At 53.6% G+C, this 115,343-nt stretch carries 107 protein-coding genes (2 of these 107 only partly in view); 55 read left to right on the forward strand and 52 right to left on the reverse strand.

The window, feature by feature from the left end:
• Positions 1-289, reverse strand: the 5' end (the start) of a protein-coding gene (locus HCH_RS32350) for a formylglycine-generating enzyme family protein (RefSeq protein ID WP_011396860.1). The gene continues 1,109 nt to the left of window position 1, outside the view; the window shows 289 of its 1,398 coding nt (coding positions 1-289); it begins with the start codon at positions 287-289; the stop codon falls past the left edge of the window.
• 326 nt (positions 290-615) lie between these two features.
• Between HCH_RS32350 and HCH_RS13620 the strand changes: the two genes are divergently transcribed.
• Genes HCH_RS13620 through HCH_RS13630 form a run of 3 tightly spaced genes read left to right on the forward strand, consistent with a single transcriptional unit; the run spans position 616 to position 2,144 of the window.
• Positions 616-1,137: an NUDIX hydrolase gene (locus tag HCH_RS13620; RefSeq protein WP_041599543.1), complete on the forward strand. Its 522-nt coding sequence runs from the start codon at positions 616-618 to the stop codon at positions 1,135-1,137.
• Positions 1,121-1,831, forward strand: a complete 711-nt coding sequence (locus tag HCH_RS13625; protein WP_011396862.1) for a lysozyme inhibitor LprI family protein — start codon at positions 1,121-1,123, stop codon at positions 1,829-1,831. The genes HCH_RS13620 and HCH_RS13625 overlap by 17 nt, the downstream gene beginning before the upstream one ends.
• 4 nt (positions 1,832-1,835) lie before the next feature.
• Positions 1,836-2,144 carry a hypothetical protein gene (locus HCH_RS13630; RefSeq protein WP_011396864.1) on the forward strand — a complete coding sequence of 103 codons (309 nt, stop codon included), beginning with the start codon at positions 1,836-1,838 and terminating at the stop codon, positions 2,142-2,144.
• A 32-nt stretch (positions 2,145-2,176) separates the two neighbouring features.
• Here the strand turns inward: HCH_RS13630 and HCH_RS13635 are convergent, their stop codons facing one another.
• A complete protein-coding gene (locus HCH_RS13635; protein WP_011396865.1) occupies positions 2,177-2,638 on the reverse strand; it encodes a pyridoxamine 5'-phosphate oxidase family protein in 462 nt (153 codons plus the stop codon).
• 107 nt (positions 2,639-2,745) lie between these two features.
• Here HCH_RS13635 and HCH_RS13640 point away from each other — a divergent pair, with 107 nt between their 5' ends.
• The 4 genes from HCH_RS13640 to HCH_RS13665 all read left to right on the forward strand — a co-directional run bounded on the left by HCH_RS13640 (position 2,746) and on the right by HCH_RS13665 (position 8,362).
• On the forward strand, positions 2,746-3,408 hold the full coding sequence (locus HCH_RS13640) for a protein phosphatase 2C domain-containing protein (protein ID WP_011396866.1): 663 nt from the start codon (positions 2,746-2,748) through the stop codon (positions 3,406-3,408).
• A gap of 216 nt (positions 3,409-3,624) precedes the next feature.
• Entirely contained in the window at positions 3,625-4,905 is a 1,281-nt protein-coding gene (locus tag HCH_RS13645) for a YncE family protein (RefSeq protein WP_011396868.1), read from the forward strand.
• Between the two features lie 473 nt (positions 4,906-5,378).
• On the forward strand, positions 5,379-7,460 hold the full coding sequence (locus HCH_RS34765) for a trypsin-like serine protease (protein WP_011396870.1): 2,082 nt from the start codon (positions 5,379-5,381) through the stop codon (positions 7,458-7,460).
• Between the two features lie 194 nt (positions 7,461-7,654).
• Positions 7,655-8,362, forward strand: coding sequence for a Crp/Fnr family transcriptional regulator (locus HCH_RS13665; protein WP_011396871.1), 708 nt, complete (start codon positions 7,655-7,657; stop codon positions 8,360-8,362).
• Positions 8,363-8,369: 7 nt separating this feature from the next.
• On the opposite strand, the gene HCH_RS13670 is transcribed toward HCH_RS13665, so the two are convergent.
• Positions 8,370-8,900, reverse strand: a complete 531-nt coding sequence (locus HCH_RS13670; RefSeq protein ID WP_011396872.1) for a DUF7482 domain-containing protein — start codon at positions 8,898-8,900, stop codon at positions 8,370-8,372.
• 87 nt (positions 8,901-8,987) lie between these two features.
• Positions 8,988-9,455: a copper chaperone PCu(A)C gene (locus tag HCH_RS13675; RefSeq protein ID WP_011396873.1), complete on the reverse strand. Its 468-nt coding sequence runs from the start codon at positions 9,453-9,455 to the stop codon at positions 8,988-8,990.
• A 207-nt stretch (positions 9,456-9,662) separates the two neighbouring features.
• Here HCH_RS13675 and HCH_RS32355 point away from each other — a divergent pair, with 207 nt between their 5' ends.
• Positions 9,663-10,148 (forward strand): hypothetical protein, encoded by a 486-nt coding sequence (locus tag HCH_RS32355; protein ID WP_011396874.1) that lies wholly within the window; start codon positions 9,663-9,665, stop codon positions 10,146-10,148.
• A gap of 128 nt (positions 10,149-10,276) precedes the next feature.
• On the opposite strand, the gene HCH_RS13685 is transcribed toward HCH_RS32355, so the two are convergent.
• From HCH_RS13685 to HCH_RS13695, 3 genes are all read right to left on the reverse strand, one after another.
• Positions 10,277-11,014 carry a PEP-CTERM sorting domain-containing protein gene (locus HCH_RS13685; protein ID WP_011396875.1) on the reverse strand — a complete coding sequence of 246 codons (738 nt, stop codon included), beginning with the start codon at positions 11,012-11,014 and terminating at the stop codon, positions 10,277-10,279.
• Positions 11,015-11,453: 439 nt separating this feature from the next.
• Positions 11,454-14,549, reverse strand: coding sequence for an ImpA family metalloprotease (locus HCH_RS13690; protein WP_011396876.1), 3,096 nt, complete (start codon positions 14,547-14,549; stop codon positions 11,454-11,456).
• 408 nt (positions 14,550-14,957) lie between these two features.
• Positions 14,958-15,512 carry a CAP domain-containing protein gene (locus tag HCH_RS13695; protein WP_011396877.1) on the reverse strand — a complete coding sequence of 185 codons (555 nt, stop codon included), beginning with the start codon at positions 15,510-15,512 and terminating at the stop codon, positions 14,958-14,960.
• Between the two features lie 259 nt (positions 15,513-15,771).
• On the opposite strand from HCH_RS13695, the gene HCH_RS13700 reads away from it, so the two are divergent.
• The gene (locus HCH_RS13700; protein ID WP_011396878.1) at positions 15,772-16,608 is read left to right on the forward strand and encodes a MerR family transcriptional regulator; all 837 of its coding nucleotides are present in this window, start codon (positions 15,772-15,774) and stop codon (positions 16,606-16,608) included.
• Positions 16,609-16,672: 64 nt separating this feature from the next.
• On the opposite strand, the gene pntB is transcribed toward HCH_RS13700, so the two are convergent.
• Positions 16,673-18,049: a Re/Si-specific NAD(P)(+) transhydrogenase subunit beta gene (gene pntB, locus HCH_RS13705; RefSeq protein WP_011396879.1), complete on the reverse strand. Its 1,377-nt coding sequence runs from the start codon at positions 18,047-18,049 to the stop codon at positions 16,673-16,675.
• Between the two features lie 12 nt (positions 18,050-18,061).
• A complete protein-coding gene (locus HCH_RS13710; protein WP_011396880.1) occupies positions 18,062-19,585 on the reverse strand; it encodes a Re/Si-specific NAD(P)(+) transhydrogenase subunit alpha in 1,524 nt (507 codons plus the stop codon).
• A gap of 545 nt (positions 19,586-20,130) precedes the next feature.
• On the opposite strand from HCH_RS13710, the gene HCH_RS13715 reads away from it, so the two are divergent.
• Both HCH_RS13715 and HCH_RS13720 read left to right on the forward strand, forming a co-directional pair.
• Positions 20,131-21,975, forward strand: coding sequence for a hypothetical protein (locus HCH_RS13715; RefSeq protein ID WP_011396881.1), 1,845 nt, complete (start codon positions 20,131-20,133; stop codon positions 21,973-21,975).
• A 100-nt stretch (positions 21,976-22,075) separates the two neighbouring features.
• The gene (locus HCH_RS13720; RefSeq protein ID WP_011396882.1) at positions 22,076-22,432 is read left to right on the forward strand and encodes a VOC family protein; all 357 of its coding nucleotides are present in this window, start codon (positions 22,076-22,078) and stop codon (positions 22,430-22,432) included.
• Between the two features lie 66 nt (positions 22,433-22,498).
• On the opposite strand, the gene HCH_RS13725 is transcribed toward HCH_RS13720, so the two are convergent.
• Both HCH_RS13725 and HCH_RS34255 read right to left on the reverse strand, forming a co-directional pair.
• Positions 22,499-22,840 carry a hypothetical protein gene (locus HCH_RS13725; RefSeq protein WP_011396883.1) on the reverse strand — a complete coding sequence of 114 codons (342 nt, stop codon included), beginning with the start codon at positions 22,838-22,840 and terminating at the stop codon, positions 22,499-22,501.
• Positions 22,841-22,975: 135 nt separating this feature from the next.
• Complete coding sequence (locus tag HCH_RS34255; protein ID WP_011396884.1) at positions 22,976-23,149, reverse strand: hypothetical protein; 174 nt, start codon at positions 23,147-23,149, stop codon at positions 22,976-22,978.
• Between the two features lie 220 nt (positions 23,150-23,369).
• On the opposite strand from HCH_RS34255, the gene HCH_RS13730 reads away from it, so the two are divergent.
• Positions 23,370-23,933: a protein-tyrosine-phosphatase gene (locus HCH_RS13730; RefSeq protein WP_011396886.1), complete on the forward strand. Its 564-nt coding sequence runs from the start codon at positions 23,370-23,372 to the stop codon at positions 23,931-23,933.
• Positions 23,934-24,340: 407 nt separating this feature from the next.
• A complete protein-coding gene (locus HCH_RS13735) occupies positions 24,341-24,871 on the forward strand; it encodes a HEAT repeat domain-containing protein (protein WP_011396887.1) in 531 nt (176 codons plus the stop codon).
• 89 nt (positions 24,872-24,960) lie between these two features.
• Here the strand turns inward: HCH_RS13735 and HCH_RS13740 are convergent, their stop codons facing one another.
• Entirely contained in the window at positions 24,961-25,917 is a 957-nt protein-coding gene (locus HCH_RS13740; protein WP_011396888.1) for an alpha/beta fold hydrolase, read from the reverse strand.
• 128 nt (positions 25,918-26,045) lie between these two features.
• Here HCH_RS13740 and HCH_RS13745 point away from each other — a divergent pair, with 128 nt between their 5' ends.
• The 3 genes from HCH_RS13745 (at position 26,046) to HCH_RS13755 (ending at position 28,749) form a co-directional block, all read left to right on the forward strand.
• Positions 26,046-26,873: an AraC family transcriptional regulator gene (locus HCH_RS13745; protein WP_011396889.1), complete on the forward strand. Its 828-nt coding sequence runs from the start codon at positions 26,046-26,048 to the stop codon at positions 26,871-26,873.
• Between the two features lie 279 nt (positions 26,874-27,152).
• Entirely contained in the window at positions 27,153-27,569 is a 417-nt protein-coding gene (locus HCH_RS13750) for a hypothetical protein (protein ID WP_011396890.1), read from the forward strand.
• A 412-nt stretch (positions 27,570-27,981) separates the two neighbouring features.
• A complete protein-coding gene (locus tag HCH_RS13755; protein ID WP_011396891.1) occupies positions 27,982-28,749 on the forward strand; it encodes a substrate-binding periplasmic protein in 768 nt (255 codons plus the stop codon).
• A gap of 147 nt (positions 28,750-28,896) precedes the next feature.
• On the opposite strand, the gene HCH_RS13760 is transcribed toward HCH_RS13755, so the two are convergent.
• From HCH_RS13760 to HCH_RS13775, 4 genes are all read right to left on the reverse strand, one after another.
• Complete coding sequence (locus HCH_RS13760) at positions 28,897-29,139, reverse strand: hypothetical protein (RefSeq protein ID WP_011396892.1); 243 nt, start codon at positions 29,137-29,139, stop codon at positions 28,897-28,899.
• 239 nt (positions 29,140-29,378) lie between these two features.
• Entirely contained in the window at positions 29,379-30,485 is a 1,107-nt protein-coding gene (locus HCH_RS13765) for an NAD-dependent epimerase/dehydratase family protein (RefSeq protein WP_011396893.1), read from the reverse strand.
• A 276-nt stretch (positions 30,486-30,761) separates the two neighbouring features.
• Positions 30,762-32,153 (reverse strand): vitamin K epoxide reductase family protein, encoded by a 1,392-nt coding sequence (locus HCH_RS13770; RefSeq protein WP_011396895.1) that lies wholly within the window; start codon positions 32,151-32,153, stop codon positions 30,762-30,764.
• 43 nt (positions 32,154-32,196) lie between these two features.
• Positions 32,197-32,733, reverse strand: a complete 537-nt coding sequence (locus HCH_RS13775; RefSeq protein WP_041599553.1) for a type 1 glutamine amidotransferase domain-containing protein — start codon at positions 32,731-32,733, stop codon at positions 32,197-32,199.
• 328 nt (positions 32,734-33,061) lie between these two features.
• Between HCH_RS13775 and HCH_RS13780 the strand changes: the two genes are divergently transcribed.
• Together HCH_RS13780 and HCH_RS13785 are read left to right on the forward strand one after the other, a co-directional pair.
• On the forward strand, positions 33,062-33,352 hold the full coding sequence (locus tag HCH_RS13780) for a hypothetical protein (protein WP_011396898.1): 291 nt from the start codon (positions 33,062-33,064) through the stop codon (positions 33,350-33,352).
• The gene (locus HCH_RS13785; protein ID WP_011396899.1) at positions 33,345-33,620 is read left to right on the forward strand and encodes a hypothetical protein; all 276 of its coding nucleotides are present in this window, start codon (positions 33,345-33,347) and stop codon (positions 33,618-33,620) included. The genes HCH_RS13780 and HCH_RS13785 overlap by 8 nt, the downstream gene beginning before the upstream one ends.
• A gap of 66 nt (positions 33,621-33,686) precedes the next feature.
• Here the strand turns inward: HCH_RS13785 and HCH_RS13790 are convergent, their stop codons facing one another.
• Together HCH_RS13790 and HCH_RS13795 are read right to left on the reverse strand one after the other, a co-directional pair.
• Complete coding sequence (locus tag HCH_RS13790; RefSeq protein WP_011396900.1) at positions 33,687-35,582, reverse strand: pre-peptidase C-terminal domain-containing protein; 1,896 nt, start codon at positions 35,580-35,582, stop codon at positions 33,687-33,689.
• A gap of 381 nt (positions 35,583-35,963) precedes the next feature.
• Positions 35,964-36,824, reverse strand: coding sequence for a LysR family transcriptional regulator (locus HCH_RS13795; RefSeq protein WP_041598652.1), 861 nt, complete (start codon positions 36,822-36,824; stop codon positions 35,964-35,966).
• A 127-nt stretch (positions 36,825-36,951) separates the two neighbouring features.
• Here HCH_RS13795 and HCH_RS13800 point away from each other — a divergent pair, with 127 nt between their 5' ends.
• The 3 genes from HCH_RS13800 to HCH_RS13810 all read left to right on the forward strand — a co-directional run bounded on the left by HCH_RS13800 (position 36,952) and on the right by HCH_RS13810 (position 39,326).
• Positions 36,952-37,329, forward strand: a complete 378-nt coding sequence (locus tag HCH_RS13800; RefSeq protein ID WP_011396902.1) for a YybH family protein — start codon at positions 36,952-36,954, stop codon at positions 37,327-37,329.
• Positions 37,330-37,407: 78 nt separating this feature from the next.
• Entirely contained in the window at positions 37,408-38,136 is a 729-nt protein-coding gene (locus tag HCH_RS13805) for an alpha/beta fold hydrolase (RefSeq protein ID WP_011396903.1), read from the forward strand.
• Positions 38,137-38,330: 194 nt separating this feature from the next.
• Positions 38,331-39,326, forward strand: a complete 996-nt coding sequence (locus HCH_RS13810) for a hypothetical protein (RefSeq protein ID WP_011396905.1) — start codon at positions 38,331-38,333, stop codon at positions 39,324-39,326.
• 52 nt (positions 39,327-39,378) lie between these two features.
• Here HCH_RS13810 and HCH_RS13815 read toward each other — a convergent pair whose 3' ends face one another.
• Both HCH_RS13815 and HCH_RS32360 read right to left on the reverse strand, forming a co-directional pair.
• Positions 39,379-40,011: an HAD-IA family hydrolase gene (locus HCH_RS13815; protein ID WP_011396906.1), complete on the reverse strand. Its 633-nt coding sequence runs from the start codon at positions 40,009-40,011 to the stop codon at positions 39,379-39,381.
• A gap of 156 nt (positions 40,012-40,167) precedes the next feature.
• The gene (locus tag HCH_RS32360) at positions 40,168-41,520 is read right to left on the reverse strand and encodes a discoidin domain-containing protein (protein WP_011396907.1); all 1,353 of its coding nucleotides are present in this window, start codon (positions 41,518-41,520) and stop codon (positions 40,168-40,170) included.
• Between the two features lie 468 nt (positions 41,521-41,988).
• On the opposite strand from HCH_RS32360, the gene corA reads away from it, so the two are divergent.
• From corA to HCH_RS13860, 7 genes are all read left to right on the forward strand, one after another.
• Positions 41,989-42,933, forward strand: a complete 945-nt coding sequence (gene corA / locus HCH_RS13830; RefSeq protein WP_011396908.1) for a magnesium/cobalt transporter CorA — start codon at positions 41,989-41,991, stop codon at positions 42,931-42,933.
• Positions 42,934-43,063: 130 nt separating this feature from the next.
• Positions 43,064-43,831 (forward strand): deoxyribose-phosphate aldolase, encoded by a 768-nt coding sequence (gene deoC / locus HCH_RS13835; RefSeq protein WP_011396909.1) that lies wholly within the window; start codon positions 43,064-43,066, stop codon positions 43,829-43,831.
• Between the two features lie 224 nt (positions 43,832-44,055).
• Complete coding sequence (locus HCH_RS13840; protein WP_011396910.1) at positions 44,056-45,300, forward strand: phosphopentomutase; 1,245 nt, start codon at positions 44,056-44,058, stop codon at positions 45,298-45,300.
• Between the two features lie 92 nt (positions 45,301-45,392).
• The gene (gene deoD, locus HCH_RS13845) at positions 45,393-46,103 is read left to right on the forward strand and encodes a purine-nucleoside phosphorylase (RefSeq protein WP_011396911.1); all 711 of its coding nucleotides are present in this window, start codon (positions 45,393-45,395) and stop codon (positions 46,101-46,103) included.
• A gap of 334 nt (positions 46,104-46,437) precedes the next feature.
• Positions 46,438-47,331: a LysR family transcriptional regulator gene (locus HCH_RS13850; RefSeq protein ID WP_011396912.1), complete on the forward strand. Its 894-nt coding sequence runs from the start codon at positions 46,438-46,440 to the stop codon at positions 47,329-47,331.
• Between the two features lie 118 nt (positions 47,332-47,449).
• The gene (locus HCH_RS13855; protein ID WP_011396913.1) at positions 47,450-47,752 is read left to right on the forward strand and encodes a DUF7352 domain-containing protein; all 303 of its coding nucleotides are present in this window, start codon (positions 47,450-47,452) and stop codon (positions 47,750-47,752) included.
• A gap of 140 nt (positions 47,753-47,892) precedes the next feature.
• Complete coding sequence (locus HCH_RS13860) at positions 47,893-48,486, forward strand: histidine phosphatase family protein (protein ID WP_041599557.1); 594 nt, start codon at positions 47,893-47,895, stop codon at positions 48,484-48,486.
• A 177-nt stretch (positions 48,487-48,663) separates the two neighbouring features.
• On the opposite strand, the gene HCH_RS13865 is transcribed toward HCH_RS13860, so the two are convergent.
• The 10 genes from HCH_RS13865 to phnR all read right to left on the reverse strand — a co-directional run bounded on the left by HCH_RS13865 (position 48,664) and on the right by phnR (position 59,359).
• Entirely contained in the window at positions 48,664-49,218 is a 555-nt protein-coding gene (locus HCH_RS13865; protein ID WP_011396915.1) for a phosphonate degradation HD-domain oxygenase, read from the reverse strand.
• A 2-nt stretch (positions 49,219-49,220) separates the two neighbouring features.
• Positions 49,221-49,889, reverse strand: coding sequence for an HAD family hydrolase (locus HCH_RS13870; RefSeq protein ID WP_011396916.1), 669 nt, complete (start codon positions 49,887-49,889; stop codon positions 49,221-49,223).
• Positions 49,890-49,929: 40 nt separating this feature from the next.
• Positions 49,930-51,165: an NAD(P)/FAD-dependent oxidoreductase gene (locus HCH_RS13875; RefSeq protein WP_041598653.1), complete on the reverse strand. Its 1,236-nt coding sequence runs from the start codon at positions 51,163-51,165 to the stop codon at positions 49,930-49,932.
• A gap of 28 nt (positions 51,166-51,193) precedes the next feature.
• Entirely contained in the window at positions 51,194-52,117 is a 924-nt protein-coding gene (locus HCH_RS13880) for an EamA family transporter (RefSeq protein ID WP_011396918.1), read from the reverse strand.
• A complete protein-coding gene (phnX, locus tag HCH_RS13885; RefSeq protein ID WP_011396919.1) occupies positions 52,114-52,998 on the reverse strand; it encodes a phosphonoacetaldehyde hydrolase in 885 nt (294 codons plus the stop codon). Before phnX ends, HCH_RS13880 begins: the two co-directional genes overlap by 4 nt.
• Positions 52,995-54,104 (reverse strand): 2-aminoethylphosphonate aminotransferase, encoded by a 1,110-nt coding sequence (locus HCH_RS13890; protein ID WP_011396920.1) that lies wholly within the window; start codon positions 54,102-54,104, stop codon positions 52,995-52,997. Before HCH_RS13890 ends, phnX begins: the two co-directional genes overlap by 4 nt.
• Positions 54,105-54,157: 53 nt before the next feature.
• Positions 54,158-55,879: a putative 2-aminoethylphosphonate ABC transporter permease subunit gene (locus HCH_RS13895; RefSeq protein ID WP_011396921.1), complete on the reverse strand. Its 1,722-nt coding sequence runs from the start codon at positions 55,877-55,879 to the stop codon at positions 54,158-54,160.
• Positions 55,876-56,958: a putative 2-aminoethylphosphonate ABC transporter ATP-binding protein gene (locus tag HCH_RS13900; RefSeq protein WP_011396922.1), complete on the reverse strand. Its 1,083-nt coding sequence runs from the start codon at positions 56,956-56,958 to the stop codon at positions 55,876-55,878. The genes HCH_RS13895 and HCH_RS13900 overlap by 4 nt, the downstream gene beginning before the upstream one ends.
• 499 nt (positions 56,959-57,457) lie before the next feature.
• The gene (locus HCH_RS13905) at positions 57,458-58,486 is read right to left on the reverse strand and encodes a putative 2-aminoethylphosphonate ABC transporter substrate-binding protein (protein WP_011396923.1); all 1,029 of its coding nucleotides are present in this window, start codon (positions 58,484-58,486) and stop codon (positions 57,458-57,460) included.
• 153 nt (positions 58,487-58,639) lie between these two features.
• Positions 58,640-59,359, reverse strand: coding sequence for a phosphonate utilization transcriptional regulator PhnR (gene phnR, locus HCH_RS13910; protein ID WP_011396924.1), 720 nt, complete (start codon positions 59,357-59,359; stop codon positions 58,640-58,642).
• Positions 59,360-59,961: 602 nt separating this feature from the next.
• Here phnR and HCH_RS13920 point away from each other — a divergent pair.
• A complete protein-coding gene (locus HCH_RS13920; protein ID WP_011396926.1) occupies positions 59,962-61,287 on the forward strand; it encodes a glycosyl hydrolase family 18 protein in 1,326 nt (441 codons plus the stop codon).
• Positions 61,288-61,320: 33 nt separating this feature from the next.
• Here HCH_RS13920 and HCH_RS13925 read toward each other — a convergent pair whose 3' ends face one another.
• The 3 genes from HCH_RS13925 to xylB form a co-directional block, all read right to left on the reverse strand.
• Positions 61,321-62,646 carry a tyrosine-type recombinase/integrase gene (locus tag HCH_RS13925; RefSeq protein ID WP_011396927.1) on the reverse strand — a complete coding sequence of 442 codons (1,326 nt, stop codon included), beginning with the start codon at positions 62,644-62,646 and terminating at the stop codon, positions 61,321-61,323.
• Positions 62,647-62,758: 112 nt separating this feature from the next.
• Entirely contained in the window at positions 62,759-63,337 is a 579-nt protein-coding gene (locus tag HCH_RS13930; protein WP_011396928.1) for a hypothetical protein, read from the reverse strand.
• A 369-nt stretch (positions 63,338-63,706) separates the two neighbouring features.
• Positions 63,707-65,029 (reverse strand): xylulokinase, encoded by a 1,323-nt coding sequence (gene xylB, locus HCH_RS13935; RefSeq protein WP_011396930.1) that lies wholly within the window; start codon positions 65,027-65,029, stop codon positions 63,707-63,709.
• A gap of 410 nt (positions 65,030-65,439) precedes the next feature.
• On the opposite strand from xylB, the gene HCH_RS35020 reads away from it, so the two are divergent.
• The 3 genes from HCH_RS35020 to HCH_RS13950 all read left to right on the forward strand — a co-directional run bounded on the left by HCH_RS35020 (position 65,440) and on the right by HCH_RS13950 (position 68,180).
• A complete protein-coding gene (locus HCH_RS35020; protein WP_011396931.1) occupies positions 65,440-66,756 on the forward strand; it encodes a methyl-accepting chemotaxis protein in 1,317 nt (438 codons plus the stop codon).
• A 228-nt stretch (positions 66,757-66,984) separates the two neighbouring features.
• Positions 66,985-67,368, forward strand: a complete 384-nt coding sequence (locus tag HCH_RS13945; protein ID WP_202945310.1) for a hypothetical protein — start codon at positions 66,985-66,987, stop codon at positions 67,366-67,368.
• Between the two features lie 419 nt (positions 67,369-67,787).
• Positions 67,788-68,180, forward strand: coding sequence for a hypothetical protein (locus HCH_RS13950; protein ID WP_011396934.1), 393 nt, complete (start codon positions 67,788-67,790; stop codon positions 68,178-68,180).
• 241 nt (positions 68,181-68,421) lie between these two features.
• Here the strand turns inward: HCH_RS13950 and HCH_RS13955 are convergent, their stop codons facing one another.
• Entirely contained in the window at positions 68,422-68,946 is a 525-nt protein-coding gene (locus tag HCH_RS13955; RefSeq protein WP_041599559.1) for an NUDIX hydrolase, read from the reverse strand.
• 382 nt (positions 68,947-69,328) lie between these two features.
• Entirely contained in the window at positions 69,329-70,033 is a 705-nt protein-coding gene (locus HCH_RS13960; RefSeq protein WP_011396937.1) for a hypothetical protein, read from the reverse strand.
• A gap of 518 nt (positions 70,034-70,551) precedes the next feature.
• Between HCH_RS13960 and HCH_RS13965 the strand changes: the two genes are divergently transcribed.
• The 4 genes from HCH_RS13965 (at position 70,552) to HCH_RS13985 (ending at position 76,140) form a co-directional block, all read left to right on the forward strand.
• Complete coding sequence (locus HCH_RS13965) at positions 70,552-73,146, forward strand: di-heme oxidoredictase family protein (protein ID WP_011396938.1); 2,595 nt, start codon at positions 70,552-70,554, stop codon at positions 73,144-73,146.
• A gap of 330 nt (positions 73,147-73,476) precedes the next feature.
• Positions 73,477-74,658, forward strand: a complete 1,182-nt coding sequence (locus tag HCH_RS13975) for a glycosyl hydrolase family 28 protein (RefSeq protein WP_011396939.1) — start codon at positions 73,477-73,479, stop codon at positions 74,656-74,658.
• 153 nt (positions 74,659-74,811) lie between these two features.
• Positions 74,812-75,258, forward strand: coding sequence for a GNAT family N-acetyltransferase (locus tag HCH_RS13980; RefSeq protein ID WP_202945311.1), 447 nt, complete (start codon positions 74,812-74,814; stop codon positions 75,256-75,258).
• 48 nt (positions 75,259-75,306) lie between these two features.
• The gene (locus tag HCH_RS13985; protein WP_011396941.1) at positions 75,307-76,140 is read left to right on the forward strand and encodes a HEAT repeat domain-containing protein; all 834 of its coding nucleotides are present in this window, start codon (positions 75,307-75,309) and stop codon (positions 76,138-76,140) included.
• A 224-nt stretch (positions 76,141-76,364) separates the two neighbouring features.
• Here HCH_RS13985 and HCH_RS13990 read toward each other — a convergent pair whose 3' ends face one another.
• A complete protein-coding gene (locus HCH_RS13990; protein WP_011396942.1) occupies positions 76,365-77,954 on the reverse strand; it encodes a methyl-accepting chemotaxis protein in 1,590 nt (529 codons plus the stop codon).
• A gap of 280 nt (positions 77,955-78,234) precedes the next feature.
• Here HCH_RS13990 and HCH_RS14000 point away from each other — a divergent pair, with 280 nt between their 5' ends.
• Complete coding sequence (locus HCH_RS14000; protein WP_011396943.1) at positions 78,235-78,594, forward strand: DUF3703 domain-containing protein; 360 nt, start codon at positions 78,235-78,237, stop codon at positions 78,592-78,594.
• A 44-nt stretch (positions 78,595-78,638) separates the two neighbouring features.
• Here the strand turns inward: HCH_RS14000 and HCH_RS14005 are convergent, their stop codons facing one another.
• Both HCH_RS14005 and HCH_RS14010 read right to left on the reverse strand, forming a co-directional pair.
• Positions 78,639-79,211, reverse strand: coding sequence for a hypothetical protein (locus HCH_RS14005; protein ID WP_041598658.1), 573 nt, complete (start codon positions 79,209-79,211; stop codon positions 78,639-78,641).
• Positions 79,212-79,642: 431 nt separating this feature from the next.
• Positions 79,643-80,800, reverse strand: a complete 1,158-nt coding sequence (locus HCH_RS14010; protein ID WP_011396945.1) for an alpha/beta hydrolase family protein — start codon at positions 80,798-80,800, stop codon at positions 79,643-79,645.
• A 301-nt stretch (positions 80,801-81,101) separates the two neighbouring features.
• Here HCH_RS14010 and HCH_RS14015 point away from each other — a divergent pair, with 301 nt between their 5' ends.
• Entirely contained in the window at positions 81,102-81,482 is a 381-nt protein-coding gene (locus HCH_RS14015; protein WP_011396946.1) for a hypothetical protein, read from the forward strand.
• Between the two features lies 1 nt (position 81,483).
• Here the strand turns inward: HCH_RS14015 and HCH_RS14020 are convergent, their stop codons facing one another.
• Positions 81,484-81,669, reverse strand: coding sequence for a hypothetical protein (locus HCH_RS14020; RefSeq protein WP_011396947.1), 186 nt, complete (start codon positions 81,667-81,669; stop codon positions 81,484-81,486).
• Between the two features lie 371 nt (positions 81,670-82,040).
• Here HCH_RS14020 and HCH_RS14025 point away from each other — a divergent pair, with 371 nt between their 5' ends.
• The 4 genes from HCH_RS14025 to HCH_RS14040 all read left to right on the forward strand — a co-directional run bounded on the left by HCH_RS14025 (position 82,041) and on the right by HCH_RS14040 (position 86,903).
• Complete coding sequence (locus tag HCH_RS14025) at positions 82,041-83,402, forward strand: ABC transporter substrate-binding protein (RefSeq protein WP_011396949.1); 1,362 nt, start codon at positions 82,041-82,043, stop codon at positions 83,400-83,402.
• A gap of 151 nt (positions 83,403-83,553) precedes the next feature.
• Positions 83,554-85,605 carry an extracellular solute-binding protein gene (locus tag HCH_RS14030; protein ID WP_011396950.1) on the forward strand — a complete coding sequence of 684 codons (2,052 nt, stop codon included), beginning with the start codon at positions 83,554-83,556 and terminating at the stop codon, positions 85,603-85,605.
• 66 nt (positions 85,606-85,671) lie between these two features.
• A complete protein-coding gene (locus HCH_RS14035) occupies positions 85,672-85,905 on the forward strand; it encodes a UPF0175 family protein (RefSeq protein WP_011396951.1) in 234 nt (77 codons plus the stop codon).
• Between the two features lie 248 nt (positions 85,906-86,153).
• Positions 86,154-86,903 (forward strand): hypothetical protein, encoded by a 750-nt coding sequence (locus HCH_RS14040; RefSeq protein ID WP_011396952.1) that lies wholly within the window; start codon positions 86,154-86,156, stop codon positions 86,901-86,903.
• A 108-nt stretch (positions 86,904-87,011) separates the two neighbouring features.
• Here HCH_RS14040 and HCH_RS14045 read toward each other — a convergent pair whose 3' ends face one another.
• Complete coding sequence (locus HCH_RS14045; RefSeq protein ID WP_011396953.1) at positions 87,012-87,887, reverse strand: LysR family transcriptional regulator; 876 nt, start codon at positions 87,885-87,887, stop codon at positions 87,012-87,014.
• Between the two features lie 122 nt (positions 87,888-88,009).
• Between HCH_RS14045 and HCH_RS14050 the strand changes: the two genes are divergently transcribed.
• On the forward strand, positions 88,010-88,561 hold the full coding sequence (locus tag HCH_RS14050) for an NAD(P)H-dependent oxidoreductase (protein WP_011396954.1): 552 nt from the start codon (positions 88,010-88,012) through the stop codon (positions 88,559-88,561).
• A gap of 328 nt (positions 88,562-88,889) precedes the next feature.
• Here the strand turns inward: HCH_RS14050 and HCH_RS14055 are convergent, their stop codons facing one another.
• From HCH_RS14055 to HCH_RS14080, 6 genes are all read right to left on the reverse strand, one after another.
• Positions 88,890-90,677 (reverse strand): aminopeptidase P family protein, encoded by a 1,788-nt coding sequence (locus tag HCH_RS14055; RefSeq protein WP_011396955.1) that lies wholly within the window; start codon positions 90,675-90,677, stop codon positions 88,890-88,892.
• Between the two features lie 126 nt (positions 90,678-90,803).
• Positions 90,804-91,799 (reverse strand): ABC transporter ATP-binding protein, encoded by a 996-nt coding sequence (locus tag HCH_RS14060; protein WP_011396956.1) that lies wholly within the window; start codon positions 91,797-91,799, stop codon positions 90,804-90,806.
• 24 nt (positions 91,800-91,823) lie between these two features.
• Entirely contained in the window at positions 91,824-92,813 is a 990-nt protein-coding gene (locus HCH_RS14065) for an ABC transporter ATP-binding protein (protein ID WP_011396957.1), read from the reverse strand.
• Between the two features lie 70 nt (positions 92,814-92,883).
• Positions 92,884-93,816 carry an ABC transporter permease subunit gene (locus HCH_RS14070; RefSeq protein ID WP_011396958.1) on the reverse strand — a complete coding sequence of 311 codons (933 nt, stop codon included), beginning with the start codon at positions 93,814-93,816 and terminating at the stop codon, positions 92,884-92,886.
• A gap of 9 nt (positions 93,817-93,825) precedes the next feature.
• Positions 93,826-94,746, reverse strand: a complete 921-nt coding sequence (oppB, locus tag HCH_RS14075; protein WP_011396959.1) for an oligopeptide ABC transporter permease OppB — start codon at positions 94,744-94,746, stop codon at positions 93,826-93,828.
• Positions 94,747-94,830: 84 nt separating this feature from the next.
• Positions 94,831-96,447, reverse strand: coding sequence for a peptide ABC transporter substrate-binding protein (locus tag HCH_RS14080; protein ID WP_011396960.1), 1,617 nt, complete (start codon positions 96,445-96,447; stop codon positions 94,831-94,833).
• Positions 96,448-96,639: 192 nt separating this feature from the next.
• Here HCH_RS14080 and HCH_RS14085 point away from each other — a divergent pair, with 192 nt between their 5' ends.
• The 7 genes from HCH_RS14085 (at position 96,640) to HCH_RS14115 (ending at position 103,034) form a co-directional block, all read left to right on the forward strand.
• Positions 96,640-97,089, forward strand: coding sequence for a hypothetical protein (locus tag HCH_RS14085; protein WP_011396961.1), 450 nt, complete (start codon positions 96,640-96,642; stop codon positions 97,087-97,089).
• 163 nt (positions 97,090-97,252) lie between these two features.
• Positions 97,253-97,633 (forward strand): hypothetical protein, encoded by a 381-nt coding sequence (locus HCH_RS14090; RefSeq protein ID WP_011396962.1) that lies wholly within the window; start codon positions 97,253-97,255, stop codon positions 97,631-97,633.
• A gap of 86 nt (positions 97,634-97,719) precedes the next feature.
• A complete protein-coding gene (locus tag HCH_RS14095) occupies positions 97,720-98,184 on the forward strand; it encodes a hypothetical protein (protein ID WP_011396963.1) in 465 nt (154 codons plus the stop codon).
• A 186-nt stretch (positions 98,185-98,370) separates the two neighbouring features.
• Positions 98,371-99,861 carry a sigma 54-interacting transcriptional regulator gene (locus tag HCH_RS14100; protein WP_011396964.1) on the forward strand — a complete coding sequence of 497 codons (1,491 nt, stop codon included), beginning with the start codon at positions 98,371-98,373 and terminating at the stop codon, positions 99,859-99,861.
• 341 nt (positions 99,862-100,202) lie between these two features.
• Positions 100,203-100,808, forward strand: a complete 606-nt coding sequence (locus tag HCH_RS32365; protein WP_011396966.1) for a methyltransferase family protein — start codon at positions 100,203-100,205, stop codon at positions 100,806-100,808.
• Between the two features lie 13 nt (positions 100,809-100,821).
• Positions 100,822-102,246, forward strand: coding sequence for an aminotransferase class I/II-fold pyridoxal phosphate-dependent enzyme (locus HCH_RS14110; RefSeq protein WP_011396967.1), 1,425 nt, complete (start codon positions 100,822-100,824; stop codon positions 102,244-102,246).
• 11 nt (positions 102,247-102,257) lie between these two features.
• A complete protein-coding gene (locus HCH_RS14115; RefSeq protein WP_011396968.1) occupies positions 102,258-103,034 on the forward strand; it encodes a metal-dependent hydrolase in 777 nt (258 codons plus the stop codon).
• A gap of 127 nt (positions 103,035-103,161) precedes the next feature.
• On the opposite strand, the gene HCH_RS14120 is transcribed toward HCH_RS14115, so the two are convergent.
• The 5 genes from HCH_RS14120 to HCH_RS14140 form a co-directional block, all read right to left on the reverse strand.
• Positions 103,162-103,824 (reverse strand): DUF799 domain-containing protein, encoded by a 663-nt coding sequence (locus HCH_RS14120; RefSeq protein WP_011396969.1) that lies wholly within the window; start codon positions 103,822-103,824, stop codon positions 103,162-103,164.
• Positions 103,821-104,189 carry a DUF4810 domain-containing protein gene (locus HCH_RS14125; protein ID WP_011396970.1) on the reverse strand — a complete coding sequence of 123 codons (369 nt, stop codon included), beginning with the start codon at positions 104,187-104,189 and terminating at the stop codon, positions 103,821-103,823. The genes HCH_RS14120 and HCH_RS14125 overlap by 4 nt, the downstream gene beginning before the upstream one ends.
• 31 nt (positions 104,190-104,220) lie before the next feature.
• Positions 104,221-104,886: a CsgG/HfaB family protein gene (locus HCH_RS14130; RefSeq protein WP_011396971.1), complete on the reverse strand. Its 666-nt coding sequence runs from the start codon at positions 104,884-104,886 to the stop codon at positions 104,221-104,223.
• Positions 104,887-105,013: 127 nt separating this feature from the next.
• The gene (locus HCH_RS14135) at positions 105,014-106,192 is read right to left on the reverse strand and encodes an NAD(P)/FAD-dependent oxidoreductase (protein ID WP_011396972.1); all 1,179 of its coding nucleotides are present in this window, start codon (positions 106,190-106,192) and stop codon (positions 105,014-105,016) included.
• Positions 106,193-106,199: 7 nt separating this feature from the next.
• Positions 106,200-108,059: a LodA/GoxA family CTQ-dependent oxidase gene (locus HCH_RS14140; protein WP_011396973.1), complete on the reverse strand. Its 1,860-nt coding sequence runs from the start codon at positions 108,057-108,059 to the stop codon at positions 106,200-106,202.
• 525 nt (positions 108,060-108,584) lie between these two features.
• On the opposite strand from HCH_RS14140, the gene HCH_RS14145 reads away from it, so the two are divergent.
• The 5 genes from HCH_RS14145 to HCH_RS14165 all read left to right on the forward strand — a co-directional run bounded on the left by HCH_RS14145 (position 108,585) and on the right by HCH_RS14165 (position 114,044).
• The gene (locus HCH_RS14145; RefSeq protein WP_011396974.1) at positions 108,585-109,589 is read left to right on the forward strand and encodes a leucine-rich repeat domain-containing protein; all 1,005 of its coding nucleotides are present in this window, start codon (positions 108,585-108,587) and stop codon (positions 109,587-109,589) included.
• A 13-nt stretch (positions 109,590-109,602) separates the two neighbouring features.
• Positions 109,603-110,793 carry a hypothetical protein gene (locus HCH_RS14150; RefSeq protein ID WP_011396975.1) on the forward strand — a complete coding sequence of 397 codons (1,191 nt, stop codon included), beginning with the start codon at positions 109,603-109,605 and terminating at the stop codon, positions 110,791-110,793.
• A gap of 422 nt (positions 110,794-111,215) precedes the next feature.
• Positions 111,216-112,208, forward strand: a complete 993-nt coding sequence (locus tag HCH_RS14155; protein ID WP_011396976.1) for a leucine-rich repeat domain-containing protein — start codon at positions 111,216-111,218, stop codon at positions 112,206-112,208.
• Between the two features lie 342 nt (positions 112,209-112,550).
• Positions 112,551-113,525, forward strand: coding sequence for an acyl-CoA desaturase (locus HCH_RS14160; RefSeq protein ID WP_011396978.1), 975 nt, complete (start codon positions 112,551-112,553; stop codon positions 113,523-113,525).
• Between the two features lie 201 nt (positions 113,526-113,726).
• Entirely contained in the window at positions 113,727-114,044 is a 318-nt protein-coding gene (locus tag HCH_RS14165; protein WP_011396979.1) for an STAS domain-containing protein, read from the forward strand.
• 77 nt (positions 114,045-114,121) lie between these two features.
• Here the strand turns inward: HCH_RS14165 and HCH_RS32370 are convergent, their stop codons facing one another.
• A protein-coding gene (locus HCH_RS32370; RefSeq protein WP_011396980.1) for a sensor domain-containing diguanylate cyclase crosses the window boundary here: on the reverse strand, positions 114,122-115,343 show its 3' portion. The gene runs 446 nt beyond the window's last position; only the last 1,222 of its 1,668 coding nucleotides appear in the window; its start codon lies beyond the right edge, outside the window — the gene reads right to left on this strand; its stop codon occupies positions 114,122-114,124.

Raw genomic sequence — 115,343 nt, forward strand, 5'->3', positions numbered from 1 at the left:
TTAACTCGAACAGCGCCCAATCTATGGATTTAAAGTGAGTCAGATTTTCTTCGATGGCATGTTCTACTTCTCCGAACCCAACAGACATCCTTTTATAGTCAAGAGTCGGCAGATGAATGTCCAAGAGCTTTGAGTACAGCCCTTCTAGCTCATGATGCTTTCTCTCATTGACGTAGCCTCGAAATAGGGCTCTGAAGGCCTCTCTAAATTTCGCTTCATCAAAGCTTTCTCTGCAATGATCGATAGCGGCTAGGAAATCTTGATAGACCTGTAGACGGTTAGAAGACATTACTGGCTAGTTCTCTGGAGTGATAATGGCTGGCTATTGTACGGATTTGAAAATCCCATAAAAGCAATGAATTTAAAGTTAGCTGGGGAAGTTCGAAGACTACGAATAATTTCGTCGCAGAGAGGTGGGGCGAATCGGTGGAAGATCAGCGATTATAATCAAATCGCCAAAACCCATACATTTAAACTACGGGCTTGCCGTTGCGCCACCCGCTACAATGCCGGCCGCAGAGGGGACGTGAATGCTTGTCGAGATTGATTTTTGGTCGATTTACAGTCAGTCTCGAGCGACTTAATACTCATCATGAGAGGTGTAGTTCAGTGGAGATTAAGTACTGCAATCAATGCGGAGGCTCCGTTAGTCTGGCCACTCCCATCGGCGATAGTCATCCCCGTCATATCTGCGTTCAGTGCGGTTATGTTCATTATCAGAATCCTAAAGTTGTAACCGGTTGTCTGGTGTACCAAGGCGACAAGGTGTTGCTGTGCAAGCGGGCTATTGAGCCGCGGCTGGGGATGTGGACAGTGCCGGCGGGATTTATGGAGAACGGCGAAAGCACCCGGGATGCGGCAAAGCGGGAGACCATGGAGGAGTCCGGCGCTATCGTGGCGATGCAGGATTTGTTTCTGGTGGCGAATCTGCCGCACGCCAATCAGGTGTATATGCTGTATCTGGCGGAGTTGAAGGACACGGGCCCGCATGGACCAGAAACATCTGAAGTAACGTTGTTTGGCAAAGATGATCTGCCGTGGGAAGAAGTCGGCTTCTATACCGTGAAATATGGATTAATGCGATTTTTCGAAGACTTGGATAAAGGTAAATTCAGCCTACATGAAATTGACTTTTAAGCTGCGCCGCTATGGGACCGCCCTCGGCGTGGCGATATTGGCGCTTGATGGCTCTGTCAGCGCCGCGGCCAGTTTTGATTGCGCTAAGGCGAGTTCCAGTGTTGAGGCGCTAATATGCGAGGACGATCAGTTATCAAGCCTGGATGAGAGATTGGCCGCCGCTTATAAGCAGGCCAGGGAATCTGGATTCGGTAAGGAAATTAAATTCAGTCAGACGCTATGGCTGAACAACTCACGTAATCTATGCGAAGACGCTGAATGCCTGTTACGCGTATATGATCAGCGTCTGGATGTGCTTTCTAAACTGAGTGGGTTGTCCACACTGTTCAATGCGCGATATGAGCGCCTGATCCAGGACGACGAAGTATCGCCAGACATAATCGATTACTTGGAAGTTAACAGCGATGGCGCCGGCGTTCTGCAATTTGCATACGAATCCAATCACGCCAACGGCCACAGTTGCACGGTCGAAGGCGAGGCATTACAAGCTAAGAACGGCGCCTATGAATACCATGACTTGGACGTAGGCCAATGCCTGTTCCGCATCTACCTCGAAGATGAATCCCTGGTATTTGAGGATGTAGATGGCGCTTGTCGCACCTATTACTGCGGCGCCAGAGGCGTTATTGCGAAAGACCGCTTTGCGATAGGGGAGCCCAGGGCGTTGAAGGTTTTAACTGGAGGAAGTCCATAAAGCAATGCTGGACTTCAGCGGTAGAGACAGCCAGGCGCGTGAGGTCATGGCGCATTTCGCAGAGAGACACGGTGACCTGTTGCTCATCAGGTTGTCGAAAGGCTCCGCCGCAGTCGAGACGGTTGAACAGGCCGTCAAGCTGGCGGAGTTTTTCTGGTGGATGCTGGATCAATCCGAGGCGGATAGAGAAAGCGGGAGCCTCCTCGATGAAAACACCCCATTCTGGGTGGAACGGTTGATGACGATCATCAGTGGTTATTTGACTGTCCAGGGCTTTGAAAAGGAATGGGAAATTGTGAGTGACAGAGCCTAACGCTTTGTTAAGCGCTTGGCGACAACCGAAATTCAATCGGCCTTCACCTCGACGCCGTAAGCCTTCTTCGCGCTTTCAATCTGCTGCTCAACGTTTACCTCAGGAAAAAGCAGGTAGCTTGGGGCGAGAATGTTAGCGCACTTGGAGATGCTGATTTCAAAGATGTTTTTAATGGGGAAGTTCTCTCCCGCCAAGGTTTTAAGCTTATTCAGATAGTCATTCCATTCCGGATCGGCAGGTTCGACTACCCGTGCGGCGCCTTTTATTTTGCAGCCTCTTTGTTCAAAGACATCGATATAGCTGACGCAAACTCTGGGATTATTGCGAATATTGCGCTCGCTGATGGGGGAAGCGATGTTGGCGATTAATATTGTCGTGGGATTCAAAGCGAGGAAAATTTCTTTCGGCGAGACATTGGGTTCTCCCTCTAGACTTGATGTAGCCAGCCAGCAAAGTACGCTTTTGTTGGCGTATTCCTGAATATCCAGTTTCATAATTTAGTCCTTCTAAGTAGTAAACCGAGCTTCTTCCTTTGCGATATTGCCAAGCTTTAAGAGAAACCTCTGTGAGTCGGCGATTATACTATCACTATGAAAAATATATGAAATTCAACCACATTGCCGAGTATAGCACCGTCATGGATGTATTCTCCCCCTTCGATTTTTCCCACTATCTTGAAGCCCAGTCCGCACAGGGTGAGGATGCTCTTTTTGTACACGAAAGAGACGGTTGCATCTGGTTCTGCATCGCTGATGGAGCCGGTGGCCAAGCCGGAGGAAGGGAAGCGTCGCACTATGTGGCTGACGCGTTCTCGCAGATGCTTGAAGAAGAATTGCATTCACCAGATGAATTTGAGGGTCATTTACGGCGCTGGGATCAGGACATCGCGGCGATGTCTCTGTTGGGCGAAACGACGGCGGTGATTGGTAAAGTCACCAACGGCGAGGTGATTGGCGCCAGTGTCGGCGACTCTCAATGCTGGTTACTTAACCCGGAATTTGCGTATGAGCTGACGCAACTGCAAAGACGCAAGCCTCTGTTGGGGAGCGGGGAAGCGGTTCCAATCGGCTTTGGTCCTATGGCCTCTCAGGGAATACTGGTTGTCGGTAGCGATGGCTTTTTCAATTACGTCTCGTTAACGCAAGTCAAACAGTTAGCGAACTCTGCTAGTGGCGCGACGGCGTCTCAGTTCGCCGATTTGGCGCGCAATAAAAAAGGCGCGCTGGCGGATGACCTGTCGATTATTGTGATTCGCCAGCCCTGAACCTTATCCCTCTACAAAAAAGTCGGAAAGGCGACAGTATCGCTTTGTTGAGAGCAGTTAGTGTTAACCGGGTTGAGCTTGATTGAATCCTGTTCATGTCTGGCGGGATTAGTCATCCCTGTCTGTGAAAGAGCTCTTTTACACCATTCATTGCTGGAGAAGTGAGTCGTACCAGAAAAGACCTAATAAAGCATACAAGATCAAGGAGCTGAAGCGATGCGAAAGAATAAAACGGGTCTGATCAAGGCGCACGGCGCCCACGGTAAAGTTCAAGGATTTGGCTGGGCGAGGCGGCTCAAGAAACTGGCGCAAGGCGTGACCGCCGTTGTATTAGCGATGGGCGCTTCAAGCATGGTGAGTGCGGAAACACAGACCGCCGCGTCGGAAATGCGGGATGTGTTGTTGGTGGGTAATGCGCAAAGCGGTACGGTGAGCTTTATTGATCCGCACACCTTTCTTAACCTGGGCTCAGTGAACGTGACTGAGGATAAAGAAGACCGCATTAGCGAAATGGGCATCCTGAAGCTGTTGTACGATGCGTTCACCAACGAGAACGGCGGCGAGCGTAATGTGGACGATGTCTTTCTGTCCCCCGACGGAACGGTGCTGTATGTGTCCCGCGGATACCTCGGAGACGTGGCGGCGTTTGACCTGACTGCGCCGGGGCATCGCATGCTTTGGCGGCATCCGGTACCAGGCTTTCATGCGGATCATGCAGCGTTGTCGCCGGACGGTGGAACGTTGGTCGTATCAGACTCCACATCAAAGAAAGCTTTCTTGATTGACGCCGTCACCGGCAGACGCACTGGCGAATTCGCCACCGGGGACTTTCCCCATCAAAACGATTTTTCCCCTGACGGCAAGCGCATCTACAACACCAGTATCGGTAATGTTTTGTTGCCTCACGCTTTGAACTTTATGAAAGGGGAGAGATCATTACGCATCGTGGACGCGCAATCGCTGCAACTGCTGCGCACGATCAAGTTTCCCCAGGGAGTGCGTCCCAACGTGTTTACGCCGGATGAGAAAACGCTATACGCCCAGCTTTCCTACTTACGCGGCTTCGTGAAAGTGGATCTGGAGCACGGCGCCATTACCCACACCGTGGAGTTGCCCGCCAGCGCGTTCGGGAAAGCCAACTACCCGAACTACGATGACTTCCCTAAAAATTCCGCTCATCACGGACTGGCGTTGTCCGGCGACGGCAAGAAGCTGTGTCTGGCTGGAACCATCGATAACTACGTCGCTATCGTCTCTACGGAAACCCTGGTCGCGGATCGCATTATGGATGGCTATGATCTTCCATATTGGGCGACGACCAGCGCTGACGGCGTCTACTGCTTCGTTTCCAATAGCGTGGAAGGGACGGTTGGCGTATTCGATTACGACACCACCCAGGAAGCCGCCCGTATTCCTGTCGGCGAATTCCCCCAGCGTTCCCGCATGGGCAAAGCGCCGCAATCCGTGCTGGATAGCCTGGAGCCGATACAGGGTTAAGTTAGCTTAAATCACAGACGTCGTCGTGCGGCGTCTTTGTGAACAACCAATGCATGAATATTCACGTTGTACACTTTTTTCTTTTCCATCAATCACATACAGCTTGAAAGCAGAGATACAATCACATAGTTGCATATCCCTTTTTATTCCCGTTTTTCGCCGCTTAAATGATGCATTAGAGTCTAGTCTCATTTGTATCGACCTTGTCTGAAAGCCTTGTCGTTCCTGGTCTTGCCGGATGTCTCCCCGGCGTCGCGGGTAGGCCCTGGTTCCTAGCATATCTGTCCGAATTGTAGGCCACTTTGTGAGCGTGTTAGCTTGGTCAGGCTGGGCGCCGATTTGGTCAGCTGTTGCGGGAGCGTCGTTGTGTCCCGAAATTAGCGTTCAGAATCAAGCAGGTAGCCGTTGTCAGAATAATCTAGAAAAAGCTGCCTGATGTTATTAACACCAATCGCCAATGAACTGATAGAACTATGAAACCGTTTCAAAAGAACCTGCTGGCAGGGATGATTGCCGGCCTCACCTTTAGCGGCGTGAGCTATGCGAATCCAAGCGCGCCGGAAGATCTAAGCGTATATCGCAATTTGACGCCCAAGATCGTCGGCGGTGAAGACGCCGCCGAGGGCGAATTTCCCTTTATGGTGTATCTGCAATACAACGGCGGCCAATGGTGCGGCGCGTCGGTGATAGATGATTATTATGTGCTCACTGCGGCGCACTGTACCGCAGGCATTTCCGCCGAAAGCTTCAAAGCCGTGATCGGTCTGCACGATCAGAACGACATGCGCGATGCGCAGAAAATCCAGGTGGTGGAGGTGATCAATCACCCTGAGTTTAATGAGCAGACCCTGGAAAACGACATCGCTTTGCTGAAACTGTCGGAGAAGGTGGATGAGAAATATACCCGCATTACTCTGGGTGACTCCACAGACATAATGCCCGGCAGCGATGTGACCGTGATCGGCTGGGGTGCGCTGCGCGAAGGCGGCGGCTCGCCGGATGTTCTGCAAAAAGTGGACGTGCCAGTGGTGTCGCTTGAAGAATGTCGTATGGCTTACGGTGACGGCGCCATTTATGACTATAGCCTGTGCGCGGGCTTGGAGCAGGGCGGAAAAGACTCTTGTCAGGGCGACTCCGGCGGGCCTTTGTTTGTCAATCAGGCAGGCGAATTCCGCCAGTTGGGTATTGTGAGCTGGGGCGACGGTTGCGCCAGACCAGGAAAATACGGTGTGTATACCTCTGTGCCCAGCTTCAAGGAATGGGTGGCTTCTTACGTGGGCGGCGATACGCCTGATCCCGGCGACCCGGATGATCCAGACGGTCCTGATGACGGTGATGGCGACGACGATAATGTGCTCGGCAACGGTAAGCCGATTGACGATCTGAACGGCGTATCCGACAGCAAGGTGTATTACACCATTGAAGTGCCTGAAGACGCCAAGAATCTGAGCGTCAAGATCGAAGGCGGACGCGGGGACGTCGATCTTTATGTTCGGGCGGAAGAAGATCCGACCTTAACCGAATATGATTGCCGCCCTTACAAAAACGGAAATGAGGAAGTCTGTGACGATTTAGTTGTCAGAGCGGGCGTGTATCACATCATGTTGCATGGTTATCTGCGCTATAGCGGCGTTACTTTAACCGCTTCCTATGATGGCGATCCGACAGACCCAACCGATCCAACTGATCCAACTGATCCAACCGATCCAACCGATCCAACCGATCCAACCGATCCAACCGATCCAACCGATCCAACCGATCCAACTGATCCAACTGATCCAACTGATCCAACTGATCCAACTGATCCAACTGATCCAACTGATCCAACTGATCCAACCGATCCAACCGATCCAACCGATCCGACGGACCCAACTGATCCAACTGATCCAACTGATCCAACCGATCCAACCGATCCAACCGATCCAACCGATCCAACTGATCCAACTGATCCAACTGATCCAACTGATCCAACCGATCCGACGGACCCGACGGACCCGGACGATCCTGGATTTCCGACAGATCCAAATGACCCTAATGATCCTAACGAGCCGGGTGAGCCAACCGATCCGACGGACCCAACTGATCCGACAGATCCAACGGACCCGACCGATCCCACTAATCCGGACGATTGTGAACTGACCGAATCGCAAAAAGCTCTGTTGGAAGCCCATAACCAGGCGCGTAGCGAGGGCCGTAACTGCGGTTCAGCCTACTTCCCGGCTGCGGAGCCGCTGGTATGGAACTGTAAGCTTGGCGCCGCGGCGACCAAACACACTGAAGACATGGTCAACAACAACTTCTTCAGCCATACCGGTTCCGACGGTTCTCAAGTTGGCGATCGCACCCGCGCGGAAGGCTATAACTCCTGGCGCGTAGGCGAGAACATCGCCGCGGGTTATGAGTCTACACAGCAAGTGATGGCGGGCTGGCTGAAGAGCCCGGGTCATTGCTCCAATATCATGGGAGCGGAGTACACCGAAATGGGCGCGAAGAAAGTAAGCACGTCCTCGGCCAGTTATCCGCATTATTGGACCTCCGTGTTCGGCGGGGAATAAGTCCGGCATTATCACCGCGCCGCCTGGACCCTCCTGCGGCGCGGTCTTTTTATGTTAACTCCTTCCTGAATCTCCACACTCTGCGACTGTCGGACAAAGGATACGCGCGCAATTAGCAATGAAGTTTTGTAAGATCAAAACCTGAAACGCGCCGAATTTCATTGTCATCACCTCAAAATAATAAGCACTGCGCCATGCCCGACAAGCTGCTCATTCACGATTATTACGACCTGCTAAACCGCGGAGCCTGGTTTCGCGCTATCCCTGAAGATTTGAAAACAGAGCTGCTGAATCTGGCGCAGATAAAAGCGCTGCGGACGGGAGAATTTCTGTTTCAGCGTGGCGACAAACCCGCAGGTATTTACGCCGTGGTGAAAGGGTCGTTGAGAGTCGCTGGCGTCAACGAAAATGGCAAGGAAGCGATCCTGGCGTTTGTCGAACCGCCTAACTGGTTCGGAGAAATCGCCTTATTTGACAGACTGGATCGCACTCACAGCGCCCTGGCGGAGTCCCCGACCACCTTGTTGCACTTACCGCAAAAAGGGCTGGAAACGCTACTGGCGGCGAAGCCGCATTTCTGGAGGGACTTTGGAGTTCTGCTTTGTTTCAAGCTGCGCCTGGCGTTTCGCGCGGTGGAAGACGCCACGCTGTTACCTGCGCCTCTGCGATTGGCGCGCAGGCTGGTGGTGATGGCGGAGGGTTATGGCGACTTCAGTGGACAGGCGCGACGCGTGATACATATACAACAGGAACAGCTGGGGATGATGTTGGGGGTGTCCAGACAAACGGTGAACCAGATCCTGAAGGAGCTGGAGCAGAAAGGGCTGATCGCCACCTCCTATGGGGAAATCCAGATTCTGGATATGGACGCGCTGAAGTCGCAGGCGGGCATGCTGGAATAGACCGCAATCACCACTGATAGCGGTCAATGCGTTCGCCTTCATAACGCACTACGGGACAATTCACCACAATGTCCGTGCGCAGAATCTCCAGCTTTCCCTGACTCTCCGCCACGAAGATCTGCTCTTCGGATTTAAGCTCCACGGGCGTTGCGCCAGCCTTCCAGACGACCTCATACATCAGCCACAAAGGACTGTATTGTAAGTTGACATGGTTCGAACTCAGCGGCTCTGGCGCAGAGGGAAATATGCTGGGTTGATCAAAGTTGCGGACTCGGTAGACCCTCTCCAACACCGTACGAACCTGAGGCGGCTTGGGGTAATCCGGGATGGCGTCCCGCAAGCGGGGAGCGTAATTGGCTTGCATGCTCTCCGCCATGGCCCGATCGGAGACATCAGTGGTGACATAGTAGACGCGTTCGCCATTGTACCAGGCGGGGTGCGCCGCCAGATTTACGTGGGCGCTGTGAGCATTGGAATAACCCTGTCCTGCACAACCGGTCATGGCGAGGATGAAGACCCCTATGGCTAGGCGCAGCATGTCCAACTCCCTTGTTTGCATTCTTTTCCAGTGTAGACAAGGATACGGTCATACGCCCGCGGCCAGAAAAAGAGAGCGGGATTGGATTCAGGGGCCTTCGTAAGAAATGGGCTTGACTTCAAACTCCACCGAAATGGGGGCTCCGTCAGCAAGGTTCAGGGTGACGCTGACATGGTCGCCAGGGCTCAGCGGACGTTGCCGTTGCATCAGCATCAAATGCATGCCGCCGGGGTTGAAGGAAAGGGACTCGCCAGCTTTCAGTTCTAAGCCTTCCCCCATGTGCTGCATGCTCATCTGGCCGTTGTTGTTGATGGTTTGATGCATCATAACCTGACCAAAATCCGCGCTTTCTGCGCTCGTAATAGTGATTGTCCGATCCGACGCATTGTTGAGGGTGAAGTAGCCCGCCATGGGAGTGGTTCCCGGCGTAAAGCGAATCCATGCGTCGCTGGTTTCGACGGCCTTCGCCTCTTCATTTTGCGCGGAGGCGAGAACTGGCGATGATATCAGGGTGGCGGTGAGGAGGGCTCGAATCAGGCTTTTTTTCATCATCATTGAGAGCTATCAAGTGCGGTCACAAGGTTGAGGCGGCAACCATTCCGGGTATATAACTGGAGGCCAAGCCTACCACAGGGCGCACACTGAGAAAACGTAGCTTTAACGGGGAGTTATGCGTCCAATTGTCGCTGGACAATTTCTGATCCGAAAGGCACACTGCGCGGCCACATCCTTCCCATCGTCAACGCGAATGAGGTTTTGAAGTTGCAGTTCAAGCGTTATTGGGTGCGAGGCGCAGCGTTGCTCGCCCTGGTCTTGTTTATGGTGGGGCTAAGCCTGGTGAGGCAGTGGCTTCCCGGCGTTGGTTCTCTTGATCTCGACCAGTTCGAGAATATCCATTATGTGAACGCCGTCGAGTGTACGCCTGGGCAAGGTGAGTGTCGGGTTCCTGTCAACGAAGGCAGTGTGAGCTTCTCATTTGGCGATGAGCCAATTCGTCCCGCGCGCGCGTTTCCAATTCGCCTTCAATTGCAGGGCGTAAAAGCGGATCAGATCCGAGTCGACTTTGAGGGGGCCGATATGTATATGGGCCTGAATCAAACCAGGCTGACGCAGATGGCGGATGGGTCCTATCAAGGTGAAGGGTATCTGCCTGTGTGCATTACCGGACGGATGGCGTGGCGGGCGACTATCTTTATCGCCAAAGGGAGCGACACGCTAGCGCTGGTGTTGGAGTTTGTCACGGAGTGAGTAAAAACGTCCCTGTTCGGTTGTAGTCGGGAGGGGTGTAATAAGAGTGTAAAAAATATCTACACTCTTCGCTGCGCCTTACACCTGTCACCCTGTTTCTATCGACTTATTATACGAATTTTCAGATATCAGACTTTTTTACGACGGGAAAGACTCAGGCTCACCAGCCCCAGTCCCAACATTGCTAATGTGCCTGGCTCAGGAACGCTCAAGCCGCCTTCAATCACATCGTTAGCACAGGTAGCGGACCAACGCAGACCCAATGAAGTGGACTTGCTAAGATCGGTGATGCCCAGATCGGCCAAGGTTAAAGTAAATGACAGGACGCCCAGTGTGCCGACGGTATTGCTAACCCCGCTCAGGTCTGCGCTGGAAGTCTCGCCTGCAACCAATGTGGCTTTACTGGTGTTCACGCTGACTTCTTGATTCTGTCTTACACTGCTGCTGGCGCCAGTGATAACCAGTTGGTCCATGTAGTCAACCATGGATAAACTGTAAAGATCTCCGGTAGAAGCATCTAAAGCGTATTCCCATTTTTCACCGTTGCTGACGTCGTCGTCTTTGTAGCGATCTGCTGCGCTGCCAAAGGGGTTCCAGCCGTTAACGCTAATGAACAGGTCGCCATACATATGGCCAAGGCTATCTGCACCTTCGAAGAAGTTTGTGAATACAGACACATAGAGATTGTCACTATCGTGAGTCACTTCCATATGAGTAATTTGGTAGACGTCTGCGTTACCATATACGTCGCCGTTGTATGAAAGACCGGCTCCGTTATATCCATCATTGATCGTTACGGCATGTGCGCTGACTGCGGCTACGCTCAAAGACAGCGCTGTAAGGGCGTGCTTTATTCTTGAGGTCATAACCAACTCCTTTTCTTTTATTTGGGTAAAGTAGGTCTGAGTACATCACCGCTTTCTCAGGCATTGGTTGTGCCAAAACCAAATTAACCTTAATTTTCAATGTGACAGACAGTCGCCAAATAGTCCGTATTATATAATCCGTAAAATTTACTGACAGTGAATAAGAAAAGTCTGAGAATGCAGACATATGAAAGTACTTAACAAAAATCACATATATTATTGATAATAAAGAAATAAACGGGATGTTTTGAAAGGCCTTCGCACTTTTACATGTCAACAGGATCGGACAGATAAAAGGAAATTCTTAAAATGAACGCTGTAAATTTTCTGACAACTGTACGTTATCCCGGACACTTTCATCGGCTTGTCTGAAAAGAAAAAGCGGCGCTAAGCGCCGCTTTTTAATCACCATACATTACCACGCTGGTGAGAAAAATTATTACAGGCTAGGCCAGGTTTGCACGCCATCCACTAAGATGCTCGGTTTATCCAGGCCATAACAGAACTGGTCGCCGCCAGACGCATAGTACTTGCGCGGCGCTACAGGCAGGCTGAAGGATGCGACCTGGGCTGAGGCCTTGGCGCTAAACGGCAGCGCCCACATAGTCAGGTAGTCGCGGAAGTCCAGCCCGGTGGCATGGGACACGGCAACCGTCATCCAGTCGTTACTGTTAATGCTTTTTGCTTCCGCCAGACTGTATTGAGAGAAACCAAGATTGCTTTTCGCCGCCGACCAGGCCTCTTCGCTCGCTAAAGCCGCATTGAAGTTGCGGTCGAGGATGTGCAGTCTCGGCAGCAAATTCCAGCCGTCATTCAACTTGCCTTCGCCCTGAGCGGTCATCATCATTTGTACCGTGATTCCTGCGCCGTTGGACCAGCCGGTTAACTTTTGGCTTTGCACGTAGGCTTGAGGGTTGGATTCACTGACGGAGTCGCGCAGCACCTTGAACATGCTTTCAAAAGGCAACGACTGACAGCCTGGGTTTTTGCCGGTATCGATGTAGTAATGCGACTTCGAGTAGTAGGAGTAGGGGTTGGTGCTTGCATGCCCATCCCAGCCGCTAAAGCGGAATCGGCCGCGCTCCAGACCATGCCCCAGCTCGTGGATGTCGCCGTGCCCGATAGGGCTGAATTCCCAATAGGCGTCATAGGGATTACCGGAACATCCGTAACCGCAGGTGGCCTGATCCGCATTCATGTGCTTCACGATATCGATATGCTCGATATCCAGGTTGTGTGCAGTGGCGAAATCATGAATCTCCGCCACCACGTCTATGCCCGGACCTTTGAAGCCGGCGAGAACATGAGGGAAGTTATGAATGTAACGCATGGTTCCCGCCGCTAAAGCTGCGCCGGTCTTCCAGTTTTCGTCCTGCATGGACTTACGCATTTTGTCCAGTTTGGAGTGGACTTCGAAGCCAGGCGTCACTAACTCGGCCCAATCGTAGTCGCCTTGAGCTAACGCCTGCTCGAAGCTGGCGTTATCTTCTTCGCCGTTCCAGAAGGGGTGTTCGCCCACGTTCTCGAAACGGAAAGAGACGTTTTTGCCGTTGCCGCCAAACTCAATCTGCAGCGGGCCCCCGTAAGTGGAGGTGAAAGTGATGCTCTCGCCGGATTTAATACTGAATTTCGGCGTCTGCAGGAATTTAGGGCGTGTATATCCGTTCTTCTCAAACTGATGGGTGGCGCCGGAACGCTGTGTGTTTACGAAGATGGAGGTGGCCACATCGGCATTGTCCAGGCGGGTCACCTTCACTGTGTAACCCGGTAGGGCGTAGACGCCGGCGGCGCGGAAATAACGCTTACTTTCCATGTCTATGGTCTTGGTGACTGGCGAGACATGGTTGAAGCTGCTGCGGCTGAAGTTCCCCATGTCCTTTTGTGCGGGGTTCAGTGCGCGGTAATTGTAGACAGAATAATCCGCGTACAGTGATTTCAGAAATGCGTTGTCTTCCGTCGTGATTTTGTCCATGGGATAGGTGACGCTGGCGCGGTAGTGGTCGCCCAATAAAGCGAGCAACTTCTGATAGCGTTTACCTTCGTCGGCGAAGATATTCGTTTTATTTTTGTCCAGATTGGACATGATGTTGCGCACTTGGTCGGCGCCTTCAAAGAAACCGGCATTCAGGCCGCTGACGGCGGAGCAATTTTCGCCGTCGCAGGCGGACCAGTCGAAAGCATAGTCTTCGCTTTCAAAGTGGGTCAGCATGGTCTTTACTTGCGCAACGCTCTCTGGGATTTCGCCCATATCGTCGATGGAGTCATAACCGCTCAGATAGAGCCTTTTCCAGTAGTTGTCTTCCTGGTAGGACACGTTAAACAGTGTGAAGAGCTGGCCGCCCAAGCTGGTTAAATTACCGTCCCAATGAAGATACAGCACGGGCGTGCCCTTGGCCATGGCGGCGGCCACCGTAGCGGTGATGGCGTCAACATCCGCTTCTTCGCTTTTTTGGGAAATAATCAGCAGGTCGGGATTGTCGTTGAGACAACCCGCCAGCTTGGCCCCGTCACAATCTCCCTGTGCGTTGTAACTGACTGCTTCGCCGTAGCGATCATCCAGCCACTTGCGCACGCCGCTGGCGTCGTGAAACCAGTAGCTTTCATCCATTTGCGCCATGACGAGCTTCAAAGGTTTGGTATCGAAATTATCCCTGCCGCTCAGCCAGACGATGGCGTTGTGCATGAATTGATACATCTGCTCATTGGCGCTGCCGCGATTGCGCATGGGATTGCCGCCCAACACGAGATAACGCGCGTCGCTTTCACCGATAACGCCAAATCCGCGGTTATAGACGGTTTTTCCTTCATTGGCGGCATTGGATATTAAAATGGCTTCGTTTTCGCCGAACGTTGCGCTTATCTGCGCCGCATCATGAGTTGGGTCCCAGTCAATGGCGGTGAGGCTATCGCTTTTAGCGGCTCCATCGGTATTCAGTTGGAACAGTTCGATGCGGGCCTGAGCAAAGCGGCTGCGGTTGTTTTCTATGGTCCGTAACGCGGCGGACGCCAGATCGCGGCTGTTCTCGACAACCATTGCATTGCCTGTGCGAATAGCTTGCTCTACGGGGTTGAAGGCGACTTCCAGGTCAAACTGCAGGTCGGCGGTTTTCTTCCCGTCGGATACGCGAATGACTATGCCTTTAGCCATGCCTAAGTCATCTGCGTCAGGGGAGCCGGAAATTTTACCTGTAGCGGCGTCGATGCTCAGCCAGGCTGGACCGTTCACTAACTGAAAGGAGAGCGTATCGCCTTCTGCGTCGCTGACGGTTGGGGTGAAGCTGAAGGGCTCGCCTTCTTTGGCGGCCGGGTCTGGGGTTCCGGAAATGGTTGGGGCCTGGTTGTCGCCTGTATCGGAGCTGTCGTCGCCGCTGTCGGTCCCTGTGTCGTCCGAATTATTTCCGCCGTCAACTTCTGATCCATTGTTGTCGCCGCTGTTATTACCGCCGGTCTTGGCGTCGTCGTCAGATCCGCAGCCGGTCAAGGCTATAGCGCTTACCAGGAGTATCGATCCGGCTAAAGGATGAAACCGCAACATCTTATTTCCTCGTTTTCTACATTGGCGTTGATCAAAAAACCCGCAATATTACGTCGACGTATAAACGCGGGATATAAGCGGCGTGACAACAATTATAAAATGTGAAGTCACGCCAATTTATATGTAATTATTTGTGTACTTATGTGTTATTGATTTACTGTTTTCGAATAAAACGTAACGAATATGTCGTAAACAGATAAAACTGAGGCGATATTTAAATATCGCATTTAAAAACAGATAATTAGAGAGATATAAAAAGAGAGTTGAAGAGGATAAAACATATCCATTAGGGGTTCATTAAGCCAAAAACATTAAATTAAATTAGTACTTTTGGCCTAATTGTTAATATATCTTGCCGAAAAACTATTTCGTTATGAGTTTAATGTGACGACGTTGGCGTGATGAATGTTATCTGTGTCCGAAAACCGTCGTCCAATAGGTCGGGTAGTCCGCGCCGGATGCGTCGACTTTGGCGGCCCCCATTTCTGTGTAACCTTTACTCATAATATTGGCGCAGTGACCCGGACTGTCCAGCCAGCCTTTCATGACCTGCGAGACGGAACCGTATCCGGCGGCGATGTTTTCTCCTACGCGTTGATAGAAGTACCCTTGTGATTTTACGCGTGCGCCTACGCTGAGGCCGTTGGAGCCGGTGTGGTTGAAGAAGTTGTTGTCCGCCATATCTTTGCTGTGGGCGCTGGCGGCCGCGGCGAGCTTGCAATTCCAGGTCAGCGCGGGGGCTTTGTCATAGTCTTCACCGCCGCAGGAGCGCGCTTGCGCCCGAGCTTCGTTGTGCGCCTTGAGCAACTGCTTGTCCAAGTCCGTCATCTGGCAATCAGTAGGAGTGGTGGTTCCGCCGTCGTCAGCGACGTTATCTCCGCCGCTCCCGCCAGAGCCGCCGCAACCAACTAAAGTTACGGCGCCGGTCAGCAACAGAATACGGGCGATGTTGTTTAAATGCATTTGGAATTCCTCCAATAAATCATCTTTGCTTTGACAGACGGAGATACGGCGCTCCTTGCTCTATGAATCAATAAAATAAAGCATCTACTTAAAGCTATCATTAAGCCAAATAGGCTGTTTTATTAGTGCTTTGGGATGAGGACAGTTTGATATATAAAAGCTAAAGGGGGATTTGTTGTTTATGGGCCAGACTTGACCTTCCCCTTGGGGCAAGCTTCACGCTGTATGCGAGCATTCATTGACGGAGTTGAGAAATCACATGCTGACGATAGGGCAGATGGCCCGTTTATTCGATGTCACCACCAAGACGCTGCGTTATTACGAAAGCGCCGGCGTATTTTGTCCTGCGATTTACGGTCGCGAAAATGGCTATCGCTATTACGCGCCGTCGCAAATTGACGAGCTGCAGCGCATTTTATGGCTGCGCGACATGGGCGTGCCGCTGGAAAGCATTCGCGGCCTTAAGGAGCAGGGCGCTTTAAGCGACGAGCATGTTTTGCGCAATAAACTGTGTGGACACGCCACGGCGTTGGAGCGGGAGATTGAAGACAAACGGAAACTTCTCAATGAATTGCTGATTTACCTGAAGCAACCCATCATGGAGAACATAAATATGAATTCCACACAAGGCGCGGCGGTGGAACCGCAAGTCAAAGAGCTTCCTGCATTCACCCTTATTGGTATGGAGTACCGCAGCAGCGACGTCAGAGACTCTATCCCCATGCTGTGGGGACGTTATTTGCCCAGGGAGGATGAGATTCGCGGCAGGGTTAATCACGAGGTGTCTTACGGGCTGTGTCTGCCGCTGGAGGACGGTGAGTTTCGTTATATCGCCGGCGTCGAAGTCGAGAAGGGAACGCCAGTTCCCGAGGGAATGGTGTCGGTCACGGTGGCGGCGGCTCGCTACGCGGTGCTGACCCATACGGGGCCTGTGGCGGGACTTAATGCGACGTTCCGCAAAGCCTGTTCCCGCGACTTGCCGGAAAGCGGACTGGAAAGGGTCGATGGCCCGGACTTTGAGCTGTACGACAGGCGTTTCATGGGCCCCGATAGCGCAGAGTCACAGGTGGATATTTACTTGTCCATTGCTGAATAGCGTACTTAAGCGACCGAACTCAGCAGGTCTCAAAATGGCGACCTGCTGAGTTCGGTCCTCTACGTCAAATAGCTTTTAAAATGGCGTCGACGCTGGCTTTGGCGTCGCCGAACAACATAAAGGCGTTATCGCGGAAAAACAGCGGATTCTGAACGCCGGCATAGCCTGCGTTCATGCTGCGTTTGAATACGATAACGTTTTTCGCTTTCCACACTTCCAACACGGGCATGCCGGCGAGCGGACTCCCTGGATTTTCCGCCGCGGCGGGATTCACCGTGTCATTGGCGCCGATCACCAGCACGGTATCCGTCTCCGGAAAATCCTGATTGATCTCATCCATGCCCAGGACGATGTCGTAGGGCACTCTCGCTTCCGCCAGCAGCACGTTCATATGCCCTGGAAGGCGGCCCGCCACGGGATGAATGCCGAAACGAACTTCCACGCCATGCTCACGCAGCTTCTGGGTGATTTCATAGATAGGGTGTTGCGCCTGCGCCACCGCCATACCGTATCCCGGAGTGATAATCACGGAGTGCGATCCTTTCAGCATGTCCGCAACCCCTTCCGCATTAATCTCCTGGGGCTCGCCATATTCCGCGTCAGCGTCTTCAGGAGCGGGGTCATTCCCGAAGCCGCCGGCGATGACGCTTATGAAAGAGCGGTTCATCGCCTTACACATGATGTAGGAGAGAATCGCCCCTGAAGAGCCCACCAGCGCGCCGGTGATGATCAACAGGTCGTTGGACAGCATGAAACCCGCCGCCGCCGCGGCCCAGCCCGAATAGGAGTTGAGCATGGAGATGACGACAGGCATGTCCGCGCCGCCGATGGAGGACACCAGATGCCAGCCGATAAACAGGGCGATCAATGTCATCAGAATCAGACTGAAACCGCTGCCGCCGACTTTGACGAAATACAACATGAGTAAAAAGGAAACGACGCCCGCGCCCAGATTGATTTTATGACGATGGGGCAGCATCAGGGCTTTGGAGCTGATGGAGCCGCGTAACTTCCCAAAAGCGACGACCGAGCCGGTAAAAGTAATTGCGCCGATAAAGACGCCCAAAAAGATCTCAGTCAAATGAATGCTGAGCAATGCGCCGCTTAGCGGTCCATGCTCCAGATAACTGTTGTAGCCCACCAGAACCGCAGCGAGACCGACAAAGCTGTGCAGGATCGCCACCAGCTCCGGCATCTGCGTCATTTCCACCTTCAAAGCGACTTTAACGCCGACCACGGCGCCGACGGCCATGGCCAGGATGATCAACCAGACTGAAGTTACTTGCGGACTGGCGATAGTCGCCAGCAACGCCAGCGCCATACCAATAATGCCGTAGAGGTTGCCGGTTTTTGCAGTCTCCTGCTTGCTTAGCCCAGCCAGACTGAGAATGAACAGCACGGCGGAAATGATATAGGAGGCGGTGATTACACTGTATGACATGAGTCGCTCCTCCTATTTCCGAAACATTTTCAGCATGCGTTGGGTGACGACAAATCCCCCGACGATATTGATGGTTGCGATCAGCGTCGCAGCGGCGGCCAATAAAGTCACCAACAGACTGTCGCTGCTGATTTGCAGTAACGCGCCGACCACGATAATGCCGCTGATGGCGTTGGTGACGCTCATCAATGGCGTATGCAGCGCATGGGTGACGCTCCAGACGACGTGGTAACCCACAATGCAGGCGAGTACGAAAACGGTGAAGTGAGATAGAAACTCCGACGGCGCGGCGCTGGCGATCCACAGTAACGCCAGTGCTCCTGCGGCCTGCAGACCGTGTTTGAAGGAGCTCGACATCGGCTGGGACTTGGGCGGCGGGGCAGGTGCGGTTTTGGGTTGCTGCGGCGCCGCGCTGACTTTAACCGGGGGAGGGGGCCAGGTGATTTCGCTGTCTTTGACGACGGTGACGCCGCGAATCACTTCGTCTTCGAAATTGATGTCGATGTTTCCATCTTTGTTCTTGCACAGCAGCTTCATCAGATTGACCAGATTATTGCTGTACAGCAGGCTGGCCTGAGTGGGGAGGCGCGAAGGGAGGTCGACATAGCCGACGATTTTCACTTCGTGAATCTCCGCCATTTCTCCAGGTTGGGTGAGCTCGCAATTACCGCCGTTGGGCGCCGCCAAGTCGACGATCACACTGCCGGGACGCATGGCTTTCACCATCTCTTCCGTGATCAGCTTGGGGGCTGGTTTGCCGGGAATCATGGCGGTGGTGATGATGATATCCACCTCTTTCGCCTGCTCCAGAAACAACTTCATTTCCGCCTCGATGAACGCCTTGCTCATCACTTTGGCGTAACCGTCGCCGCTGGAACTTTCTTCTTCCATGTCCACTTCCAGAAACTCCGCGCCCATGCTTTGAATCTGCTCTTTCACTTCCGGGCGTGTATCGAAGGCGCGCACAATGGCGCCGAGACTTCCCGCTGTGCCGATCGCCGCCAATCCCGCAACGCCAGCGCCGATGACCAGAATCTTGGCGGGTTGCACTTTGCCGGCGGCGGTGATTTGTCCGGTGAAAAAGCGCCCAAAGTGGTGAGAGGCTTCCACCACCGCTCTGTAACCGGCGATATTGGCCATTGAACTTAACGCGTCCATGGACTGGGCGCGGGAAATGCGGGGGACGGAGTCCATCGCCAGTACGGTGATGTTCCGTTGCGCCAGTTTCTGCAGTAATTCCCCGTGCTGGGAGGGCCAGATAAATCCGATGAGGGTGGCGCCGGGCTTCAGCAGCTCGACTTCCTCATCATTGGGTTCGTTGACTCTGAGGACAATATCCGCTCCCCAGGCTTCTTCTCTCGTAACGATCTTGGCGCCGACTTCCTCATACATCCCGTCGCCGAAACTGGACAGCCAGCCGGCGTCGGCCTCAACCGCCACCGAAAACCCCAGTTTGATCAACTCCTCAACCGATTTGGGCGTCGCCGCCACACGCTTTTCATGAGGTCTACTCTCTTTGGGTATGCCTATTTGCATCGTCTTCCTCACTTTGTTGTTATTTCAATCCTTAGTCTGGATAACTCACAAGTGGTTATGGGTTAACCATAAGTTGTTCATTGTATACCCTTATTTTGGGATTGATGAGCGAATCTTGGGCTCAGTAAGTTTCCTGGGATTGGGAAAATTGTGTCAGGCGGTTCGCTCATTCAGTCTGGGACCACGTAGTCTTTGAGTTGCGGAGAGCTGGCTTGTATGACGGACTGGAAGATATTGTTCCTTGTTAGCGGTTGCAGGTTAGATTTGCGCAAGATCAATATAAGCTATTGAATATAATTGATTTATCCTGACAAACGTGGCAGTTTGTTACCTGACGCTAGGGAATGTTTTGATAGCGCAGTAACTGCGCTGGCTACTGTGTATAGTCGACAACAACAAATAGCCCGCCGAAGTTATCCCACAATGACATGCCGAATATTTTCCGAGTAACTCCTGGCTTCCGTTATATGAAGGGAGTGCAAGAGCTTCATTGGAAAATCATAGCTATAGTTAAGCAAGCAGAATCATGGAGTAAGGAGTAAAAGATGAAACTGGCGCAAGTGCTCGGACAGCTGAACCAAATCGAGAAGTCAAAATTCATTAACTCTCTCGACAGAGTGTGCCAATCAGCCGGGGATGCGGATAAAAAGCTCGCGAAGGAGCTCAATAGTATTGATGGGCAACTGAAAAGCGCCTCTAGTAACGAAATAACCCGGCTCTTCTTCGCTGTGCGTGATCACTATATCCAGTATTTACGTGATACTTTGGCGTTGGAAGGCCCGCAACTGACTCTGTTAACCAATATCCTTTCCAGAGATGGCAATTGCGTGGCCAGGACAAACTGGATTGAAGCACTTTACGATCAAGAGCATAAACGCTTGAGTAATATGTCCAAGGCGCTGGAAGCAGAGATCAAGGATGCAAGTGAGACCGACAGGTTTGACCGTGGCAATCGATTATCGATATATCAGGACTGCTTTAAAACAGCTTACTTTAATGATGAGCGTGTGAATCGTCAGGCGAGGATCAGCGATGATGAGCGCATGATACTGAATATCCTGATGGACAGGCTTGATATAAACCGTCAAGAGGCAGCGGCTATAGAACATTTGATCGTCCCTGTTCCAGCATCGGGAGTTCTGGATGCGCTTAATACTTTACGGGAGTATGGCGTTGTTTTTATCAGCAAGCGCAATAATAAAGTGTTTGTTCCTGACGAAGTGGTTCAAGTGCTGAATGGAATTCAGGGGAAGGCGCTTCCAGACAAATATCTGGTGCGTATCCTGCGTTCTATGTCCGATCCAGAGCTGTCAAACGTTCTCAAAGCTCACGATCAGCAAATACGAGGCGTTCATCGACAGGAGAAGATCAACTACATCATTCGCGCGGGATTTTCCGTCCACAACCTTTTGGCGGAAGATATGCATGACCCCAAAAGCGGAATCAGTGAACGTAAAGATCGACTGAAGACGATGATCGACGACCTTAACTTGGAAGTGGATAAACTGGGCTCCAAGATTGAGGAGAGAATTGAGCTGATTGTCAGTGCTCTTAACGCCGCAGAGGAGGGTGAGTTTAACTCGCTGACTTCATCCGGTTTCAAAGAAATGCTCACCATGCTTGAGACCACCGAGCCTCCCGTGGCCAAACGGTTGCAAGAGACCTTTGAGATTGAGCCTTCTGACGCAATAGATACGGAGACAATGCGGGCGTTATCCATTTCACCGGTAGATATTCTGTATCTCTACTCAAATGAGGAAGTCAAAACTATTAGAAGCGAAATGGGGCTTTCCAAACGCAAAGAGCCAAGAATGGCGATACTGGAAAGCTTCGCCAGTGCGACTGATAAGATCATAGAAAATTATGAGCTATTGGCGCAAAGAGACCTGAAAGGCTTGGACACCGCTGGAGTGCAGATTCGCGAACCGGATTTAGGCGCAAAATTTGAGGAGGCCACCAGGGCGCTTTTAGGACAGCTCGGACTGAATGTTGACGAAGACCTACGTAAGCAGCTTGGCTCCGCCAAGGATAAAATGGATATCGTGGTGTCACTTTCCGATGACGATGTAATTGTCGGGGAGGCCAAATCTTTCAAAAGTGGTGAATACTCCAAATACAGCTCAACGTCACGACAAGTTAAAGCCTATGTAAACCGGTGTGAGGCGCAAGGTAAACGGGTGCAGCAAGTGCTTCTTGTGGCTCCGGCTTTTTCACAGGATTTTATTGAGGCGGCGGAGCTGGATGCCGATGTAAATATCTCCTTACTCGAAGCTACCGGGCTGAAAAAAATCGTGGAAGCCTACAAAGCGCGCCGAAATCCAAAATTTACAGCGAAGCTTCTGACTAAAGGCGGCTTGTTGAAAGCGGATCTAATCGCAAAATCTATATAAAGACTGCTCCTCAAATAAAGCTGGCGGGCGCCAGCTTTACTCTTATTGCTCAAGATTGCCTCGACACTGAGTCAAATTAAAATTCCTAATAGAAAAAATCATGATGTCCCCCACCGCCATTCTCATACACGTTAACGATATCGAATCAGGTTTGTCCTGGTACAAGAAAGCCTTTCCGGCAGCGCAGGAAAGGGTTGTTGATGGGTTTCGTTATCTTGACGTCGATGGCTTTCACATTGAGATTGTCTGGGCGGACGCCAAAGTGCCTGCCGGTAAGGCGGGTGCGGTGTTGTATTGGTCTGTCGCGAGTCTGGCGGATGAGATGGAGAGGTTTTTGGTCTTGGGATCGACTGTTTACCGTGGACCTATACAGATTGAAAACGGGCTAGGCATGTGCCAGGTGACGGACCCGTTTGGTAATCTTATAGGCCTGAGAGGTCCTTATTCTGCGTCCTGATTTTTCAGGTTGTTGCGCACCAATAGGCTGACTTTTCTCAGACGAACTCAAGCCAGCCTTATCCGATTATTCGGTCACGTTAGCGCCGAGCGCGTCCCGGTATTTCTCGATCAACTCAATCCAGGTTTCTGAATTGGCCACTATGAAATGGTATGTATGATCGTTCAGCAATGTGATCTTGAAGCCCTCAGGCAATGAAGGCGGCAGGCTGTCTTTTTCCACTTTCGCGATATCAGTGAGGGGGATGTTGTAGGTTCCAGGTCCAAGGTCTTCGTTATAGGGCGCGAAGTGCAGGGTCTCTGCGGTCATCCACAACTTGCCGTCGGCTTTGGCGACGCCTTGCTGGATCGTGGAAGTAGAGGATTTGATCACCTTATTCGGAGCGGTGATGTCAGCTTGAGTTACCATTTTGGGTGCCTCCTTGTGGTGCTTGAGTGAGTAGCTGCGGCTTGAAATGACTGCATCAACGACAGCTCAATGTCCTGATAGCGAATATAGAACGGCCCACGGCAAAGATAAAGCTCGGCGACAAGCACGTGAGGCTTATATGACGCCGGTCTCAAAGAAGGCGATCAGGGCGTCTGCAACCTTACGCACTCGTGGAGATCGTCGCAGGTCCGGGTGGATGACCAGCCATAGCTCTCGCATAACCGGACAGGCGGGCTTATGGATATGCTGTAATTGAGGATAAAAACGCTCCGGGCAGCCCCCCGGCATGCTGGAGAACTTGCCTATGGAAACTGTGGCGCGGTCGATTCAATTCACCCGTCCCAGCGTACGGCTGCAAAGCGGGCAAACCGTTGGGGCGGTGATACTGTCGGTGTAAGGACAAGAGGCTGCGTCCAGTCGAGTGCGGCTGGACGCGAAGCTGTCAATCTTGTGCTGCGGCTGATAGGCTTTGGCGCAATCAAGCCCTATGACCAATAAGGATATTGTTGTGACCTCTACTGTCTCTGCCTTGCCGTTGCAAATTTCATGTTTATACCGTGTGGAAGCGCTGGCGAAAGCCTGGCCGGCGACACACGTTATTTCTCTGCTTGATCCTGATATCAGCGAACAGGCGATCCCCAAGCTGGCCGCCCATGTGGAAGCGCATCACATCATTAGAATATTTGACCAGGAGAGAGCGGAAGCCACCCACCACTTTGACGCGGTGATCAGCGACGTCTTGAACACCTTGCAGGCGATTCTTGAGGGCCCCGCAAACCGCCTGGTCATCCACTGTCATGCCGGCGTGAGTCGCTCTACGGCAATAGGGTATGGCGCTTTGGCGTTAATGCATGGGCAGGGGCGGGAGGCAGACGCTTTTAACGAGTTGCTCAAGATCACCTGCAAGCCCTGGCCGAACAGACGCATTGTTGAGGCTATCGACACCGCCTTGAATCGCGGCGGGACCATGTTGGCGCCGTTGGACGCCTATCGGGAGGCGAACCCTTATCGCTTGGATAGCTACAGACGGCTGAACCGAAAGCGTGGGATAGTATCGAAAGTTCAGCGTTGAAGGCGTTGGCGGGGGATCAAAGAGGCTCCAACTGACCTTGGCGAGCGTAGCTTTCTTCAGTTGGCGGATACCAGATGGTAGAGAGTAAAAACGGGGGCTGGGCCGCCCCCAAGAGGTGTTAGTTCAGTCTTCAGCATTTATGCGGAGGTGATTCCAGGTTAGCTTGAACCCTGTCACTCCTGGACTTCCCTTTTAGCAAGGCGGCGAAAGACGCCTCCTGATTCCGAGGTATTACTTACACAAAAGGTCTACCGCTAACCCTGTTAATTCTAGAAGCCGGCGTTGCGGTGTTTGTAGAATATTTGGTGAAACTTTTGTGGCGTTTTTGCAATAGAAGAGAGGGCTTTCTATGGAGAGGTCTCACTTCTGCGGCGAGGTGGGCCAAGAGCCGACCAATCAGAAAAAACATGAAATATCGACAGGACTGTAGGGTGAATATCGCCAGACTCAAAGAAAAACTTGCCTCTGAAGATATTGACGACATTTATGATGCGTTAATTGATATCGGCAAAACCGACTGTTACGAGCTGATGGAAGATGTCAGGCGCTTTCTGCAACACCTGGAGCCGGATCTCCAGCGCGCCGCCATCATGGTGCTCGGTATATACTGGGCCGTACCGGACTTCAAACATGAACTAGTCCCTTTGATGAGCAAAGATGTGGACGATGACGTCAGAGCAACGGCGCTCATCAATTGGGTGGGGTATTACGCAGGGACAAAAGACCCAGCAGTCCTTCTCAGGCTCAATGACCTGTTGCGGGATAAAACGGAAGATATTTTCGTACGCATGGAGGCGTTAAGAGGCTTATTCAGAGTGGCGCAGTCGGGTATCGACGATACTTTAATGCGCCAACTGGAGAGAGCGCCTTCTTATGCGGAATTTGAGTCTTTGATTCCGTGGGAGTTGGTGGACAAGCTCATTGAGAAAGCGAGCTAAAAGCACTTGCCATGCTCCGTTTGTTCTTTTCCCAATAACTATGAGCGACTGAGCCGCCCCATTAATTCGAGGCGGCTTGCTAGGTCAACTTAATGTTGTAAAAAGCTCAGCAAATCCTGATTCAGCCGATCTTTATGAGTGTCTGTAATACCATGAGGCGCGCCTGGGTATTCGATGAGTTCGGCGTTTTTGATCAGTTTCACCGCGGCGCGGGCGGAGGCGTCGATGGGGACTATCTGATCGTCGTCGCCGTGCACGATCAGCGTGGGAATGTCGAACTTCTTCAGGTCATCGCGAAAGTCTGTGGCGGAGAACGCGGCGATTGAGTCGTAGGTGTTCTTGTGTCCGCCTTGCATGCCCTGGGCCCAGAATGACTGAATCATCCCTTGAGATGTTTGAGCGCCGGGACGATTGAAGCCGAAGAAAGGGCCCGATGCGATATCCAGATAAAGCTGGGAGCGATCTTTGAGAGACGCATTGCGGATATCGTCAAACACTTGCAGCGGCAAACCGATGGGATTGCTGTCCGTCTTTAACATCAGAGGCGTCACTGCGGAGATCAGCGCCGCCTTTTTGACCCGCTGCGTTCCGTGTCGACCAATATAGCGCGCCACTTCGCCGCCGCCTGTGGAGAATCCCACCAGAGTGACGTCTTTCAGGTCCAGAGTTTCGATCACGGTGGCGAGGTCGTCCGCATAATGATCCATATCATTGCCTTCCCAAGGCTGACTGGAGCGGCCGTGGCCGCGGCGATCATGCGCCACAACGCGATACCCCTTGTCAGCCAGGAACAGCATTTGCGACTCCCAGCTATCCGAACTCAGCGGCCAGCCATGACTGAAGACCACCACGGGCGCGCCTTTGGGCCCCCAGTCTTTATAGTAGATCTGTACGCCGTCACGGGTGGTGATGTAGTTCGCGGTCTGGGCGACTGCTGCGGCGGAATGCGTTGATATGGATGTATCGGCGGCGGATGCCTGCGCGGAGCCGGCCAGTGTGAAAAATGCCAGAGTCAGTGCGCTGAGAGGGCGGGTAAGTGATTTCATGTTTTCTCCTTAATGCTTTGATGTTTATGGCGCCCGTGGTCTTGGCCAACAAGCAGGAGCAACTTTACCTATGTTTCCAATACGATATATCATAAATAGTCTGTCAAATTTAACTTTGAGTATTTTTTATGGTTGATCGCCTGGCGGCGTTGCTGGAGCACTTTTCGATTAACGCCCGTGTGTTCAATACCGGCCCTTTGTGCGGGGTCACTGACGTATACGGAAAGGATCAGTATGGGCAGCTTCATCTGGTGCGCCAGGGGGCGGTGGAAGTGCGGCATGGCAGGAAAGTCGTCGCCGAAGTGGCGGAGCCGAGTCTGTTGTTTTATCCGCGGCCTTTGCCTCATCGCTTTGTCACTGATCCAGTGTTCGGCGCCGACTTCGCCTGCGCCAATCTGAGTTTTGAGGGCGGGGCGAACAATCCTGTCGTCGCCGCGCTGCCGGAATTTATCTGCCTGCCTCTATCTTCATTGCCGGGCGCTGCGCCGGTGTTGGACTTACTATTTCAGGAAGCCTTCGCCGGTTATTGCGGACGACAGGCAGTGTTGGACCGCCTCTTTGAAGTCGTCCTGATACAGGTGCTGAGGTATCTAATGGAAGACGGACGCACCCAGGTCGGCATGCTGGCTGGAATGGCGCACCCGCGACTGCGACTGGCGTTGGTGGCCATGCATGAACAGCCTGGAGAGGACTGGTCACTGGAAAAACTGGCTGATCATGCCGGTATGTCCCGTAGCGTATTCGCCAATCTGTTTCGCGACCGCGTCGGATGCACGCCGGGCGTTTACCTGCAACGCTGGCGTATCAGTCTTGCGCAACGGGCCTTGATGCAAGGGGAGCCGCTTAAGTTGATAGCCGGTGAGGTGGGCTATGGAAGCGAGGCGGCGTTATCGCGCGCGTTCAAGGCCTGTGTTGGATGCTCGCCAGGGGAGTGGCGCAAACACCAGGGACTTTAGCTCCCCGTTGTCATCCATAATGCGCACAAAATTCAGCCAATATTGCGCCCCCTGATCGGGGCGTAGTCCGTTTGCGATATTGTGAAAGAGATCGCATCTGTTACTGTTTCGCCACTGAGTTTACTTGGTTAACTCCGCTTGAACATACATAACAAATTGACTCTATTTCGCCATTTACCGGAAGGTCAAAAAGACGCGCTTACGCGATTGCGTTGCTGAATCTGAGTCATCGCACATAACGCATTAACCCGGCGAAATACAGATTTTTTAGTAGTAGATATGATTAAAAAAACGGCATTGTTTCTGGTTGTAATAGTTATTCTGGTCTTCCTTGTTTTTCGTGTGCTGGGTCCTTATTTGCGGGAACTTAAAAGCGATGAAACCGTCGCCCTCAAGGCCATTCCCGTCACCTATAACTGCGCGCGAGGAAACTGCATCGCTTTTGACGTCGAGTCCGTCGGCGCAGAAAAATATCAGCAGTACGTCAACAAGCTGATTTATCCCTACAGCGATTCGGAAGCGCAAGACGAGGTCGCTACACGCCTGGCGAATCTGCTATCCGACAGCCAGATTTCCGTGTGCATGAAAGGCGTATTGCACCAGTTTCCCATCGACTACCTCCGTCCTTTCCACAAAGGCTATGGCGGGTATGATTTTCAGTTGATGGAGATAGGGGAGAGCGCTTGTGAGGAGTGATAGCGGCCTCTAAATGACTCTCACTCAAGGCTGAGATTACTGGAACGTCACCGAAGATGCTGCAACCATCTCTAAAGTATTAATAGTAAGGGAATTACCTGAACTTTTGACAAGTCGCCAATTCCGTTTAAACGAACAGACATAGACTCCAATGCAGAAGCCGCTACAGGTATCGGTTGAGAACCAATGGGCGCCGGTTAACGTACTTATTAGGAGGGCGTGGCAGTAGGTCGTATCCAGGGAATGTCGGTTCTGCGTGGGAGAGCTGAGTGTGATGGCGCAGGACCTGTGTGCGACTTGCGCTAACCCGGCGGACGTCTATGATTGTTAAGGGAGTATTCACTGGAGAAAGAGAGCTTGGCGTCCGTTGATTTAACGTTGTCGGTGATCATTTGATTAGGTGGCGCTGTCCATGATTCGCTGTGTTTTATCTTGTGTGTTTGGCTTTTTACTGCTGCTTGCCGGTTACGGTTTCGCCGCTGATCAACCGTTTTCGCGCCAACTGGAATTAATCACGTCGTCTTCTATCGCACCTTATGTCATAGCCGAGGAAAATCGGGGGCTGGTCGTGGATATCATTCGCGAAGCGCTGTCTGAGCGGGACTATGAAGTTAACTTCATATACACCACCAACCGGCGTTTGTTTGCGGAGTTACGAAATCAGCGCGTGGATGGGGCCTTTAATCTGCCTCCGGGCAATTACTCCGAAGGCGGCTATTACCTTTCCGATCCGGTGGTTTACTACCAGAACGTAGTGGTGACGCTGAGCGACCATGCGGAAGGGATTATCAAGGTGGATGATCTCAAGGATAAACGTCTGGTTGTGTTCCAGAACGCGCCCCTTTATCTGCCCCCGGAATACGCCAGGATGGCGGCGCAAAATCCGCATATTGAAGAAGTCGTTAATCAGCAGTCGCAAGTGCAGATGCTGTTTCTGGAGCGCGCCGACGCGATCATTCTTGATAAGCGCATTTTCCATTACTACTTGAATCAATTACAGTCGACCAGCCCGATTTACCAAGCGCCATACACCGTTCACCCCTTGTTCAACAGCGCTCCCCGTTACGCTATTTTCAAATCCGCCAAGCTGCGTGATTTATTCAATCAACGGCTACAGACGTTGAAAGATAATGGTCGCTATGAAGCCATCGCGGACAACTATCTCAAGCTGGCGGAATAGTCCTGCAGTGTGCTTCGCACTGAGCTCTATGGGGGCTTAATATCTATCCGAATTTTTACGAAATTCGCGCCTGAAGTGATGCGCCTGGTTTGTCGGAGTCGGATTTGTCCATTGAGGTAAAGGGAGACCAGGTATACAAGGGCGCCTTCACCATCCACGGGATTTCATGCGTTTGAGCTGATACTCCATGGACGATTGATCCATCAGGCGGCTGATCTCTTTTAAGGACAGCTGTTTATAGCGTCTTTGTTCTTTGGAGGCGGGGGTATCGCCTAGCATCACCGGCTCTTCTTCAGACCATTTTTCGAGGTCTGTCAGATATTCAGAGCGATAACGTTGAATCGCTTCTTCGGCGAGTTGGCGAGGAGACTTTTGAGACTGCGTATCCATATGCAACACCTGGGCTGAAATACAAGTATAAGCAAGTTGGATTAAAAGGCATGACGGGATCGATGTCAAGTGTAATTGGCTTGTATTTCAAGGGAAGATGGCCAAAAGGCGGATAGGTGACAACCTATATTGAAAGCGAAGTTGTATATTGAGTGAGCGCCAGGGGAAATAAAAACCTCGCCGGACTCACCGACGAGGGAGCGATTTTCAGCGCGCAATCAATTGTTTAGCCTAAACGATTAAGACGCCTTAAGGGATTCCGGCAGGGTAACGCCGTTGGTTTTATACCAGCTTTGAGGATCTTTCTTTAAGTTGGCGATCAACTTCTCCAAGTCATCATATAAGGCGTGCCGGGGCTTCCAATCGAGAAGGTTGATGGCGCGGCTGATATCCAGCGCATAGTGATCCGACGACATATCCACCATAAAGGGCTTGATGAAAGGCTTTTCGCCTTTGTCGATGCTGTCGGGAATAATCGGCTCGGCCTTTTCCTCCAACCAGGCGCCGGCTTTGGCTACCGGTTTGGGAACCCGCAGAGTGCGCCAGTGTTCTTTGCCGTGAATCAATTCGCCAATGCGATCCTGTAATTCACCGTAGCTCACGGCATGGTCCTCACCAATCAACATGATGTTCTCTTTGGGCAGATCGCGGCGGCGCTGCAGCGTCTTTAAAAATGCCTGCATCAAGTCCTGGCGGTGCACATAGGCCTGGCCGGCGTCGGTGTCGCCAGGATACAAATGGCTTTCCAGATCTTTCTCATAGATACGCGCAATCTGTTGCGACAAGACCGGGGCGGCCTGTTTATCGTCATACAGCCCGGCGAGACGCAGGATACTGTAGGGCATGGCGCCGGCGTTCTCCTTGATGACGATTTCCGCTTTGGTTTTGTACTCGGGGTACACCCAGTCCGGGTCCAGAGGCGTTTCCTCGGTGATGGGGGCTCCATCAGGCTCGCTGGCGCGATGGACCAGCATGGTGCTGGAGTAAATGAAGCGTTCCACGTAGAAGTCCTGTAACGCCGTCATGAGATTGCGCGCGCCGTCCACATTGACTTTTTCATAGAGTGGAGAGTCTTCTCCCGTGAAGTCGAAATACGCAGCCAGATGAAAGACGGCGGCGATGTGACGGCCAAACTTTTCCCGAAATACGTCGAAGGTTTTCTTGACGTCATCCCAGGAAGTCAGGTCCAAGGTGTAGCTATGGTCGGCGAGAGGCGTTTCTTCACGGTCCATACCGATGACTTGGTATTTACCCGTCAAATTAAGAATAAGGCTGGAACCGATATCGCCGGCGGAACCGGTGACGATAACCAGCGGGAGTGTTGAGGTGTTTGTAGTATCGGACATGACTCTTTCCAATTTTCCTTTATCTAATGAGTGATGCGGCCGCTTCCTGCTGCGCACTGCGGTGGCGTGGCGCGGTGGATACGGATTGACCGCCGCCGTGAGAAAACGACCTCCTTGTCAGTTATCGGATACAAGGGCCGTGCCAGTCTAAAATGGGTGTCCTGGTAAGAACTAAGGTGGGTGCGTCGGGTGGCATGGTCTGCCGTCAAAGAGAAGTATGTAAAGCGTGACTGGCGTTGGCGTCGCAAGTAGCGGCGTCTACTACTGTTCCTGCGGCTAGAACATCCAGCGATTCCAATTACCGTAATGCCTGTTGATGTCGCCGCGCGGCAGACTCAACAGGATCAAGGCTACGCCGGCGGTGATGCTAGCGAGCGAGGCGTACAGGCCGGGTCCATAGGCGAAGGGCGTAAACAATAGACAGACGCCAAGCGGGATCAACAGAAAGCGCACTGGTCTGGCGACCTCCGTCAACGCGATCACCGCCACGGTAATGGTCAACGAACCAATCAGATGGTCCCAGTCCGCCATCCCTCCCTCGGTTCCGAACAGCAGTCGCGTGAACATCAAAGCCACGCCGATGAGTATGCTCACTGCGAGGTTCCATGGGAGTCCCACACCGCCGCCCACGATATCTTTCATAATGGCGGCCGGGCGTTGCTCGAAGCTGGGCTCCGGCGCGACGCGTCCGCCACTGTCCTCATCGCCGAGGAAAAACACTTTCCAAAGCGAGCGCCCCGCCTGTTTGCGTCGAAACAGAAATTGGCCTGTGGCCAACAACTCGTCCAGCGAGTAGGGGATCTGCAACAACATGGCGGTGGCCGCAATCAGACAGAGGGAGCACCAAGTCCCCAGCAAAATGGGCTGAATAATGATGAACGTGATGGAGACTATGCCCAGAGGCACAATCATGAATCCAAACAGCGCCACCAGCCAGGGCATGGTGCGCCAGCGTTTGGGGGAGCCCACCAGCCCTGAGAGGATTTCCAGCGCATAAGTTAATGCGCCCACGCCGGCGTCTGGAACCGGCCAGGCTTCGGACACATACGAAGTGATAATTTCCTCAGCGCCGTTTTGGGGATCGGTACGAGAGCCGGCGAAGAAGGGGTCCCACACTTCGGGAATATGCTGCAACTGATATGCGCACAGGTAAGTTGAAATTAGCAGTCCGACTATGGCCAAGGCGATTATCGGCAGACGTTGGAACCAGCTTGAGGGGTTGAAGTCCCACCCAGGGGGAATGTTGGTTTCATCCAGCTCCGCCCGTGATGAAACGCCGGGAGAGGGCGGTAGCCCGATAGCGAAGCCGATAACCAGAATGCCCGTCAGAGAGCTGTTCAAGTATGCAGCTGCGTTGGGTGTCCAGAATAGCAGCGGCGCGGACAACAGCCACAGTCCCACTATGGCGCAAACCCAGCGAGCGCAGCTCCACCGCCAGGACAAGGACGCGGAGGCGAAGACTAACAATACGACGCCCGCCGCTATATCGCTGTAAACCATGCCTGGCTCCCTGTAGTCTCGCAGCGCCGGCGAACAGACGAGCCAGAAAGCCAGGGCCATGTTCATGAAGTGAGCCCACAGGTTGCGGCTATGCAGGGCCCGGTATTGGTCGCGATGTACGATGGAGCGCGAAAATGGCGATGATGACCGGATAATCTGTTCCTGCATAGCGGGCTCCTTTTGTGTGTTCACGGGCGGATACGATTAGTTGTCAGAGCGCGGAGATGGCGTCCTTTATAGCGCTCACGAAAGCGTCGAGGTCGCCGGGATGACGGGCGGTAATGATATTGCGGTCGCGCACCGTGGCTTCGTCCACCCATTCAGCGCCAGCGTTTTTCATGTCGGTGATGATGGACTTGTAAGAGGTGGCGCGAATGCCGCGGACAATCTGAGCTTCAATCAATAGCCAGGGGCCGTGACAGATGGCGGCGATGGGTTTTTCGGCGATATTGAACTTGTGGATCAGATCTATCACTGTTTTTTCCACCCGCAGCAGATCAGGGTTGATCTGCCCTCCCGGCAACACAACTGCGTGATAATCCTCGACATCAATATCCTGCACGGTTTTGTCCACCGGCGCTTCCTCGCCCCAGTCCTTGCCGCTCCATCCACGAATGCGACCGGATTCCAAAGAGGCTACGTGAACCGTGGCGCCTGCGTTCCGCAGACGATCCCGGGGGACTTCCAGTTCGGATTGTTCGAACCCATGTGTGGCGATGATGAGAACCTTGGCTTCATTAATATTCATAGTGAATGCTTCCGTTTTTTGAGTTCCGTCTTGCGGCGCGGTTTCAAGTCCTGGAGCCACGCTGCGATGGGTGTCTTGATAGGTGCGGCAAATTCCTTGCCATGGCTGGATTCAAGCAAGGTGGGGGGTGGGAGGGCTTGAGAGCGGTTAGAGCAGCATCTCGGATTTGTGATTTCGACGGAACTTTTTCCAACTGTCTTGTAAAGCTTACAATTAAAACTTCCCGACTTTCCCCTTGGAAGCGTGAAGGCATATACTGAGGTCAGGCCGCGGCTGGTAGGGCGGAAAAGACACAACTTCGGGTAAGCGCATCGATGAATGGCGAACCATGAAAAAGGCGACATTGGTTGACGAAGGTTGGCATAAACTTGGCGCGCCTGACTGTCGCCCCGAGCAGGCGACTGCGTACATCACTTGCAAGTTGAGACAGCTTGACGAGATAAGGAGCAAGGAGGACTTGTCCGATAACGTGCTGAATAATCTGGACGACTGCAAAGACCAGTTCTCTCTTCTGATGAAGAGTATTTCCACCGACGATTATTATCCCCAATACATTTTTACGAATCGCTTGCTTGAATTGATTCAGATAGAGATCGAACAAGTGCGCGAAGATGGATAAAACCGCCTGTCTTAAATATCACTCCCTGAAAATGCTGATGACGCTGGATCTGAACAAAGCGTTAGAGCTCTTGGCGACTGAATATGGCGACTCTTTTTCATTGGACATTGTTTTGATGACCGATGCCGAGCGAGAGCGTTGCATGGATGTCTCTGAAGATGTAGTCATCATCAAAGAGCGATTCTGGATGTTTGAAAAGGAGGATGGCGGAGGCTTGATTCGCAGGGAGGATCTTGAGAAGAGGATTATCAACGAAGGCTGTAAGTAGGACTTGGTTAGCGCTGAACAAAAAAAGCCCCCAGGGCATCATGGGGGCTTCGGATGACGGAAAATGTTATTCCTCCATATGCTCCGTCAAATTCATTGAGGCTCTGGCGCCAGAGCCCGTTTTATAAGTGGCCACCAGCTGTATGCCGGAATAAGGCTTAAAGGCGTGCAGCATGATGTGGAAGGTGCCGGCGTAGGGATAGCGCCAGGAGCACCATTCCATCTGCTTGGTGGAATAAGGACGACAGTGGTAGTTACTCAGCGTTGGTTGGGACTGGTGCATGACGTGCATGTCCGCGTCGCCGGTTCCGCCGGACATTTCGATGCGCAGATCCGTCGCGCCGGCGGGCACGTTCAGGCGGAAATATGACTTCTCACCCTGTGCGCCGGAGAGGTTGCGGTATACCTGCCCATTGGACATTTCCCGGTTATTGCCCTGATCGTTGTCGTTTTCATAGCCAACCTGCAGAGAGATCCCTGAGTAGTTGGAGAAGGCGTGCAGCATGATGTAGTACTTGCCAGCCTGAGGCGTGCGGTAGTAGCACAGCTCGTCCTGAGTGGTGGTGTAAGGGCGGCAGTTATAGTTGTTGAAGCCGGGGCGGCCGTCGCGTTTGACGTACATGTCCACGTCGCCGCGTCCACCGCTGATCTTGAAGTACAGATTGCGCGAGCCTGCTGGGACATCCAACACATAGTAGGTCAGGTCTTCTTTATTGGCGGACATGTTCTGTACGGTCTGGCCGTTGCGCAGGGTGGTTTCAGAACTGTTGTCGTCCCCGCCATCGTCGCCGCCGTTATCATCGCCTCCGTCAGTTGGATCGCCGCCGTTGGGGACGCCGGGGTTGCTCAGGGAGCGGTTGGCGCAGTAGCGGTAGTTGTCTTTGCTCAGCCAGAAGTAGTTACAGTCGCCATCGTAGCTCCAACGGCCGGTTTTCACTTTGTAGCCGGATAAGGAAACGCCTTCGAGGTGGAAGTAGCTGCCGTTGTATTTCAAGCTGAAATGCTGGTGCGGGCCCGTGGAGCTGCCGCCGTCGCAGAGCGCCTGAGACTGGTTGTTGGCATAGTTCGCCAGTTTCTGGTTTCTGGAAACGGTGGCGCGATTCTGGAATTGAATATTGTCCAGATGATAGTAAGTGGTGGACCAGCCGCCTTCGTGCAGTACTTCAACAAAACAGGAAGAGTGACGAATCGCGGTGCCTCCCGCTGACGCCGCCGCCCATTTGTTGGAGGTGTTGGAGCCCCAGTAGCCGCCGTTGTTCAAGTCCAGAGAAGACAGGGGATAGCTGCCGCTGCCGGTATAAGTGTGCGCGCCGCCAAAGTACCACTGTTCGCCCACAGGAAAAGGCAACTGCAGTAAGTTATCCGGCGGTAGGGCGTTGCGCGTGTACGCGGCGAAACGATTCAGTGCCGGAGCGGCTGAAGGCGTGGTGGATTGAGCGGTTTCCGGGAACAGGCGATGGTAAACTTCCTGGAATTCCTCAATATCGCCCTCTGAGTTGTTACGCAATTCATCTGACAAAGACTCTGTTGCGATGCCCTGACCGACGAAAGCCAGGTTCTGTTGCTCTTGTCCTACTGTTCTATAGTAGTTGGTGGCGAGACGGGTGGCGATGTCCTGCACCTGTGCATTGAAGCCGGATTCAGAAGACAGGTCTCCCATCGGCTGCTGCATGGCCGCAAACTGGCGCTCGCCCCGGCTGAGCAGGCCGCTCTGCATTTCGATCAAAGTTATCAGGACTTTGGGGCTGACGGAGCTGTAACCGGCCCAGTGAGTAATGACGTCCGCCTGATCTTTCAAATGCGGCGCATGTTCTTCCAGGTATGCCGCCACGTCAAAGTTAAGCATCTCGTCATAGGAGTATATGAACTGGTCGTCGGGAATTGCATTGCTATCGTAGGCCTGTGCGAAAAACGGCAGGGCGGTTAACGCGCAGGTCAGGATAGACTTAATCATCCTTTTCATGAGGTTTCTCTTTGGGATTGAGTTGTAAGTATTAGAGTTATCTTGCGCAGTCTGTATGAAGGACGGGTCCGGTGGTATCAGTAAAACGGCAGAAATTCGACTCGTCCGGTCAGGGGTGGGGTTATCTCTAAAGGGTTATCCTCTATACCGTTTAGGGTAAGTGGCGTAAACGTTATGGGTGAACTTTGAAACTTTAGTTGTGTTTGTGGAGACGAAAATGAGGTATGTGGCGTATTTTGGCGAATTGATGATGGTCGGGCTGATAAGGATAAGAACTAAAGATGGGTGTCCTGCTAAGCAACGAAAGTGAAATGGCGCGCTATCAATCTCAATGTGCTGTAAAAGTGGGTGTCCATTTAGAACACCCGAGAAAATGCGGCTTTATCCCAAAGACTCCAGTTTCCATTTCAGCCGCTCCGTTGCCTGCCTGAGTATGAAGGGAAGGCGCTTGCCAAAGGAGTGCAAGGCGTACACGTCTCTGTCTTCCGCCTGCCAGTCCGGCGCGACTCTTTCCAATTCCCCCCGCCCAATGGCGTCCGCCACGAAAATTGAGGGCGCCAGAAGCAGACCTAAGCCATGCCGGGCATAGTTGATGGCCGCCGGTAGCGTATTGACGTGCATTGCCTTGCCTGCTTGCAAAGGAACCTGCTCGCCGTTGCTGTATAGCGAGGCTTTGTGCTGCCAGGGCAGCAGGATGAGGGTGTGATTGTCCAGTTGTCTGGGGTCTGGCTTGCCATGGGTGTCCTGATAGGCTTGCGAAGCAACCAGAAACGAACGTAGGACACCCAGTTTTAGTGCGTGATAGTCGCTGTCTTTCTGGGGACCGACTGTAATCGCCATATCCAGTTTATGTTCAAGCAGATCAAGTTTTTGATCAGAAAAAACAACATCGGCGGTGAGTTTAGGATACTGCCGACACAAGTCTGCGATGACTGACTCAACCAACAGAGACTCAAAAGCGTGAGGGGCGGTAATCGCGATCCGACCCTGAGGTTCTTGCTCAAAGTCCTGCAACTCATCCACTGCCAACTGCAGCGTTTCCGCCATTTGTTCGCAGCGCAATGCGAATTGGCGTCCCGCAGGCGTCAGATGCAGTCGTCGGGTGCTACGACTCAGCAATTTCGTGCCGACTAATGTTTCCAGTTGACTGATATAGGTGCTGATGGCTGAACGGGTGTGTCCGAGGTTTTCCGCCGCCCCAGTGAAAGAGCCGCACTTCACCACTTCGTTAAACACCAGCATACGGTACGGTAGCGCCTTTTGTTCATTATTTCTAAACATTGAGTTTTAAATAGGTCTAATTATTGCGTTATTGGATTCGAATATTATGCCTTCCGTTCCCAAAACAGCAAGTAGAGAGGAAAGTGAAATGTCTCAAATCGTTATCGAAGAAGTACTAAACGCCAGTCGTAAATGGATCGCCAGCTTCAACCGTGGCGATGTGGAAGGTTGCCTCTCCGGCTACCTGCCCGACGCGGTCATGCGTGTGGACCCCGTTGGAGAGTTCAAAGGCGCTGGCGCTATCGCCTTATTCTGGCGCGACTTCGCCAGTCTCAACCCCTCGCAGCTTGAGTATCTGGACGTAAACATTAAAGTCATCGACGCCAAGAGCGCTGTCCTTTCGGCTAACTGGCGCATGAACATCGCCAACGGCTTTATCAGCAAGGAGCTTTGGGTCAAGCAGGACAGCGGTGAATGGAAACTGGCGCAGGACGACTTCAGCGTTTTGAGCCTGACCCCACAATAAAGCGACTGAGCTTATCAGGACACCCACATTATTAACCGGACACCCATTTCAACGTTTGTCGATAACTCAGAGGTATCTATGAAAAGCACTTATGTTCTTGTACACGCCGCATGGCTGGGCGCTTGGGCTTGGAAACCGGTTGCGGACCAACTGACGGCCATGGGGCACACTGTCATTGCGCCTGATTTGCCCGGCCACGGAGCGGATCAAACGCCAGCCAAGCTGGTCCGGTTGCAAAACTACGTGGCGACTGTGCTGGACGCGGTGGATCGCTCAGAGCAACCGGTTATTCTGGTGGGGCACAGTTTTGCGGGAGTCACCATCAGCCAAGTGGCGGAGGCGCGGCCAGAGAAAATTCGCGGTCTGGTTTACCTGGCCGCATTCCTGCTGCCCAACGACGCTTCATTTGGCGATGCGGTGGCCGGTGTTACTGGGTCTTTGGCGGTGGATAACTTCTATTTGTCTGATGATAAAACTGAAGCCTATGTCGCTGCGGAGAAAGCTCACGCCGCCTTCGCGCAGGACGCTTCTGCAGAAGCCTTTGGCGAAGCCGCCAAGTATATGGTGGCGGAGCCCGCAGCTCCTTTGTTTGAAAAACTGAGCATCACTGAGACGCGCTGGGGAGCCATTCCCAAGTATTACATCGAAACCACTGAAGACAACGCAATTCCGTTGGCTGCGCAAAGGCAAATGGCTGAGCAGGGAGGCGTCCGCCGCACCTACTCATTAGCGACTGGTCATTGCCCAAACCTGACTCAGCCTGTGCAAGTGGCGGCATACTTGCAGTCGATTGCTGAAGACTTGTAACAGATTGAGACTGCGGGACATGCAGCGCTAATAGATACATGAGCCTATCAGGACATCCACTTTAATAAAGTGGATGTCCTTTTTGGTTTTAATTCTTCTTGCTGGGTTGTTTGTCTGGCGTCAGGACTTGACGCTCACAAACAATGCTGTTTATATGGCCAGTAGTCTGGGTTGTTAGTTCAAGGAAGAAAACCATGCCAAAGCCGCGGAAAGCGCAGATATCCATCGACGCCACCCCGTTTTATCACTGTATTTCCCGTTGTGTACGCCAGGCGTATTTATGCGGTCAGGATGTTGATGGCCGGGATTATTCGCATCGTCGGAAGTGGGTGGAGTCCAGAATCTTATTTCTCGCATCGGTATTCTCCATAGATGTATGCGCCTACGCGGTGATGAGCAACCACTTCCATGTCGTACTCCATATTAATCACAAACAAGTAGCCTCATGGAGTGATAGGGAAATTGTTAATCGCTGGAACAAGCTCTTCACCGGGACTGAACTGAGCTGGCGTTACTTGCGGGGAGAACCGTTAGATGAGGTCGATCTCCAGCGTTTGCAGAAGCAGATTGCTATTTGGCGTCAGCGTCTTGCTTGCATCAGTTGGTTTATGCGCTGTCTGAATGAACCTATTGCAAGAATGGCGAACCGGGAAGACGGCTGCACTGGACGATTTTGGGAGGGACGCTTCAAGTCTCAGGCGCTGCTGGATGAAAAAGCATTACTGGCTTGCCTTGCTTATGTCGATTTGAATCCCGTGCGAGCCAATCTGGCCAGGACGCCGGAAGAAAGCGCGTACACGTCTGTTCAAAGGCGAATCAGTGCTTTAAAAAGCGAACAACCGCATCAGCCCGCTAAACTCATGCCGTTTGTGGGTCCTCAGCGAAATATGGCCTCTCAGGGCATTCCCTTCGCCCTGGACGACTATTTGGCGCTCGTGGATTGGACGGGCAGGGCTCAAAGGGATGATAAACCTGGCTATATCCAGCAAAACTATCCGCCAATATTGCAACGCTTAAACTTCGAACCTAATCATTGGCTGACGGCCAGTCTTAAATTTGAGAGTCGCTTTAGTGGCTGGGTGGGAGCTTATTATCGTTTGAAGGCGGTCTGCGTCAAGTTGGGTTACACGCGGATTCCAGGCCGCGCCACATGCACATTGCTTTTGGCAGAGCAGAGCGCAGGGGCATGAAGAGCAAAATGAGCTGGATCTGTTAGAAGGACACCCACAATAAGCGCTGAGATTAAACCCTTTTCACCAGCTTTTGTATGATTTCCTGGGGCGTTTCGAAACAATAATCCGGCTGTTCTTCTTTCAGGCGCGTGAAAGTGTTGTAGCCCCAGGCGACGGAACCGCATTTTAGTCCGGCTTTGCGCGCGGCCTCGATGTCTCTCAATTCGTCACCGATATAAATCGCTTCGTGGGCCTGTATTTTTTCGTTTTTTAGAAGGGCTTTCAGCTTGTGCGCCTTGCCCGATAAAGACATGCCGCAACTGAAGTAGTCGAATACTTCAAGGTCATTGTGTTTGAGAAACATGCGGATATTGCTCTCGGAGTTGGAGGAGCCGATGCCCAATTTGTAGTCATGATCGCTTAAGCGACGCAGCGTTTCCTTAATGTGGGGAAACGGCTTGACGCTGGTCATCTTGCCGGCGGCGCGCTTCCTGAACTCTCTGGCTAACTGTGGCGTTCGCCAGGCGCTAATGCCCAAAAACTCCATGATTTCGCCGTAGGTTTTATCCCTCAGCGTTTCGCCTTCTTCTTCGGTGACATAGCGGAAATTATAAATCCTGGACATGTCCTGAATGTTCTTGAGGAACCAGGAATAAGTGTCGGCGATAGTCCCATCAAAATCGAAAATAACGTAGGCAACCACGTAAAAATCCTTTTTGTTCTAGTCGGACAACGAGTGGAAGACGGCGCTTAGACTTTAACGCGAGTAAAAAAGATAGCAGCTATTTGACGAAGGGAAAGCCGTTCAAGATAAATCCGGTGGTCGCCCACCGGATTTATGGTTAGGAAAAGAAGAGCGTCAATCGCACACTTGCCATTGAACGTCGCCGTGGCCGGTTCCAAAACGCTGCATAGTGTATTTCTCGATATCGATGAGATACCCGGTGCGGCCCAGGTTTTGAGTGCAGCAGCCGTCACAGTCCGAGTCTGAGCACATGTCATACACCACGACATCAATTTCCTTATCGCCCTGGCGAAGACGGAGGGTCTTGCCGTTCAGCCAGTTGAAATCCTTGGAGTGGACTGCGGCGATGTTATGCGCCTTGACCCAGCTTTCCGGTTGTACGCCATCCAGGCCAGCGAATTGTCCGGCCCATTGACAGCCATTGTATTTGATACATTCTTCACTGTTTGGGTCAGGGTATGACTCATAGTTGGTCAGGTTGGCTTCATTCCAGCTATTGATGGCGGAGCAGCTGGCGCCGTTGTCGCTTCCATCATCTGAGTCGCCTCCGTCATCATCCCCTCGATACTCATCCCAAAACCAATGGCTGATCACTGGGTCATAACCAGGGTTGGGGTGAACGGCGATATACAGTTTTCCCTTGTAGCGGACAATGTTTCCTTCCACATAGTTATGTCCTGACCGCCAGTCTGGAAAATCATCGGAGTCTCCATTCGTCGTCTCCATTTTGGATACGCGTACGGAAGAAGCGTCATTGTCACGGCTTAACTCGGCTGCATCAGAGGTATAGAAGTCGCGTACGCCTTTGAAGTTATTGTGCTGGAATACCTCCAGCCTGAGCCCGCTTGGAACTCGGGCGGAGGAGAGGTCGTCGTTCAATGCGCCACGGGAAATCAGACTGGACAGATTATAATCGCCTACGGGAAGCTCAACGGAGTACCCCTTAAAGTGGGTGTCTTCATAGAGTTTGACGGTTTTCTCTCCGTCGCCGCCTGATGCCGGTCCGTATACTTCCAGCTCCCACAGTGAATAGCCGTATTCTGTTCCGCGCTTTATGCCTTTGATGCGAACATAACGGCCGGAGGCGTTCAGATTGGTAAGGTCGTCAATGTCGCCATCCGCATTGGTGACTGAGCGGACTGTCGTCCAGGTTGAGGCGTCATTGGATACCTGCAAGTCATAGGCTTTCGCATAGGCGGCTTCCCACAAGAGCTTCACGCGGGATATGGAACGCTTCTCTCCCAAGTCGACATAGATCCAGGCTGTTCCGCCATAGGCGCTGCCCCAACGGGTGTTGGCGTCGCCATCCACCGCCATGTAACCGCTGAGATCACTTGATTCGATAGAAGAGGTCGTGACTGGTTGCATATGCGCCAGATTCTCTGCTGCGAAGACCGCGTGGCTCAAGGCTGCTCCCGCAGCGACGGATATGGCGAGAAAATGTTTACGCCAGTGGGATGAAATCATGGGTGTCCTACCTTATTGCTTTAGTTGGGTTCATTGGCGGTCAGGCTGGGCGGCGCCTGTCTTTAACGTGATACGTTTTCGAGTCTAGGTTGGGAATCGTTCCCAAACGATTATCCAAAGGGGCTAAAAGGGATCTAGTCCAAAGGTGGGCCGCCTTCTGTCCAGATACAGGCATCTATTACCTCTGTTTAACTGGTTATTAGCATGGCGATGATATTTGGCTGCCTGATTAATAATTAATTGTGGGTGTCCTGGTAATTTGTACGGCGGCGATGCGCTCATTGATATGAGAGCCTGCCTGACGGTAACTCGCTGAGGAAAAAAGTGGGTGTCCTATTTAAGTACTTGCTCAAATTCAACGCTAATATGGGTGTCCTGATAAGAGCAGGTTGACGCGACAGCCGTTGATAAAAAAGTCTAACCGCGCCACTCGACACAAACCGATCTGCACAACATAAGGGAATCAGCATGCTGAGTTTGTTTACGATCAGGGACAACGGAGTTCATGAGTCTTCGAGTACTGTGTCCCTGGAGACGCTACAGGCGGCGTCCTGGATTGATGCGCAGGCGCCGGATGCGGCGGAGCGCGAGCTGTTGGATGCTTTATTACCAGAGGATCTGCCGGAGTCATCGGCGGTGGAGGAGATTGAGTCCTCCGCGCGCTTTTTCACCGACGCCAACGGCGTGCATGTGCACTCGCTGTTTTTGTCGAGCGGGGACGGCCGACCAAGAACGGTCACGGTGGCGTTTATATTACAAACACAGCGACTGATTACCCTGCGGCATAGCGATTGCGCCGACTTTGGGTTGTTCCTGACGCGGGCGGAGAAAGGTCAGGTGGAAGTGTCTGGCCCGGCTCAGTTGCTGGTGGCGCTATTGGAGCAAAAAGTGGGAAATCTGGCGGATATAATCGAGGACACCCATCGTAAGCTTGACCATATCAGTCATCAGGTGCTGGAGCAGGGCGGCGATTTGCAGGCCGCCATCGGGGGACTGGCGCGAGTGGAGGATTTAAACGGCAAGGTGCGTCTGTGTCTGATGGATACGCAGCGCTCCATTTCCTTTCTACAGCGACACGCCAAACCCTGGCCGGAGATGCAGCAGACTTGCCAGGAGATCATGCGCGATGTGGAGACGCTGATGTCCCACACCACATTTTTGTTCGAAAAGATCAACTACTTGATGGACTACACACAGGGGTTCATCAATATTCATCAGAACCAGATCATTAAAATCTTCTCCATCGCCTCCGTGGTTTTGCTGCCGCCCACTCTCATTGCAAGTATCTATGGTATGAATTTCGACTATATTCCTGAGCTGAAATGGCTGCTGGGATATCCCTGGGCGATTGGAGTGATGATTGTGTCCGCCGTGACGCCCTACTTGTATTTCAAGCGCAAGGGCTGGCTGTAGACCGCCATTGGAATAGAGGCTGAGAATTGCGATATTACGACGAAATTTGATGTATATCCGTTTTGAAGTGTTGCTATCTGCGCATAATAATGCGCTTTTAGGATTTTTATATGTGACCAAGGAATCAGGAATGAGACGTTTGACACTACAAGAAGCCGCACGATTATCAATCCCATTGTTGGACCTGACTTCGCTGAATGACGCGGATACGGACGCCAGCATCACCGCACTTTGCCAGAAAGCGCGCACCCCGGAAGGTTGGGTGGCGGCGGTGTGCGTATACCCCCGCTTTGTCGCTTTGGCGAAACAGATTTTGAGCGAGGCGCCTGTAAAAGTGGCGACGGTGGTCAATTTTCCTCACGGTGAAGCGCCAGCCGATGTGGTGATTGTGGAAACCACCGAAGCCATTCGCGCCGGCGCGGATGAGATCGACCTTGTGTTTCCATACAAAGCCCTGTTGGCGGGAGATGAAAACACCGGGCGCAAATTGGTGGCTGCCGTGAAAGCCGCCTGCGGCGAAGCTGTGCGGTTGAAGGTCATCATTGAATCCGGTGAATTGAAAACCCCGGATAATGTGCGACGCGCCAGCGAGTTGGCGATCGCCGCCGGCGCGGATTTTCTAAAGACATCCACCGGAAAAGTGAAGGTCAACGCGACCCTGGATGCGGCGGAAGTCATGCTTAATTGTATCCGGGAGTCCCGCGCGCCGGTGGGATTCAAAGCTGCTGGCGGCGTCAGCACGCCGGAGCAGGCGCGCCTCTATCTTAGTCTGGCGATGAACATCATGGGCGATGATTGGGTGTCCCCGGATAACTTCCGTTTTGGCGCAAGCAGTCTGTTGCATAATTTGCTGGTGTTGCTGGGACACGGTTCCGACCACGCCACTCTGGAATACTAATCCGCGTCGAGCGAACCGCGCTGGCGACACAATATTAATATGGCAATGATATTGGCATGTTAATAATCAGGCGCATGGATGCGCCTGCGCGGCGGTCAGCCGCGGGAGACAGGGCCTGACATGTGCGGGCCCTGTCGTTGCAGACAAATAGAAGGAAGCTATTTGTCTGCCTGATTAATAACAACGAGCCGTCATGGAGACACAAGTACTTTTAAGGAGAGAGTGTGAGCAGGGCAATTTTGATCGTATTGGACAGCTTTGGCATTGGCGCCACCGCTGATGCGCAACGTTTTGGCGACGCCGGAGCCAATACCTTGTTACATATCGCTGAAGCCTGCGCCGCCGGCGCCTGCGACAGCCAAGGCAGAACAGGTCCATTGCGGCTCCCCAACCTGAACCGGCTGGGGCTGGGGAGAGCCGGGGAAGCCAGTTGCGGCGCTGCGGCGCCCGGATTGGAGCAGGCTCCGGAGATTATCGGCACTTACGGCTTCGCGGAAGAACTGAGTTCCGGCAAAGACACGCCTTCCGGTCATTGGGAAATCGCTGGCGTTCCCGTACTTTTCGATTGGGGGTATTTCACCGATAAGCAGCAAAGCTTTCCGCCGGAGCTGCTCGACGCCATTATCAAAGAGGCCAGACTACCCGGCGTACTGGGCAATGTTCACGCTTCCGGCACTCAGATCATCAAAGACCTGGGCATGGAGCATAGGGCCACGGGCAAGCCGATTTTTTACACCAGTGCGGACAGCGTCGTGCAGATTGCTTGTCATGAGGAAACTTTCGGTCTGCAGCGCCTGTATGAGCTGTGCCAGATCACCCGTAAACATATCGATCCCTATAACATCGCCCGCGTCATCGCGCGTCCCTTTGTCGGCGCATCGCCAGAGGGTTTTCGTCGCACCGGGGCCCGTCGCGACTTCGCCACGCCGCCGCACAAACCCACCTTGCTGGACAAACTGAACAACCATGGGAAGCAGGTGATCGCCATCGGTAAGATCTCTGATATCTACGCTGGCAAAGGCGTCAGCCGTTCTGTTAAAGCGGATGGTTTGGGAGCGCTGGTGGAGGCGACATTGACGGTGATGAACGAGACCGATGAAGCCGCGGCTAAGCAGGACACCCTGATTTTCACCAACCTGGTGGACTTCGATATGCTTTACGGCCACCGTCGCGATGTAACTGGCTATGCGAAGGCGCTGGAAGATTTCGACGCCATGTTGCCCGACCTTCTCGGCGCCATGATGGATGATGATCTGCTGATTCTGACTGCGGACCACGGCTGCGACCCCACGTGGCCGGGAAGCGACCACACACGGGAGCACATTCCCATTCTGATGTACGGCAAGCGCGCGCCACATGGTTTTATCGGCGCCAGAAAAACCTTCGCCGATATCGGACAGACCCTGGCGGAATATTTTCAGCTGGATCGACTGGACTTCGGCGAGTCATTTCTCGTTGCGGACAAATAGAAGAAAGCTATTTGTCCGCCTGATTAATAAGTATCTCTGGGCGCCGGGATACGCGCCCATCAGTTTCACCTCATCACATAAGGAAGACGATTATGGCTACTCCTCATATCGCCGCGAATCCCGGCGACTTTGCAGATACTGTCCTGATGCCCGGCGACCCGCTCAGAGCCAAACACATTGCGGAGACATACCTGGCGAACCCCGTGTTGGTGAACGACGTGCGCGGCATGCTGGGTTACACCGGCGAGTATCGTGGGCGTATGCTTTCAGTCATGGGGTCGGGCATGGGCGTGCCCTCCATTTCCATCTACGCCCATGAGCTGTTTACTCAGTTCAACGTGAAAAATATCGTTCGCATCGGCTCCTGCGGTTCCATTCGCGATGAAGTGAAAGTGCGGGATATCGTCATCGGAATGGGCGCCGGCACGGACTCCCTGGTGAACCGGGTGCGCCTGAATCATTATGATTTCGCCGCCATTGCTGACTACGACCTGCTGGAGCCGGTGGTTAACGCCGCCCGCCGCCGGGAAGCGCGCTTTCACGTCGGCGCCTTGTTCACCACCGACTTGTTCTATGCCGCTGACCCCGGCTTAACAGAGCGTCTCTCCGCCCACGGCGTCAAAGCGGTGGAAATGGAGGCCGCCGGTCTTTACGGCGTCGCTGCGGAATGCGGCGGCAAAGCCCTGGCGCTCTGCACGGTCAGCGATCATCTGCTGAGCGGCGAAAGACTGTCCCCGGAAGAGCGACGCACCAGCTTCAACGACATGGTGGAAATCGCCCTGGAAGCGGCGGTTGGGTTTTAGCCTTCTCGCCCGCGCTCTTAATATTAATCAGGCAGACAAATAGCTTCCTTCTATTTGTCTGCAACGACAGGGCCTGACTGATAATAGGACACCCACTTTTTTGTATGACCGTCTTCGCACACCTTAGCAGGACATCCATCTTTATGACGCAACGGGACCCCCTGGTTGGCGGGGGTCCAGCTCAAACGTTAACAGGACACCCATCCTAACGGCCTGATTATTGGCTGGCAAAAGGACTTGTGCATAACTTGCACATAAATGCTCTGCGGGTTTCAACAACCCCCTTCCTTCTGCTAAACAGAGAGGTAGCAGACAAGGAGGGAGAGCCGCATTCATGCTGAAATCGCTGAACTTTAAACATCTTTATTACTTCTGGGTGATCGCCAGGGAAGGATCGTTAGTCGCCGCCAGTAAAGAGCTTAACCTGGCGCCGCAGACGCTCAGTGGGCAGCTGTCTTCCCTTGAGGAGTCCCTGGGCGGCTTATTGTTCAATCGTAAGGGGCGGCGCATGACGTTGACCCAGCTTGGCCGTCTGGTGCTCAGTTACGCCGATGACATGTTCCGGGTCGCCGGCGAGCTGCAACAGGTCGCGCTGCTAGTGACCAGCGGGCGCTCCATCAGTCTGGCGGTGGGTATTTCCGCTTCGATTCATAAACTGTTCGCCTATCGCATGCTGGAGCCAGCCCTGCATCTGGATCGGGAAGTGAAGCTCTCGTGTCGCTCGGGGACCGTCGAGCATCTGGTGCAGGAATTGCTGAGTTATCGCCTGGATATTGTGCTGGCGGATCGACTGCCGCCTCTGCAGCGGGACAGCCAGACCCACTGGCGCGAACTGGAAAGCTCCAGCATCAGTTTATTCGCCAAGCCGGATCTGGCGCGTGTCTTACGCAAAAATTTCCCGCTTAGCTTAGATGGACAGCCATTCTTGGCGACCACTCTGGAGTCGCCGTATTTTCAGCAGTTGATGAGGTGGCTAGGGGAGCATGGGGTTAAACCTGTGATTAAAGCGGAAATAGACGATAGCGCACTGCTCAAAGTATTTGGCGCTCGCGGCCTGGGCGTATTCGCCGCCCCAACGGTTATCCGCGACGAAGTGTTGCGGCAGTATCAGGTGGAGTTGGTGGGCAGCATCGAAGCGGTGACGGAGCGACTCTACGCGGTCACCCGCAGTGTCCGTTCCGGTAACCCGGCCATTGAAGCGATCTGTATGCGGCATACGGCGTTCTGAATCATTTAAGTCGTTCAGGCATCGGAAAAACCGTAGCAAACCGACGTTTAAATCTGCTTTTATCGATCCAGATGCTTTGTCAGACTGAAACTGAAGCAAGCAACAGGGAGACGCTACGATGAAAGCTATCCACAAATACCGACTGGAAGGACCGCAAACCGCCAATCGAATCAAGTTGAAGGAGGGCGCGCGTATTGTCCGATCTGAGTATCTGGTGACGGAGAAAGCCGTGTTTATCTGGGTGGAGGAGCCCTTGGCGGTAGAGATTCCCTCGCAACCCCGACTGTTTTACGTGGTGATGTCCGGTGAGCCGGTGCCGGAGGATTACTGTTATCTGGACACCGCGCTCGACCCATTTGGCCCGGAGGCCTATCACGTTTTTGAAGCGCCCGAGGAGGAGCTTAACCTCAGCGCAGCCTGATGAGGCTTTGTGAATGACGTTTCACTTGCGGCGGCGGGGTTGGCAGTCTGGAGCTGCATGTGGCGAACACTTTCATAACAAAATTGAATGTCGTAGTCTGGGCCGGATTACTTAACTATCTGTTTTTAATAGGCTACTTTATGAAAGAACTATACGTTGTCACCCATGCTGAGTCCCGGCATCACGTTGATAACCTGGTTGGCGGTTGGTACAACTCTGAATTAACTGAACAAGGTCTTAAGGACGCTGAGGCGCTGGGACATCGCTTGCAACAATGGGGCGCGCAGAAGGCGGATATCTATTCATCGGACTTGAAGCGAGCGGCGCAAACCGCAGAGCGCATCGCTGCAGCGATTAACTCAACCGTTGTGCTGAGCCCGCAACTGAGAGAAATGTCCTACGGAGTGGCTGAAGGACGTCCGCAGCAGTGGTTGGACGAGAGAATCGTTCCTGTTGCGGAAAACAATCGCCTGGATCATGCCGTCATTGAAGGCGGAGAAACCAAAAGAGCATTCGTCTCCCGCATCTTTAATTTTCTCGACAACCTGACCCTGGCGGACAAAACCATCATTTCCACCCACGCCTACGCCGCCACCTTCGTTATCGCCTGGTGGATCAAGATGCCGCTGGAATCCGTTGGCTATGTCAATTTCAATATCAAATCCGCCAAAGTCAGCAAGCTGATCGAAGATGACCTGTTCAAGAATCGAACGGTGGCGTTCCTCAATGGATGAGAAACCTTAGCAGGACACCCATCTTTAAAACGCTGAAAGCCAGTGCCTAGCTGCGCTGGTTTCTTGAGAAGCAGTGATTCTTTAGTTCTAGAATGTGAATTAATAAGTCTCTATACTTTGTTGAATATAAACAAATTAATGCCTGCCTTTATCAGGCGGTTGCGTCGAAAACGCCCTTCAGGTCATATGTCGTTCTAACCAGGACACCCACACTTTCAACGGCGGCAATTCGAACTCTTCCGCCTTACCCAATTCGTCCAGTTCCCGTAATCGAATGGCGTCGCGAGAAGCGGGATCGGCTTCAAACTCACGGCATTGTTGCGATGTGAACGGGCCGCCTTGTTGCGCCAGGGTAGCCTTGCTGGCGGTGGATAGACCTTCCGCGTATTCAGGCCGGGTGGCCACCAGATAACGCTTCGCCTGTACATGCAGGGCAATAGGCCTGACCAGACTTTCCGGCAGCCTGTGTTCACGCAGCCAGGACTCCGCCAGACTGTCGTGATGGACATAACCCCATCGGTCGCGACCTGGCAAATTGCGATCTTCAGCCAGTAAATGCCCGATATCGTGCAGAAAGGCGGCGCCGATCAATGCAGTAGAGCCGCCCTGGCGTTGCGCCCACCACCCGCATTGCGCCATATGCTCGTATTGTGTGCAGTGTTCGCCGTAGTTCCTGTGTCCATACAGGTCGAACAGGCGCTCCAGTTCCGCCAGAAATTGAGAGCTAGCCATGATTACGCCTTTTCATCTCGCAGCGACAGAATTTCCCAGCCCCGCTCGACGGCGATGCGGCGCAATACCGGGTCGGGGTCCACGGCGACCGGACGACGCACGGCTTCCAGCAGCGGCAGATCATTATGTGAGTCGCTGTAAAAAGCGGCGTCTTGATAATCCCAGCCATGCTGCGCCGCCCAAGCCTGCACCCGGGTCACTTTGCCTTCTCTAAAAGTGGGTGTCCCGATAAGAGAGCCGGTGATTACGCCGTCCCGGATCTCGATATCCACCGCCAGCACATGGGGCGCGCCGAGTCGCTCGGCGATAGGCGCCACCAGATGCGCGCCGGTGGCGGATACAATAGCGATCTCGTCGCCGGCGCGGCGATGTTCATCCAACAGGGCGAGTGCGCGGGCGGGAATCATGGCGTTAATGTGGGTGTCCACATAAGCGCGGATCAGCGTTTGCAGTTGCGTCGGCGGCAGTCCCACCAGCGGCGCCAGGGTGTAAGACATGTAGGCGTTGAAGTCCAGAGCGCCGGCTTCGTAGTCATCCATAAAGGCTTGGTTGCGCTGTAGAAAATTGTGCGGCGTGGGAATTTCGTCCTGGGCGGTGAGAAATTCCGAGAACGCCTGGGCGCTGTCGCCGGCCAGAAGAGTGTTGTCGAGATCAAAAAGCGCTAAGGACATAGAGCAAACCTGAAGTCATAAATCATTTAGAAACAGTTAATTATCCGGAAACCTTGCCTTCCCGCGCCAACGCGCAGCGCAGTCGAAAAACGGGATCAAAGGGATCGGTCTCCTGGGTGTTAAAACGAGTGGGGGCGTACAGCTCAGCGTTGGTGAAAGGCGTGACGCCGCTGATCAGTTCGGCGATCAAACGGCCAAAGCCGCCGGACGCGCCAACGCCGCCGCCACAGCATCCGGACGCCAGCCATAGTCCAGGGAGACTCAGCGCTCCGATCAGAAAACGACCATCCGGGGTGTAGCTGGATACGCCGCTGACGTAGGCGGCGATTCTTAATTCGTCCAACAGGGGTAGCCAACGCTGGAGATCCTCGTAGCCGTCTTCCAGCGAGGCCACGCCATCGCTGTCCTGATCAAAACTAAAACGATGGATGTCCTCTGGTAGTTGCTCAGGCGAGCAATGCACACGCTGACGGTCGCGCAGCCCGAATAACAGGCCGCCAACTTCCGGCCGCGCGTATGCGTTAGCGTCCGGCAGCACCAGGACCGGCGTGTCCGGCTGGATGCGCGCGTCCGGGGCGGAGATCCAGTACTGGCTGCGCACCGGCGCCATGGCGGGCGCCAGACCCAGCGGACGTAATAACAACGCGCTCCAGGGGCCGCCTGTAACGACAATTTGTCGCGAGTGATAGGTCGCGCCGTCAGCGCTGCGTACGCCAGAGGCGCCCTGACTGTCAGTGAGAATCTCCGTCGCTTCCGTATCGAGCTGCAAGGTTGCGCCGCGACGCCGCGCCTGACGCAAGTAGGCGCTGGCCAAACGATAAGGATCGATATAACCGTCTTCTGGAACAAATACCGTGACAGCGTCCTGCGGCGCTTGCAGCCAGGGCAGACGCTTGCGCAAATCGTGGGTGTCCAGATAGTGGACGTTACGTCGGCGTACGCTGGTTTCCTCCGCCAGCGCGTGAAGCTTGGCGATGGCGTTTGCGCTGACGCCTGCGTGCAAACTGCCGCAGGCGCGCAGGTCCAGGTCTTCTTTCAGGTCGGTTTGCAGGCGTTCAATCGCCCGCCAGGTTTCGTCGACCATATCCAGAGCGGTGGCGTCGCCGCGGGCTCGCCCCAGCAGGGCGGCGGCCTGACTGGTAGTGGCGCTGGCGGGCTGGAGACGGTCCAGCAGCAAGACTTTCTGTCCCTGTGCGCTCAAATAGTCGGCGCTGGCGCATCCGAGGATGCCTGCGCCGATGACAATGACGTCAAAATGTCGATTTATTGTGCTCATCATCTTTCATCAATCACGTTAACAGAGCTTACCCAAGCGCCACGGCGACCAGCCCGCATACGGTGGTGAAGACGCCTGCGACTTTGGGGGGATAGAGTTTCTCCTTGAATCCCACCACCGCCATCAGCACGCCCAAGGGAATGCTGACCTGACGAAACGCCACCACATAGCTGACGTTGCTGGCGAACGCCATAGCCAGAATCACCAGTGCGTAGGCCCCGGTCATAAACGCAGCAGTCCCTATGCATCTCACCAAAGAATGACGCAGTAACGGCTTTAGACGTTCCCGTTCTTTGCTGACTACGGCGATTAACAAGGACATCCACAACGCAGCGCTCAGGCACTGCAGGGTGACGTAGACCAGCGACACCTGCAGCGGGTCGGCCCAGGGGCGTGCGCTGATGGGGTCGACCAGCTCGCGCATCTGCGCCGTGGCGGCGTCATCCACTATGGAATACCCGGCAGTGGCGAACGCCGCCAGCAACGCGAAGGCGGTGGTGCGGTTGCCGTAGTTGGACCAGCGCAGATCGCTGAAACGGGTCATGGGGATAAACAGACACCCACCCACGATCAACGCCACGCCAATGATCGCCTGTGTGCTGATGCTGTCGCGCTGGCCGAGGGCGAAGGCGGTCAGGCAGACGATAATCAACGGCGACGAGCGCGCGATCGGGTAAGCGATAGACATCTCTCCCGCCTGGTAAGCCGCCGCCAATGCGCTTAAATAAACCGCCTGGAACAGTCCGGTGGCCAGCAACAGCAGCAGAATTTGCGTGTCGAAAGCGGCGATCAGCTCGGTATGCAGGGCCAGAATCGGCGCGAACAGCAGAAAACCGAACAAGGTCACCAGAAAGAAAAACGCGATACTCGGGCTGGACTTCTTACCGTAGAAGTTCCAGCCAGCGTGGGCGACAGCGGAAATCAGCACCAGAACCAAAGCCGTCCATGTCACCGCAGGGAAACTCCCGCCGCGGTGAGGGTGACGCCCGCCAGACCGGTGGTGTCCGGGCCGTGGCCTTGCGCCAGCCAACGTTCGATATACTCTACGGCGGCGGGCAGGTCCGCGACGCTGCCGATAATGACGTGCGCGCCGCCGCGACGAAAGCGCTCCTGCGCCTGCTCGCGAAGCACGGTTTTACTGGCGCTGTCCAAGGCGGTCCAGTCTTCCTGGCTGAGTCCGACTTCATTGCCGGAGGTGGTGACGCCGACGGTCCACATGCCTGCGGCCAGGCCTTCTTCAATGCCGGGCAGGGTGTCGTCGACTTTGATGCAGGCGCGCACGTCGCCAACGCCTAACTCCAATGCGTTCTTGAGGCTCATATGCGGGTAGGGGCGACCTTTGGGCACGTCCGTCGCGCACACGTTGCTGGCGGGACGATAGCCCTGAGCCGCGGCGATATCCGTCAGAACGTCCAGCATGTCACGGTTATAGCCGGTGTTCGCGCCGATCTTGATATTGCGCCGCTCCAGCCAGGCGACAGTTTCCATCAGGCCGGGGACGGGGCGGGCGCATTCGCGAATAGCTTCGATCTGCATCGGCACGAAGGCGTGATACAGGCGCTCGATGTCCGCTTCGCTCGCCAGTGCGCCGTATTTTTCTCTCCAGGCTTCGCGCACGCGGGGCATATTCAGAATACGGGTGATGTGCTCGCGTTTTTCCGTCCCCATGGGCTCACGGGCTTCCGCTAGCGTGATGGGAATCTCCTGTTCCGCAAACAGGTTTTGAAAGGCGCGAATCGGCGCCATCGAGCCGAAATCATAGGTGGTGCCGGCCCAGTCGAAAATGACGGCTTCAATAGGGCCGCGGTAAAAACGTTGATAGGCGTAACTCATGACAGTGAGATCTCCATAGCGATAAGGGTGTCTTTGACGGCTTGCAGCAGGCGCGCGACTTCAGGTGTGTCGATTTTGCCGATGCAGCCGATGCGGAAGCTTTCGGTCTGGGTCAGTTTGCCGGGATAGATCACGAAGCCCCGCTGCTTCAGTTCTTGATAGAAGCGTTTGAAATCAAAATTGGGATCGGCGGGCGATAAGAAGGTGACGATGACCGGCGAAAGCCAGCGTTCTTCCAGCAGTGTCTGAAAACCCAACTGACGCATACCCGCGACGAGTTGATCGCGATTGCGGGTGTAGCGGGCCAGTCGCGCCGGCGCGTCGCCTTCTTCTTCATACTCCCGCAACGCCTGAGCGAAGGCCGCCACGGTGTGTGTGGGCGGGGTGTAGCGCCATTGTCCGGTTTTCTCCATATAGGCCCACTGGTCATGCAGATCCATGCTCAGGGAATGGGCGTTGCCTTTGGCCTGTTCCAGCAGGTCCCGGCGAATCAACGCGAAGCCAAAGCCTGGGACGCCTTCGAAACACTTGTTGGCGGAGGAGATCAGCGCGGCGTAGCCCAGCTTTTTGGCGTCGGCGGGCAGGGCGCCGAAAGCGCTCATGGAGTCGATGATCAACTTGCGTCCGGCGCCGTTAACCACTTCCGCAATCGCTTCCACCGGATTCAATATCCCGGAGCTGGTCTCGCAGTGCACCACCGCCACGGTAGTGATGCTGGCGTCCTGACGCAGTAGCTCCGCCACTGCATTGGGGTCAGGAGGCAGATAGTCGCCGGTGTCGATGCAGACATAGGGGCGTTTAAGGTAGTCGCAGATGTTGGCGATGCGTTGCCCATAGGCTCCGTTCATCAGCACCAACAGCTTATCCTGCGGGCCAAGCAGAGTCCCCAGGGTCGCCTCTACCGCGAAAGTGCCGCTGCCCTGCAAGGGGACGCAAACATGGGTGTCCTGCGAATTGGCGACGGCCAGCAGCTTATCCCGCACTGTCTGGGTGACCTGGTTGAAGTCCTGATCCCAGGAACCCCAGTCATTCAGCATGGCTTCTTTAACCGTGCGGGAAGTGGTGATCGGGCCGGGGGTGAGCAGGTAATAGTTGGGTTGGTTCATGAATGAGCCCTCAAAAATCGAAAGAGAAAATCGTGCTGATCAATGGGCGGCCTTCAGGCGCAGCGCCATTTCTGGGTGCGCTTCAATAGCCGTCCGCCCAGCAGGGATTGCAGGAGTTTGGCCGCCAGACAAGTAACCATGATCATCACCGCCATCGCCGCGGCGGGCGCGATGTCGCCTGCGTCGTCCATATTCAGCACCGCCACGGACGCCAGCATGGTGTTGTGGGAATACAAAAAGATGACGGCGGACACGGTGGTCATGGCGTTGACGAACAAATAACCGCCGATCTCCAGTACCGCGGGCAGGCACACCGGCAACGACACGCGCCAGAACGTCAACCACTGGGGCGCCTTCAACGAGGCGGATACCGCTTCGAACTCCGGGTCGATCTGCTTCAGCGCGGTGACTGCAGTGAGATGGCAGACCGTGTAAAAGTGCGCGATGGTGCAAATCACCAGAATCGCCATGGTGGCGTACAGACCGTTCAAAGGGTTGGACGGCGCGTTGAAGAAAAAGATGTACGCCAGCCCCAGCGCCATGCCGGGTACCGCCAGCGGCAGGATGGCGATAAAGTGGAACAGGGCGCGCAAGGGGCGGAAGCCTTGCAGCTTCTCCACCAGATAGGCGTTGAAAAAGATGAAGATAGCGCCGAAAAATGCGGTATATGTCGCCATTCGTATGGAATTCCAGTAAGCCTCCCAACCGCCGCCGTCCATAAGATCGAACTGGTAGTTCTTCAGAGACAGAGACAAATTGTATGGCCAGAACGTCACCAGAGAGGCGTAGACCGCCATGGCGATGACGCCCAGGATCGTCACCGTCAGCAGTAGCATGAACAATGCGCAGCCTTTATCCGTCCAGGGACGACGGGGCGGCGTCCAGGGCGCAGCCTTAGAGGTCAACGCCGCGGATTGGCGTCGCTGCGCCCAGCGATCCGCCAGGAAGGTCAGGATCGCCGGCAGCAGTAAGATCACGCTCACCACCGCTCCCATCTGAAAGTTCTGCTGGCCAATTACTTGTTTATAGATATCCGTGGCGAGCATGTTGTACTGGCCGCCGATCACCTTGGGAACGCCGAAGTCAGTGATGACCAGGGTGAACACCACAAAGGCGGCGCTGATCAGGCCGTATTTGGCGCCGGGCAGGGTGACGGTGAAAAACGTGCGCATAGGCGATGCGCCCAGCGCGGAGGCGGATTCATAGAGGCGTCCGTCTGTGTTGGAGAGCGCCGTCACCAGAATCATCAGGGCGTGGGGAAAGGTCCAGAAGCAGGAGCCGATCACGATGCCGATCGGGCCATAGATGCTCTCGCCCAGCAACCATTCTTTGAGGACGCCCTGATTGCCGAACAGATACACCAGACTGATGGCGGGCAGTAAAGAAGGCGCCAGAATCGGCGCCGTCAGCGCCATGCGGAATAAGCCTTTGCCCGGCAAACGGGTGCGGGTCAGCGAGTAGGCGGCCAGAAACGCCATACTGGTCACAATTACGGTACTCAGTAATGCTATTGTCAGAGAATTGCCGATCGACGCCACTAGAGATGGCGTGTTCGAGTAAGCGATGAAGTTTTCCAGGCCGATAAAGTCGCCAGCCTTGTTTTGCAGGCTTTTGGACAGCAGCGCATACAAAGGCGCGGCGACCGCCGCCAATAACGCCAGCAGACCCAATAGCATGGCGCCGCCAAGGACCCATTCGTCGCGGCTGCGACGCAAACTGAAGGTGGGTGAAGCAATGCGGGAGCGGGCAGGTAACGTCATAGTCGCTCTGCTCATGACGCCTCCTCGAACAGGCGCAGGCGATCCCGGGGCAATTGGAATTCCACGGACTGGCCTTGACGCAGTCCCAGCTCCGCCATCTCATTCATGGAAATATCCGCCACCAGCACCGCGTCCTGGCTGTCCAAAGCGAGACGGGAGCGCACGCGGGAACCGAGAAACTGAATGTCCAGAACACTGCCGCTGAGCACGTTGTGGCGATCACCGTTGAGACGCAGACGAATGTCTTCGGGACGCACGGCGATTTTTACCGGCGCGGACTGCCTCATCTCCGCGGCGCGGTTGCATTGCAGCGTCACCGGGCCGGCGCGCAGGGCGTGATTGGCGTCGACGCGTCCGGGCAGAAAGTTCATCTCGCCCACAAACTCCGCCACAAAGGGCGTGCGGGGGTGGGTGTAGATTTCCTGGGGCGATCCCACCTGTTCGATACGACCATGATTCATCACGACAATGCGATCCGCCATGGTCAACGCTTCTTCCTGATCGTGGGTGACCATAATGGTGGTGACGCCAAGTCGCGCCTGCAGTTGTTTGATCTCCTGCCTTAAATGCGCGCGGACGCGGGCGTCCAGAGCGGATAAGGGCTCATCAAGCAAGAGCAGGCCAGGGGACGTGGCCAGCGCTCGCGCCAGGGCGACCCGCTGTTGCTGTCCGCCGGACAGTTGCGATGGATACTTGTCTTCACTGCCATCCAGGCCCACCACGCTCAGCAGCTCACGCACCCGCTGGCGTCGCTCATCCGCTTTCATCCCCTGAGACTTGAGGCCATAACCGACGTTATCCGCCACGGTCAGGTTAGGAAACAACGCGTAGGACTGGAAGACGATGCCGAAATCCCGCGCTTTCACCGGCGCGTGAGTGATGTCCCGCCCCCCCTGCGTCACTTGTCCCGCACTGAGGACATCCAACCCAGCGATAATACGCAACAGACTGGTCTTACCGCAGCCGGAAGGCCCCAGAAAGCAGACGAACTCGCCTTCCGTTACGGACAGCGAGACGGATTTCAGCGCCTGGAAATGGCCGAAGTATTGATCGATATCGGTCAACTGCAGATAAGGTGCGGGGGACTTGGACATCTCTTGTTACTCTTGTTCTGTCTATCAAAATTAAACCGGCGTCCGCTTAATGCTCTAAATGGACACCCATGTTAAGCCAGGTTCGCCAGCCGCCCTTCGACAGGCTCAGGACGAACGGCGGTGTTAAATGGACACCCACTTTTAATTCCAAGCTCACCCGTTCGCGCTGAGCTTGTCGAAGCGCTCTTGTGGGTGTCCTGATAACTTCCTGTCATCATCAAAGTTGTTAAACGGACACCCACTTCAGAACCCGTTTGCCGGCCGCCCTTCGACAGGCTCAGGACGAACGGTGATGTTAAATGGACACCCACTTTTAATCTCAGACTCACCCGTTCGCGCTGAGCTTGTCGAAGCGCTCTTATGGGTGTCCTAATAACTTCCGGCCATCATCAAAGTCATTAAACGGACACCCACTTTAGACCGGGTTTGTCGGCCGCCCTTCGACAGGCTCAGGACGAACGGGGAAGGGTGTTTAAAGTGGGTGTCCTGTTAGTGCTGATTACTTGGCTTCGCTTTTGCCGTCGAAGCGTTTTTGCCATTCCGCCAGGATGCGTTCGCGGTTGGCGGCGGCCCAGGTGAAGTTGTTGTCGATCATCAGGGCTTCGGCGTTTTCCGGAAAGTACTGCACCGGTTTGGCGACGCCGGGCATGGCGACGACGGCGTAGCCTTCGTTGTAGGTTTCATTGGCTTTGCGGGAGACGGTCCAGTCCACCAGGGTTTTGGCGGCGTCCATTTTCCTGGAGCCTTTCACGATAGCGGTGGCTTCCATGTCCCAGCCCAGGCCTTCCTGGGGGAAGATGATGTCCAGCGGCGCGCCGTCTTTCTTGGATTTTGCGGCGCGGAAGGCGAAGGAGATGCCGATGGGGGTTTCTCCGGCGGCGGCCATTTTGCAAGGCTTGGAGCCGGAATGAGTGTACCGGCTGATGTTCTGGTGCAGGTCGCTCATGTACTGCCAGCCTCTTTCTTCGCCGAACATTTGCAGCCAGCTGCTCACGTCCAGGAAGCCGGTGCCGGAGGAGTTGGGGTTAGGCATGATGATATGGCCCTGATATTCCGGCTTAGTCAGGTCTTTCCAGGACGTGGGTTTGGGCAGATTGAGTTTTTCTGCTTCCACGGTGTTGAAACACACTGCCGCCATCCAGGCGTCCATGCCAGTCCAGACCGGTTCCGCGCTGTTGTCGCGGAATTTGGGGGATAGGGCGTCATAGCCTTTGGGCTTGTAGGGCTGCAGCATGCCTTCGTCGTTAAGCAACATCAGGCTGGTGGCGGCCAGACCCCAGACCACGTCCGCCTGTGGGTTTTCTTTTTCCGCCAGCAGCTTGGCGGTGATGATGCCGGTGGAATCCCTCACCCAGTTGATCTTGATGTCTGGATGCTCTTCATTAAAGCGCGCTGCGTATTTCTTCAGGTCTTCCGCTTCGATCGCGGTATATACGGTCAATTCAGTGGTCGCCGCCTGGGCCGCCAGGGAACACAGAGCTGCGCCGGCCAGGACGCTCACACGCTTCAACAGATACTTCAACGTCATTTTCAGTCTCCTTGGTGAGGGATGGAGGTTGCTTCTGGTCTATACCAGAAGCAACGGTAGCGACTGAATGTTGCAGAAAGGTGACGTTTTGAAGAACTTTATGATTAACGTGGCGGGGATATCGACAGGCTGATAGTCCTGCGTGCGGTTAGATCAGGCGTCATTAACGTCGATCTGGATGGTCACGGCGTCATGACGCCAGTATTCGTAATCCAATTCCAGCACCCGCCCGGCGGCGTCGTAGTTGGTGCGCTCGATATGGAGGCCGGGCAGACCCGCCGCCGCGCCAAGTTCTCGGGCGGCGTCTTCCAGCAGGGCGGTGGATTTAAAAATCAGGTTCATGCTGTGATAGGCCTGCCCGTATTTGTTGCGCAACAGATGGGTCAGCGATTGCGACATGTCTTCTTTCTCAATACCGGGCAGCAGGGCGGTGTTGATATAAATGTGTTCGATCAACACGGGACGTCCATCGATAGAACGGCGGCGTTGCAAGAACAACAGGCGCGCGCCTTTGTCGACTTTCATCAGCTCCGCCATGCGCGCGTCCGCAGGATTGACGGTGACGCCGATCAGGTCGGTGCTGGGTTCAAAGCCCTGACTGGACACGTACTCAATAAAACTCTGCCGCCGCGCCGGGTTGTACACCACCGCCGGCGGCGAGACGAACCAGCCGCGGCGGTTCTGGCGATAGATCAATCCTTCGGCTTCCAGTGTCTGCAAACCCTGGCGCACGGTCATGCGGGTGAGATTGAAGCGCTCGCCGATATCCCGTTCCGAGGGCAGCTTCTCTCCGGGAAGGAGCGCCTGCTGGCGGATTAAATAACTGAAGTGCTGTTGCAGGTAGCGGTAATGGTTGTCGATCTGCTTTTCCATCAAAGGGTCTTCTGGTCTATTCCAAAAATAAGACAAGGCTATTGAAGCTATATGACGATTCTATGACGGACTGTCGAAGGCGAAGGCCGCTAACCGATGAGTCGACGTCGCTCCTTTTCTAATCCGGCGTTCCCGTCGCTTTGACCTTGTTTGCGAAGCTTAGCACGAATCCTGGGGCGGCCGTCGCAAACCGCGAACGAGGGTTTTCGAATGGAAAGAGGACCTTGCGGCCCCGGCGCTTTGTGGCATGACGTTTCCTTAGAGCTGGTTACAAAGGAGGTGCTTCACTCATTATTAATCCAAGATCCTCCGTGTGAGATAAGCTACTTGACTACTAGTAATTGATGAGGAACGCGCAAGCCTTGCAATATGGTTGCAAGAATTACCCATGGGACTGTCAGAGGCGGTTATAGGCTTTTTGAGTGATTACCCTCGCCATGGCTTTTGAGTATGTTGTGAAAGCGCTTGCATGGTCGCTTTCCCAATAAGCGCGCGCGATCAGCAATAATACAAAACTTAAATATAAAGCCGAAGAGTACGCCGCAAGCGCCTTCCATCCGACCAGCACGACAAACATGACCTTAAAAGGACAGGTGATAATTATGGCTATCAAGCTCAAACACATTGCATCGGCAGTCGCGCTGACCACCGCCATGACCGCCGCACCGGCGATGGCTGAATTCAAAGTTGTGGGATACTTTCCGACCTGGCAGGGAGACGTGAACAGTATTCCCTACGATAAAGTCACTCACATTAACTACTCATTCGTACTGCCCACCGCCAATGGCGGATTACAGCCCCTGGAAGGCGGGGAGCAGCGCCTGCGTACGCTGGTGCAGCGGGCGCGCGCCGCCGGGGTGAAAGTGCAGATTGCAGTGGGCGGATGGAATAACGGCGATGATTCCGCCTTCGTCGCGCTTTCCGGCAACAGCGGCAGTCGCGCCAACTTTATCCGCAATCTGATGAACATGGTGGACGCCTACGGCCTGGATGGTGTGGACCTGGATTGGGAATACCCGGAAGCCGGCGCCGAAGCCAATAACTTCAAAATCCTGATGCGGGAGCTGGGCTCAGCGCTGCATAGTCGGGGCAAGATACTCACCGCAGCGGTCACTGCAACGGACTTTCCTGGCAGTGTGGACGCGGACGTTATCAACAGCGTCGACTTCCTCAATCTGATGGTGTACGACCTGGGATATCCGCATTCCACCTACCAGCACGCGCAGAATGCGCTGACTCACTGGAAGTACAACGAAGGCCTGCCCCAGCACAAGGCGGTGTTGGGCGTGCCGTTTTATTCCCATAAAGACTGGGTGGCCTACAAAGACGTGATCGCCCGTTACGGCGCCGGGGCGGCGCAAAGAGATGACGCCGGCGGCCTCGACTATAACGGGCAGCCCACTATCCGGGCTAAGACTGAGCTGGCGCTGTCAGAAGCGGGCGGCGTCATGTTCTGGGAAATCTCCCAGGATACCCGTGACGATACCTCGTTGATGAAAACCATCTGGGAGACCGTGGATGGCGACACGCCCCCGAACCCGGGCGGAATCACCGTACAGGCGGAGAGCTACGCCTACATGAGCGGCGTACAGGTGGAGCCCACCACTGACGCGGGCGGCGGCCAGAATGTCGGCTATATCGACGCCAATGACTGGATGTCCTACCCGGCGGTGAACATTCCGCAAGCCGGAACTTACACCGTGGAATACCGGGTGGCGAGCCTGAACGGCGGCGGCAGACTGCAACTGGAGAAAGCCGGAGGCAGTCCTGTTTACGGCAGTGTGTCGATTCCCGCCACCGGAGCCTGGCAGAACTGGCGTACGGTGCAGCACAAAGTGAATCTGCCCGCCGGACCGCTGCAATTCGGCATCAAAGCGCTGTCCGGAGGCTGGAATATCAATTGGTTCAAAGTCAGCAAGAGCAATTAAGCCGGATAAATTCCGGGGTTTTTATAAAGACCCCTAAACCTTGCGCGAGCGGCCGGTGGCTGCTCGTTCTTTCATGTCGGACTGAATATACACCCGGTCGGTCGTGCCCATGCTGGCGTGGCCGAGGTCATCCGCCATGTGTTTGAGCGGGCGGTTGGCGATGTCCTGAGAGGCGCCGGTGTGACGCAACCAATGGGTGGTGGCTTTGCGCAGTTCTTTGGCGTCATTTTCGAAGCCGTCTTTCATCATACGGTGATAGGCCAGCTCAAAGGCCTCCCGCACCAAACGGGCGATCTGGCGACTGGTGAGCCCGCCGCCGCCGCGCATTTTCTGTAACAACGGCTCCTTATCGCCGGGGGAAGGCGACGCAGTGAGGCCGCGATGCTCGCGGTAGCGACGAATGTACTCCCACATGGCGCTGGAAACAGAGACATCGCGGATCTTCAGGCCTTTGCCGAAGGCTTTGAACCACCAGTTACCGTCATGATCCTTCCATACATGCTCCCACATGGGTGTCCATTTAGGGCGGTCGGAGAGTTCGGAGATACGCAGGTACAGTGATTTCAGGCAGGCGATAATGAAGATAGTACGCTCATAGTTCGGCTGCTCCGCGGCTTTTTCCTTCAGGGTCTCCAGCACATATTCCCATTGCAGCTCAGACAGGCGCTTGATCTGCTTCACCTGCGCATCTTTGATCAGATAGGGAGAGGCCTTGCGGATACCGGGGATAGGATTGCCGAGAACGATATCCTCCTGCACCAGGTGGTCATAAAACACGCTGATGGCGGAGTAGGCCAGGGCGGTGGCGCTGTTGCTCAAGCGGTAGCCTTTCTTTTCCGGCTGCAGAATGTCTTTCTTGTCCGATTTCTTGGGGGTTGTCCCGTCCTTCTCATCCTGCTTCGCTTCTCTCATGGACCTGGCGGTGTCCCGCATCACAAACGGACGCCACAGGGGGTTGCTGCGGAACATACCCTGTCCGCCGATATACTCAAAGCGCCGCACCGTCCCGGTTCCAATCCAGCCCGCTGGCGGCGCGTGTAGAAAATCGAAGTAATTCTCGATATGAGAACGGCGGAGCTGGGACACCGCTTTGCCTTCCACGGTCCAACTCCATAGCAGATAACGCTCCACCTCATTGCGGAAGCTGGTGAAGGTCTTCTCGCTTTTGCGGGAATAGCTTTTCAGAAAACGCTGGGCGCTGATGAAGTCTTCGTTCACGCCAGGGACGGTCTCTTTCAGCTTTGCAAGAAACTGTCTGCTGTCCGGGTAGTTATCCAGCATGGCGAGACCGAGAGGCAGCTTGACGAACTCGCGGTGGGCGTCAAAGAGGGGGAAAGCTGGAAAATCGGGGGCGGACATACGTTTGGCTGACAACTAAGCTGATTTATGTTTAATAAAAACAATAATATAAAAGTTATATTTAATGTGTTTTGTAACTTCTCGGCGAAAGAGTAACGCCACAAAATCGACGTTATTCTTTCATCACCTGCCACTCCACTTCCTGAATATCCAGGGTTCCCAGAGTAAGCTTGCACTTGGTGGACGGCTGGCCGCCATAACCACAGGCGGGAATCTTATAGGTCGCGCCATTGTCGTCCAGACGAAAGGCGGAGGCGGCCAGAAAACGAACGCCGGGATTGGCGGCGATGATATTCTCTTCCGCGCAATAAGTGGCCTTATCAGAATTGATATCTAGGAAAGTTCTAAGTTCGTTCACTAAGTCTTTGTATTCAGAGCCAGAAAGTCGATAAACGCTGACCAGCTTTTTGGACTTCGGGAGGATGCCCACCATCACCGCGCCGGTTTTATTGGGGTTGCTCTGCGCGCCCTTCGACATGGCTTTAGAGGTGGATTTAGTGCTCTTTTTATGGACGGTGACGAAGCCGTCATTCTCCGCGGCTTCCTGCTCCGCACTCTGAAAACTACGCGCCGCCAGCGTCATTTGGCGGTTGAGCTCCTCCCGTAACAGGCCTTTTTGCTCGCCAGACAGGCTGCTGAAGCCATTTTTCGGCGTGTAGGTCTTTAAGAATAGTTCTTCATCAAATGGCATAAATACTCCTTATCCATGCGCGGGATCAGTGATTGAATGGGCTTAAACGCCCTGATGGCAATGCTTGCTTTCGCGAGTTCGCGAGAAGGAAAGAGCAAGCATAGCGGAATGATCAGATGTCGACAATTGAATAATGGAAATTACTGCTTTATAAACAGATAGATAAGCAAGAAACTTAAAGTATAAATGAGATGCTGCCTACGCGATAGGATGCATCTCCATCAGCCTTGTTCTGTACAACTTATAAGCGTTTTCGTATTCCTCCACAGCTTCCTGTGTTGGCGACACGGCGGCGTCTTCATCCAGCTTCACAAAGCGCCGGCACAGGTCATGCAGACAGATGGCGTCGCCCTGGGCGCGTGCATCACACTAGGCCGCCTGAATCGCCCCGCCCAATGCTGCGCTTTCGCCAACCTGTGGACAAATGACGCGGGCGTTCATCATGTCCGCCACCATGTGGCGCCATAACCGGCTTTTCGAGCCGCCGCCGATCAATCTGATTTCCTGGCAATGGATGCCGGATGTCCGCAAAAGGTCCAGGCCGTAACGCAGCCCAAAGGTGACGCCTTCCAGCGCCGCGCGGCAAACATTAGCGGGTTGCAGGTTCTGCATGTTCAGGCCCAGTAAGCTGCCTGTCGCATCGGGAAGCGGCGGCACGCGCTCGCCATTGAGAAACGGCAGCAGGGTGACGCCCTGAGCGCCGATGGGCGCTTGCGCGGCTTCCTGGTTGAAACGGTCCAGGTCGTAGCCGAACAGACCCCGCACCTGGTTAACCACCGCCGTCAGATTCATGGTGCATATCAGGGGCAGCCAGCCGCCGCTGGAGGAGCAGAATGCCGCAAGGGATGGGTGTCCTTGCATTGGCGGCCGGTTTGAATGGGCGTATAGCGCGCCGGAAGTGCCCAGGCTGAGGGTCACCACGCCTTCATCTATATTGCCTGTGCCAATAGCGCCCATCATGTTGTCGCCGCCTCCGCTGGCCACCAACACGTTATCCGACAGTCCCAACAGGCGGGCGACGGCGGAGCTGACCTTGCCTACGGCCTGCTGCGCCTGCAGTAACGGCGGCAAGGCGCTGGTCAAACGCCCATCGGGGGCGATGAGTTCGAGGGCTTCCGGGACCCAGCGTCGAGTGCGGATATCGAAATACCCGGTTCCCGAGCTGTCGCCGTATTCGGCGGCGATCTCTCTGGTCAGCCAGTAGTTGAGGTAGTCATGAGGCAGCAGAATATGGGCGATGCGTTGAAAGGCGTCCGGTTCATGCTGACGCAGCCAGAGCAGCTTGGAGAGGGTGTAGCCGGTAGCGAGCGTCAGTCCCAGCAGTTCGAGAGAGCCTTGCTCCCCGCCCATCTGTTCTAATAATGCCGCGTTTTGCGGCGTGGTCTCCGTATCGCACCACAGCTTCGCCGGCCGAATCACCTCACCATGAGAGTCCAACGCCACCAGTCCGTGCTGTTGTCCGGATACGCCGATAGCGCGAATATGACGGCTGTCGATACCGGAGCGTTCAAGCGCCTGCCGGTAACTGTCGACGAAGGCCTGCGTCCACCACTCGGGATGCTGCTCGCGACGGCCATTGGCGTCGCTGATCAGCGCATGAGGCGCGTAGCCCTCTCCCAGGATGGTTTCTCGATCCGGGTCCAGCACCACCACCTTGGTTCCCTGAGTCCCACAATCCACGCCTACGTACATACCTGATTCTCCTCGGTTTCCGGCTGCAAGCCATTGAACGGCCACGGACAATATGACAGGGAGTGTAAGCTGAACCCGCCAACAATTGCGAATGCGCGACATGACTGGACGGCGGTTTGTTGGAGAGCCGCTTGTTGGATGGCGCTGCGCTTATCCAACCTACAAGAAACGAACAACCTATAACCAGGTTGGCCGGAAAAGCGCAGCGCCTTCCGACAGCGAAGGTCCGCTCACCACAGTGGTCCGTATAAATACTGAACGGTTCACGGGAATAGTTTCGCAGTTGGCCCCGCTCATTGCGTTTGCGCGAATGGGCGGCCTACCAAAGACGCTGGTTTGTTCTATGATTGAAGTGTCCGCCGTCGCATATAAACTGAACAACAGGTCAATTATTTGAGGTATGGCGTTATATGTTCTCAATCAAGAAAAATAAACAGCAACAACACGACGCCCACAATTTAGCCAAAGCTTTGCAAGCTGAGCTGGGCAGCATTTCCAACTTCTGCGCCACTATTTATTTCACACCTTCGGGGGAGATACTCGACGCCAGCAAACTGTTTCTGGCGAGTGTGGGGTATCAATTGGATGAGATAATCGGACGCCATCATCGACTTTTCTGTACGGACGACGTTATCAATACTGCGGAATATCGCCAGTTCTGGGCGGATCTGGCGAAAGGCGTTCCCCAGCGGGGGACGTTCAGACGCCGACACAAGAACGGTTCGGATGTGTGGCTGGAGGCGACCTATATTCCCATTGTTCAGGACGGACAAGTGGTGCGCGTAATGAAGGTGGCCAATGACGTCACTAAAGACCATGAGCAGTCGGCGGATAACCAGGCTTTGGTCAAGGCCATCGATCGCGCCAACGCGGTCATTGAGTTTAAGCCGGACGGGACAATACTGAACGCCAATAAAAACTTCGTCAGAGCCTTAGGCTATAGCGATCTGGAGGAGATCAAGGGCAAACATCATGAGATATTCTGCCCCGACGAGTTTTACCAGGAGAATCCCAACTTCTGGCGCGAGTTGGCTCACGGCGAAATCAAGAATGGCCTGTTCCGCCGCGTCAGCAAACAGGGGCGTTCAGTCTGGATAGAGGCCACTTACAATCCCGTGTTTGATCATCAGGGCAGGGTAGTCAAAATCACCAAGGTCGCCAGCGATGTAACGGAAAGAGTCGAGCGTCAGTTGGCGGTTCAGAAAGCCGCCGAAGTCGCCCACAGCACGTCCGTGGAAACCGCGCAGGTATCCCAGAAAGGCGCGCGTATTCTCAAGGAGAACATGGCCAACTCCGAGAAGATATCCACGGATATCGGACGTTCAGCCAAACTTGTCGAGGAATTGAACGAACAGTCCAGTCAGATCACCAATATCGTCACCACCATCAAATCCATCGCGGAACAAACCAACCTGTTGGCGCTCAATGCCGCCATCGAAGCCGCGCGGGCGGGAGAACACGGCAGAGGCTTCTCCGTAGTGGCGGATGAAGTTCGCTCTCTGGCGGGTAGAACCACCAAATCGACGGAGGAAATCAACCAGATGGTGGATCGCAATAACCAACTGGTGCTGCAGGCGGGGGACAGCATGGATAAGGTCACCAAACAAGCGGAGAAAAACGCCGACCTGATCGCAGAAGCCTCCAGAATTATCGACGAAATCTTCAAAGGCGCGGAATACGTCTCCCAAGTGGTGGGCGACCTGGTGGATAACTCCAGCGAATCTTAACCTGAAATTGCCTGCTTCGTTGCAGGGACAAACTGGGACGACCTTCGAGGGCCGCGTGAGGCGTGAAAAGTCATGGCGAATACAGATGACAAATGGGCGGCGGCGTCGAGCTATGACGCATTCATGGGGCGTTGGAGCCGACGCATCGCCGAAGATATGTGCATTGGCTGAATACGCCACCAGGGCTGCACTGGCTGGATATGGGTTGCGGCACGGGAGCGCTGACCCGTGCGATTTGCAATGTCGCTCAACCCGCCTCTGTCAGATGCGGCGACAGCGCACGATCCCGCCGCGAAAGAACTGGACGAAGGCTATCGTTTTCCTCTCTGTCATCACGAGAAACTCATCGAACTGTTCACCAAAACCGGCCTCGATGAACTCCAGTGCGAAACCGTGGAAATCCCAACCCTCTTCACCCACTTCGACGACTACTGGCTCCCCTTCCTAGGCGCAACCGGACCCGCACCCACTTACATCGCCTCCCTCACGGCCGATCTAAGAAACGCCATAGCGGACAAATTAAGAGAAATATTCCCCATACAACCAAATGGAACCATCCCACTCAAAGCAAAAGCCTGGGCGATCCGAGGTGTTGTGCATCGAGCCAGATAGGAGGTACATATTGAGTGTTGTAGGCTGGAAAAGCGCAGCGCCTTCCAACAAATGAGGTTACATTACATGGATTCAGCTGTCGGATGGCGCTACGCTTATCCAACCTACGTTTGCTTTACGATATCTCGTTCCACGGCGATGCTCGGCAGAAACAGTCAATCAAATAAGGAGTTTCCAATATGAGTTGCTACCCCTGGATGAATGCCGCTGATGAATAACTTACGCGGCTCTCGAATTGGCTCCCGGAAGAACTTAAACCTGGGGCGGTTAGAGTGTTTAAAGTTTGAGATTATTGAGTAGTTAATGGTTTTGATTAATGGGGGTGGTGTTTTATATAAAATATAGTTATTAAATATTGATGGTTGTAAGGCTTGAATGTTTAATTTTTTGGTTCCCTTTAATAATTTTAAGGTGTAAATGTGAAGAAGATAGATTTTGACAAAGCATTAGATATTTTTTTTGAGAAATTTATGGAGTTGAATCCAGCTGAAACCCTCCCTGAATGGTTTAAGGACTCTACTATGTATGGTGGTAGCATTGTTGAGGGAAGGTATTGGGAGCTTTCCTTTATGGCGCATTTGAAAAGTTCGCTTGGAGAAAATGAATGCTGGGAGAAAGACAAAGACGGGAGGTATCGCTTGGTGAGTTATCACCCTGATACGGGAGAAAAACGATATATAATATCCGGCGGTGGAGGCGAAGCTGTAAAACTTTTTACGTTAAGGATTGATATCAACTCAGGAGAAGTGTCGGATATAAGCCAAAGGAACTTTTCGGAAATAGATGGTGATGACTTATTGTCAACGAATTAATGATTATATGAATAGGTTGTTTCTCATGCATACAGATGGTGTTCAAATCTTTGTGCAAACAAATTCAGGGGGCGCTCCTGATTCGCAGCGAAAATTTATTTACTCACCTGTCGGATGGCGCTGCGCTTATCCGATCTACATTTAGTTTTTAATTGCGGCGTTTAGTCTGGAGACCTTGCCTAGAATATTATTTGGTTATGTCCAGGAGCATGTTCCTTGCGACTGGAATGGCATTAAATAATTAAAAATCTATTTCATGTAGGCTGAAATTTCCTCGTTCCACATCGCGAAAGAAAAGCTCTAGTACAACCTTAACTGTATGAAACGCAATGTTATCCATGGGAATATCGCTTTTTTTGAATAGTTGAACTTCTGAGCTTTCGCTAGTTGGATGGAAGCGGCTGTCTTTTAGCTTTGCGAGGTAAAAGATATTGACGTGATTTGCATGAGGCGAGTTTGTAATTGCGAAAAGTTTGTCGGCAGAGATTCTTGCCCCAGTCTCCTCAAAGGTCTCTCTCTCAGCTGCATGTCTCGTCGTTTCGCCGTTTTCCATAAAGCCTGCGGGGAGAGTCCAAAGCCCGGCCCGGGGTTCTATGGCCCTTTTGCAGAGTAGTACGGAATCTTCTTTGTAAACAATGCAACCAGAGACGATGTTAGGGTTTTGATAGTGGATAAAATTACATTTATCACAAACAAAGCGGCTGCGATTATCACCCTCAGGTAATCGCCATCTCATGGTCTCACCACACTGTGAGCAAAACTTAATCTCCATTACTTCATACCTGTTCGCGCAGAATCCCAGCGTTGAGTCTGATACTTCATTAGCATGCCTTTAAGTTCGTCTAGGCTGACGTGAGGAACCTTATACCCACATGTAACAGCTCTAGCAATCTGTTTTCATTGGTAAAGTTGCTATTTTTACCAGCTTGTGGGATTGCAGAGGCACGATCCTATCTCACCCATGCGCTCTCAGAGGCGATTAGAAACGCCAATAAGCACCTCCCGGTACCCGATTGCCTTTCAGCATTGGACTTTAAGGTAGGTTGGAAAAGCGCAGCGCCTTCCGACACCGGAGTTATGGGAGAGCAAGAAGCCGGATAGCGCTTCGCTGATCCGACTTACTCAACTGTTCCTACTGCTTTCTCCGCTTAGGCCAACACAGCCGTTGTAATTTCATACCAGGGGTAAAGTTGTTTGCCTTGTTCGGAGATGTCCTGGTAGGCGAGGGTGAGGGTTCCGCCGCTTACCCGGCCGATGACGGTGGCGCGGGCGATGTCGGTCATGTACTTGGCGGGTTCGGCTGGGCGGGCTCTGCGCATGAATGCGGGACCGGTGGTTCGCGCCGGGCGGGCGGGGACGGCGTCTTTGCGTCTTATGGAGCCATATTGAGTGATATTGCTGTTCGCATTGGAGCGTACGCCGGCGCCTTCCGCCCAGGCGTCCAGGGTCACTCCGGTGGCGCTTTGCAGGGGACACAGGAAGTCGCTGGTCTGGCGTAAGTCGGCGGGTATGTCGCTGTAGCCGCCATTGAGGTGAAACACTTCGCCCCGGTTGCGGTCAAAACCGACGGAGCAGCCGGACAGCGCGGCGGTGACGAACCAATAGTCGGCGCTGTCCCGGTTCAGCTTCAATTTGGTGACGCCGCCTTCCTCCCAGGGCAACCACTGAACGGTTCTGGAATTGGCGCCGTCGCCCAGCACAAAGTTGAAACGAAACGGCGATTCCGAAGCCACTATTTTGATGGCCCGTTGACCTTTCGAGGTGGAGCCGGGGATATCCACAAAATAGGGCGTGGTATACAAAGGCGTTGCATTTCTAAGTGAGCCCATCACTCTTTCCAGTTCACTCCACATAACTTCTCCTTTCTTTTTCCTTTTATCGATCAACGAAACACATTGTCCTGTTTTGTTGAGTGTAGTTAATTTCTAACGGCGATTAATGTCAGGCTCTAAATAATGCGATTTATGAGCCGCTCGCCAGTCAGTTATTCGCATTACTTTTTTTGTAGGGCGATGAAGAATCCGATAGCTGGGAAAGTGTCACCTAACCGTTTTGTATCAGTAGCATACTGGTCCTCTAAATTCCGCTCCCTCGTCCGTTCGGGCGATTGTTTGAGATATGGCGGGTTGTTAGTTTTTGTTGTGCAAGCGTTTTCATTATCAAAGGGCGCGAATACTGACTGGCGACGCTAGATATGCCAAAAATATATTAATTTAAGCCAGTATTGTATTTGTTTTTTGTAGCGCTTGAGATCTAAATGAAAGCGTTGTCATTTGTTCGGCTATCACCTAACCACCGCTGTGAATTTTTATGTCCAGACTCAGACAACTTAGAAAAAAACAAAGAACGAGAGCGATAAAAGGAGGTCACTATGTATACGAATGATTCGTGCCACAATGCGCTTCGGCGCAAGCTCGCCAGAACACTTATCGGCGTCGCTGCTGCGGCGTCGTCATTTTCCGCTGCGCAGGCGGCGGTCAATCTGGCGGCGGGAAAAAACACATTCGCCAGCACGGAGTTGCGTCAGGCGAGGTTGGCCGTGGATGCGGACAGTCGGTCGCGCTGGGAATCCAATCATGGCGTGTCGCCCAGTTGGTTGACCGTGGACCTGGGAAAGACGAGCAATCTGGAGCAGGTCGTCATTGACTGGGAGGCGGCCAACCCGGAAACCTACGAAATCCAGGGTTCCAATGACAATGAAACCTGGACCACGCTTTCCAGCCAGAGCGGCGGCGTCTTCGGAGACCGCACCGATAGCGTCGATGTCAGCGGCGAATTTCGTTATGTGCGAATCTTCGCCACCCAGCGTAGTCGCGGCAACGGCTGGGGGTATTCCATATTCGATCTGGAGATATACGGAACGCCGCTGTCAGGCCCGGACGACCCAGATGAACCTGATGGTCCCGGTGATCCTAACGTTCCCGATGTGCCGGATGAACCGGACTTGCCGGACAATCTGCCCGCCGCCTTCCAGCCGCTGTATCCCAAAGGCGCGGAGGTGCTGGAGCGGATTCAGTATGTGGACACGGACGGTACGCTGGTCACTTTGATGGGCGCCCGACCCACTGAGCGTCACGCCCGCGAACGGGGCGAGCCCTGGGACGCGCCGGACCAGGGGCCGGGGCGTTATCTTACGTTCCCGCCGTTCTACTTCCAGAACCGCACTTTCGGTCTGGAAATACGCGACTCCGTTCCCGCTGGCGGCGATAAAATCGAAGTCTGGCTGCATGTGAACGCCAACACCTTCAGAGGCACGACCTTCAGTTTGTTCCGCAACATTGAAAACCCGGACGTGCGCGACTTCGGCTGGTCTCTGAACTACGGCTTCAACAATCCCAATGAAGGCGGCCAGCCCATCTGCCACGCCGGCAAGCGTGAATGCATGATGGATTTCAATTCCAACTGGCGCACCTCACCCCACAGCCCATTAAAGGTTGGCGACAAAATCGAACTGGCGCCGGCGCCGCGCTTATTGACGCCCGTGATCGACGGCGGCGGCGAGCGCTATTATTCCTTCGAACAGCTTTACGTAGTGGGCGAGGGCATGCGTCCCTGGTACGGCATCGCGCCAAACCTGGATTCCGAGCCGCTGCCGCCGGACACTCTGCTGGGCGGTCAGGCCAGCGTGTCCTACAACTACTCGGAAGAACCGCACCGCATGTTCCAGCAGATGGCCAACAACATCGGCATCAAGAACAGCCAGCGCTTTGTGGAAGGGCGACGCCTGTTCCACACCTCGTTCGCCTCCGGCGAGCACTCCGAGTTCTCTGGCTCCAACCCGGTGTTCGACGCCCATATTGGACAACTTGGCCCACGCTATAACAACGAAAGCTGTATCGGCTGCCACCAGAACAATGGCCGCAGCCAGCCCGCCAAAGCCGGGCAGACACTGGAAGGCTATTCGGTGTTGACCGCGGCGTTTGGCTCTCAGGACGGCGCTGTTCCCGATCCTTTCTATGGCTTTAACGTGCTGCAAAAATCCCAGGACGCCAGCCAGGAAAGCTACGCCGTCAATCTCAGCCATTATGAAGTGACCACAAAGGAACTGAATGGCGGTGATGTGGTTGAGTTGCGTAAGCCTTACTACGCCTTCCAGGGACCGACGCCGGAGCTGTACTCGGTGCGGCAGGCGCCGCAGGTGATCGGTATGGGTCTGCTGGAAGCCGTTTCCGAGGCCACAATTCTCGCCGGCGTGGACGAGAATGACGCGGACGGCGATGGCGTGCGCGGTCAGCCCAACTGGATCAAAAATCCCGAAACCGGCGCGGTGCAATTAGGGCGTTTTGGCTGGAAGGCTTCCAAGCTGAGTTTGCGCCATCAGGTCGGAACCGCGTTCCTGCAGGACATGGGCGTCACCACGCCGACCTATCCATCGCGCGCCTGTCAGAAGACCGAAACGGACTGTCATAACAATGCCGCCGACACCCATATCGACAACGCCGAAATGGATCGCGTCGGTCAGTACCTGGCGTTATTGGGCGTACCCGCCCAGCGCAGTCTGCGTAGCGGCTATCCTGACGGAATCCGGGTGTCGCCGGAACATGACGTCAACCCGGAACGAATCAGCCAGGGCAAGGACGTATTTACGCAAACGGGCTGCGTCGCCTGCCATACCGCCACATTGAAGACGGGGGACACCCACCCTATGGCGGAGTTGCGCAATCAGACGATTCATCCCTATACAGATCTGCTGTTGCACGATATGGGACCGGGATTGGCGGATACGCTGCCGCAAGGCGACGCCGCGGCGTCCATGTGGCGCACGCCGCCTTTGTGGGGGCTGGGCAGTCTGCAGTTTGTGCAAGGCGGTCAGGAAAACGTGCGCTACCTGCATGACGGCCGCGCCAGAACCCTGGACGAAGCGATTCTGTGGCACGACGGCGAAGCCGCCGGCAGCCGCCAGAACTACGAAGCGTTGAGTCCGGCTGAGCGGGACGCCCTGAAGCAATTCCTGAACTCGCTATAACCACGCTTTTGGAGAGGGCGACCTCTCCCTAAAAACACTGCGGTCTGGCAAGCCAGCTTGGCCGCAGTGTTTCCTTCCGTTTCTACTGATTATTTATTCTTTATTGCAGCGGCTTCTAATTGCCCGGAGACGTTATCGTCGCCATGGTTTTATGCGCAATGCGTCTAACATACGTCTCACGTTAAATGACCAGGAAGGGGATAATGGATTCTTGTCTATGGGTTCAAATAAGGAGGAAAATCAGACTGGGCTGCTGAGAGGCTCAGGCCTTTCCAAAAAAAACGACCTCAAGCGCGCTCAACCCCTAACGGCAGGAAAAGAGGGATCATTATGAACAGGATGATAAGGATAAAACTACTCGCTGTTGTTCTTATGTGGAGCGGTCTCGCTCAGGCGGATGAAAATCCAGTCTGCTCAGAGCCGGGAAACATGTGCTGCTATGCGTCGAACTATAACTACAACCTGCCTTCCGCCATCGCCAATTGCTGCGCGGTGGGAGATTCGGTGAAGAAGTTCGTCTTCATGGACAACCAGGACTCCAAAGTGGACGGTCAGGACGTGCCGATCCAGCTTTGCAGCAACCTGAATCTGTATATTCTGCACAAACTCAAAGCGCCCTCCAAAGACGACTGGCCGCCCATTCCAAGCGGCGAGAAGCGGTTTCCCCCGCTGTTTAAAGGAGAAAATCTGGAAAACGTGGTGATTGCCGGGGACGGCGAGATCGACGGCCGCAACAATACCTGGATGGGAGACAAGGACTGTGGCGACTATTCCGGTAAAGTCAGGCCCATCATGATGGATCTGCAAGGCTCCAAAAACCTGTTGGTGAAGTCCATTACCTTATCCCACGGGCCTGGATTCAACCTGCATGTCGAGCACTCCCGCGGCGGCATCAAGATTGAAGACGTCACCATCAACACGCACCATACCGGGTCGAACAGCTCCTGCAGTCTGGACGGCATCGATATCAGCGGAGACGACATCAGCGTCAAAGACTCGGAAATCCGCAGTCGCGACGACTGCATCGCCGTCAAAGCCAACGCATCCAACGTGCGCATCTCTAACGTGACCTGCCACAATGGCCATGGCCTTTCCATCGGCTCCATCGCGATGAATGGCGTGGTCAAGGATGTGGAAATCGAGAATGTAACGGTGATGGACTCGCGCTTCGGTTTGCGCATCAAAATGCAGAAGTACGCCAACGGTAAGGTGGAAAACATCAAATTCAAAGACAGCCTGGTGAAGCGTATTTCCAGCAGGCCGATCCAGATCAAAACGGACTACCACAATGATCATTGCGACGACCCGGGCAGCAGCAAGTGCGATAAAAACGCCCGCTCCAGCATTGAAAACGTCACCTACAAGAAAATCTCGGTGCATGGCGGCGAAATGGATCTGGACTGCAAATACGCCGATGTATGCACGGTGAAGCTGAGAAAGCTGCACTGTGAAGACGGCGCAACCATCTCCTGCAAAGATGTGGATGTGGACGGAGAATGCAGTTGCGATTGATGCGCGGGGGAAGCGCTTGAAACGTTCCTCGCGCAGGCGTTCCCAGGCTGATGCGCGTCGGCCTGGGAACGAATGGAAAAAATTACTTTGACAAAACGAAGCCGCTCCTGAAAAACTCTGCCTGTACGCTTGCGGAACATGGGAGATGAACCTTTGAAAATCCGATACGTCATGGAGGCCGACAAAGCCAACTGGCTGGCCTTGCGTCAGGAACTCTGGCCGGAAACCCCACCGCAGGAACACGAAGCGGAAATTCACGCCTACTTCAGCATGCCGGACCTCGCCACCTTTGTCGCCATCGCCGACAACGGCGATATGCTCGGCTTTCTGGAAGCCGGGCTGCGCTCATACGGGGAAGGCTGCGCCAGTCACCCGGTCGCCTATGTGGAAGGCTGGTATGTGCTTCCTTCCCATCGTCGTCAGGGCGTGGGTCGTCGTTTGATGGACGCCGCCGAAGAATGGGCCCTGGACCGTGGCCTGCGTGAAATCGGCAGCGATATGCTGGTCAATAATGAAATCAGCCTGAAAGCGCACGCCGCTCTGGGTTACACCGAGGTGGAGCGCCTGATTCATGTGGTGAAGAAAATCGACTCCGCCTGATTCGCGGACGCTTCGCCATACAGAGAACGGAAAGCCAGGAGGAGGCTCATGCAAAGACAGGATGCGACGGAGCAAACCCGGCTTATAGAGAAAGCGCAGACGCTTTTGCAGCAGGGCGCGCTGGAAGACGCCCGGGAGCTGTTGCTGCGGGAGGGCTTTGAGCAGGGCGATAACCCGTTATTGCAAAACGCCTATTACGAGCTGATTCCGCTGGGAGAGACGCTGCAAGCCAGGCTCGATCCCCTCAAAACCGCATTGCAGCCGCCTTATGATGAAGCCTCCGTCAAAGCGGTCGCCGCTATCGTCAAAGAGGCGGCGAAAGCGTCGAACAAAGTTACTCACGCCTGGATACGCGACCCTCGCGTCACTGACCTGTTGATTGACGCCCTCAGTCACGGCAACGCCAGACTCGTCAAAGAAGCCGCACTGGCATTAACCCATATTGTCCACCGTTACTTCGCCGACTACCGTGTACGCGCCGCGTTTGTTCCCTTGCTGAGCAACGCCAATAAAACCCTGCGCCGCGTGGCCTGTGGCGTCGTCGGTCGCTGGCCGGATGAAAGCATTGTGGCGATGCTGGCGCCGTTGACGGAAGACAAGGCGGCGGAGGTGCGTCAGGAGGCGACCAAAACGCTGGCAGGCCTGGAGCAGGAAAACATACCCGCATTGACGCGACCGCTCTTTGAGGACGCGCTGATCGCCCGTCTTAAAGACTCCGAGCCGACGGTGCGGGATATCGCCGCCTTCGGACTGGGCGCCCATGGCGTCGCACGGGCGGCTTCGGAACTGGAGGCCGCCCTGCGGGTTGAGGTTTCGCCCTTGGTCAGAGAGTCTATAGAGATAACGCTGGGCAAATTGACGAAAAAGACGGGACAGGCCTAAGTCTCAACAAACTGGCTAAACTGGCCCTGATCCAGATAATGGGCGAAGACGCCAATGTAGCGCGCATGACAGGGGGAGGGCTTGTATAAGTCTGACGTCCGTTAATTCTTAGTTTGCCTAATAACTTATGAGTAACGGGCCTGACCTGTGCAGGCCCTGTCGTTGCAGACAAATAGGTTGCAGACAAATAGAAGGAAGCTATTTGACTGCCTGATTAATAGAAGCTATGACTGACTTCGTTTGCTCCAGAACTGTTTAGCCAGTTCCTGCAAAGCGGAAGTGAGCTGCGCCACGTCTTCCGCCCGCTTGCGGTTGTACTGGCCCACGGTGGCGTTGGCGCTGGCGGTATCCCGGATAGCGACGATGTTGTTGTTGATGCCTTCACTGACGGCGCCTTGCTGTTCCACCGCGCTGGCGATCTGTGTGCTGATATCCGAAATCTGATTGACGCGGCGGCCGATGGCGGTCAATTTCTCCGCCGCCTGATGGGCGTGATCCACGCTGTGGTTGGCTTTTTCGCGGCTTTTCTCCATGGCCGCCACAGCGGAGCGGGCGCCGGCCTGCAAGGAGTTGATCATTTGCTGGGTGTCGGTGGTGGATTGCTGGGTGCGCGAGGCGAGCTGGCGCACTTCATCCGCCACTACGGCGAAGCCGCGTCCCATTTCTCCCGCGCGGGCGGCTTCAATGGCGGCGTTCAGGGCCAGCAGATTGGTTTGCTCTGCGATGTCCTGGATGGCGTTAAGAATGGTGGAAATGTCTTTGCTGTGTCTGTCCAGTTGATGAATCACTTCCGCCGCCTGATGAATCTCATCCGCCAGTGAGCTGATGATGCGTTTGGTGCTGGTGACCAGCTCCTGCCCCTGGGAGGTTTCCTGATCGGCATGATCCGCTGCGCTTGCGGCTTCCTGTGTGGTGGCGGCCACTTGTTGAATGGTCGCCGTCATTTCGTTGATGGCGGCGGCCACCTGATCGGTTTCCGATTGCTGGCCATTGGTTTTGTTATTGCAATCTTCTATTTCCGACACCAGCTCTTCGGTGAGCGCTTCCAGTTGGTTGGCGGCGTTGGCCATGCGGCCGATCACGGCGGTGGTTTCCGCCTGCGCCATGGCCATGGCGAACTCGATCTCACCAAACTCGTCATGGCGACCGGTGTACAGAACCTGGCTCAGCGGATTGTCGGCAATGGTGCGGGCCTTTTTCACCAGTTTGTGTAAAGGGGACAGCCATAAATAGATAAACAGCACGTTCAGCAGTCCCAGCGAGACGCCCATGATGGCGGTGTCGGCGACGCTGATCGACAGCATATGGGAAAGGAACAGCAGGACCGGAATCAGGCTCAGCGTGGACAACAGGGAAACCTTGAGGCGCACGTCCAGGCGCGGCAGACGCCAGGCCAGGGGCGTTTTGCCGTTGCGGATGTCGGCGTACAGCTTTTCCGCCGCGTCAATTTGGCCCGCCGTCGGTTTGGTGCGCACGGACTGGTATTCCACCGTACGCCCGTCTTTGGTAATAGGGGTGGCGTAGGCGCTGACCCAGTAATGATCGCCGTTCTTGCAGCGGTTCTTCACCAGTCCCATCCAGGAGCGGCCGCCTTTCAACGTCCGCCACATATGCTGGAACGCCATGGGCGGCATATCGGGGTGGCGTACGATGTTGTGGGGCTGGCCAACCAGTTCTTCCTTTGAGAATCCGCTGATTTTGATGAAATCCGGGTTAACGTAAGTGATATGACTGTCCGGCGTGGTGGTGGACAGGATATTGGCGTCCGGCGATAGTTCCAGGTTGCGGCCTGTGACAGGCTGGTTGACCCGCATAATGAATCGTCCTCGTTCGGCGAAAAGTGAGCGTGAGAAGTAAGTATATGCCTGTATTCGTAGTTTGGGAGATGAGGAGCGCTACGGAATATTATGCTGGAAACTACGTAGCGTTACGGAGCCGTGGGCGCTATTTTGAGATAGAGTTCCTTATTCTGGATGGCCTGCTTCAGGCCCTGTCATTGCAGACAAATAGGTTGCAGACAAATAGAAGGAAGCTATTCGTCTGCCTGATTAATAATGTCCTTTCGCCTCAAGAATTTATGGGAACAGATCAACCATGACTATGGCTTTGCAACAAGCGTTCGCCGCAGAACTGGACGCTGCGCGAGATAACTGGCGCCAGGGCCGCCTCGACGCCGCTTTTACACATCTTGAAAACGCCCACGTTCTGGGGCAACGCCGCCTGGGCTGGCACTTTCACGTCCATCTCTGGATGCTGCGGGTAGGCTGGGTGAAACGAGATTCACGCGAAGTCCTCGGCCAACTATGGCGCCTGTTCCTGACTCCGTTCGGCCACCTGACCGGCCGCCTCCCCATCGGCAACACCGGCGGCGCCAACGTTAGCGCGTTTAAGCCAATGCCGGTGCGGAAGGAGTTGGAGGAGGTGTTGCGAGAACATTCACCTTTGGACCGTTAGTTTAACGGACAGGCGTTAACCGATTGCTTAAATACTACATCTTTTTATGTGTTATGGAAGGCTTGTAAACTGTATGTGACCTTCTTCTTTCCTTTACCTCGACTAGTTCTAAAGTTGCCAGCTAGAGATTGTCTCAACTTTTCATCCTCTCTTGATTTTAATTGGCTCAAAACAGTATTTAGCAATGTATTTATGCCTGGGTGGCTACTGCTATTAACATGAGAAATAGATTTGGCTAAGCAGGCAAGCCCAGCCATACGGTGATCTTCCAGTACCTCAGCTACTTCTTCATAGTAAGTCTTTCTTGCGGTTATAGGAAATTGAAATCTAAGTCTAAACTCACCAGGGTTGTTAGTTGTACCGAGAAATCGTTGGCAGTTTTCGCAAGGTGGCACGTGAATATTACTACTATTTTTAATGTTCTTTATTTTTAAATTAGGGAGCTGCCTCCATTTGTCGCTAATTGCTGTCTTAATGACAGCATGAGCTTCAGCGCAGTCCTTACTATCATGATTATTTATGAATCTAGAGTTAGAGAAATGATTATATATGACTTCTAAGTATATTTTTCTAAGACTGTCATTTTCTTTGTCAATTATATGATGTAGTTTTTCCATGTTTGACTCACCACCACCTGATCCAGCCTCATTGTGGCTATTCCAGTCATCAGTAGAGTATATGCATTTAACAGTGTTTGCCATGATCGTCCTTTTTCTTCTGAGGAGTTCGTATAAAAATAATTATTAATTTATATTGTCACGCAATCCTTTTTTGTATCCTACAGATGTAGGATAAAGCGCTGTTTTATGCCGATTTGCTGAATGCTCATGAGTGACAGCATATTCGCCACGTACCCAATTACCGCCACCAACTAAAGAGACAAAAGACTATCGTCAGCATTGACGATGATGGCGGCACTGTAAGGTTTCATGTCGACCGCGTTGGAGAGGAGTGGGTGTCCGACGATATCGAAGGATTTAGCGAGGCGGTGCTTGTGCTGGAGTCAACTGATATCAAAGAGATCAAAACGTTAAGTTAAAAACCATACTTACAATATTCCAGAAAGCCATTCGCTGATCGCATTCAACACCCTGGGATCAATCGTTGTATCGATCAAGATGTAATCTTCTATCCGTCCTGTTTCCGAAGGTTGCAACAGGTGGTTGAGCTTTTCTAATACAAGCACCTCGGATTCAGGATTAGTCAGGAGACTCTTCATGACGGGCGCGTTTTCAGCCGCCGACACTTGCAAGTCGCTGCCGCCAAACAGGGCCAAAACGGGATGTTGAAAGTTCCTGAATGCAGGAAGCGGGTCGTAACTTGCGTAATGACGTCCCCAATCCGAACCCCATACTTCCATGTTGGCTTTTATTTCCGCCCGCGTGAGGCCATGGGACTGCAAGCGTTTCTCTATTTGGCTTCTTGCATCTGCTACGGAAGGGCTTGTTCTCAGTATCTCCGTAAGGTCCCTGCATAACGCTTTCTCCCGCTCTATGTCCTGCTGAGATTTACCCTGCGAGCGCGCGATATCCGCCACTTGCGTGGCCATCACATCAGGAAGTAAGGGAAGGGCGGGCGCGGCGAGAAAAATCATGAACGCGGCAGGAACAAACTCCGCAGCGACGGAAGCGATATAACCGCCTTCCGAATGACCAAGAAAGCCGATTTTTTCCTGGTTGATGGCAGGGATGTTCTGAAGGAACCGGTATGCAGCGGCGGCGTCCTGTGCGAAATCCCTTAAAGTGGGCTTCCACCTGTTCTCACTTGAGAACGTACCAGTGCTTTCGCCAACACCTCTGTCATCATAGCGAAGCACCGCGAATCCATTGCGGGTAAGGAAATCCGACAAAACCAGAAAGGGCTTATGACCGGCGATGGTCTCATTACGATCCTGAGGGCCTGAGCCTGTAATCAATATAATTGCCGGGAACGGCCCTTGCCCAAAGGGCATGGTCAATTCCCCCGCCAGGGTGATATCCGCGTCGCCTCCCTGAAATCGCACCTGCTCAATACGATAGTTCCTGTCTTTAGGATCTTGTGGTCTGGATAACCAGCCCAGAGAGTCAGCGCATGCGGTTAAAAACATGAGAACACTGGTTAGCAGAGAGAACTTTTTCAACGTCATGCCCCGATTGTTCTTTTGTTGCTGAGTGGGTGAAGCGGTCGACTCGTTGATCAGGAAACAGCATTCAATACCATGGGACATTAAGGCCGTCTTAAGAAGAGCTGGAAAGTGGTTGATCGATTGAAATGAATTAGGGTTTGACCTGGCGATTGAACTTCCCTTAGTCTGGCCGACCTGCCAGAAAGTGCGCTAAGAGAATGGTTCGAACTTCACTATCAATCTTATTGGTTTGTTAAGCCAAATCAGTCCATCCTAGACAACCTTATCTCTCTTATCGACAAGGCGAAAACGGTTAAATCCATGAAGATACTTGACGCTATAGAGAAATATGTTTTTTCACTGAATGCGTCGAAGGTATAGGACGCCAATAAGGAACCTCCCCATGGAAAAAGACCCACGCGACACGTACCCCATTAACGTCATCAACCTGAGAGACAAGCCGCTGCTTGAGGCGTTGTTCGAAGTCGAAAAAAGGCCTTGGTTGTGGCTTCAGAATCACGATCTGCCTTGCTTGATGTCGTTCGTAAACGGTTGGGTTGTGGGGCGGAATGATGCGAAGGATGATAAGCTGCTGACTGCGTTTGATCTCTTTGTCGCCAAGGAGTTGGACGAGGGGAGTTCAACTGTTGGCTGGTGTAACATGATTCTGAAGCATTTCGGGGAACAGGATGCGATAGCTGCATTTTTTCGGCTGTTGCGCCAGTTTCAAATTATGCAGGTCACCCAGGCGCGGCTCCAGGTTGGAGCCTTAAACGGTACTTAGCTTATTGCGCCCCTTTCTCCAACCGCTCCCGATTTTTCTCCATGGCCTCTTCAATCTGCTTCTGCGCCTGATCGATCTGCTGTTCGGCTTTCTCTTTCTGGCGCTCCGCCTCTTCGCTGTGTTCGACGGACAGGAAGGCGACGTAAAGGAGCGCCAGTAGGATGCTGATGATGCCGAGAGCTTTCATTAAGGGGACCGCTGAAATGCCGATTTGTTGTGTTGGGTTGATAAGGAAAATCTTCCTGCACAGATAGTGTAGCGTGAATTAACCGGTTTGGTTTTCCGGCGCCCCCCCAGAAGCAACCGTTAAAACAATGCACAAAAATGTACAGGTAATTCCCCTGGTTAGTATTTGAGCCAGATAGGCGCACGTTGTCTAATGATTGAACTCTCAGGCTTTCCCTGTTTTCCTGATACCCAAACCTTCAATCTGACAAGTTAAGCCGCCCAGAGCCATCGCGTCTTTGGGGCAGGTCGCTTGTCGCCTGCAGAAAGTTCGCGTCGCTGTGGACGTCAGTCGCCGCGGAGGCGAGGAGCTTTTAACCAGAGAGAAACGCCATGAAGCACCGCAGTAACTATCCGTTTGTAACCCTGTTGATGTTGAGTCTGGCCACGCTGCTTGCAAGCGTTCCAAGTCGGGCGGTTGAGATTGTCGTCGCCACAGTCGACAACGCGGATATGTTGAATATGAAGAAACTGTCGCGCCATTTCGAACAGCAGAATCAGGACATCCAGATTAGCTGGAAAATTGTGGATGAGTCGGTTTTACGGCGCATGCAGGCCAGCGACAGCAAGCGGAAACGCGCCCAATACGATGTCTATACCCTGGGTCTGTTTGAGGCGCCCATATGGGGAAGCAAAGGGCGTTTGTCGCCGTTGCCTGAGGCGTATCAATCTGAGCCTGAGATGAAGAAGTGGATTCCCGAAATTATTCAGGGGTTTCGATATAACGGCGAATACTACGCTTTGCCCTATTACGGCGAGAGTTCCATTACCTATTACCGCAAGGATGTGCTGCGTCGCTATGGTCTGCAGATGCCGCCGCAGCCGACTTGGCGTGGTATTGAATCAACCCTGGCGCAGTTGCGGCAGGCGTCGCAAGGCGAACATGGGCGATTGTGCCTGCGCGGCAAACCGGGGTGGGGTGAAAATGTGGTTATTCTGGCGACCATGCTGAACGGTTTCGGCGGTCGCTGGTTCGATGAAGACTGGCGTTCGGCGCTGGCTGAGCCCGCCTGGAAAGAGACCATTGAGTTCTACTTATCCATGATGGCGGAATATGGTCTGGCGTCTTCCTGGAGCAACGGCTATTCCGAGAATCTGCAGGCGTTTATCGCAGGCCAATGTGATATCTGGGTGGACTCCACCGCCGCTGGCGGCGCTATCGCCCAGGCGCCTTTCTACTCCCAGGTGGATTACGCCGCCGCGCCTTCCCAGGTCACTGACAGGGGGACCAACTGGCTGTGGTCATGGGGCTTCGCCGTGCCGCGAGGCTCACGCCATAAAGAGGCCGCCTGGCGTTTCGTGAGCTGGGCGACTTCGGATGAATATCATCGCCTGGTGGAAAGCAATTTCGGCATCTCGCAGACGCCGCCGGGCGCCCGTCACGCGCTGTATGAAAATCCCTCCTACCGTGAATACGCCAGCTTCGCCGATATCACGCTGCAAGCCATCAAAAGCGCCGACTTCGACAGCCCCAGCATGCAGCCGGTTCCTTACCGGGGTATTCAGTTCATTCAGGTGGAGGAGTTTCAACAGATAGGCGACTTTATCGGTAAAAAGCTGTCCGTCCTGCTGGAGCGAAAGCTCACCGGCAAACCGATCAATCTGGAGCAGGAGCTGGTCCATATGTCTGAGTTCGTGCAGGCGTCGCGCTATATTGCGGAAAGGCTGCGGCAGAAAGGCGTTGATGCTTATTGATGGCAGGGGTGTTGTTGAAAAACTGAAAAGCTGAAAAGCGATGAAAGGAAATGTCGTTAGACGCGCAACGCAGGAAGAAACAACTATGGCCTTGAAAAAGCGGCCCTGGTTGATAAGACTTGCTAGATAACCTCTCTCATCAGGTGAGCAAATGGCCTTGCACACAGTAATAAAGCGTTGTCTATGCATTCTCCTGTTCGGGGTGATGTCGGCGGTGGGAGCGGAGCCGGTGGTTGAGCTGGTAAGTGGGGAGAAAGAACCCTACATCGGCGTAAATCTCTGGAACAAAGGCTACGCGCATCAGGTGGTGACGGAGGCGTTCAAACGTTCCGGCGTTTCCGTCCATATCTCGTTCCATCCCTGGGCGCGAGCCAGCGCCATGGCGCAGCGCGGCAAGGTTCAGGGCATTGTTCCTGTCTATGAGGGCGCCTTCCCGGAGCAGGATTTCAGGCTGAGCGACCCTTTTCCGGGAGACTCCATCGGCATTCTGAAGCGCAAGGATAATTACTTTCAGTATCCCGTTCCGCCATCGGTAAACTTGATGCAGGCGTTAAGCGGCCTTTCCGGCGGCGTGATCGGACTGGTTCGGGGCGAGTCCACCTTGCAGGAATTGCGCAGCATTCCCGGCGTCCAAATCGAGGAAGTCACCAGCGAGCTGCAAAACATCGATAAGCTGGCGATCAACCGAATCCAGTTTGTGCTGATCGATAAGTTCACCGCGGCGGATCTTATTGTCGGATATCGACCTCACTACATCGGCAAACTGGACTTTGTCTATCCGCCTCTCGCCAGCAAGCATTTTCATGTCGCCTTTTCGACCCGCCATGGGGCCGCCGACAAGTGGGTGACGGCGTTCAATCACGGTCTCAGGCAAATGCGCGAGGACGGGACGCTGGACAGGCTGCGCTTTGAATACGGCCTGCTCCCCAATGTCGATAGCGGCGACAATAAAGTCAGGCTGGTTATCGGCACCGTGAACAATCCCGACATGGTCATCATGCAGGGGCTGGCGAAGGTGTTTGAGGAGCAAAACCCGGACATCGAACTGGACTGGCGGATCATCAACGAGAGCACGTTGCGTCGGCGTTTGCTGGGCGATCTCGCCATTTCCGGCGGCCAGTTCGATGTGATGACCATCGGCATTTATGAAATCCCCTTATGGGCGGGCAATGCGTGGATTTCTCCCATCGACCCGCTGCCGGAAGCATACCGCATCGAGGATATTCTGCTGACGGTCAGGCAGTCGCTGACCTACAAAGAACAGCTCTATGCGCTGCCGTTTTATGGCGAAAGCGTCATGACCTACTACCGCAAGGACCTGCTAAGGAAAGCCGGTCTGACGATGCCGGAGCATCCCACCTTTGCCGACATAGAGCGCATCGCGCACGCGCTGCACGACCCTGACAATCAGGTCTACGGCATATGCCTGAGAGGGAAGCCCGGATGGGGTGAAAACGTGGCGCTGTTGTCTTCTTTGGCGCACGCCTTCGGGGCGCGTTGGTTTGATATGGACTGGACGCCTCAGCTTGATTCAAAAGAATGGCGTCAGACCCTGGACTATTATGTGAATCTGATAACCGCCAGCGGTCCGCCGAATCCCACCAGCCTGGGATATCGGGAAAGCCTGGATCTCTTTGCGCAAGGTCATTGCGCGGTCTGGATCGACGCCACCGTGGCGGCGAGCTTTCTCTATAATCCTGAATTCTCCCAGGTCAGCGATAAGACAGGGTTTGCGCCTGCGCCGAGAGGCAAGATGAATCAAAGCTGGTTGTGGGCGTGGTCGCTGGCGATCCCCGCCGCGTCCAAACACAAAGCGGCGGCGAAGAAGTTCATTACCTGGGCCACCTCCAAGGAATACATTGACCTCGTGGCGAAAACCAAAGGCTGGGTGACGGTCCCCCCGGGAACCCGCAGATCCACCTACGAAAACCCCGCCTACCATCAGGCAGCGCCGTTCTCCCACCAGGTCCTGAACGCCATCGAACGCTCAGACGTCAGCAAAGTCACCGCCCTCCCGGTTCCCTACACCGGCGCGCAATACGTCAGCATCAACGAATTCTCCTCATTCGGCGCACAAATCAGCCTCCACTTCGCCAATATCCTGGAAAACAAAATAACCATCGACGACGCCCTGAAAAAATCCCAGGCCCTCATCAAAAATCAGATGATCAACTCGGGTTATTTGAAGGAGAGGGGGGACTGAGGGGGCGTCATGAGCTAAGGTACGACCTGATATCTGGAAAGAATACTTATCGAATGAGGGCGAGAGTTGAAAATCGAAATAGATGACGAAATAGCCCAAAAGCTGCAACTCACAGAGAAAGAGGCGCTAGAACTACTGGCGATCGCCTTGTACAAAGATCGCGGCATTCACGGCGCTTTAGCTGGAAAAATCGTGGGAATTTCCGAATTTGAATTTCACGGCCTACTGGCCAAAAAGGGCTTCTGCGTGAATTACGATGTCAGTGATTTTCTTGAGGATATTGAGAATAACGATTTGTGATGTTGTACAAACTCAAAGAAAGTTCGCGCCACGCCAAATATAGCGGGAAGTGTTGTTCGGGTAACAGCATCTTGGCGTAGTTTAAGTAACATGGATTTAGTATTTGGTGATAAGCGCCCTGTTGAGGCCAGCCCACACACATTCCCCTATCTCAGTAGAGAGTCAGCCATTCGCCACTTACAGATGAACGGTTATCACAAGAGAGCGGAAAAGCTGGCGAAGCTTACTATGAAGGAATTTGGCATATCATGATCAAGCAACTGGTGAGGCCGCTTATAACCGGTAAAGGGCCGAACTTTTCAAATCTGACCGCAAAGGAGTGCGGTATAGGTGACTACAGGCTAGGGTATAAGTTGCCGGGGAACGCTATTGATATCGGCAGACCTAAGAAACCAAGACCCGCACAAGTCAATCTGGGGAGCGACATATTCAATTCTTATGGTTGCGAAAAAGAATACAATCGCACATTCGTACGGATGGAATTTGAATGGTGGGCCTATAAGGGCGCGTTCCTACAAGGCTATTTCGGTCAACTTAGCCGTGTGTGCTTATACATTGACGTAAACTGTGTAGAACACCATACCCCACTTCAAGAGGGTTGCCTTGATAGCCTTGAATCATATTTAAAAAGGGACTATTGGGAGTACTACGAAACGGAGCGCAACAATGATGGCAATGTAGGAGTCAACTGGGAAAAACGTAACAAGCGTGAAGAAAACCCTCATGGGTACGGACTATCTCCTTTGCTCGTAAAGTTGCCTGAAACATATGAAAGATTGTCTCTCAATGGAGTGCAGTGGTTGAAATATTGCATTGACGGAGAAGGAATTCCGGGAACTGGTATTACTTATTATTGGGCTTACCCATTAACCAATAACTATTATCTGACATTTAACTTTCGGATGACGTCAGAAGTCGGTGATAAGAAATTGAGATACCAACGTATGTACGAAGATGCCAAACGTATCATGTCTATGGTTGAGCTCATTAAAGTATAGAATTTTTAACTATTCTTGCTTCTACATTTAATGGGTATGTTTATATTTTTAATAAACATAACGAGTTAGGCTCTGTGGAACTAAGTGTATGGTGGATAATTACACAACTCACCCCCCAGTAACCTCCCGAATCACCTCCACCACATGACTCACCGCCTGATCCCCATGCTTTCTCACATGCCATGCCAGGTGCAGTGGGAAGCCTTCTACTGGTATGGGGGGCGGGAAGACGGTGAATTTTGTGGTGTCTTGGGGGACGCAGTGGGTGGGGAGGAGGGCGATGAGGTCGGGGGCCATTTGGAAGTAGGGGACGACCAGGCCGACGCGGCGGCGCAGTCCTCTGGCTTGTAATGTCTGGTCGACGGGGCTGTCGGCGTCGCCGCGGCCGGAGACCAGGACATGGGGATAGGCGAGCCATTGTTGCAGGTTGAAGTTCTGGGCGGCGGGGTGGTCTTTGCGCATCAGCACGCAATAGTCTTCATACAACAGTTCAACACAGCGGAATGAGGCGCCGACATTGGGGAACACCGATACGGCCAGATCGGCTTCTCCTTTGGCAAGCTGCTCCAGCGCGGACTTGGCGCCATGCCAGGGCTGCACGATCAAATCCAGGTTGGGAGCGCTGGTGATCAGGCGTTGATGTAATGGGCCCAGCAGGGCGGAAACGGGGAAGTCCGCCATCAGAATGCGTATGGTCTGGCGTAGTTCCGCCAGCGGCGTATCGGCTTGATTAATCACGCGCTCCGCCTGCGTCAACAACGCCTTGATCGGCTCACGCAGAGATTCCGCTTTGGCGCTGAGGCGCATTTCACCGCGACCGCGAATCAACAGCGGGTCGCCAAACAGGTGGCGACAGCGTTCCAGGGCGCTGGAGGTGGCCGGTTGCGACAAGTGCAGGCGTTTCGCTGCGCGCGTGACATGACGCTCGTCCAGCAAGGCATCAAGAATCACCAACAGATTTAAATCGACGCCGCGTAAATTCATAAAACGAATAATCAAATATATAAACTATCGATTAGATTAATATAAGCCTAAGGCGCAAGCTAGGTCCTATCGAAACAAAGCGCTACAACGCACTGAAAACGAACTGAAAAGGACCGCCCAACATGAAAACCACACTGCTGATGTTCCACTCCCGTTATCGTCCTTCACGCATCAACGCCGCGTTGATGGCGGCGGCGCAAACCCTCGACAACCTGAATGTGGTGGATATGAATCGACTGTATCCGGATGAACGCATTGACGTCGCCACGGAGATCGACCGACTGCTGCAAAGCGAACGCCTGATTCTGCAATTTCCTATTCAGTGGTACTCCACGCCGCCATTGTTGCAGCGCTGGCAGGACCTCGTGCTGACCCACATGTACTACCTGGATTACGAAAATACCGGAAAACGCTTCGAAGGCGCGCCCATCCTGGTCGCCACCACTGCCGGCAATACCGAGGCCGCCTATCAACCGAGGGGGCAGAATCGTTTCACCATGGAAACCCTGCTGACGCCGCTGCAAGCGACAGCTAATCGTTGCCGTCTGCCCTGGGGAGATCCGTTCGTGGTGTATCAGGCGGATTACCTGACCGACGCGGATCTGGATGTCGCCTGTCAGCGTTATCTCACCCATATTCAAAGCTGGCGCGCTCAATTTGTCCGCGGCCAGTAAACATCCGGAACGTTCGCTGACAGCGTGTGGATTTGAGTCGCATCGACGGGAAGGGCAATTCTGAATTGATGCGAATCCCACAAAAAAAGCCCGGCGAACGCCGGGCAATAACATGGATGGACCTTCTTGTACTTCTACTACCTGTACTTCATTGGCTATTAACATGACAACGATGCTGACAGGTTAATAGCCGGGCGCACGAAGGCGCTTTTGCGGCGACACGCCGCGGGAGGCCGGGCCCGAACATGAAACAGGCCCGGCCGATGGCGGACAAACAGCCGGAAAGCGGCTTGTCCGCCGGGTCTGGTTATCGGTTGGGACGAGGCCGTTAAATCGGTTTGGTGGCGTTTCTCAACCACGCGGTCTGTGAAGCTTCCAGATAAGGGCTGAGGGCTTCATACACGCGCCAGTGATAGGCGTTGAGCCAATCGGTTTCCTCGGCGCTGAGCATGGACAGATCCAGGGCGTTGACGGCGATGGGCGCCAGGGTGATGGTTTCGAAGCCATAGAAGACGCCGAACTCGTTTTCCTCCAGCTCCACCACCTTCATGATGTTCTCGATGCGCACGCCGTACTCGCCTTCACGGTAGACGCCAGGCTCATTGGTGATGACCATGCCGGGCTTGAGAGCGACTTCCTTGGGATTCTGCGAGAAGTTCTGCGGACCTTCATGCACATTCAGGCACAGGCCGACGCCGTGGCCGGTGCCGCACTTATAGTCGATGCCATGCCGCCACAACATGCCTCGCGCCATGATGTCCAGATTGGCCCCGGTGGCGCCTTTCAGGAATACCGTCTGGGTTAGGCGGATCACCGCCTTGAGCACCAGCGTGTAATCCTTGCGCTGCTGAGCGGTGGGCGCTCCAAAATGAAAGGTGCGGGTGATGTCGGTGGTGCCGCCCGGATACTGGCCGCCGGAATCCACCAGGAAAAAGTTGCTCTCATCCACGGTGGCGTTGCTGTCGGCGGTGGCGGAATAGTGCATCTTCGCCGCGTGAGGGCCAAACCCGGCGATAGTGCGGAAACTGTCGCTGATATAGCTGGACGTGGCGCGCCGATACTCCCGCAACTGCTTCTCCGCAGACAGCTCGGTGACCTTGTCGCCGGGAACCTGCGCCTGCAGCCAATACATGAAATTCACCATGGCCACGCCGTCCAGACGCAGAACCTGCTCGAAGTTCTCCATTTCCGTGGGGTTCTTCTGCGCTTTCATGTCCGTGACCGGACAGGGCGTCTCCACCAGAGAAACAGAGCTCGGCGCCTGATTCACCAGCAGACTGTTGGCGCTGGCCGGGTTAATGGAAAGCCTGCAACCTTCCGGCAGCTGGGCGAGGGCGTCAGCGATCTGGTCGTAGTCGTGCGCCGTGACGCCATACTCCGCCAGGGTGCACTCCACCGCCTCCGGCAGTTTTTCGCGGTCGATGAACACCCGGCTTTGCTGCGCGCTGACCAGCAGATAGGACTCGGAAATGGGACAGTAAGGCGTATCGCCGCCGCGAATGTTCAGCGTCCACATCACATTGTCCAGGTTGGACACCAACAACGCGTCCACTGCCTGCTCCGCCATCCATTGGCGGATGCGCTGGATCTTTTCCTGCGCGTCCACGCCGGCGTAACGTAAATCATGGTTGAACACCGGCGCTTTGGGCCGGGCGGGGCGGTCATACCAGAGCGGCGTAATCAGGTCCTGGTCCAGAATTAACTGAATGGACTTGGGCGCGAAGGCCTGCATCAGCTCCTGATAAAACGCGCGGCTGATGGAGCGGCCATCCACGCCGACGCGGGATTGTTCTGGCAGCGTGGCGGCCAGCCATTCCGCAATGGTGGGCGTTTCCGGCAACTTGGCCTTGAACAGGCGCAGGCCGGACCCCGCCAGTTGTTCTTCCGCCTGGATAAAATAGCGACCGTCGGTCCAGAGGCCGCCGCCGTCGCCGGTGACGACCACATTGCCCGCCGAACCGTTGAAGCCGGAAATCCACGCCCGCGCCAGCCAGTGATCGGCGGAGTATTCGCTGGAATGCGGGTCATTATTGGTGACGATATAGGCGGCGAACGCATGCGCTTTCATCGCCTTGCGAAGATGATCGAGTCGTTGCGTGACTGAGGGCGTGTTCATAGTTAATAACTTCCTAATGACAGACGATTAATTCGGCGGAAAAACTGAAAACGACAGACCCTGCGCATGCCGGGTCCCGTCTCCCGAGATAAGCGCATCCCGGCGCGGGAAAGTTGGCGAGCAATCTCATTGGCCCGCCAATAACAAGGTGTTGGAACAGAAAATACGGTGTTCCTCCGAGCCGCTCTGGGTGGGAGGCTGGCGCCCACAGAGATCGGTGGCTTCCGGGCATCTTGTGCGGAAGACGCAGCCGCTGGGCGGGTTGAGCGGCGAGGGCAGATCGCCGGGCAAAAGCTGCACCTCCCGGCTCCGCGCCAGTTTGGGATTGGCGATCGGGACTGCGGATAACAGCGCTTTGGTGTAGGGATGCTGCGCCTGATCGAAAACCCGGTCATACAGGCCGACTTCCATGGGCTTGCCCAGGTACATGACCATGACCCGATCGCTGATATGGCGCACCACGCTCAAGTCGTGGGCGATCATCACCAGCGTCCCCCCCATCTCTTGTTTAAGGTCGTCCAGCAGATTGATTACCTGCGCCTGAATGGACACGTCCAGCGCGCTGACCGGTTCGTCGCACACCACCAGATCCGGGTTGAGAACCAGGGCGCGGGCGATGCCGACGCGCTGACACTGGCCGCCGGAAAACTCATGGGGATAGCGATTGCGATGGCTGGCGGACAGGCCCACTTTGTCCATCATGGCGATCACCTGGCGCTTGATTTCCCGGCGTTTGAGTCTCGGCTCATGGGTTAATAAAGGCTCAGCGATGCACTCCGAGACGGTCAGGCGCGGGTTGAGGCTGGCGGTGGGGTCCTGAAACACCATCTGGAATTCACGACGACGGCGCACCAGCGTGGTCTTGCTGAAGGCGCGCATGTCTTCGCCTTTCCAGCGCAATTCCCCACGGGTGGGTTCGATCAGTCGCAACAGGGCGCGCGCCAAAGTGGACTTGCCGCAGCCGGATTCACCGACAATGCCTAGGGTTTCGCCCCGGTACACATCCACGTCAATGCCGTTCACGGCTTTCAGTCGCGGGCGTCGGCTGGGCAGGATGTGGTTGCCGACGGGGAAATGCACTTCCAGGTTGCGGGCGGAGAGTAAAACGTCTTTTGTATTCATCCTGCGGGTCCTGTGTCGATGGCGTCAGGCGGTGCGGGCCAGCGGCGTGGTTTTGTTCTGCGCCAGTGCGTGGCAGGCAGCCAGTTGCGTGGCGCCGAGCCGCGTCAGGGGCGGAAGGGCGGTCTCGCAGGTGGGCTTTTGCAAGTCGCAGCGCTCCCGGAACGGACAGCCTTTACTGTTGATCAGCGCGTTGGGCGGATTGCCGGGAATGGTGGGCAGGCGCGGCATATCCTCGGTAATCGAGGGAATCGCCTTCAGCAGTCCCTGGGTGTAAGGATGAGCCGGGCGCTCGAATAGCGTCTCGGTATCCGCCTCTTCCATCTTGCGGCCGCCGTACATCACCAGCACCCGGTCGCACATTTCCGCGACCACGCCCATATCGTGGGTGATCAGCAGGATCGCGGTATTGAACTCGCCCTGCAGCTCCCACAGCAGCGACAGAATCTGCGCCTGCACGGTGACGTCCAGGGCGGTGGTGGGTTCGTCGGCAATCAACAGTTCCGGACGGCACAGCAGCGCCATGGCGATCATGATGCGCTGGCGCATGCCCCCGGACAGCTCGTGGGGATACTGCCCCATGCGCGTCTGCGGCGAGGGGATGCGCACCGCATCCAGCATGCGGATGGATTCCGCCCGCGCCGCCGCTTTGCTCATGCCCTTATGAATCATCAGCACTTCGGTAAGCTGCTTGTCGATCTTCAGGAAGGGGTGCAGAGAGGTCATCGGGTCTTGGAAAATCATGCCGATTTTTTCCGCCCGGATGCGGTTCAACTGGCGTTTGGACATGGCCAGCAGATTTTCGCCATGAAAGTTGGCGGCGCCGGAAACTTCTCCGTTGTCAGCGGTCAGTCCCATCAGGGCGAACACCGACTGGCTTTTACCGGAGCCGGACTCGCCGACAATGCCGAGGGTTTCACCGGCGCGCACGGTGAAGGAAAGATCGCTGACCGCCTGCACCAGTCCGTCCGGCGTCGCGAAGCGAACATTCATGTTTTCAACGGATAAAATGGTCATGAGAGCTCCTGGCGCTTGCTGGATAATTGCTTTTTTATTGGATGCATGAGAGGTCCGGGGCGCATGAGAGTTAGCGGTCCTTCGGGTCAAGGGCGTCGCGCAGGCCGTCGCCGATGAAGTTGAAGCAGAACAGGGTGGCGACCAGAAACAGAGACGGAAACATCAGCAGCCACAGCGCCACGTCAATGGTCTTCGCCCCTTCCGCGATGAGAATTCCCCAGCTGGTGTCCGGCGGCTGCACGCCCAGTCCCAGAAAACTCAGGAAGGATTCAAACATAATGAAGCCCGGAACCATCAGCGAGGAATACACCATCACAATGCCCAGCACGTTGGGCAGCACATGACGACGCACGATGGTGAGTTTGGACACGCCGATGGAGTGCGCCGCTTCGATAAACTCGCGTCGCTTGATGCTGAAGGTGACGCCGCGCACCACGCGGGCGATGTTGAGCCAGGACACCATGCCGATGACGATAAATATCAGATAGATATTGTTGCCGAACAACGTGACGAACAGGATCACCATGAACATGAACGGCACGGAATCCAGCACTTCGATCACGCGCATCATGACGCTGTCCACCAGCCCGCCCACATAGCCGGAAATAGCGCCCCAGACCGTGCCGATCACCACCGCCACCAGCGCGCCCATAAAACCCACCATGATGGACAGGCGACCGCCTTGCATGGTGCGGGCGAACAGGTCCTGGCCCAGATCGTCGGTACCGAAATAATGCCCGGTTTCCAGGGAGGGCTTGCCCAGCTCGTAAGGATCGGCCACCACATTCCAATCGATTTCATCGTGGCTGAAAGGCGCGACGTGCGGCCCGACCACAATGCAAGCGACGATAAACAATAAGACGTAAACCGACGTCATGGCGGCGCGGTTCTTGCGAAAGCGCATCCAGGCGTCCTGCCACAGGCTGCGTCCCGCCACGGCCTCGACATGGTCCGACACCTGATCGGCGAACAGCTGCGGGTCGATTTTTCTGGTTGTCAGCACGACGGCCTCCTAAATGCGAATGCGCGGGTCGATGACGGTGTACAGCAGGTCCACCACCAGATTGAAAAAGATGGTCAGGGAAGCCACGATCAGGGTGATGCCCATCACCAGACCGTAATCCCGGTTCAGCGCGCCGGAGACAAAGTGCTGTCCCATGCCGCCAGTGCCGAAGAAGATGTCGATAATCACCGAACCAGTAACGACCGCGACGAAGGCGGGGCCCAGCATGGCCACCACGGGAATCAACGAGGGCCGCAAGGCGTGATGAAACAGCAGATAGGGCGTGGACAGTCCCTTGGCGATGGCGGTGCGGATATAAGGCTGGTTCAACGTCTCGATCATGGCGCCGCGCATGACCCGGGCGATGCTGGCCACAGAGCCGATGGCCAGGCTCAGCACGGGCAGGATTAAAAAGGCCGTCTTGCCGCCTTCCCAGCCGCCGGCGGGCAGCCAGTCCAGCTGAATGGCGAAAATAGTGACCAGCACCGGCGCCAGCACGAAAGCGGGAATCACCACGCCGGTCATGGACAGGGACATCAGGGCGTAATCCAGCTTGCTGTTGCGATTGAACGCCGCCAGGGTTCCCAGCAGCATGCCTACCGGCACGGAAATACAGAAAGACAACATGCCCAGCGTCGCCGACACCGGCCAGGACTGGCCCACCAGTTGCGTCACGGTGAAGTCCTGGTACACGAAACTCGGCCCCAGGTCGCCTTGTACGAAGTCGCGAATATAGATGAAAAACTGGGTGAAAAACGGCTCGTTCAGGTGATACTTGGCTTCAATATTGGCGCGCACGATTTCCGGCATGGGGCGCTCCATGTCGAAGGGGCCGCCGGGAGCGATATGCATCAGCCAGAACGAGACCAGGGCGATGAACAACAGCGTCGGAATGGCGATCAGCAGGCGACGCAGAATGTATAGCAACATAATGACGCTCTCAGGAATCCGTTAAAAAAGGCCTGGAGGCGCCGGCTCTGTACTTCCGACATCCAGGCCAAGAGATCGCCCACTTTAATGGGCTTTCACATACACGTTCTTGCGGTAGTAAGAGGCTTCCGGATTGGTGCGTTCATAACCGCCGATGTAAGGCTTGATCAGGTATTGATCATTGCCGTAGCGGTACAGCGGGATGATCGCCATGTCATTGATCAGCAGGGTCTCCGCCTGACGGTATTCCTTGGAGGGATCGCTCAGCACTTTGGAGGCTTGCATGAGTTGGTCGTAGCGCGGGTTGCTGTATTTGGAGTCGTTGAACTCGCCAGTGGACACAAATACGTCCAGCCAGGAGGAGGCTTCGTTATAGTCGGCGACCCAGCCGCCGCGGTGAATGTCGCCGGTATCTTTCAAGGCGTAGAACACCTTCGGCTCCAGTTGCTTGATCTCCACCTGCACGCCCAGCACGCTCTTCCACATGCCCGCCATGGCGGTGGCGATCTTCACGTCCGTGGAGAAGGTAGGAACGGTGAAGGTCAGTTTCAGCGGCTTGTCCTTGCTATAGCCTGCTTCCGTCAGTAGTTGTTTGGCCTTTTCGTTGCGCTGCTTCTGGGTCCAGGTCGCGTACTCTGGCGTGTAAGGCTTGTAGCCGTCGGTTTGCGGCGGCACCAGCGTGTACATGGGAACGCCGCCGTTATTTAGAATCGCGTTAGTCATAATGTCGCGATCGATGGCGTAGGACAGCGCAGTGCGCACGCGCACGTCCTTGGTAGGTCCGGCGACGGTGTTCATATAGTAGTAGACGGAACCCAGGGAGGCGCTGGTGTTGGCCACTTCTTCAGGGAATTTCTTGAGCAGTTGCTTCTTCTGTGCGGAAGGAATGGACAGGGCCTGATCGATCTCGCCGGCCAGATAGCGGTTCAACGCCACATTGGCGTCGCCGATGGGCAGCCAGGTGATCTTTTCCAGCACTACATTATCCGCATCCCAATAATGAGGGTTTTTCTTCAGCACCATTTTTTCGTTCACTTTCCACTCGGACACAATAAAGGCGCCGTTGGTGACGATATTCGCCGGCTGGGTCCACGCAGCGCCGTATTTCTCCACGGTCGCCTTATGCAGGGGGACCAGCACGGGATGGCTGATGAGTTTGAGAAAGAAAGGAACGGATTGCTCCAGGGTGACTTCAAAGGTGTAATCATCCACCGCGCGCACGCCCAGGGTCGCGGGGTCCGCTTCGCCTTTCATGATCTGCGCCGAATTCTTGATTTTCGGCATGGCGGCGAACCAGGCGTAGGGCGAGGCGGTTTTGGGATCGAGCAGACGGCGCCAGCTATAAACGAAATCATGCGCGGTCACCGGATCGCCGTTCGACCATTCGGAGCGCCGCAGTTTGAAGGTATAAACGGTGTTGTCGTCGTTCGCCGACCAGCTTTCCGCCACACCGGGAATGGTTTTACCGGTCTTATCCTGAATAGCCAGCCCCTCAAACAGATCGCGACCCAGATTGAAAGCAGGCTCCGCCGCATACTTGGCGGGATCGACGGAAGTAACCTCTCCGCCGTTATTCAGGGTGATCTCCTGACTGGCCGCGAGTTGAGTTCCTGGAGGGTAAGGCTTCGCCACCGCGCTTACCATAAACACGCTGCTCATCAGAGAAATAGCGCCCAGCATCAGTAGTTTGCTTATCTTCATGACTACCTCGTCATATTATTTTCGTTATGCAACGACGAAATGTATATTGTATACAATTTGTTCTCAATAGCCTTTGAAGACCTCAATATGAAGGATCAGAATCAGAGCTTGGCGGTCTCAGAAAGTGAGACTGGTTGGGGAGTTGGGATTGGCTGTGGTTGAATAGCTAATCAAAACTTTAGGTGGCCGCCGTTGAAAGTATATTTCGAGAATATTGAGCATGGCTGGGTGGATTTTCGACTTGAAGCAAATGGAAAGAACCAAATCCATGAAGGTTTTTCCTATACCCCTTACGACTCCTTTTTAGAGCTGGTTGACGCCCTGTTTGACATGAAGTCCCAGCAGTGGCCTGTGCAAAAGAAAGCCACTTTTAATACTGAGCCATATGAATATGAATTTCACTTCAAAAAAGAGAATGAAAAAGTTCACCTAAATATAGTTGGTTATCCTGACCATCGAAGAATGGACAAATCTGAGACTATTTACGCAGCCGAAGGAACGTACGAAGAGATCTGCCTCCCGTTTTGGCGGGGCCTGCGTAGACTTCAAGGGATGCACAGCGCAGAAGAACTTGATAAAAGGTGGCAAAGGTCATTTCCTTCGTCAGAAATTGATGCTTTGACCAGGTTGTTGAAAGGATAGCGGCTAAGGGCTGTGTTATACCGTTTCCCATTGGATTATGTGGGCGATGGTGGTCAAGGCGTTTGAAGTCGATCCTTACAAGCCGGCATTTTATTTTTTATCGCGAGCTGAGTTTCTATTCTTTTAATGGGTCTTTATAGGAAGACCGGATAAGAGCTGGTTTATGAGCACATACGTATTCGCCTTCATTGAAATTAATCACAACGGGGAGTGGATCATTGCGGATAACCTCGTTGAAGATGAGGAGTATGAGGGTAAGCCGGTTCCGAAGAACGTCGCTCCATGGTGGTGGGGCAAGAGCGCATACGCAGACATTTACGAATTATCGGGTGAAAGGGGTTTCCCTGCTGACCTCAGCGCTGAGATGTTGAGCTTCATAAATGAGTACTGGCAGGATGCAAACCGGCCGTCGTGGCTGTTAATGTCGGAACTAAAACTATTACAAGAAGACGCGAATGGCCGCTGCCCTGCTATAGACTTAATCCTGTTCCCAGGCGCCTTGCCAGACAGCGAAGTCAGGCTAGTGTTTTGGGCAGACCAGTGAGTCCACGTAAATTACGAAATCACGCGGGTCAACTTTCGCTGCATCAATGACTACTTGTACAGTGTTGGAGACTTTCACATTCAGTTATGAATCATGCCGAATTAATAGAAAAGCTCAAAAAGTCGGGATTCGAACAGCTAGGGACAGCAAGTGCTTTTGGGTACGCTGGTGAGTGGGTGATAGGGCTCATAGGGCTAAGCGGACGGTTTCAGCAAGCAGGGACAAAGGCTTTTGTAATTTGCGCAAGACCAATCAGCTTTGACTATATGGAAAGGCCGAAGGGGAAATACCACGACGACCCCATGGAGTATCCATTTAAATTAACGCTGAATAGCTTTGGCGAAAAGTTAAAATACCAATCACAGCTATTGCGCTTCGAGCACTCAAGAATTGATACCGAAGGCGATTGGTCAAAGGTTTTCGATTTTCTTGTAAGCGACCTGCCAGAATCACTTTCAAGTCTTGGCGTGTCAGGGTTGGTTCAGCAGATCAAAGAGATTAAAGAGCCTGGATATATAGAGAAAATATGGCTTGGAGAATTGGGGGCATAAGGCCACGGAGTAGCGCGCAGGATCTTGCTTCGGGCCCGTCTCGGCTGGACAGACGAAGAAATGCTGCTGAATGTCTAATAAAGGCTTTGCATGTCGTTGGCTTCCGAGGATTTGGTCTAGCCTTTTAGGTAACTGGAATTTGTTTGGGTCAGAAGTGAAAACTCACCCATCTTGGAGGTGAACGGAATGACGCAACTGACGATTCCTTCTCACGAGCGGAAGTTGCTTGAAGGGCTGGCGCGGTCGATTCCCCTGAATCCCTTTGGCGGTGAGCGCATTCCGCAGTTGGCTGAGTTGATCGGGGTTTCGTCTCCGCCATCGGAAGGCGCGCTCGTTGACTGGCTGGATCAACGCATCAGCGCCTTGCGCGCTTTAGGCGGAAATCGTATTAACGATTTTCCTCTGGCGGACCAGGCGTTGGTCACCATGCTCTATCTCTATCGTCAATACCACAGAGCGTTCCCTGCACTGGATCGTCTGATCGCCGATGAGTTGCAAGGTAAAAAGTACGATGTCGCCCCTCTGGCGGAGATCCGGGATAATCTCGAAAAAAAAGGATTCACTGCCGCGCAGGCGGATCATTACCTGGCGCTGTTCTATCAGTTTCGACGCACCTTTCATTTCATTCTCGACGCTCTTGTAGGCGAAGCGCCCTGTATTAACGAATTACGGGCGTCTTTGTGGAACAACATATTCACCAGTGATCTGCTTCTTTATGAGCGCCACTTATGCCGGCGGATGCGTGACTTCTCAACGCTGCTATTGGGCGAAACCGGAGTCGGGAAAGGGACCGCCGCTGCGGCGATCGGACGTTCTGGATATATTCCCTACGACCGCTTTACTGGTAGATTTGTCGAACCCTTACAAGCGGCTTTCGTGGCGGTGAATCTTTCTCAATTCCCTGAAAGTCTGATTGAATCCGCTCTGTTTGGACATCGCAAAGGCGCTTTTACTGGCGCAATCGCCAACCATTACGGCGTCTTCGGGCGTTGCAGCGCATACGGCGCTTTGTTTTTGGATGAAATAGGAGAGCTGAGCGTATCTATTCAGATCAAACTGCTGCAGGTCTTGCAGGAGCGTTGTTACACGCCCTTGGGCAGTCAGCAGGCGCAGCAATTCAGCGGCAGAGTCATCGCGGCCGCCAACCGGCCGTTGCAAGAACTGCGGGCGGAGGGGCTGCGGGATGACTTCTATCATCGCCTGTGTTCGGATGTCATTATTCTTCCCCCTTTACGTCAGCGCCTTCAGGAATACCCCGGAGAGATGGCGTTGCTGGCGGATCTGACGTTGCAACGGCTGCTCGGTGAGCAGGATAGAAAGCTGAGCGCCTACGTGCAGGAGGTTCTCCATCGAGATGTTCCTGAGGATTATGGTTGGCCTGGTAACGTGCGCGAGCTGGAACAGGCGGTCAGGCGAATTCTGTTGACCGGGCGCTATCTCAACGACAACGGAAGCCTTCACGCGGAAGTCGCGACGCCAATAACCTCAGAAAACCTCTTGCGCCTGCAGGAAGCCTTGCAATGCGGATCGCTGTCGGCCTCGGAGCTGTTGGCGCAGTACTGTGCGCATTTGTATCAACAACTGGGCGCTTATCAGGATGTGGCGCGCCGAACGGGTTTGGATTGGCGCACCGTTAAGCGGTACGTGCAGGAAGCTGTTAATCAGACAGACAAATAGCTTCCTTCTATTTATCTGCAACGACAGGGCTGCGCATGCCAGGCCCTGTCTCCCGCGGCTGGCCGCCGCGCAGGCGCATCCATGCGCCTGAGTATCAACATGTCAATATTATTGCCACGTTAATAATATAGCCTGCATTAGATGCCTGTTATGCCGACACTGGATGTCTCCATTCTTGTTCGTTTTGACCCATTTTTTAAAACCACGTCCCTTAAAGAAATAGATAATTCAATAAAAACAACAGGCTATATCTGATCGCCAAGACTGGCCCAACGCCTGCAACAGGCAACAGTGCGAACGGCGGAGTGATCCGCAGTATTCAATCTGGACGGGAGAAGGCCATGACATTCCTGATTGTTTTTAAGATGCTTTCCTGGTTAATCCTTAGCGTTTTCTTCTACTACGGTTACGACATGCGGCGACGCCCTGGCTGGCGCGAGCTGGCTCCAGGCAGGAGCACCCGGATAATGAAAAGCGCAGCTTTGACTCTGGGCGTCATACTGGTGACGGCAATCGCATGTCTCACACGGTTGAGACCGACGGACTACGTCGCGTTGTTATGTTTTCTGGCGGGCGCCTTACTGGTGCGTGAAGCGAAAAAAGAACTGGAGAAGAGTGGCGCCTTCACCTGGACCGGTTATGCGCTGGTCACACCGCACTTAGTAACCTCGGGTATCTACGCATGGCTGCGCCATCCCCTATATGCAGGCGTGCATCTGGTGGAGATCGGCGGCGCCTTGCTGGTTCTTCCTCATGCTTCGGACTGGTTTCCGCAAGCCCATTTGGAGATAAGCCTTGGCCTGTCAGTGGCGTTGCTATACGCCATCTTTTTCAACTTGAAACAGGCCGCTCGCGAATCTCAGTTTTTGGCGCAGGTTTTTGGTGAGGAATACCGACGCTACGCCTCACGGGTCAGAGCGTTTATTCCCATCACCAAAGGTCACTAGAGGAGGATTGGCTATGTTTGCATTATCGTTACGGTTCAACAATTTTCGCTTCAGGAAGGGAGTGGCTGGCATTCCCGACAGTGCGGTTTATAAACAGGCCATGGCTCATTATTACCTGAATAAACGGCGTCATAACGCAGATCTCGGCGTGGCTTGTCAGGCTTTCGAACAGGCTTATCAGGACCGGCGCCGTGAAGGGGACTTGGTTAATGACCTGATTATTGTCGAGCAGGACGGCGTGCGCATCAAAGTCCGTAAACCGGATGGCGCCGAGTTCGCGACGTTGAATCTGGCCACCAATTCATATCAGGATCTGGACCTGGAAGCGGCTCCCCGGCAGCAATTGGCGGAATACGTGATGACCAATGCGCTGTCGAGCTGCCTGTCGAGAAAAATAGCCGGCCGGCTGCCCGTTCACGCTCAATTGGAGGAGGAAATTCGAGACTTTCTAGAGTATGAATCCTGCCTGCTGGCCACTTGTGGCTACATTGCGCAACAGGCGGTTTTGTTCGCGTTATTTCAGAAAGGTGACGTGATTTTCTCCGATGAGCACAATCACTCGTCATTGATCGACGGCATGCGCCTGACTGGTTCTGATGTGGTGATATATCCCCATTTGGATTACGACAGGCTGCGCGCCCTCGTGAGAAAGCATCGATCTCGCTATAACTGTGCGGGCATTGTGTCCGACGGCGTGTTCAGCGCCCACGGAACCATGGCGAATCTGGACGCCATCGCCGCTATTAAGCAGGAGCATAACCTGCTTTCCATTATCGACGACACCCATGGCTTCGCCACCATCGGACGGCGCGCCCGCGGCGTGCTTGATTACTATGAATCCCGCCCGGATGTATTAACGGCCAGTCTGGCTAAGGGCCTGGCCGGGTTTGGCGGCATGGTGGCGGCGAGTCGTCCTGTGTTGAGAGTGATCGACTGCTTCGGTCGGCAGAACATCAATACCTCGCATTTATCTCCCCTGGCGACAGCGCAATCCTATTTCAACCTCAAGCATCTACGCGCCAATCTGTCCGCCTTCACCGCCGACCTTAATCAGGCGGTGAGGTTCTTTAACCAGGCGCTGGACAGGAGAAGTCTTAAGCAATATCAGGACGCCAACACGTATGCGCACCCTATATTTTCCTTTTATGGCGATTCGGAGACGCAGGTGGTGGAGGCCTACCAGTTATTGCTGGAGAACGGGTTTACGGGCGCTTTTTTTCCTCCTCCCGTAGCGCCTGCGCCAACCATCCGGTTCTCTCTGCATCGTAAGGTGGATTCGGAGTCTTTAACGCGTCTGGCGGTGTTGATTGAACGTTGCGGTCTGCGGCCGCTAAGTCGTGAGTATTGGCCCCACATGCAAGCAGTTCGGCAAGTGCAGTCAGCATCCGCGACGCCATTAGAATTGCTCCGTGATTCCCGGTTGGCGTCTCTGAAATAAGGAGTTTAAAAATGAAAAAACGTAAGCTTCCGACGCAGGTAGCGACATCGATGAACTATAAACGGATTCAAAGTGAGTCTTTCTTGTCCTGTTGGTTTCTGAGTTACTGTCTTCTGGTGAGTTCCGCCGAGCGCTTTATTATTCGCAGCGCCGGCGACGCCATGCGGGACGTTGACAACGCCGAATTAAAAGACAACCTGAAACTCTGTTTCTTTCAGGAAGCGCAACACGCCAGGAGCCATGGCGCATTTAGCGAGGGTTATTTCGAACAAAGGCCAATACTGCGCAAATTCGTAAAGGTGAACGACTTTCTGAACTACGGCGTGATTGAGACTCTGGCGCCCTGGAAACTGAAGCTGTCATTCGCCGCCGCGATGGAGCAATTAAACGCGGAAATCGCCTGCTTTGGTTTGCAAAGACTGAGCGAAATCAGCAAAGAAGAGTCGTTCCGGCAGATGCTAAGTTGGCATTTCGTGGAGGAAATAGAACATCGGGAGCATGTTTATGACCTGATGCAGGAAAAAGGAGTGGGGCAAGGGGCAAGAGTGCTTGGAATGATTCTGGTCTGGTGGTCTTTTTCCTTCTGGATCACATCAGGAGCTGCGCTGATTTGTGGGATGCAATGGAGGTTGTTGCGGCAGGGCGGAAAAGATATACGGAAACAGGGCGTCCTCCTGCGATTGTTACGATCAGCGTGGCGATATTGCCGCAAGGAGTATCATCCTTCTGTGGAGAAACTTCCGCCGGAATTCTTTATTTACCAGAAACGTGTACAGGTATTGGAGTGATACTTGAGTGGTATATGAATAGCTCTGCCGAGTCGCATAATCAGGAGATAAAAATGGCCTCCCTGAGTCATGTGAGATCAGGAAGGCCATTTGTGCAGAGCGTCTATCTCTCTGCGAGGCTCGCTGCTTACTGCCCCTGCGTCTCAACCTTCAGATACGGCCCCGGCAACAGGCCATTACCGGGTGAGTTGATGGTTCTGTAGTTGGCGTTGGCGGAGAGTTCCGGCGTTTTATCGCTCACGGAGTTCACTACCTGCTCAACCACAGCGGCCACCAGCATGCCCGCCAGGCCATTGCCGCCGCCGTCACCAGAGGACTGCTGGGCATAGGCGCGGCCTTGCCACAGAGTTTCGCCGGTTCTGGCGTCAATCAGGCGCCAGGACGAAGACACCACAGCGACGGAGGAGATAATCTGGTATTGCTGTCCCCAATCGTCAATGGTGACGTACAACACCGCGTCCGGACCAATGTGCTCGCGCAACTTGTCCAGGGGGACGCTGTTCATTTCCGCCGGCGTAGGCAGGCCGTTGTCCTTCAGAAACTGATCTATCACCGCGACAGGGAAGACGTAGTAGCCTTTTTCCGCCAGCGGCGCAGAGATCGTGGACAGGAAAATGTAGGGCGCATTCACTTCCACTGTGTTGTTTTGCGGCGGAATCACCAGAATTGAACGCGGTTTGCTCGCCAACAGCGCGGAATAGTCATAGGGCTGTTGCGTGGCGCAGCCAGTGCTCAACACAACGGTCAGCGACAACAGGCTGAGAAGCTTCCAAAGTGGTAAAGATCTCATTTAGCCGCCCCCTTTTTGGCTCTCTCCAGAATTCCGTCGATAAATGTCGCGGATTCAGGGTAGAGCGCTTTTTCCTGATTGAACGCCTCCACCGCCAAGCCGGGCTCTCCCGCGCTGGCGTAGATCATGCCCAGATGCGCGTAAAGCCCTGGAGGGACCTGCTGGCCATGGTTGTTGGCCTGCTCGATGGTGACCGTCAGTTTTTCAATCTGCGTGTTGTTGTCCGCTTCGCCGGGCTTGGTGTACATGTCCAGCAAAACGTCCTGATAAGACCCCCAATAATAGAGGCCTCGCGGTTGGTTGGCGCACCCCGCCAAGATGGCGAGAGCCAGAGCCGGCGCAATAAGGCGTAAAGTTTTCTTCATTCCAGTATTACCTGACAGCGAATGTAAGCGGTTATTTCAGTCTCAGTGAGCCTGAGTCCAGGTCACGAACCAGGTTGTTGACCACTTCGGTAATCGCGAAGTTCAGCACTTTGCCGTTTAACGTGGCGTCATAGCCCGCGGTGCCGCCGAAACCGACGATTTCGCGGTTGCTCAGTTCGTATTCGCCAGCGCCCTGGGTGGAATAGATGATGGCGGAGGTTTCTACGTCAACCACAGACAAGGCGACTTTCGCGTAAGCGACTTGTTGCTTGCCGCGGCCCAGGATGCCGAACAGCTGTCTATCGCCCACTTCTTTGCGGCCGAATTCGGTGACGCTGCCGGAAATAACATAACGCGCGCCGGCGATTTTTTGTTTAACGCCTGCGATCTGCGCTTCTTGTTGCAGCTCCTGCATGTTGTCGCGGTCCACCAGGTTGAAACGCTGGGTCTGCTGCATATGGGTTTTCAGGATGGATTTGGCCTGGCTGCCCAGACGGTCCGTATCCGATGAAAACAGTCCTTGCATGTAGTTGGAGCGGTTCTGGAAATTGCCGACCACCAGGGTGGTGCGCTCGCCGTTGTAGGATGTGCCGTAAGAGGCGACTTTCTGGGGTTCGATGGCGCGGTGGCTTTCAGTGGCGCACGCGGAAACCATAATGGTCAGCGCGATCAACGCTGCATTTTTCATGGCCTTCATGGAAAAGTTACTCCTTAAGGGGGGATCGACTTGAAGTGTAGTTGAGCGCGCCTTGGCGCTCAAAGGTGACTTATACTTTTTACAATTGGCTTATGCAACCTTAAATCTCCACCTTAGGGGTTCTCCCTTATTCTGTCGTCAGCATGGCCTCTTTTGCGCCATCCGATAAATGGCCGACGCCAATTCGCCGCTTAGCCCAGAATGGAGAGTGCGCGAACCTTTTGGGGCCGGCGTAGGTGAGCCGGAGGTGGGTTTGATAGCGTTCGGCGACGCGCAGCATTTCCGCACGATAGGCTTCCCAGGCGTCAGCTTTAAAAGGAAAACCCTTGTTAATTGCGTTAGCCGCGCTGACGGCGCTCGCCAGACAGTGAAACAATCCCTGAGAAGAGATCGGGTCGAAAGCGATCAAGGCGTCGCCGATGGCCATAAGCCCCTGTTGGGCGAGCGCCTGCGTCTGTGAAGCGGTTAAATCCAGCATCGCGGCGCCGGCGGGATGATAGCGCAGGGATTCCGGCTCTGAATCTGCAATGACTTCCCGCAGAATGGCGTGACGGCGAGCGAGATTCAAAAAAGCGCGGGGTTCCCGCCATTGATGTCGCAATGGGTCATGGGCGTCAAAATGATAGGCGAGCACTCTTTTTCCATGAGGAATGCGGGCGCTGTACCACCAGCCGTTTGCGTCCGCACAGGTGCGAAGCGTTGCTTCCTGATCGTTGGGAAGGCAAGGCAAAAAGGCGAAGGCGCAAAGCAGGTCGTCATCACCCTGGCGAGGCGCTCCTAAACGACGGGCAATGGCGCCGGAGCGGCCGGTGGCGTCTATTAATACTTGAGCGGTATGGGGCGAGTCTAAGTGAGGAGATTGAATCCGCCAGACACTCTCGCGCCTGTCGATGTCAATCTGGCGACACCCTGTAATTATACGGGCGCCAGCGTCGATCGCGCCTTGATACAAGAGCTGATCAAACCCCCGCCGATCCAGTAGCCAACCGGGACCGGAGGGATCTAACAACGCGTCCCGCCAAACCGGAAATTCGGTGTCCCAGACCGATAAGGCGGAGCCCCGCTGCAAGTGGGGGCCTTGCAGGAAGCGTTCCCACAGATCCAGCTTGCGCAGCAGTACGCTGGCGGCGCCGGGGAGCGACTCGCCAATGCGTGGACCTGTCTCTACGGTCGCGCGCCGCTCAATCACCAGAACGTCATGAGTCGGGCGCAGAAGTCTCGCCAGCGCTGAACCAGCGGGGCCTGCGCCTAATATAATGACATCCCGGCGCCGCTGGTCCGACGCGCTCCCTGTCGCCTCCATCATGAGTTGACTATCGCCGTGGCGCTTTCTGCCGCATGAGCTCCCGGCGCATGGCGTGGTCAGTGAGGCGACGCTCTTCTTTCGTCATGGCCGGACCGCCGCGATCCTCGACCTGCATCACCGGCGGAAAGTCCGGGTCATTAGGCACGCCGGGACGCACTTCGACAATGCCCATTTCCGGGAAGCGATCAATCATATTGGCCAGCTGGTTGTCATAGCCGACGCCAAGGGTGCGGTCCCAGTCAGAGCGCGCTTGATAGGCGGCGATACGTTCCTGACGCGTCAGGCCGGTATCCATCACCTTGCTGTAGTTCTCTTCGCTCAATACCTGATTCGGCACCCGGGCGGGCCAGAAGGTGGGCAAATAAGGATCGTATTGAGAGTCATAGCCGGACCGGCAGCTTGCCGTGTCCGTTTGCCACGGAATCGCCATCCAGCGGGTAATGGAGCCGGGGAACTGAGCATAGAGAGGCCCGTTATAGGACAAAGCTTCCGCCGAGGTGAGCGTGCTTCCATAGTTCGGCTCTGGATTATTGGGCGTGCGGTGACGCCAGCGATAAGGTTCGCTATACATGGTGGCGTGACGTACCGGCCAGGTCATCTCACAACCAGGATGGAAGGCGTCCGCCAGGCAGAACTCCAGCGCGGCTTTGTCCAGACAGGCGGGCTGCTCGCTGATCGGCACGTCGTCGATGGAGCGGGGCGGGTTGGCGTCCGGGTCGTAATCAGACTCAAATTGCCCCTGCGCCCAGTAGCCCAGCATGGCCAACTGGGTTTCCGTCAACGCGTTCATAGCGTTGGTGACCGGCGGCATCGGGATATTCATGGCGTCGCCATATACCCAGGGCCAAAGGTTCAGGGAAATATCATTGCGGCCGGGATGACGAAATGCGTTGGCGACGGTCCGTCGCAGCTCCGCATAATCATCGCCGGGCATGGAAAGCTTGCGCAGGTAGTCAGGGTCGAGAAAATGTTGCGGCATGCCGAATCCGAAGCCCGCCGCAAATCCTGCGTTCATCCACTGCAAGTCGCACATGGCCTTGAGGACAGGCAGGATGTCATTCTGAAAGGAGGGGCAGGTGGGGGCGGGCGCCATGCCGGCGTTGATCGCCAGATCCGTCATCAATGCGTACATGGTGCGCACGGACTTTTGCTGCGGCCCGTAATTGGGCGGCGCCACCACCACCCAGGCCGGCGCCACATCCAGTTTTCTACCGTTGAAAACGACTGTAGCGGTGACCGGACCATCGCTGGTGTCGTCATACCAGCCGTCGTTATTGGCGAAGGTAGTGGGCGGCTTGCCATCGTATGAGGCGGACTTGCCATGACCGCCGAACACCAGCAGACGACCGGTCGAATCAGTGCGCAATTCTCCCAACGGTACGTCTATCCCCATGAACTTACCGCCCCGGAACTGGTACTCCGGCCCATAGCTGGAAGGGGTATTGATAGAACGGGGGCCAGGAGTAATGGATAGCTCGCTGCGGTCTTGCACGCTGGCGTTGCGTAAAGTGCTGGGCGTGGCCGTCGCAGCCTCCGGAATATCCAGCGCCAGTTCAAAGTTGTACCAGGCCGCCTTGTGGTTGGCCAGCTCCACTGTCCACTCGATCTCGGTGACATCGTCAATCGACAACTCCCGCACCACCTGCCCGTTACCGTCATATCCATAGATCCGAAACTCCGCCACCTCACGCTTCAAGGCGCCGGTGGCGTCACGATATTCACCAGGCTCCTTGGGAGGCGGGTTCGACACCTGCGGCCCAATATAAAAACCGTCTTCTGCGAGGGAATTACCAACCCGAGCGATGCCAATGGAGGGATGAATCTTGGCGTAAACAATCTGGTCGTCGGATTTGCTGCTGTTCGTCATAACACACTCCCTTTGGTTAATCAGATACCCGCCATGCCGTATCAGATGGCTGTTAATGGAGTGTAGATGGTGCTTGGGGATTAACAAGGCGGAAGAAATAACACTATTGGCGTTCGGCGATATCTACATTGAATTCAAAGCTACGCTAAAGAACCTCTCTCAGTTTTCTAGGGTTTCCCCTATCAGCCAAATAGCCCCCGCCGGTTTACCGATTGAGACAAGTGCTTATCTATCGTTAGGATGAAAATACTTTTGTCTCATTCTTTCGGAACACAGTATGCAAGAAGGCATCCACACAACTTCCCTCCCAAGCTCATGCCTCTTATGTGCTTTCAATTCCAAAAGCAAATCCAACTTGGTAAGCCGGTTTGTTTATACGAATAGGTTATAGGCCGTTGTTCTGTGAAGAATTATGCTGACGCAATCATGAGTGATAACATCCATCCCGGTTGGCGCTCACGGAGAGAAGACCTCCGTCGATTACCGTCTCTATTTATATAAAACACCGTTAAACAAGGCCTTTCTATGCTTCAGCGCACTCTAGCTCTAATGATATTCACTCTGCTTGCCGGATGCGGACAATCCGAACCTCAAAAAGCTGAACCTGAGGCTAATAATGCTCCTCAGTATTCTGAGGCTGAGATCCAACGATATGTGGACCAGTGTGACAAGCACGATGGGAAGTCCCCACTGGAGATTGTGAGGGCATGTGTAAAATTAATTAAAGCAACACATTACCATACTCTTGATTTGAAGGGACTAAATATCGACAGTCTTCCCGATGATGTTTTTAAGGGCTTGGAGCATGTCAAAATTCTATATCTTAGCGAGAACTCGTTGTCCAGTTTGCCAAAGTCTATATCTGAAATGAAAAGTCTTAAAGTTGTACACTTAGGATGGAATGAATTTAAGGAGTTCCCAGTTGAATTGTTTGATATAGAAGGATTGAAGGATGTATATATATCAAAGAATAAAATATCTCATATTGATGAAGGTTTGAAAAATATAAACTCTTTGAGGCGAATTATTCTTTCGCATAATGAACTGAAAGAGTTTCCGCATGTTTTTACAGAGATGCCGAAACTTAAGATCCTTGACCTAGGAACAAACGCTATCAGTGAAATCCCTGAATCTATAAGAAATATGTCTGGGCTTATAGGGTTGTCCTTGTCTTATAATGATGTTAAAGCAATTCCTGCGGGAATAGGTGGTCTGGAAAATTTAACCATGTTGGATCTAAGTTCTAATGATCTACGGTCACTACCTATTGAGATTGCACATCTTCCGAAACTAATTGAACCAGTTGAAAATCATAGTGGATTTGTAAATAACTTGCTGGGCTTAGGGTTTGAAGAAGATGGCGAGGAAATTTATGGTGTTTCAATATTGAAAGGTTATAAAACCACCCCTTCAGTGAGCGAATATTCAGGAATAAACCTTCTATTTAATGACATTTCATCGCTGGATAGAGAATTTTGTAAAGTTTTCTTTATGAAGCTAGATAGTAAGGTTGTTATTAATTGTAATTAAGAGGTGAGACTGTATGGCTTTAGACCCTGACTTAAGCGAAGGATTGGTAAATGACCAGTTTACTAGGGTTACTCAAGATATACTTCTAGCATCTAAGAGATGGGAAGCATCTGTATGGGAATTTATGTCAAGCTATGAAGTGGCGCTGTTAAGGTTTAAAGCAACCATTCAGTCGCAGGAAGAGCTTGAGAGAAAGGCTGTTGACTATGCATTTACAGCGCTTGCCTTGGCTGGTGGAGGTATTATAACCGCTTCTGTGGCGAGATCTATTGAAAAGTATGTTTATGATAAATCCCTTTCATTTGTTTGTAAGAATAATCTTGAAACTGTTTTTAATCGTGTTTATGCCAATGAGAAGGTGAAGAGTATTGTTGGTGGGATTATAAAGAAAGGGGAGGATGCACTCTCTCAGAAAATCATTGGCGCCATCAAAGGAGGGGTTGGAAAATACCAATATGTGAAAACTCCTACGAATAACAGTGAAATGTCTGTTCTATCTGGAATGATGTATTATATAAAGCATAAGGCTAGTCTTTTGAGTGATGCCTTAAGAGACGCGGCGGAGTCGTATCTCATCTCTGTCGGTACGCGTTTCGAAAGCTATAGATTGGATAATTATAACAATACAATTAGTGAGGTTATTGGGTGTAAGTATATGTTTCCACCTTTTACGGATAGTTCTGGCAGCAAGGCCTCTTTCTCTCAACAAATGAAAGATAGGGTTCAAGAAAAAATCGAACTTTCAATGTATCTTGCTAGATTGCTGGACTGTGATACTTTGGTTCAACGATATGAAAATAGTCCACTTGTGAAGTCTACAAATGTGCGTACACCTATCTACCACTCGCCATCCCAGGTTGGATATCCAAATACACTGCCCGAGCGCGCGCAAAGTTATAATAACACCGGACTGATTGGGCAACGAGTCGTATACTCACCTTATGGTTATAAGGTTGCTGAGCAACTTAATAGGTTGGCGAATAAGATATATAACAATGGGAATATTGTCGAGTTTTCCTATTGGAGGGGGACAAGGCCAACGGCAGAGTCTTTGGTAAAAGCAGAGAGCTTAGCGAATATACTTGGTCAGCCTTATAACCAGCATTTAGTTGGATCAGATCGACCTATACTACCGAGGGATTCTAAATTGTTGGGACTTACTGAACGTCAGAAAAAGGTAATAAAGCAAAATAGTAGATTTTAATTTTGCGGATAATAAAGTCGCCTTAATCTCAGGTGACTTTTGCTTTCAAGGTCATTCAATAAACCCTTTGTAAGTGATTTCAATAGCAGTTTTTCAACTGTATTTTCCTTTTTTAGTATCTCGATGTTAAAAGCCTTATAAAGCTAGTGTTGGAACTGAAGTGGCGCCAAAGTATACCGCGACAAGGTCGAGGAAAATGTCAGCTCCTGTGGTGCCTATCCTCCATAGGAGTCAAGTACTAATACAGGCTATTGTTAGAGAGTTTAGTATGTAAAAGACGTATTGGTCTGGATTGTAATGAGTTCGAAACTTTTCCTGTCTCATTGGTTAACCATTAAGATGCCAAGTCAATTATTTATCACTTGGCGCGATTTCTTGGATGTCACCTATAGCTATATAAACACTGGTAACATGGCTTTTCTATGCTTCAGCGTGTTCTAACTCTGACTATACTCATCTTGCTTGCAGGATGCGGGCAATCCGAACCCCCAAAAATAGAGCCTTCGACAGCTCCTCAGTATTCAGAGGTTCAACTGGGGGAGCTTTCTAAACTGTGTGATGCGGATGAGCCTTCAGAAGCTAGCGTCGTTGCCTGTACCACACTGAATAGAATAAGTAAATATATAATTCTAGACTTAGAAGGCATGGATATAAGAAGCCTGCCGGAAGATGCCTTTGAGGGAATGGAACATGTTCGGATATTAAGGTTGGGGAATAACTCTCTTTTTGAGTTGCCAAAGTCAATAACTGAGCTGAAGGAATTAAGGCAGATATATATTGACGATAATGATTTTTCTGAGCTTCCTACCGTTTTATTCTCATTAACAAACCTGAGAGATATATTTGCGTCTAACAACCATATTGGTTCCATACCAAAAGAGATAGAAAAATTAAGATCACTTCGAAGACTAATTGTTTCGCTGAATGATTTTAGAGAATTTCCCGTTCAGCTAGAAAGCAATGAAGAGCTCAAGATACTTGATCTGTCAATGAATAAAATCTCTATTATTCCGAATGAGATTGGAAATTTTCATGCTCTTGTAGGCCTTTCCTTGTCAGGTAACAAGCTGAGGGAGGTATCTAGAGAAATTGGAAAGGCGAGAAAATTAACTATGTTGGATTTGAGCGCAAATGAGTTAAAAGGGTTGCCGGTGGAGATAGCCAGGTTGCCTGAGTTAAGAAAGCCAGTAGAAGGTCATCACGGTTTTGTTAGAGCCTTTGTAAGTCTTAGCTTTAATGAAGATGTTGAAGATATATATGGAAGTTATGCCGCGAAAGAACACGATATCTATGACAAGCCTGAAAAATTTTCAGGGATAAATATTCTGTTTAATAACGTTGAGAATCTTGATTCGGAGTTTTGTAATGTATTCTTTATTAAAAAGGACTCCGGTACTATTCTTAACTGTAACTAAAGGGTAGTGGAATGAGCAGCACCGAAGGTTTGAGTCCTTTGGGGGAGAATATTCCGGCGCATTAAAACAGGTGATGCTGTACTTATTGGTTGAATTCAAGATCTAGCATCGATATGAAAGTAAGCTCTTTTATATCCCTCGTCTGGCAGTGGCGATGTTTTATCAGTAATGAGAAAAAACTCAAGAGTATGGAGTTCAATATCGATTTACTTGGTTGATGTTTACTTTGAAGCGCTGGCTGAGCATGGCTTACGTAAGGTCCGAAATGCCTCAGGCATTTTCGTTAGAGCAGGGTTACACTATTAATCCCAGTAGATTTTTGTGCGAAAAAGCGAGCCAAATATGCGAACGAACCAGGGCGTTCCCAGAATTCAAGAAACGGCTAATTGTTGCCCGGACACGGGTGAGGTGGTGTGGGCGCCTTTGAAATCCTTTTGGTATTTGGGGCATTTGTTGATTGCGCTTATTGGTGGGTATTTGACGTTTTCGCTGGATGCGTTGTTGGTGTTTGTTGTGTTTACCGCGGCGACGCTTTGTCTGGGACATTCCCTGGGGATGCATCGGCGGTTGATTCATGGGAGTTATGAGTGTCCGAAGTGGATGGAGTATTTCTTCGTGCATCTCGGGGTGTTGGTGGGGATGGCGGGGCCGTTGGGAATGGTGTATCAGCATGATCTGCGGGACTGGGCGCAGAGGAAGGCCAAGTGTCATTCGTATCTTCGCCATGGAACCCGTTTTTTGACGGATGGGTGGCGGCAGCTGAATTGTGATTTGCGTCTGGAGCATCCTCCCGAGTTTTGTCCAGAAAGCGCCATCAAAGATGATCCTGTCTATCGGTTTATGGAAAGAACCTGGATGTGGCAACAATTACCCTGGGCGCTCTTGTTGTATTGGCTCGGAGACATTGGCTGGGTGGTCTGGGGGATCTCGGCGCGTATTGCGGTGTCTGTGACGGGGCATTGGCTTATCGGATACTTTGCGCATAACAGCGGCGAGCGGGACTGGCATGTCAATGGCGCGGCGGTTCAGGGACATAACGTTCGCTTTGCAGGACTGCTGACCATGGGAGAGTCCTGGCATAACAATCATCACGCTTTCCCTGGCTCCGCCATGCTGGGGATTTATAAAGGACAGTCTGATCCCGGTTGGTGGGTGTTAAACCGGCTTATGAATATCGGACTGGTGTGGAACGTTAGGTTACCGGAGCATTTGCCCGTCAGACCGGAGCTAAGCCCATTGACGCCAGCGAGGGCGGAGAAAGCGTTGCTGAAAACCCCTTCGTCCTGCCGGCTCAAGCCGCAGTGGCGCTCATCGTAATAAAGGGTGTAAGTTCTCTGGGAATCATCGCGGCACAGAGCGAAACAGCGCCTGTTGTAATTTTTTTGATGAACTATAGTTACTACACTCGCTATATAACGTCATGGGACGTCTGCATCCGCGTTCTTCATGGCGCGCTAGAAGATTCGCGAGGCTGACCTAAAGTTCTGAAATCGTTCACTATGCAGGGAAGAGCGGGCTATGAGCGTAGAGACAAAATCCTCCACTGATGGCTCTGTGACCATTTCCATTCGCGGTCAGTTTGATTTCGGAGTGGTCAATCAATTCAGAAAAGCCTATGAAGCGCATCCACAAGCGCGAAGCTTTTGCGTCGATATGCGGCAGACAGTCCGTATAGACAGTTCGGCGTTGGGCATGTTGCTGAATATGCGGCTATATCTCGGAGGCAATAGGGCGAAAATCAGGATCATCAATTGCTCTAATGAGATCAGGAAGATTTTCGAAATAGCGAAATTTGAAAAGTCTTTTATTATTGAGTCCGACGCTGATGTCCTCTAGTCGCTCTTCACTCGGGAAGGTCGGATTTCACTAATGGGTCTTGAATTTCCGGCGTCCCGACAAAGATATGGATCGAGTCACTTCTTTCTGCTTTTGAGGTCGACAACCACGTTGACGGCTGATTCGTACACGATGCGATTTCTTCCCGTGCGTTTTGCCTGGTAAAGCGCTTCATCCGCTTTTTTGAGGATGTCTTTAGGATGAGACGACTCATTGCGGTATTCGGCCACGCCAAAACTGCAGGTGACCTGAAAGGCTTCACCCTCATGTTGAAAATCCAATAGCGATATTTCAATGCGGAGCCGGTCGATAAAGGTCTTCACGCCCTCATCCAAATGCTCAGGCAGGATAATGCAAAATTCTTCGCCTCCTATTCGGGCGATTAAGTCGGAACTTCTAAGCGATTGGCTTAAAAACGAAGACAGCCTGATCAACACCTCATCTCCTGCAGGATGACCTTTGGTGTCGTTAATTATTTTGAAGTGATCGATATCCAGCAACACCAGCGTCAGTCCCGAGCCGTATCGCTTCGCCCGGTTGAATTCGTAGTTCAAGCGGTTCTGAAAGAAGCGTCTGTTGTAGAGTCCGGTCAAAGAATCCCGGGCGGCGATTTCACGCAGTTCGAGGTTTTCTTTATCGAGCTCTTTGGTTCTCTCGAATACCTGACTTTCAATATTATTTCTGAGTTCGTTGATGGATCTGGACATGCTGTTAAAGGTGCCAGTCAGACGTTTAACTTCGAATAAACTGGCTGGAAGCGTGTCTTCATAAGGGCGACCGTCGGCGGCGTTTTCCACATGTTTGATCAGACCTTCGATCGGCCTCGCAACATACAGACTGACGGCGGCGCCCAGTCCTATTGAAAAGATAACGATCATCGTCTCAATAAAGAACAAGCGACGCTTTTCCTCCGCGACGATGGCGGCGGCTTCGGATTCGTCCAGCATGGAAACCAGGCCCCAGCCCAGGCTCGGCAGATATCGGGTGGAAGCGATTACTGACGTTCCATCCAGGTCTGTCGCTTTGCGCAGGATGACTTCGTTGCCTTGCAGCGCTTCAATGATTGGCGTGTTCTTTGGGCCGGACGGAATGACTTGATAGGAAACCCGCGCTTGTTTGTGATCTATGGACTCAACCAGCAAGAACTTTTCATTGTCGCGCAAAGCGAACCTCCATTTCTCGCTGTCGCCTAACCCCTTGCTTTGCTCATGCAGGATGCTGCTCAAGTCGTAATCAACCTTAATGGCGCCAATTAGCGCCTCATTGAATATCAAACGCATGATGACGGACACCTGCGTG

The sequence above is a fragment of the Hahella chejuensis KCTC 2396 genome (assembly GCF_000012985.1).
Lineage (GTDB): Bacteria > Pseudomonadota > Gammaproteobacteria > Pseudomonadales > Oleiphilaceae > Hahella > Hahella chejuensis.

Coding starts and splice junctions, on each gene's coding strand:
- HCH_RS13675 (WP_011396873.1), bottom strand. CDS start 9,455: ATGATGATGAAAAAAAGCCTGATTCGAGCCCTCCTCACCGCCACCCTG.
- HCH_RS13725 (WP_011396883.1), bottom strand. CDS start 22,840: ATGGTAACTCAAGCTGACATCACCGCTCCGAATAAGGTGATCAAATCC.
- HCH_RS14055 (WP_011396955.1), bottom strand. CDS start 90,677: ATGAACACGCCCTCAGTCACGCAACGACTCGATCATCTTCGCAAGGCG.
- HCH_RS13770 (WP_011396895.1), bottom strand. CDS start 32,153: ATGCAGGAACAGATTATCCGGTCATCATCGCCATTTTCGCGCTCCATC.
- HCH_RS13895 (WP_011396921.1), bottom strand. CDS start 55,879: ATGAGCAGAGCGACTATGACGTTACCTGCCCGCTCCCGCATTGCTTCA.
- pntB (WP_011396879.1), bottom strand. CDS start 18,049: ATGTCATACAGTGTAATCACCGCCTCCTATATCATTTCCGCCGTGCTG.
- HCH_RS13635 (WP_011396865.1), bottom strand. CDS start 2,638: ATGAAACTGGATATTCAGGAATACGCCAACAAAAGCGTACTTTGCTGG.
- HCH_RS13925 (WP_011396927.1), bottom strand. CDS start 62,646: ATGTCCGCCCCCGATTTTCCAGCTTTCCCCCTCTTTGACGCCCACCGC.
- HCH_RS14140 (WP_011396973.1), bottom strand. CDS start 108,059: ATGACGAACAGCAGCAAATCCGACGACCAGATTGTTTACGCCAAGATT.
- HCH_RS13810 (WP_011396905.1), top strand. CDS start 38,331: ATGCCAAAGCCGCGGAAAGCGCAGATATCCATCGACGCCACCCCGTTT.
- HCH_RS13960 (WP_011396937.1), bottom strand. CDS start 70,033: ATGTGGAGTGAACTGGAAAGAGTGATGGGCTCACTTAGAAATGCAACG.
- deoD (WP_011396911.1), top strand. CDS start 45,393: ATGGCTACTCCTCATATCGCCGCGAATCCCGGCGACTTTGCAGATACT.
- HCH_RS13685 (WP_011396875.1), bottom strand. CDS start 11,014: ATGACCTCAAGAATAAAGCACGCCCTTACAGCGCTGTCTTTGAGCGTA.
- HCH_RS13865 (WP_011396915.1), bottom strand. CDS start 49,218: ATGGCTAGCTCTCAATTTCTGGCGGAACTGGAGCGCCTGTTCGACCTG.
- deoC (WP_011396909.1), top strand. CDS start 43,064: ATGAGACGTTTGACACTACAAGAAGCCGCACGATTATCAATCCCATTG.
- HCH_RS13850 (WP_011396912.1), top strand. CDS start 46,438: ATGCTGAAATCGCTGAACTTTAAACATCTTTATTACTTCTGGGTGATC.
- HCH_RS13645 (WP_011396868.1), top strand. CDS start 3,625: ATGCGAAAGAATAAAACGGGTCTGATCAAGGCGCACGGCGCCCACGGT.
- HCH_RS14060 (WP_011396956.1), bottom strand. CDS start 91,799: ATGAATACAAAAGACGTTTTACTCTCCGCCCGCAACCTGGAAGTGCAT.
- HCH_RS14100 (WP_011396964.1), top strand. CDS start 98,371: ATGACGCAACTGACGATTCCTTCTCACGAGCGGAAGTTGCTTGAAGGG.
- HCH_RS13860 (WP_041599557.1), top strand. CDS start 47,893: ATGAAAGAACTATACGTTGTCACCCATGCTGAGTCCCGGCATCACGTT.
- HCH_RS13920 (WP_011396926.1), top strand. CDS start 59,962: ATGGCTATCAAGCTCAAACACATTGCATCGGCAGTCGCGCTGACCACC.
- HCH_RS13630 (WP_011396864.1), top strand. CDS start 1,836: ATGCTGGACTTCAGCGGTAGAGACAGCCAGGCGCGTGAGGTCATGGCG.
- HCH_RS14115 (WP_011396968.1), top strand. CDS start 102,258: ATGAAAAAACGTAAGCTTCCGACGCAGGTAGCGACATCGATGAACTAT.
- phnR (WP_011396924.1), bottom strand. CDS start 59,359: ATGGAAAAGCAGATCGACAACCATTACCGCTACCTGCAACAGCACTTC.
- corA (WP_011396908.1), top strand. CDS start 41,989: ATGCTGAGTTTGTTTACGATCAGGGACAACGGAGTTCATGAGTCTTCG.
- HCH_RS13665 (WP_011396871.1), top strand. CDS start 7,655: ATGCCCGACAAGCTGCTCATTCACGATTATTACGACCTGCTAAACCGC.
- HCH_RS13800 (WP_011396902.1), top strand. CDS start 36,952: ATGTCTCAAATCGTTATCGAAGAAGTACTAAACGCCAGTCGTAAATGG.
- HCH_RS13855 (WP_011396913.1), top strand. CDS start 47,450: ATGAAAGCTATCCACAAATACCGACTGGAAGGACCGCAAACCGCCAAT.
- HCH_RS14120 (WP_011396969.1), bottom strand. CDS start 103,824: ATGAGATCTTTACCACTTTGGAAGCTTCTCAGCCTGTTGTCGCTGACC.
- HCH_RS13790 (WP_011396900.1), bottom strand. CDS start 35,582: ATGAAAAGGATGATTAAGTCTATCCTGACCTGCGCGTTAACCGCCCTG.
- HCH_RS14110 (WP_011396967.1), top strand. CDS start 100,822: ATGTTTGCATTATCGTTACGGTTCAACAATTTTCGCTTCAGGAAGGGA.
- HCH_RS14045 (WP_011396953.1), bottom strand. CDS start 87,887: ATGAATTTACGCGGCGTCGATTTAAATCTGTTGGTGATTCTTGATGCC.
- HCH_RS13795 (WP_041598652.1), bottom strand. CDS start 36,824: ATGCTGGTGTTTAACGAAGTGGTGAAGTGCGGCTCTTTCACTGGGGCG.
- HCH_RS13750 (WP_011396890.1), top strand. CDS start 27,153: ATGATTAAAAAAACGGCATTGTTTCTGGTTGTAATAGTTATTCTGGTC.
- HCH_RS13775 (WP_041599553.1), bottom strand. CDS start 32,733: ATGAATATTAATGAAGCCAAGGTTCTCATCATCGCCACACATGGGTTC.
- phnX (WP_011396919.1), bottom strand. CDS start 52,998: ATGAGTTACGCCTATCAACGTTTTTACCGCGGCCCTATTGAAGCCGTC.
- HCH_RS14165 (WP_011396979.1), top strand. CDS start 113,727: ATGAGCGTAGAGACAAAATCCTCCACTGATGGCTCTGTGACCATTTCC.
- HCH_RS13740 (WP_011396888.1), bottom strand. CDS start 25,917: ATGAAATCACTTACCCGCCCTCTCAGCGCACTGACTCTGGCATTTTTC.
- HCH_RS13890 (WP_011396920.1), bottom strand. CDS start 54,104: ATGAACCAACCCAACTATTACCTGCTCACCCCCGGCCCGATCACCACT.
- HCH_RS14130 (WP_011396971.1), bottom strand. CDS start 104,886: ATGAAGGCCATGAAAAATGCAGCGTTGATCGCGCTGACCATTATGGTT.
- HCH_RS14090 (WP_011396962.1), top strand. CDS start 97,253: ATGAGCACATACGTATTCGCCTTCATTGAAATTAATCACAACGGGGAG.
- HCH_RS13745 (WP_011396889.1), top strand. CDS start 26,046: ATGGTTGATCGCCTGGCGGCGTTGCTGGAGCACTTTTCGATTAACGCC.
- HCH_RS13985 (WP_011396941.1), top strand. CDS start 75,307: ATGCAAAGACAGGATGCGACGGAGCAAACCCGGCTTATAGAGAAAGCG.
- HCH_RS14000 (WP_011396943.1), top strand. CDS start 78,235: ATGACTATGGCTTTGCAACAAGCGTTCGCCGCAGAACTGGACGCTGCG.
- HCH_RS14145 (WP_011396974.1), top strand. CDS start 108,585: ATGCTTCAGCGCACTCTAGCTCTAATGATATTCACTCTGCTTGCCGGA.
- HCH_RS13670 (WP_011396872.1), bottom strand. CDS start 8,900: ATGCTGCGCCTAGCCATAGGGGTCTTCATCCTCGCCATGACCGGTTGT.
- HCH_RS35020 (WP_011396931.1), top strand. CDS start 65,440: ATGTTCTCAATCAAGAAAAATAAACAGCAACAACACGACGCCCACAAT.
- HCH_RS14095 (WP_011396963.1), top strand. CDS start 97,720: ATGAATCATGCCGAATTAATAGAAAAGCTCAAAAAGTCGGGATTCGAA.
- HCH_RS13735 (WP_011396887.1), top strand. CDS start 24,341: ATGAAATATCGACAGGACTGTAGGGTGAATATCGCCAGACTCAAAGAA.
- HCH_RS13780 (WP_011396898.1), top strand. CDS start 33,062: ATGAAAAAGGCGACATTGGTTGACGAAGGTTGGCATAAACTTGGCGCG.
- HCH_RS13905 (WP_011396923.1), bottom strand. CDS start 58,486: ATGACGTTGAAGTATCTGTTGAAGCGTGTGAGCGTCCTGGCCGGCGCA.
- HCH_RS13715 (WP_011396881.1), top strand. CDS start 20,131: ATGAAACTGGCGCAAGTGCTCGGACAGCTGAACCAAATCGAGAAGTCA.
- HCH_RS14025 (WP_011396949.1), top strand. CDS start 82,041: ATGAAGCACCGCAGTAACTATCCGTTTGTAACCCTGTTGATGTTGAGT.
- HCH_RS13900 (WP_011396922.1), bottom strand. CDS start 56,958: ATGTCCAAGTCCCCCGCACCTTATCTGCAGTTGACCGATATCGATCAA.
- HCH_RS13785 (WP_011396899.1), top strand. CDS start 33,345: ATGGATAAAACCGCCTGTCTTAAATATCACTCCCTGAAAATGCTGATG.
- HCH_RS13765 (WP_011396893.1), bottom strand. CDS start 30,485: ATGTCCGATACTACAAACACCTCAACACTCCCGCTGGTTATCGTCACC.
- HCH_RS13710 (WP_011396880.1), bottom strand. CDS start 19,585: ATGCAAATAGGCATACCCAAAGAGAGTAGACCTCATGAAAAGCGTGTG.
- HCH_RS14010 (WP_011396945.1), bottom strand. CDS start 80,800: ATGTCCCATGGTATTGAATGCTGTTTCCTGATCAACGAGTCGACCGCT.
- HCH_RS14150 (WP_011396975.1), top strand. CDS start 109,603: ATGGCTTTAGACCCTGACTTAAGCGAAGGATTGGTAAATGACCAGTTT.
- HCH_RS13875 (WP_041598653.1), bottom strand. CDS start 51,165: ATGAGCACAATAAATCGACATTTTGACGTCATTGTCATCGGCGCAGGC.
- HCH_RS13870 (WP_011396916.1), bottom strand. CDS start 49,889: ATGTCCTTAGCGCTTTTTGATCTCGACAACACTCTTCTGGCCGGCGAC.
- HCH_RS13695 (WP_011396877.1), bottom strand. CDS start 15,512: ATGCATTTAAACAACATCGCCCGTATTCTGTTGCTGACCGGCGCCGTA.
- HCH_RS34255 (WP_011396884.1), bottom strand. CDS start 23,149: ATGCCGGGGGGCTGCCCGGAGCGTTTTTATCCTCAATTACAGCATATC.
- HCH_RS13975 (WP_011396939.1), top strand. CDS start 73,477: ATGAACAGGATGATAAGGATAAAACTACTCGCTGTTGTTCTTATGTGG.
- HCH_RS13755 (WP_011396891.1), top strand. CDS start 27,982: ATGATTCGCTGTGTTTTATCTTGTGTGTTTGGCTTTTTACTGCTGCTT.
- HCH_RS14135 (WP_011396972.1), bottom strand. CDS start 106,192: ATGATGGAGGCGACAGGGAGCGCGTCGGACCAGCGGCGCCGGGATGTC.
- HCH_RS14125 (WP_011396970.1), bottom strand. CDS start 104,189: ATGAAGAAAACTTTACGCCTTATTGCGCCGGCTCTGGCTCTCGCCATC.
- xylB (WP_011396930.1), bottom strand. CDS start 65,029: ATGTACGTAGGCGTGGATTGTGGGACTCAGGGAACCAAGGTGGTGGTG.
- HCH_RS34765 (WP_011396870.1), top strand. CDS start 5,379: ATGAAACCGTTTCAAAAGAACCTGCTGGCAGGGATGATTGCCGGCCTC.
- HCH_RS13760 (WP_011396892.1), bottom strand. CDS start 29,139: ATGGATACGCAGTCTCAAAAGTCTCCTCGCCAACTCGCCGAAGAAGCG.
- HCH_RS13690 (WP_011396876.1), bottom strand. CDS start 14,549: ATGTTGCGGTTTCATCCTTTAGCCGGATCGATACTCCTGGTAAGCGCT.
- HCH_RS13805 (WP_011396903.1), top strand. CDS start 37,408: ATGAAAAGCACTTATGTTCTTGTACACGCCGCATGGCTGGGCGCTTGG.
- HCH_RS14040 (WP_011396952.1), top strand. CDS start 86,154: ATGATCAAGCAACTGGTGAGGCCGCTTATAACCGGTAAAGGGCCGAAC.
- HCH_RS14005 (WP_041598658.1), bottom strand. CDS start 79,211: ATGGAAAAACTACATCATATAATTGACAAAGAAAATGACAGTCTTAGA.
- HCH_RS13700 (WP_011396878.1), top strand. CDS start 15,772: ATGCTGACGATAGGGCAGATGGCCCGTTTATTCGATGTCACCACCAAG.
- HCH_RS13990 (WP_011396942.1), bottom strand. CDS start 77,954: ATGCGGGTCAACCAGCCTGTCACAGGCCGCAACCTGGAACTATCGCCG.
- HCH_RS13640 (WP_011396866.1), top strand. CDS start 2,746: ATGAAATTCAACCACATTGCCGAGTATAGCACCGTCATGGATGTATTC.
- HCH_RS14020 (WP_011396947.1), bottom strand. CDS start 81,669: ATGAAAGCTCTCGGCATCATCAGCATCCTACTGGCGCTCCTTTACGTC.
- HCH_RS32365 (WP_011396966.1), top strand. CDS start 100,203: ATGACATTCCTGATTGTTTTTAAGATGCTTTCCTGGTTAATCCTTAGC.
- HCH_RS14050 (WP_011396954.1), top strand. CDS start 88,010: ATGAAAACCACACTGCTGATGTTCCACTCCCGTTATCGTCCTTCACGC.
- HCH_RS13720 (WP_011396882.1), top strand. CDS start 22,076: ATGATGTCCCCCACCGCCATTCTCATACACGTTAACGATATCGAATCA.
- HCH_RS14015 (WP_011396946.1), top strand. CDS start 81,102: ATGGAAAAAGACCCACGCGACACGTACCCCATTAACGTCATCAACCTG.
- HCH_RS32360 (WP_011396907.1), bottom strand. CDS start 41,520: ATGATTTCATCCCACTGGCGTAAACATTTTCTCGCCATATCCGTCGCT.
- HCH_RS14030 (WP_011396950.1), top strand. CDS start 83,554: ATGGCCTTGCACACAGTAATAAAGCGTTGTCTATGCATTCTCCTGTTC.
- HCH_RS14080 (WP_011396960.1), bottom strand. CDS start 96,447: ATGAAGATAAGCAAACTACTGATGCTGGGCGCTATTTCTCTGATGAGC.
- HCH_RS14160 (WP_011396978.1), top strand. CDS start 112,551: ATGCGAACGAACCAGGGCGTTCCCAGAATTCAAGAAACGGCTAATTGT.
- HCH_RS13930 (WP_011396928.1), bottom strand. CDS start 63,337: ATGCCATTTGATGAAGAACTATTCTTAAAGACCTACACGCCGAAAAAT.
- oppB (WP_011396959.1), bottom strand. CDS start 94,746: ATGTTGCTATACATTCTGCGTCGCCTGCTGATCGCCATTCCGACGCTG.
- HCH_RS14065 (WP_011396957.1), bottom strand. CDS start 92,813: ATGACCATTTTATCCGTTGAAAACATGAATGTTCGCTTCGCGACGCCG.
- HCH_RS14155 (WP_011396976.1), top strand. CDS start 111,216: ATGCTTCAGCGTGTTCTAACTCTGACTATACTCATCTTGCTTGCAGGA.
- HCH_RS13965 (WP_011396938.1), top strand. CDS start 70,552: ATGTATACGAATGATTCGTGCCACAATGCGCTTCGGCGCAAGCTCGCC.
- HCH_RS13625 (WP_011396862.1), top strand. CDS start 1,121: ATGAAATTGACTTTTAAGCTGCGCCGCTATGGGACCGCCCTCGGCGTG.